This is a genomic window from Aeromonas sp. 601039 (assembly GCF_049174415.1).
Lineage (GTDB): Bacteria > Pseudomonadota > Gammaproteobacteria > Enterobacterales > Aeromonadaceae > Aeromonas > Aeromonas veronii_A.
Genome location: NZ_JAAKTL010000002.1, coordinates 57,672 through 173,014, shown reverse-complemented (window position 1 = coordinate 173,014; position 115,343 = coordinate 57,672). Strand labels below are relative to the sequence as shown.

104 protein-coding genes and 1 pseudogene (2 of these 105 cut by a window edge) are annotated in these 115,343 nt (G+C 57.7%); 46 read left to right on the top strand and 59 right to left on the bottom strand.

What is annotated here, in order from left to right:
- Together G5195_RS02660 and ubiG are read right to left on the bottom strand one after the other, a co-directional pair.
- Positions 1 to 590: the 5' portion of an HAD family hydrolase gene (locus tag G5195_RS02660; protein ID WP_421209061.1), read on the bottom strand. 106 nt of this gene lie to the left of the window's left edge; only the first 590 of its 696 coding nucleotides appear in the window; it begins with the start codon at positions 588 to 590; its stop codon lies beyond the left edge, outside the window.
- A complete protein-coding gene (ubiG, locus tag G5195_RS02655; protein ID WP_005352120.1) occupies positions 590 to 1,306 on the bottom strand; it encodes a bifunctional 2-polyprenyl-6-hydroxyphenol methylase/3-demethylubiquinol 3-O-methyltransferase UbiG in 717 nt (238 codons plus the stop codon). Before ubiG ends, G5195_RS02660 begins: the two co-directional genes overlap by 1 nt.
- Before the next feature lie 198 nt (positions 1,307 to 1,504).
- Between ubiG and gyrA the strand changes: the two genes are divergently transcribed.
- Complete coding sequence (gene gyrA, locus G5195_RS02650; protein ID WP_005352118.1) at positions 1,505 to 4,252, top strand: DNA topoisomerase (ATP-hydrolyzing) subunit A; 2,748 nt, start codon at positions 1,505 to 1,507, stop codon at positions 4,250 to 4,252.
- Between the two features lie 107 nt (positions 4,253 to 4,359).
- On the opposite strand, the gene G5195_RS02645 is transcribed toward gyrA, so the two are convergent.
- Positions 4,360 to 5,757, bottom strand: a complete 1,398-nt coding sequence (locus tag G5195_RS02645) for an alpha-amylase family protein (protein WP_421221791.1) — start codon at positions 5,755 to 5,757, stop codon at positions 4,360 to 4,362.
- 260 nt (positions 5,758 to 6,017) lie between these two features.
- Between G5195_RS02645 and G5195_RS02640 the strand changes: the two genes are divergently transcribed.
- Positions 6,018 to 6,173, top strand: a complete 156-nt coding sequence (locus G5195_RS02640; RefSeq protein WP_005336695.1) for a hypothetical protein — start codon at positions 6,018 to 6,020, stop codon at positions 6,171 to 6,173.
- Positions 6,174 to 6,352: 179 nt separating this feature from the next.
- Here G5195_RS02640 and G5195_RS02635 read toward each other — a convergent pair whose 3' ends face one another.
- On the bottom strand, positions 6,353 to 7,408 hold the full coding sequence (locus G5195_RS02635) for a PA0069 family radical SAM protein (RefSeq protein ID WP_421221789.1): 1,056 nt from the start codon (positions 7,406 to 7,408) through the stop codon (positions 6,353 to 6,355).
- Positions 7,409 to 7,581: 173 nt separating this feature from the next.
- Here G5195_RS02635 and G5195_RS02630 point away from each other — a divergent pair, with 173 nt between their 5' ends.
- From G5195_RS02630 to G5195_RS02565, 14 genes are all read left to right on the top strand, one after another.
- The gene (locus G5195_RS02630; RefSeq protein ID WP_421221787.1) at positions 7,582 to 8,169 is read left to right on the top strand and encodes a tetratricopeptide repeat protein; all 588 of its coding nucleotides are present in this window, start codon (positions 7,582 to 7,584) and stop codon (positions 8,167 to 8,169) included.
- 233 nt (positions 8,170 to 8,402) lie between these two features.
- Positions 8,403 to 10,331: a threonine--tRNA ligase gene (gene thrS, locus G5195_RS02625; RefSeq protein ID WP_005336690.1), complete on the top strand. Its 1,929-nt coding sequence runs from the start codon at positions 8,403 to 8,405 to the stop codon at positions 10,329 to 10,331.
- A 21-nt stretch (positions 10,332 to 10,352) separates the two neighbouring features.
- A complete protein-coding gene (gene infC, locus G5195_RS02620; RefSeq protein ID WP_234923365.1) occupies positions 10,353 to 10,883 on the top strand; it encodes a translation initiation factor IF-3 in 531 nt (176 codons plus the stop codon).
- A gap of 86 nt (positions 10,884 to 10,969) precedes the next feature.
- The gene (gene rpmI / locus G5195_RS02615; protein WP_005300673.1) at positions 10,970 to 11,167 is read left to right on the top strand and encodes a 50S ribosomal protein L35; all 198 of its coding nucleotides are present in this window, start codon (positions 10,970 to 10,972) and stop codon (positions 11,165 to 11,167) included.
- A 15-nt stretch (positions 11,168 to 11,182) separates the two neighbouring features.
- Entirely contained in the window at positions 11,183 to 11,539 is a 357-nt protein-coding gene (gene rplT, locus G5195_RS02610) for a 50S ribosomal protein L20 (RefSeq protein WP_005300683.1), read from the top strand.
- 379 nt (positions 11,540 to 11,918) lie between these two features.
- Positions 11,919 to 12,902 (top strand): phenylalanine--tRNA ligase subunit alpha, encoded by a 984-nt coding sequence (gene pheS / locus G5195_RS02605; protein ID WP_042053694.1) that lies wholly within the window; start codon positions 11,919 to 11,921, stop codon positions 12,900 to 12,902.
- Between the two features lie 12 nt (positions 12,903 to 12,914).
- On the top strand, positions 12,915 to 15,302 hold the full coding sequence (gene pheT / locus G5195_RS02600) for a phenylalanine--tRNA ligase subunit beta (protein ID WP_421221785.1): 2,388 nt from the start codon (positions 12,915 to 12,917) through the stop codon (positions 15,300 to 15,302).
- Between the two features lie 3 nt (positions 15,303 to 15,305).
- A complete protein-coding gene (gene ihfA, locus G5195_RS02595) occupies positions 15,306 to 15,602 on the top strand; it encodes an integration host factor subunit alpha (RefSeq protein ID WP_005300715.1) in 297 nt (98 codons plus the stop codon).
- 15 nt (positions 15,603 to 15,617) lie between these two features.
- The gene (locus G5195_RS02590) at positions 15,618 to 19,607 is read left to right on the top strand and encodes an ATP-binding protein (RefSeq protein WP_216978763.1); all 3,990 of its coding nucleotides are present in this window, start codon (positions 15,618 to 15,620) and stop codon (positions 19,605 to 19,607) included.
- Positions 19,594 to 20,838, top strand: a complete 1,245-nt coding sequence (locus tag G5195_RS02585; RefSeq protein ID WP_216978764.1) for a response regulator — start codon at positions 19,594 to 19,596, stop codon at positions 20,836 to 20,838. The genes G5195_RS02590 and G5195_RS02585 overlap by 14 nt, the downstream gene beginning before the upstream one ends.
- 3 nt (positions 20,839 to 20,841) lie before the next feature.
- On the top strand, positions 20,842 to 21,483 hold the full coding sequence (locus G5195_RS02580; RefSeq protein WP_216978765.1) for a GNAT family N-acetyltransferase: 642 nt from the start codon (positions 20,842 to 20,844) through the stop codon (positions 21,481 to 21,483).
- 59 nt (positions 21,484 to 21,542) lie between these two features.
- Positions 21,543 to 22,316: a Sir2 family NAD+-dependent deacetylase gene (gene cobB, locus G5195_RS02575; RefSeq protein WP_216978766.1), complete on the top strand. Its 774-nt coding sequence runs from the start codon at positions 21,543 to 21,545 to the stop codon at positions 22,314 to 22,316.
- 89 nt (positions 22,317 to 22,405) lie between these two features.
- Entirely contained in the window at positions 22,406 to 22,882 is a 477-nt protein-coding gene (locus G5195_RS02570; RefSeq protein WP_216978767.1) for a hypothetical protein, read from the top strand.
- Entirely contained in the window at positions 22,882 to 24,531 is a 1,650-nt protein-coding gene (locus G5195_RS02565; RefSeq protein ID WP_421221782.1) for a diguanylate cyclase domain-containing protein, read from the top strand. The genes G5195_RS02570 and G5195_RS02565 overlap by 1 nt, the downstream gene beginning before the upstream one ends.
- A gap of 87 nt (positions 24,532 to 24,618) precedes the next feature.
- On the opposite strand, the gene G5195_RS02560 is transcribed toward G5195_RS02565, so the two are convergent.
- The 11 genes from G5195_RS02560 to potA all read right to left on the bottom strand — a co-directional run bounded on the left by G5195_RS02560 (position 24,619) and on the right by potA (position 36,286).
- Complete coding sequence (locus tag G5195_RS02560) at positions 24,619 to 25,623, bottom strand: substrate-binding domain-containing protein (protein WP_100645833.1); 1,005 nt, start codon at positions 25,621 to 25,623, stop codon at positions 24,619 to 24,621.
- Positions 25,623 to 26,555: a ribokinase gene (gene rbsK, locus G5195_RS02555; RefSeq protein ID WP_421221780.1), complete on the bottom strand. Its 933-nt coding sequence runs from the start codon at positions 26,553 to 26,555 to the stop codon at positions 25,623 to 25,625. Before rbsK ends, G5195_RS02560 begins: the two co-directional genes overlap by 1 nt.
- A 108-nt stretch (positions 26,556 to 26,663) precedes the next feature.
- The gene (rbsB, locus tag G5195_RS02550; RefSeq protein ID WP_005360585.1) at positions 26,664 to 27,539 is read right to left on the bottom strand and encodes a ribose ABC transporter substrate-binding protein RbsB; all 876 of its coding nucleotides are present in this window, start codon (positions 27,537 to 27,539) and stop codon (positions 26,664 to 26,666) included.
- Positions 27,540 to 27,569: 30 nt separating this feature from the next.
- A complete protein-coding gene (rbsC, locus tag G5195_RS02545; protein ID WP_005336670.1) occupies positions 27,570 to 28,538 on the bottom strand; it encodes a ribose ABC transporter permease in 969 nt (322 codons plus the stop codon).
- A complete protein-coding gene (gene rbsA / locus G5195_RS02540) occupies positions 28,535 to 30,064 on the bottom strand; it encodes a ribose ABC transporter ATP-binding protein RbsA (RefSeq protein ID WP_216953559.1) in 1,530 nt (509 codons plus the stop codon). The genes rbsC and rbsA overlap by 4 nt, the downstream gene beginning before the upstream one ends.
- Positions 30,065 to 30,100: 36 nt before the next feature.
- Positions 30,101 to 30,520 (bottom strand): D-ribose pyranase, encoded by a 420-nt coding sequence (gene rbsD, locus G5195_RS02535; protein WP_069527587.1) that lies wholly within the window; start codon positions 30,518 to 30,520, stop codon positions 30,101 to 30,103.
- A 438-nt stretch (positions 30,521 to 30,958) separates the two neighbouring features.
- Positions 30,959 to 31,921 carry a hypothetical protein gene (locus G5195_RS02530; protein WP_421221777.1) on the bottom strand — a complete coding sequence of 321 codons (963 nt, stop codon included), beginning with the start codon at positions 31,919 to 31,921 and terminating at the stop codon, positions 30,959 to 30,961.
- A gap of 471 nt (positions 31,922 to 32,392) precedes the next feature.
- Positions 32,393 to 33,460, bottom strand: a complete 1,068-nt coding sequence (locus tag G5195_RS02525; RefSeq protein ID WP_337072227.1) for an extracellular solute-binding protein — start codon at positions 33,458 to 33,460, stop codon at positions 32,393 to 32,395.
- An 81-nt stretch (positions 33,461 to 33,541) separates the two neighbouring features.
- Positions 33,542 to 34,312, bottom strand: coding sequence for a spermidine/putrescine ABC transporter permease PotC (gene potC, locus G5195_RS02520; protein ID WP_204477058.1), 771 nt, complete (start codon positions 34,310 to 34,312; stop codon positions 33,542 to 33,544).
- Positions 34,309 to 35,196 carry a spermidine/putrescine ABC transporter permease PotB gene (gene potB / locus G5195_RS02515; protein WP_019446371.1) on the bottom strand — a complete coding sequence of 296 codons (888 nt, stop codon included), beginning with the start codon at positions 35,194 to 35,196 and terminating at the stop codon, positions 34,309 to 34,311. The genes potC and potB overlap by 4 nt, the downstream gene beginning before the upstream one ends.
- Positions 35,183 to 36,286 (bottom strand): spermidine/putrescine ABC transporter ATP-binding protein PotA, encoded by a 1,104-nt coding sequence (potA, locus tag G5195_RS02510; protein WP_005351940.1) that lies wholly within the window; start codon positions 36,284 to 36,286, stop codon positions 35,183 to 35,185. The genes potB and potA overlap by 14 nt, the downstream gene beginning before the upstream one ends.
- A gap of 201 nt (positions 36,287 to 36,487) precedes the next feature.
- Here potA and G5195_RS02505 point away from each other — a divergent pair, with 201 nt between their 5' ends.
- Positions 36,488 to 37,225: a hypothetical protein gene (locus G5195_RS02505; RefSeq protein WP_216954367.1), complete on the top strand. Its 738-nt coding sequence runs from the start codon at positions 36,488 to 36,490 to the stop codon at positions 37,223 to 37,225.
- A 16-nt stretch (positions 37,226 to 37,241) separates the two neighbouring features.
- Positions 37,242 to 37,928 carry a DUF2987 domain-containing protein gene (locus G5195_RS02500; protein ID WP_368174065.1) on the top strand — a complete coding sequence of 229 codons (687 nt, stop codon included), beginning with the start codon at positions 37,242 to 37,244 and terminating at the stop codon, positions 37,926 to 37,928.
- A 103-nt stretch (positions 37,929 to 38,031) separates the two neighbouring features.
- On the opposite strand, the gene ttcA is transcribed toward G5195_RS02500, so the two are convergent.
- The 11 genes from ttcA to ccoN all read right to left on the bottom strand — a co-directional run bounded on the left by ttcA (position 38,032) and on the right by ccoN (position 48,275).
- Positions 38,032 to 38,940 carry a tRNA 2-thiocytidine(32) synthetase TtcA gene (gene ttcA / locus G5195_RS02495; protein WP_005336634.1) on the bottom strand — a complete coding sequence of 303 codons (909 nt, stop codon included), beginning with the start codon at positions 38,938 to 38,940 and terminating at the stop codon, positions 38,032 to 38,034.
- Positions 38,941 to 39,014: 74 nt separating this feature from the next.
- A complete protein-coding gene (uspE, locus tag G5195_RS02490) occupies positions 39,015 to 39,962 on the bottom strand; it encodes a universal stress protein UspE (RefSeq protein ID WP_005345417.1) in 948 nt (315 codons plus the stop codon).
- 151 nt (positions 39,963 to 40,113) lie between these two features.
- Positions 40,114 to 40,869 (bottom strand): FNR family transcription factor, encoded by a 756-nt coding sequence (locus tag G5195_RS02485; protein ID WP_005336632.1) that lies wholly within the window; start codon positions 40,867 to 40,869, stop codon positions 40,114 to 40,116.
- Between the two features lie 68 nt (positions 40,870 to 40,937).
- Positions 40,938 to 41,624: a sulfite exporter TauE/SafE family protein gene (locus G5195_RS02480; protein WP_421221771.1), complete on the bottom strand. Its 687-nt coding sequence runs from the start codon at positions 41,622 to 41,624 to the stop codon at positions 40,938 to 40,940.
- Positions 41,608 to 41,796 carry a cbb3-type cytochrome oxidase assembly protein CcoS gene (ccoS, locus tag G5195_RS02475; protein WP_005360558.1) on the bottom strand — a complete coding sequence of 63 codons (189 nt, stop codon included), beginning with the start codon at positions 41,794 to 41,796 and terminating at the stop codon, positions 41,608 to 41,610. Before ccoS ends, G5195_RS02480 begins: the two co-directional genes overlap by 17 nt.
- 138 nt (positions 41,797 to 41,934) lie before the next feature.
- Positions 41,935 to 44,319: a heavy metal translocating P-type ATPase gene (locus tag G5195_RS02470; protein WP_421235793.1), complete on the bottom strand. Its 2,385-nt coding sequence runs from the start codon at positions 44,317 to 44,319 to the stop codon at positions 41,935 to 41,937.
- 86 nt (positions 44,320 to 44,405) lie between these two features.
- Entirely contained in the window at positions 44,406 to 44,906 is a 501-nt protein-coding gene (locus G5195_RS02465; RefSeq protein ID WP_043820362.1) for a FixH family protein, read from the bottom strand.
- Between the two features lie 140 nt (positions 44,907 to 45,046).
- A complete protein-coding gene (ccoP, locus tag G5195_RS02460) occupies positions 45,047 to 46,030 on the bottom strand; it encodes a cytochrome-c oxidase, cbb3-type subunit III (protein WP_421221769.1) in 984 nt (327 codons plus the stop codon).
- Positions 46,030 to 46,209 (bottom strand): CcoQ/FixQ family Cbb3-type cytochrome c oxidase assembly chaperone, encoded by a 180-nt coding sequence (locus G5195_RS02455; protein ID WP_005336620.1) that lies wholly within the window; start codon positions 46,207 to 46,209, stop codon positions 46,030 to 46,032. Before G5195_RS02455 ends, ccoP begins: the two co-directional genes overlap by 1 nt.
- Positions 46,210 to 46,219: 10 nt before the next feature.
- Positions 46,220 to 46,834 (bottom strand): cytochrome-c oxidase, cbb3-type subunit II, encoded by a 615-nt coding sequence (gene ccoO / locus G5195_RS02450; RefSeq protein ID WP_021230095.1) that lies wholly within the window; start codon positions 46,832 to 46,834, stop codon positions 46,220 to 46,222.
- Between the two features lie 16 nt (positions 46,835 to 46,850).
- Positions 46,851 to 48,275: a cytochrome-c oxidase, cbb3-type subunit I gene (gene ccoN, locus G5195_RS02445; protein ID WP_005336616.1), complete on the bottom strand. Its 1,425-nt coding sequence runs from the start codon at positions 48,273 to 48,275 to the stop codon at positions 46,851 to 46,853.
- A gap of 281 nt (positions 48,276 to 48,556) precedes the next feature.
- Between ccoN and G5195_RS02440 the strand changes: the two genes are divergently transcribed.
- The 9 genes from G5195_RS02440 (at position 48,557) to G5195_RS02400 (ending at position 62,228) form a co-directional block, all read left to right on the top strand.
- Positions 48,557 to 49,018 (top strand): hypothetical protein, encoded by a 462-nt coding sequence (locus tag G5195_RS02440; RefSeq protein ID WP_421235792.1) that lies wholly within the window; start codon positions 48,557 to 48,559, stop codon positions 49,016 to 49,018.
- 93 nt (positions 49,019 to 49,111) lie between these two features.
- Entirely contained in the window at positions 49,112 to 49,570 is a 459-nt protein-coding gene (locus tag G5195_RS02435) for a GAF domain-containing protein (RefSeq protein WP_421221767.1), read from the top strand.
- 102 nt (positions 49,571 to 49,672) lie between these two features.
- Positions 49,673 to 50,311 (top strand): RNA chaperone ProQ, encoded by a 639-nt coding sequence (gene proQ, locus G5195_RS02430; RefSeq protein ID WP_005351923.1) that lies wholly within the window; start codon positions 49,673 to 49,675, stop codon positions 50,309 to 50,311.
- A gap of 8 nt (positions 50,312 to 50,319) precedes the next feature.
- Positions 50,320 to 52,335, top strand: coding sequence for a carboxy terminal-processing peptidase (gene prc / locus G5195_RS02425; protein WP_421235791.1), 2,016 nt, complete (start codon positions 50,320 to 50,322; stop codon positions 52,333 to 52,335).
- A gap of 144 nt (positions 52,336 to 52,479) precedes the next feature.
- Positions 52,480 to 55,104 (top strand): aminopeptidase N, encoded by a 2,625-nt coding sequence (gene pepN / locus G5195_RS02420; protein WP_421221764.1) that lies wholly within the window; start codon positions 52,480 to 52,482, stop codon positions 55,102 to 55,104.
- Between the two features lie 70 nt (positions 55,105 to 55,174).
- Entirely contained in the window at positions 55,175 to 55,396 is a 222-nt protein-coding gene (locus tag G5195_RS02415; RefSeq protein WP_005351919.1) for a DUF2835 family protein, read from the top strand.
- 278 nt (positions 55,397 to 55,674) lie between these two features.
- Positions 55,675 to 60,513, top strand: coding sequence for an NAD-glutamate dehydrogenase (locus tag G5195_RS02410; protein WP_421235790.1), 4,839 nt, complete (start codon positions 55,675 to 55,677; stop codon positions 60,511 to 60,513).
- 77 nt (positions 60,514 to 60,590) lie between these two features.
- On the top strand, positions 60,591 to 61,601 hold the full coding sequence (pyrD, locus tag G5195_RS02405; protein WP_421221760.1) for a quinone-dependent dihydroorotate dehydrogenase: 1,011 nt from the start codon (positions 60,591 to 60,593) through the stop codon (positions 61,599 to 61,601).
- Positions 61,602 to 61,691: 90 nt separating this feature from the next.
- On the top strand, positions 61,692 to 62,228 hold the full coding sequence (locus tag G5195_RS02400) for a cell division protein ZapC (RefSeq protein ID WP_201992202.1): 537 nt from the start codon (positions 61,692 to 61,694) through the stop codon (positions 62,226 to 62,228).
- Here G5195_RS02400 and G5195_RS02395 read toward each other — a convergent pair.
- Positions 62,216 to 62,536: a hypothetical protein gene (locus G5195_RS02395; RefSeq protein WP_254204265.1), complete on the bottom strand. Its 321-nt coding sequence runs from the start codon at positions 62,534 to 62,536 to the stop codon at positions 62,216 to 62,218. The two genes, G5195_RS02400 and G5195_RS02395, sit on opposite strands and share 13 nt — an antisense overlap.
- A 72-nt stretch (positions 62,537 to 62,608) precedes the next feature.
- Here G5195_RS02395 and G5195_RS02390 point away from each other — a divergent pair, with 72 nt between their 5' ends.
- From G5195_RS02390 to rmf, 6 genes are all read left to right on the top strand, one after another.
- The gene (locus G5195_RS02390) at positions 62,609 to 62,872 is read left to right on the top strand and encodes a type B 50S ribosomal protein L31 (protein ID WP_042055007.1); all 264 of its coding nucleotides are present in this window, start codon (positions 62,609 to 62,611) and stop codon (positions 62,870 to 62,872) included.
- On the top strand, positions 62,873 to 62,998 hold the full coding sequence (gene ykgO / locus G5195_RS02385) for a type B 50S ribosomal protein L36 (protein WP_123173069.1): 126 nt from the start codon (positions 62,873 to 62,875) through the stop codon (positions 62,996 to 62,998). It abuts the gene before it with no gap.
- Between the two features lie 140 nt (positions 62,999 to 63,138).
- On the top strand, positions 63,139 to 65,328 hold the full coding sequence (gene rlmKL, locus G5195_RS02380; RefSeq protein ID WP_421235789.1) for a bifunctional 23S rRNA (guanine(2069)-N(7))-methyltransferase RlmK/23S rRNA (guanine(2445)-N(2))-methyltransferase RlmL: 2,190 nt from the start codon (positions 63,139 to 63,141) through the stop codon (positions 65,326 to 65,328).
- On the top strand, positions 65,328 to 65,558 hold the full coding sequence (locus tag G5195_RS02375) for a glutaredoxin family protein (RefSeq protein ID WP_201951089.1): 231 nt from the start codon (positions 65,328 to 65,330) through the stop codon (positions 65,556 to 65,558). Before rlmKL ends, G5195_RS02375 begins: the two co-directional genes overlap by 1 nt.
- Positions 65,559 to 65,631: 73 nt before the next feature.
- Entirely contained in the window at positions 65,632 to 67,542 is a 1,911-nt protein-coding gene (locus G5195_RS02370) for an ABC transporter ATP-binding protein (protein WP_421221757.1), read from the top strand.
- A gap of 158 nt (positions 67,543 to 67,700) precedes the next feature.
- Positions 67,701 to 67,880: a ribosome modulation factor gene (gene rmf / locus G5195_RS02365; RefSeq protein ID WP_005315693.1), complete on the top strand. Its 180-nt coding sequence runs from the start codon at positions 67,701 to 67,703 to the stop codon at positions 67,878 to 67,880.
- Between the two features lie 84 nt (positions 67,881 to 67,964).
- Here rmf and fabA read toward each other — a convergent pair whose 3' ends face one another.
- Both fabA and G5195_RS02355 read right to left on the bottom strand, forming a co-directional pair.
- Complete coding sequence (gene fabA / locus G5195_RS02360; protein ID WP_124929438.1) at positions 67,965 to 68,525, bottom strand: 3-hydroxyacyl-[acyl-carrier-protein] dehydratase FabA; 561 nt, start codon at positions 68,523 to 68,525, stop codon at positions 67,965 to 67,967.
- A 76-nt stretch (positions 68,526 to 68,601) separates the two neighbouring features.
- Complete coding sequence (locus G5195_RS02355; protein WP_421209043.1) at positions 68,602 to 70,578, bottom strand: Lon protease family protein; 1,977 nt, start codon at positions 70,576 to 70,578, stop codon at positions 68,602 to 68,604.
- Between the two features lie 140 nt (positions 70,579 to 70,718).
- Between G5195_RS02355 and G5195_RS02350 the strand changes: the two genes are divergently transcribed.
- Entirely contained in the window at positions 70,719 to 71,150 is a 432-nt protein-coding gene (locus G5195_RS02350) for a hypothetical protein (protein ID WP_216953578.1), read from the top strand.
- 24 nt (positions 71,151 to 71,174) lie between these two features.
- Here G5195_RS02350 and G5195_RS02345 read toward each other — a convergent pair whose 3' ends face one another.
- From G5195_RS02345 to G5195_RS02330, 4 genes are all read right to left on the bottom strand, one after another.
- Positions 71,175 to 71,324, bottom strand: a complete 150-nt coding sequence (locus G5195_RS02345) for a hypothetical protein (RefSeq protein ID WP_216953579.1) — start codon at positions 71,322 to 71,324, stop codon at positions 71,175 to 71,177.
- A gap of 725 nt (positions 71,325 to 72,049) precedes the next feature.
- Positions 72,050 to 72,385 (bottom strand): hypothetical protein, encoded by a 336-nt coding sequence (locus tag G5195_RS02340; protein ID WP_216953580.1) that lies wholly within the window; start codon positions 72,383 to 72,385, stop codon positions 72,050 to 72,052.
- 200 nt (positions 72,386 to 72,585) lie between these two features.
- Entirely contained in the window at positions 72,586 to 73,866 is a 1,281-nt protein-coding gene (locus G5195_RS02335) for a tyrosine-type recombinase/integrase (RefSeq protein WP_421221810.1), read from the bottom strand.
- A 380-nt stretch (positions 73,867 to 74,246) separates the two neighbouring features.
- Positions 74,247 to 74,549 (bottom strand): YebG family protein, encoded by a 303-nt coding sequence (locus tag G5195_RS02330; protein WP_216953581.1) that lies wholly within the window; start codon positions 74,547 to 74,549, stop codon positions 74,247 to 74,249.
- A 170-nt stretch (positions 74,550 to 74,719) separates the two neighbouring features.
- On the opposite strand from G5195_RS02330, the gene G5195_RS02325 reads away from it, so the two are divergent.
- Positions 74,720 to 75,595: an esterase/lipase family protein gene (locus G5195_RS02325; protein ID WP_421221754.1), complete on the top strand. Its 876-nt coding sequence runs from the start codon at positions 74,720 to 74,722 to the stop codon at positions 75,593 to 75,595.
- 90 nt (positions 75,596 to 75,685) lie between these two features.
- Here the strand turns inward: G5195_RS02325 and G5195_RS02320 are convergent, their stop codons facing one another.
- Positions 75,686 to 77,659 (bottom strand): SDR family oxidoreductase, encoded by a 1,974-nt coding sequence (locus G5195_RS02320; protein ID WP_421221752.1) that lies wholly within the window; start codon positions 77,657 to 77,659, stop codon positions 75,686 to 75,688.
- A gap of 248 nt (positions 77,660 to 77,907) precedes the next feature.
- Here G5195_RS02320 and G5195_RS02315 point away from each other — a divergent pair, with 248 nt between their 5' ends.
- The 4 genes from G5195_RS02315 to G5195_RS02300 all read left to right on the top strand — a co-directional run bounded on the left by G5195_RS02315 (position 77,908) and on the right by G5195_RS02300 (position 81,219).
- Positions 77,908 to 78,480, top strand: a complete 573-nt coding sequence (locus tag G5195_RS02315) for a phasin family protein (protein WP_005333118.1) — start codon at positions 77,908 to 77,910, stop codon at positions 78,478 to 78,480.
- A 94-nt stretch (positions 78,481 to 78,574) separates the two neighbouring features.
- Positions 78,575 to 79,762 (top strand): patatin-like phospholipase family protein, encoded by a 1,188-nt coding sequence (locus G5195_RS02310; protein ID WP_042055038.1) that lies wholly within the window; start codon positions 78,575 to 78,577, stop codon positions 79,760 to 79,762.
- A 1-nt stretch (position 79,763) separates the two neighbouring features.
- Entirely contained in the window at positions 79,764 to 80,405 is a 642-nt protein-coding gene (locus tag G5195_RS02305) for a TetR/AcrR family transcriptional regulator (protein WP_005345492.1), read from the top strand.
- Between the two features lie 25 nt (positions 80,406 to 80,430).
- A complete protein-coding gene (locus tag G5195_RS02300) occupies positions 80,431 to 81,219 on the top strand; it encodes a hypothetical protein (protein ID WP_042055039.1) in 789 nt (262 codons plus the stop codon).
- Between the two features lie 115 nt (positions 81,220 to 81,334).
- On the opposite strand, the gene G5195_RS02295 is transcribed toward G5195_RS02300, so the two are convergent.
- A complete protein-coding gene (locus G5195_RS02295; RefSeq protein WP_421221748.1) occupies positions 81,335 to 82,765 on the bottom strand; it encodes a wax ester/triacylglycerol synthase family O-acyltransferase in 1,431 nt (476 codons plus the stop codon).
- 255 nt (positions 82,766 to 83,020) lie between these two features.
- The gene (locus G5195_RS02290) at positions 83,021 to 83,353 is read right to left on the bottom strand and encodes a polyhydroxyalkanoic acid system family protein (RefSeq protein WP_042055042.1); all 333 of its coding nucleotides are present in this window, start codon (positions 83,351 to 83,353) and stop codon (positions 83,021 to 83,023) included.
- Between the two features lie 259 nt (positions 83,354 to 83,612).
- Between G5195_RS02290 and G5195_RS02285 the strand changes: the two genes are divergently transcribed.
- Positions 83,613 to 84,341, top strand: coding sequence for an FFLEELY motif protein (locus G5195_RS02285; protein WP_158112619.1), 729 nt, complete (start codon positions 83,613 to 83,615; stop codon positions 84,339 to 84,341).
- Positions 84,342 to 84,440: 99 nt separating this feature from the next.
- On the opposite strand, the gene G5195_RS02280 is transcribed toward G5195_RS02285, so the two are convergent.
- From G5195_RS02280 to prpB, 3 genes are read right to left on the bottom strand one after another with little or no spacing between them, the layout of a single operon-like run.
- Positions 84,441 to 85,886 (bottom strand): bifunctional 2-methylcitrate dehydratase/aconitate hydratase, encoded by a 1,446-nt coding sequence (locus tag G5195_RS02280; RefSeq protein WP_421221746.1) that lies wholly within the window; start codon positions 85,884 to 85,886, stop codon positions 84,441 to 84,443.
- 10 nt (positions 85,887 to 85,896) lie between these two features.
- Complete coding sequence (prpC, locus tag G5195_RS02275; RefSeq protein ID WP_201914712.1) at positions 85,897 to 87,024, bottom strand: bifunctional 2-methylcitrate synthase/citrate synthase; 1,128 nt, start codon at positions 87,022 to 87,024, stop codon at positions 85,897 to 85,899.
- A gap of 10 nt (positions 87,025 to 87,034) precedes the next feature.
- The gene (gene prpB / locus G5195_RS02270) at positions 87,035 to 87,922 is read right to left on the bottom strand and encodes a methylisocitrate lyase (RefSeq protein WP_019446406.1); all 888 of its coding nucleotides are present in this window, start codon (positions 87,920 to 87,922) and stop codon (positions 87,035 to 87,037) included.
- Positions 87,923 to 88,069: 147 nt separating this feature from the next.
- Between prpB and G5195_RS02265 the strand changes: the two genes are divergently transcribed.
- The 4 genes from G5195_RS02265 to rsmF all read left to right on the top strand — a co-directional run bounded on the left by G5195_RS02265 (position 88,070) and on the right by rsmF (position 93,467).
- Positions 88,070 to 88,696 carry a paraquat-inducible protein A gene (locus G5195_RS02265; RefSeq protein ID WP_069526833.1) on the top strand — a complete coding sequence of 209 codons (627 nt, stop codon included), beginning with the start codon at positions 88,070 to 88,072 and terminating at the stop codon, positions 88,694 to 88,696.
- The gene (locus G5195_RS02260; protein WP_005333132.1) at positions 88,680 to 89,282 is read left to right on the top strand and encodes a paraquat-inducible protein A; all 603 of its coding nucleotides are present in this window, start codon (positions 88,680 to 88,682) and stop codon (positions 89,280 to 89,282) included. The genes G5195_RS02265 and G5195_RS02260 overlap by 17 nt, the downstream gene beginning before the upstream one ends.
- Before the next feature lie 55 nt (positions 89,283 to 89,337).
- Entirely contained in the window at positions 89,338 to 91,890 is a 2,553-nt protein-coding gene (locus G5195_RS02255) for an MlaD family protein (protein ID WP_421221743.1), read from the top strand.
- Between the two features lie 146 nt (positions 91,891 to 92,036).
- Positions 92,037 to 93,467, top strand: coding sequence for a 16S rRNA (cytosine(1407)-C(5))-methyltransferase RsmF (gene rsmF, locus G5195_RS02250; RefSeq protein WP_421221741.1), 1,431 nt, complete (start codon positions 92,037 to 92,039; stop codon positions 93,465 to 93,467).
- 226 nt (positions 93,468 to 93,693) lie between these two features.
- Here rsmF and G5195_RS02245 read toward each other — a convergent pair whose 3' ends face one another.
- The 15 genes from G5195_RS02245 to yceD form a co-directional block, all read right to left on the bottom strand.
- Positions 93,694 to 93,966, bottom strand: coding sequence for a RepB family protein (locus G5195_RS02245; protein WP_421221808.1), 273 nt, complete (start codon positions 93,964 to 93,966; stop codon positions 93,694 to 93,696).
- Positions 93,967 to 94,139: 173 nt separating this feature from the next.
- Positions 94,140 to 95,168 (bottom strand): site-specific integrase, encoded by a 1,029-nt coding sequence (locus tag G5195_RS02240; protein WP_421221739.1) that lies wholly within the window; start codon positions 95,166 to 95,168, stop codon positions 94,140 to 94,142.
- A gap of 282 nt (positions 95,169 to 95,450) precedes the next feature.
- Positions 95,451 to 96,230, bottom strand: a complete 780-nt coding sequence (locus G5195_RS02235; RefSeq protein ID WP_005345529.1) for a TatD family hydrolase — start codon at positions 96,228 to 96,230, stop codon at positions 95,451 to 95,453.
- Between the two features lie 25 nt (positions 96,231 to 96,255).
- Positions 96,256 to 97,203, bottom strand: coding sequence for a DNA polymerase III subunit delta' (gene holB, locus G5195_RS02230; protein WP_069526838.1), 948 nt, complete (start codon positions 97,201 to 97,203; stop codon positions 96,256 to 96,258).
- Positions 97,188 to 97,829, bottom strand: a complete 642-nt coding sequence (gene tmk, locus G5195_RS02225; protein ID WP_005345536.1) for a dTMP kinase — start codon at positions 97,827 to 97,829, stop codon at positions 97,188 to 97,190. Before tmk ends, holB begins: the two co-directional genes overlap by 16 nt.
- Positions 97,829 to 98,830, bottom strand: a complete 1,002-nt coding sequence (gene mltG, locus G5195_RS02220) for an endolytic transglycosylase MltG (protein ID WP_005333156.1) — start codon at positions 98,828 to 98,830, stop codon at positions 97,829 to 97,831. The genes tmk and mltG overlap by 1 nt, the downstream gene beginning before the upstream one ends.
- Entirely contained in the window at positions 98,820 to 99,626 is an 807-nt protein-coding gene (gene pabC, locus G5195_RS02215) for an aminodeoxychorismate lyase (protein ID WP_421221736.1), read from the bottom strand. Before pabC ends, mltG begins: the two co-directional genes overlap by 11 nt.
- A 68-nt stretch (positions 99,627 to 99,694) precedes the next feature.
- Entirely contained in the window at positions 99,695 to 100,936 is a 1,242-nt protein-coding gene (gene fabF / locus G5195_RS02210; protein WP_005360452.1) for a beta-ketoacyl-ACP synthase II, read from the bottom strand.
- 82 nt (positions 100,937 to 101,018) lie between these two features.
- A complete protein-coding gene (gene acpP / locus G5195_RS02205) occupies positions 101,019 to 101,255 on the bottom strand; it encodes an acyl carrier protein (RefSeq protein WP_005300909.1) in 237 nt (78 codons plus the stop codon).
- Between the two features lie 158 nt (positions 101,256 to 101,413).
- Positions 101,414 to 102,148 carry a 3-oxoacyl-ACP reductase FabG gene (fabG, locus tag G5195_RS02200; RefSeq protein WP_421221734.1) on the bottom strand — a complete coding sequence of 245 codons (735 nt, stop codon included), beginning with the start codon at positions 102,146 to 102,148 and terminating at the stop codon, positions 101,414 to 101,416.
- Between the two features lie 13 nt (positions 102,149 to 102,161).
- Positions 102,162 to 103,097 carry an ACP S-malonyltransferase gene (fabD, locus tag G5195_RS02195; RefSeq protein WP_421235788.1) on the bottom strand — a complete coding sequence of 312 codons (936 nt, stop codon included), beginning with the start codon at positions 103,095 to 103,097 and terminating at the stop codon, positions 102,162 to 102,164.
- A gap of 71 nt (positions 103,098 to 103,168) precedes the next feature.
- Positions 103,169 to 104,128, bottom strand: a complete 960-nt coding sequence (locus G5195_RS02190) for a beta-ketoacyl-ACP synthase III (protein ID WP_338774906.1) — start codon at positions 104,126 to 104,128, stop codon at positions 103,169 to 103,171.
- Positions 104,129 to 104,135: 7 nt separating this feature from the next.
- Positions 104,136 to 105,155 carry a phosphate acyltransferase PlsX gene (gene plsX / locus G5195_RS02185; protein ID WP_421221732.1) on the bottom strand — a complete coding sequence of 340 codons (1,020 nt, stop codon included), beginning with the start codon at positions 105,153 to 105,155 and terminating at the stop codon, positions 104,136 to 104,138.
- Positions 105,156 to 105,164: 9 nt separating this feature from the next.
- Complete coding sequence (rpmF, locus tag G5195_RS02180; RefSeq protein WP_005300935.1) at positions 105,165 to 105,332, bottom strand: 50S ribosomal protein L32; 168 nt, start codon at positions 105,330 to 105,332, stop codon at positions 105,165 to 105,167.
- A gap of 19 nt (positions 105,333 to 105,351) precedes the next feature.
- Positions 105,352 to 105,873 (bottom strand): 23S rRNA accumulation protein YceD, encoded by a 522-nt coding sequence (gene yceD, locus G5195_RS02175; RefSeq protein ID WP_337072246.1) that lies wholly within the window; start codon positions 105,871 to 105,873, stop codon positions 105,352 to 105,354.
- Between the two features lie 119 nt (positions 105,874 to 105,992).
- On the opposite strand from yceD, the gene G5195_RS02170 reads away from it, so the two are divergent.
- On the top strand, positions 105,993 to 106,574 hold the full coding sequence (locus G5195_RS02170) for a Maf family protein (RefSeq protein ID WP_216953600.1): 582 nt from the start codon (positions 105,993 to 105,995) through the stop codon (positions 106,572 to 106,574).
- A 105-nt stretch (positions 106,575 to 106,679) separates the two neighbouring features.
- On the opposite strand, the gene G5195_RS02165 is transcribed toward G5195_RS02170, so the two are convergent.
- Positions 106,680 to 107,342: an HAD-IA family hydrolase gene (locus tag G5195_RS02165; protein ID WP_421221730.1), complete on the bottom strand. Its 663-nt coding sequence runs from the start codon at positions 107,340 to 107,342 to the stop codon at positions 106,680 to 106,682.
- Positions 107,342 to 108,286, bottom strand: coding sequence for a 23S rRNA pseudouridine(955/2504/2580) synthase RluC (rluC, locus tag G5195_RS02160; protein ID WP_005351815.1), 945 nt, complete (start codon positions 108,284 to 108,286; stop codon positions 107,342 to 107,344). The genes G5195_RS02165 and rluC overlap by 1 nt, the downstream gene beginning before the upstream one ends.
- Positions 108,287 to 108,699: 413 nt before the next feature.
- Between rluC and rne the strand changes: the two genes are divergently transcribed.
- Positions 108,700 to 111,792, top strand: coding sequence for a ribonuclease E (gene rne / locus G5195_RS02155; protein ID WP_421221728.1), 3,093 nt, complete (start codon positions 108,700 to 108,702; stop codon positions 111,790 to 111,792).
- 446 nt (positions 111,793 to 112,238) lie between these two features.
- On the opposite strand, the pseudogene G5195_RS02150 reads toward rne, so the two are convergent.
- From G5195_RS02150 to dcd, 3 genes and pseudogenes are all read right to left on the bottom strand, one after another.
- A pseudogene (locus tag G5195_RS02150) lies at positions 112,239 to 112,861 on the bottom strand (IS3 family transposase); the annotation flags it as partial.
- Between the two features lie 116 nt (positions 112,862 to 112,977).
- Positions 112,978 to 114,447, bottom strand: coding sequence for an inorganic phosphate transporter (locus G5195_RS02145; RefSeq protein WP_216950818.1), 1,470 nt, complete (start codon positions 114,445 to 114,447; stop codon positions 112,978 to 112,980).
- A gap of 377 nt (positions 114,448 to 114,824) precedes the next feature.
- On the bottom strand, positions 114,825 to 115,343 hold the 3' portion of the coding sequence (gene dcd, locus G5195_RS02140; RefSeq protein WP_005336719.1) for a dCTP deaminase. The gene runs 63 nt beyond the window's last position; only the last 519 of its 582 coding nucleotides appear in the window; its start codon lies beyond the right edge, outside the window; its stop codon occupies positions 114,825 to 114,827.

The following is a 115,343-nucleotide window of genomic DNA, read 5'->3' as shown; positions in this document are numbered from 1 at the left end:
TAGCCCCAGCCAGCGACCGCGGTGCGCATGCCAGCATTGCGGCCTGCTTCGATATCCCGCACATGATCCCCCACATAGAGGCAGTGAGCCGCCTCGACCCCCAGCTTCTCGCAGGCAAAGAACATGGGGGCGGGGTCGGGCTTGCGTACCGGCAGGGTATCGGCGCTGACAGTGACGCCGCAGCTGGCAAGCTCTGGCAGGGCTGCCAGCAGTGGCTCGGTGAGAAAGCCCGGCTTGTTGGTGACGATACCCCAAGGTAGCTGTTTCTCGTCGAGCCACTCGATAAGATCCACCATTCCCTCATAGGGACGGGTACCGACGCAGAGATTGGCCGCGTAGTAGTCGAGCAGGGCATTGCGCAGGCGCGTGGTCCCCAGCTCTTCAAGCAGTTCGTCGCCGAGGCCTGCTTTCAGCAGCCCGAGCGCTCCGTGGGAGGTGGTCTGACGAATAATATCGTCAGAGAGCGGCGCAAAGCCTTCGTTTATCAGCACGTGGTTGACGGCGGCCCCCAGATCCGGGGCTGTGTCGAGCAGGGTGCCATCCAGATCGAACAGTACACCGCGCAGGGGAAGAGGGCGAGAGGCGCTCATCAACCGTGCTCCGGGCGGACAAACTCCACCATATAGTTGACGTCGACATTTTTGCCGAGCTTGAACTGGTTGGTGAGGGGGGCGTAGTGGACGCCGCTCATGTCCCGCACCAGCAGGCCAGCCGCTTCCCCCATGCGACACAGTTCGGCCGGGGTGATGAATTTTTTGTGATCGTGGGTACCCTTGGGCACCATCTTCATCAGGTATTCGGCCCCGATGATCATCATCAGATAGGATTTGGGGTTGCGGTTGATGGTGGAGACAAACACCCGGCCGCCCGGGCGCACCAGGGTAGCGATGGCGCGCAGCACGGAGGCGGGGTCCGGCACATGCTCCAGCATCTCCATGCAGGTGACCACGTCATACTGGCCCGGCACTTCGGCGGCATGGGCTTCGGCAGTGATCTGGCGGTACTCGAGCTCGACACCCTGCTCCAGGGCGTGCAAGCGGGCGACGCCGAGGGGCTCCTTGCCCATATCGATGCCGGTAACCTTGGCACCACGGCGGGCCATGCTCTCGGAGAGAATGCCACCGCCACATCCGATATCGAGAATGCGCTTGCCAAACAGACCGCCACTTTTGTCGGTGATCCAGTCAAGGCGTACCGGATTGATTTGATGCAGGGGTTTGAATTCACCTTCCATGTCCCACCAGCGGGAGGCGATGGCTTCAAACTTGGCGATTTCTGTCAGATCGACATTGGCATCACTGTTCATTTTTCGAAGATCCTGTGGCAGGGCGCCCGCTTCTGAGTCATGGGCGCAATCTATTGTCCTGGCGGGCATTATAACGGACGGACTTTGTCACACCAGCCCGATCTGATACCCGATTTGTGGCTTAAGGTATTTGGCTCAGTGTGTTACCATGTCGCGCTGTTTAAGCCAAAGAACAACTAATTAGGGATAAGGCTTTCTATGAGCGATCTGGCCAGAGAGATCACGCCGGTCAACATCGAAGAAGAGCTCAAGAGTTCCTATCTTGATTACGCCATGAGCGTGATCGTAGGACGAGCTCTGCCGGATGTGCGTGATGGCTTGAAACCGGTTCACCGCCGCGTTCTGTTTGCTATGAACGAGTTGGGGAACGACTGGAACAAGCCCTATAAAAAATCGGCCCGTGTGGTCGGTGACGTAATCGGTAAATATCACCCGCACGGCGATAGCGCTGTGTATGACACCATTGTCCGGATGGCGCAGGATTTCTCCATGCGTTACATGCTGGTCGATGGTCAGGGCAACTTCGGTTCAGTCGACGGCGACAGCGCCGCGGCGATGCGTTATACCGAAGTGCGGATGGCCCGCATCTCCCACGAGCTGCTGGCTGATCTGGACAAAGAGACCGTGGACTGGGTGCCGAACTATGACGGCACCGAGATGATCCCGGCTGTCATGCCTACCAAGGTTCCCAACCTGCTGGTCAACGGCTCCTCCGGTATCGCGGTGGGCATGGCGACCAACATTCCGCCTCACAACCTCACCGAGATTGTCAATGGCTGTCTGGCGTTGATCGAAAATGGCGACCTCACCATTGACGAGCTGATGACCTACATCACCGGCCCGGATTTCCCCACCGGCGGCATTATCAACGGTCGTTCCGGCATCGTGCAGGCGTACCGTACCGGTCGTGGCTCCATCTATGTGCGGGCCAAAGCTGAAGTGGAAGTGGACGAGAAGACCAGTCGCGAGACCATCATCGTTCACGAGATCCCCTATCAGGTGAACAAGGCTCGACTGATCGAGAAGATCGCCGAGCTGGTCAAAGAGAAGAAGATCGAGGGCATCAGTGCCCTGCGCGATGAGTCTGACAAAGACGGCATGCGCATCGTTATCGAGATCAAGCGCGGCGAGTCCGGCGAGATTGTGCTGAACAATCTCTACAAGCACACCCAGATGCAGACCACGTTCGGCATCAACATGGTGGCGCTCGATAACAACCAGCCCAAGGTGATGAACCTTAAAGAGATCCTGGACGCGTTCCTGCTGCACCGCCGTGAAGTGGTGACTCGCCGGACCGTGTTCGAATTGCGCAAGGCGCGGGATCGGGCGCACATTTTGGAAGGTCTGGCGGTTGCGCTGGCCAACATTGATCCCATCATCGAGCTGATCCGCCACAGCGCGACCCCGGCCGACGCGAAAGCGGGCCTGGTTGCCAAGGGCTGGGAACTCGGCAACGTGGCCGCCATGCTGGAAAAAGCGGGCGACGACGCGGCACGGCCAGAGTGGCTGGAGCCCGAGTTCGGTATCCGTGAAGGTCAATACTTCCTGACCGAACAGCAAGCCCAGGCCATCCTTGACCTGCGTCTGCACAAGCTGACCGGCCTCGAGCACGAGAAGATCCTGGAAGAGTACCAATCTCTGCTGGATCTGATCGCCGAGCTGCTGCACATCCTGGCGAGCCCGGCTCGTCTGATGGAAGTGATCCGCGATGAACTGCTGGCTGTGCGCGAGCAGTATGGCGACGAACGTCGCACCGAGATCAGCATGTCCAGTGCCGAGATCAACATCGAAGATCTGATCACCCCGGAAGACGTGGTGGTCACCCTGTCTCACCAGGGCTATGTGAAGTATCAGCCGCTCTCCGACTACGAGGCCCAGCGCCGCGGTGGTCGTGGCAAGTCGGCCACCCGGATCAAGGAAGAGGACTTTGTGGAGCGTCTGCTGGTGGCCAACACCCACGACACCATTCTGTGCTTCTCCACCCGTGGCAAGGTCTACTGGCTCAAGGTTTACCAGCTGCCGGAAGCCTCCCGTGGCGCCCGTGGTCGTCCGATCATCAACCTGCTGCCGCTGGAAGAGGGTGAGCGTATCACCGCTATCCTGCCGGTGAAGGAGTATGATGCCGAGAAGTATGTGTTCTTCGCCACGGCCAATGGTACCGTGAAGAAGACCAGCCTCTCCGACTTCAGCCGTCCGCTCTCCTCCGGTATTCGTGCCATCAACCTCAAAGAGGGTGATGAGCTGATCGGGGTGGATATCACCGACGGCAGCAACGAGATCATGCTCTTCTCCGACGCGGGCAAAGTTGTTCGCTTCGCGGAAGGCAGCGGTCGCGCCGATGCCGATGTCAGCGATGACGTTGAAACCGACGACGATGCCGGCAATGACGATGATGGCAGCGACAACGGCGAAGGCACCGAAAGCAAGGGCACCTTCAAGGGTGTGCGTCCCATGGGTCGTACCGCCGCCGGTGTACGCGGCATCAAGCTGGGCGCCGGTGACAAGGTGGTTTCCCTCATCGTTCCGCGCGGCGAAGGTGCCATCCTCACCGCCACCGAGAACGGTTACGGCAAGCGGACTGCGTTGGCCGAATACCCGACCAAGAGCCGTGGTACCCAGGGCGTTATCTCCATCAAGGTGGATGAGCGTAATGGCAAGGTGATCGATGCGATCCAGGTCGAAGATACCGACCAGATCATGCTGATCACCAACGGCGGTACCCTGGTGCGTACCCGTGTTGCCGAGGTGAGCGTCATTGGCCGTAACACCGGCGGTGTCCGTCTGATCCGTACCGGTGAAGACGAGACCGTGGTTGGCCTGCAGCGTATCGCCGAGAGCGACGAAGACGAAAACGACGCTTTGGCCGTTGACGGTGAGGTATCTGAAGGTACCGATACCGCGACCGGCACTGATGCGGTCGATGCTGGGGAAGCGGGTGACGAGTAATCGTCACCTGTTACCCGAGCAACGTCTCTGAGCAAAAAGAGCGACCCTGGTGGTCGCTCTTTTTATTTGTCTGCTTTTTATGACTCTACGCTGCTCTTACGGCTGGATCACTCCTGCAGCCACATTCTGGCGCTGCGGGCAGGAATGGCGACCCGTACCCACTGGCTCTGCACGTTGACTACGGCCCCTTGGTCGAGCACGTCCCGATAGTTGCGATACCAGTTCATCTCGAACCTGGCGGTATCGAGCCAGTACTCCTGCTCATAGTCGCACTTGTTGAGGCCGACCAGCCCCTGTTTGCCCCGTTTGAACAGCACGAAGCAGTCGCCACTGCCGACCAGCTGCATGGGTTGGCCCTGAACCGCATTGTGGAAGCGGATCATTCCCTTGAGATCGGCGCGCAGGTAGTAGTCCTGCCAGCGCAAGCCATCCTTGTCTCGGGTTTCGCCATGATCGGAGTAGACCAGTGGCGAGCCTCCATCGCGGCCGAGCAGGTAGGCATAGGCCAGCGACTCGTCTGTCTGGCTTAAGATCTGATAGCGGAAGCCGTCGTTGGTGGGGATGTCGTGGGTCACGGCAAAGGTGACGGCACGACTGCCCGGCAGCGCCTGACCATAGGCGCCCGGATCCGCCAGCAGGTTCATGCTGCCACCATAACTGAAGGCTCCGCGAAGGGAGGCAAACAGCGGAAAGTCATAGGCACCCTGGCCGCTGCTGTCGAGGTAGGGTTTGAGGAAGCGCTCGTAATCGGTGCTGCCTGCGCCCCCTGTAGTGATCACCTCGCCAAACACGTGCATTCCCTGTTTGATCTCGGGGGTGAACACGGCATTGATCTGGTAATCGCTCATGTGTTTGACCGCATCGACCCGAAAACCCTTGATCCCCATCCCCTTGAGCGCCTTGAGATAGGCCTGTTGCTGACTCACTACCCAGTTGTTGGGATCCAGATCCGGCAGCCCCTTGTCACCGGCACTGCCACAGAGTCGCCAATACTGGACATGACCCGGATCGCTCCAGTCACTGATGCACCCTTCGGGATGAAAATCCTGACCGGAGAGGAAGTTTTGCCCCAGATCGCCAAACAGTTTCTGGCGCTCGAAATAGGCCGGGTTGCTGGCGTAGCTCTGCAGCAGCTCGTTGCCGGGATAGTTGAGATCGCTGCGTTTCCAGCTTTCGTTGGCCATGTGGTTGAGCACCACATCGGCATAGACGGCGATGCCACGCGCCTTCATGGCGGCGATCAGCTGCTCGAGATCCTGCTTGTTGCCAAGAGGGGAGTCGACAAGGCGCAGATCCTGCGGCTGGTAACGGGCCCACCATTCGTTGCCTGATGACTTGAGAGGCGGCGAGATGAGTACCTGTTTGTAACCGGCCGACTTGATAAGGTCGGCTTTGGCCGTCACTTCACTGTACTTCCAGTTGAAGGCGTGCAGTATGACGTCGGCGTGCGCCAAGGGGGCGATCAGCATACCTGCGATCGCCAGCATTCCTGCTGTGTGTTTCATTATTGTGTCCCTGTTTTATAGATGCCTGAATGGGCAACCCAGCTTTGGCGGGAACAGAGTGAGCTACAATCCACAACCTGCAGATTTGTGACCGCTTTCAGAGTGATTTCGCCGAATATGTGAACTGTTTCGGCTTTTCCTCGCCACCGCCAGTTGCCTTTTTACAAGTGATTTTTTGTCATTTCCCTGTCATTCCCGGTCGCTATCCTGCTGGGCGAGTGGTGCGTTGTTGCCATCACCTTCACCGTCAGGAGCTGCATATGACCAGTTGGATCACGTGGGAAATTTGGTGGAGCCGGGTATGGGGCGAGTCAGAGGTGCCGCAGTATGAAGAGGATGAGCACGAAGTGGCTCATGAACCCTCGCGACTGCCGGTTGAAATGGTGCAGCAGGGGCGGGATCAGCGCGCAGGCTAAGGCGTTAGCCTTCTCTTTAGCGGGTAGCGCTTTCTTGTGGCGACATGGCTACTTCGTTGGCCAATTTGGAAAATTGGGAAAGCGGGGTTTCCACAGGATGTGTCGCGGCAGGTCTTCCTCTCGACCTCTTGGCAGACAAGGGCTCTGTGCTTGATGTGTGAAGGGCGTGAGCAGGGGGATTAGAAGAGCGACAGCTGCTCTCCGGGGCGGATAAACCCATCCAGCCTGAGCTGAATATGGCGTTTACCCAGGTCGAGGCGCTTGCTTATGAGGCGAAAGCGCTGGGCCAGCAGATCGGCAAAGTGCCCCTCACCGCGCATGCGGGTACCGAAGGCGGTACTGTTGAGCCCGCCACCGCGGCTGGCTCGCAACTGATTCAAAATAGCCTCCTTCTGGCCCGGATAGTGGGTATCGAGCCAGTCCCCAAATAGCGGCGCCAGTTCGTGGGGTAACCGCAGCAGGATGTAATCGGCGCAGCTGGCGCCTGCCTCGGCGGCCGATTTGATGATCTGCTCCAGCTCCGGCTCATTGAGCCGCGGGATCATGGGGGCGGCCAGTACCCCCACCTGCACGCCAGCGTTGGCCAGCTTCTCGATCACTTTCAAGCGGCCTGCACCTGTGCTGGCGCGGGGCTCCAGCTGTCGCCGCAAGGTTTCATTCAAGGTCGTCACCGACACCATCACCTGACACAGTCCCTCTCTGGCCAGCTCGGTCAACAGATCGAGGTCGCGCAAGATCATGGCGCTCTTGGTAATGAGCCCGACCGGATGGCGGTGGGCCAGCATCACTTCCAGCAACTGCCGGGTGAGGCGATAGCGCAGCTCGATGGGTTGATAGGGGTCGGTATTGGCGCCAATGAAGATGGTCTGTGGCTGATAGGCCGGTTTGGCAAACTCCCGGCGCAGCAGGTCGGCTGCATTGCGTTTGGCAAACAGCTTGCTCTCGAAATCGAGGCCAGGGGAGAGCTCCAGATAGGCGTGACTGGGTCTGGCATAGCAGTAGATGCAGCCGTGTTCGCACCCCTGATAGGGGTTGATGGAGCGACCAAAGGGAACATCCGGCGAGCTGTTGTAGCTGATGATGCTGCGTGCATCGATCTCCCGCACCTCGGTGCCAGGCACAGAAGAAGTGAAAGCGGCATCCCAATCGGACGATTGCCAGCCATCATCGACCGCTTCGACAAGGGGGCCGCTAAAACGGTGATCGATATTGTGGGGGCTGCCTCGTCCTGCCATGGTGCGTACCTGCACTGTTTATACATACAGTTATTTTGCAGGTGCCCCGGATAAATGACAACTACTGCTGAGCGACCGGGTGCAAAAAGGGTTGTTGCAGGGATCTCTTGCTTGATTGCGGCGCTACATTTCGTTTACATAGACGAAATGAGAACTGGATCACGGAAATCATCATGAGTCCCACCACTTCCCGTTGGCTGTTTATCGGTCTGATTGCGCTGGTTATCTGGCGTCTGCTTCCGCTCTCCACCGAGCAGGAGATGGCTGCTGCCAACCGTGCCTGGCGTACCGGTCACTTTGATGAGGCGACCCGGATCTGGTCGCCACTGGCCGATCAAGGCCAACCTCGGGCGCAAGCCTTGATGGGCTGGAGCCATGAAGTGGGGCAGGGGAGCGATCAGGATATCCATCAGGCCATCAGCCTCTATCGCCAGTCGGCGCTGGCAGGGGATCCCTTCGGCCAATATCGGCTGGCAGAGCTTTATCTGCGCGGTGTCGGGGTCAAGCGAGATCTGCGCCAAGCCTTTCACTGGATGGATCAGGCTGCCCGTAACGGTGACGTCCCGGCCATGCTGAAAGTCGGCGTCCTTCATCTGATGGGGGTCAGCGGCAGGGTCGATCTGCCTCAGGCGAAGCAGTGGCTCTATCAGGCGGCACAAAAGGGCAACAAGCTGGCGCTTCAGGTGCTGCAAGAGCTGGCGCTGGCCGAGGAGGGGAGCAGTGACTTTGACTTCAACTGGCAATCCCTGCTTGGTGAATAGTCGGCAGGCGACTCATTTGACTGTAGAAAATATCTGCAAATCCGATACAGCACGCCCGACTTCTGGTAGCATGGGACCGTTTTGGCTTGGTTTGTCACGTTAGACATGTGGTTTACGTGTCAGGCCGTCTTCGCAAAGTGCTGTGGAGAACCAGAACATCACCTTATTTGAATCTCTTTTCCATCCCGCATGTGACCTTTGGTAGGGGTCACCACTGTATAAGGAAACACATAATGCCAATCATTACTCTGCCTGACGGCAGCCAACGTCAATTTGCCCACTCTGTTTCCGTCATGGATGTGGCTGCGGACATCGGTCCCGGTCTCGCCAAGGCGTGCATTGCCGGTCGGGTAAACGGTGAACTGGTGGATGCGTGCGAGCTGATCGAAGCCGATGCTGCGCTGGCCATCATCACCGCCAAAGACGAAGAAGGTCTGGACATCCTGCGCCACTCCTGCGCCCACTTGCTGGGTCATGCTATCAAGCAACTTTGGCCCCAGACCAAGATGGCCATCGGTCCCGTCATCGACAACGGCTTCTACTATGACGTTGATCTTGACCGTACCCTGACCGATGAAGATCTGGCTGCCCTGGAAGAGCGCATGCTGGCGCTGGTAGCCAAGGATTACGACGTCATCAAGAAGAAAGTCTCTTGGCAAGAAGCGCGCGATGTATTCGAGGCGCGCGGCGAGTCTTACAAAGTCGAAATCCTGGATCAGAACATTGCCCGTGATGACCAGCCAGGTCTCTATCATCACGAAGAGTACATCGACATGTGTCGCGGCCCGCACGTGCCCAACATGCGTCACTGCCACCACTTCAAGTTGCTGAAGATGTCCGGCGCCTACTGGCGTGGCGACTCCAACAACAAGATGCTGCAGCGTATCTACGGTACCGCCTGGGCTGACAAGAAGCAGCTCAAGGCCTATCTGCAGCGCCTGGAAGAGGCCGCTAAGCGCGACCACCGCAAGATCGGCAAGCAGCTCGACCTGTATCACATGCAGGAAGAAGCACCCGGTATGGTGTTCTGGCACAACGATGGCTGGACCATCTTCCGTGAGCTGGAAACCTTTATCCGCGGCAAGCTCAAAGAGTACGACTATCAGGAAGTGAAAGGTCCGTTCATGATGGACCGCGTCCTGTGGGAGCGTTCAGGTCACTGGGAGAAGTATGCCCAGGCCATGTTCACCACCCAGTCCGAAAACCGCGAGTACGCCATCAAGCCGATGAACTGCCCGGGTCACGTCCAGATCTTCAACCAGGGTCTGAAGTCCTACCGCGATCTGCCGCTGCGTATGGCCGAGTTTGGTTCCTGCCACCGCAACGAGCCGTCCGGTTCCCTGCACGGTCTGATGCGGGTGCGCGGCTTCACTCAAGATGACGCTCACATCTTCTGTACCGAAGAGCAGATCATGGAAGAGGTCTCCGGCTGTATTCGTATGGTTTATGACGTCTACGGTACCTTTGGCTTCGAGAACATCGTGGTCAAGCTCTCCACTCGTCCCGAGCAGCGTATCGGCTCCGACGAGATGTGGGATCGCGCCGAGAAAGCGCTGGCCGAAGCGCTGGAGCTCAACGGTCTGAAGTACGATCTGCAGCCGGGTGAAGGGGCGTTCTACGGTCCCAAAATTGAATTTACCCTGCACGATTGCCTTGATCGTGCGTGGCAATGTGGTACCGTGCAGCTCGACTTTGCCCTGCCTGGTCGTCTGGGTGCCACTTATGTGGGCGAAAACAACGATCGCCATGTACCTGTGATGATCCACCGGGCCATCCTGGGTTCTATCGAGCGCTTCATCGGTATTCTGACTGAAGAGTACGCCGGTCTGTTCCCGACCTGGTTGGCACCGACTCAGGCTGTGGTCATGAATATCACGGACAATCAGGCCGATTATGCGGTGAAAGTAGCCAAAGCATTGAATGATGCGGGCCTTCGCGCAAAAGCGGACTTGAGAAATGAGAAGATTGGCTTTAAAATCCGCGAGCATACTTTGAAGCGAGTACCTTTCATGCTGGTCTGCGGCGATAAAGAAGTTGAAGCCGGTAAGATTGCAGTACGGACTCGTAAAGGGGCTGACCTGGGCACTTATCCTGTTGAAGAGTTCATCGCTCTGCTGACCCAGGAAGTTCAGACCCGCGGACAAAAGAAAGTGGAGGAATAAGCTATAAAAGGCGGAAAAAAACTGGGCAAGCAACCGCAAGCCCGCGCTCACCGGATCAATGAAGAGATCCGTCTGAAAGAAGTTCGTTTGGCTGGTCTGGATGGCGAAGCTCTTGGCATCGTATCTATCCAGGAAGCACTGAACTTGGCCGCAGAGGCCGAAGTGGATCTGGTCGAGATCAGTCCGAACGCCGAGCCGCCCGTTTGCCGGATCATGGATTACGGCAAATTCCTCTACGAAAAGAGCAAAACCACCAAAGAACAGAAGAAAAAGCAGAAAGTCGTCCAGGTCAAGGAGATCAAATTCCGTCCTGGCACTGACGAAGGCGACTATCAGGTAAAACTACGCAACCTGGTTCGCTTTCTGGAAGACGGGGACAAGGCTAAGGTCACCCTGCGCTTCCGTGGTCGTGAAATGGCACACCAGGATCTTGGTATCAAGGTTCTTGAGCGCGTTAAGAACGATCTGGAAGAGTTAGCCGTAGTCGAATCGTTCCCGAAAGTCGAAGGCCGTCAAGCTGTGATGGTCCTCGCACCTAAGAAGAAATCTTAAGGCCCACAAGAAATTGACTCATGGGGCTCGCTCCATGAGTCGGTTCGCCTTGCGATTTTGTTGTCACTCACAATGCGGAGTATGAAATGCCGAAGATGAAAACCAACCGGGGCGCCGCAAAGCGCTTCAAGAAGACTGGCTCAGGTCGCTTCAAGTGCAAGCACAACCACCTGCGTCACATCCTGACCAAGAAGAGCAGTAAGCGTAAGCGTCAGCTGGGACCGAAGTTCTTTGTTTCCGCTGCCGACCACAAACGTGTTGTCGCTTGTCTGCCGTACGCATAAGGGGGGATGTGAAAAATGCCAAGAGTTAAACGTGGTGTGACTGCTCGTGCTCGTCACAAGAAAGTAATGAAAGCCGCCAAGGGTTACTACGGCGCCCGTTCCCGTGTTTACCGCGTAGCGGTACAAGCGGTAACCAAAGCTGGTCAGTATGCCTACCGTGACCGTCGCCAGAAAAAGCGTCAATTCCGTCAGCTGTGGATTGCGCGTATCAACGCTGCTGCCCGTCAGAACGGTCTGTCCTACAGCCGTCTGATCAACGGTCTGAAGAAGGCTTCTATCGAGATCGATCGCAAGATCCTGTCCGATATCGCCGTTCACGACAAGCTGGCTTTCACCGCCCTGGTTGAAAAAGCTAAAGCAGCTCTGGTCTAATTCCAGCACTGTTATAAAAAATAAAGGAGGCTTAGGCCTCCTTTTTTGTATCTGTCATTCACGGTTTTACATCACGTTTTTCTTTCTCCCGTCCACGTTTTGTCCACTGTTTTACACGCGCTACAGTTTTCTCCATACAAAGTGACATGTGGGAGATCACTAGTTCTATAAATGGATTGTATGCCAACAAACCATGTCTTTATTCTACTATTTAAAGAGTGACGGTAAATCGATGAGACTCGCTTGATATAACAAAATGATTTGTAGGGAGAAAAGCCCACCTTAACTATGGTCAGCGAAGGGGCTTTTTTTGTATTATTCCCCTCTTGACCTTATTTAGCCTAAAGGCTCCTGTATCGGGAGTGGTGACGAGGAAGACATGCAACAGCTTGAAGAAGTAGTCGGCCAAGCCAGAGCCGAAATTGAGGGCGTGAGCGATATCGCGACCCTCGACGAAATCCGGGTCAAATATCTGGGTAAAAAGGGCTTTTTTACCGAGCAGATGAAGGGCCTGGGTGCCTTGTCTGCCGAAGAGCGTCCCGCCGCGGGCGCCGTGATCAACCAGGCCAAACAGCAGGTTCAGGATGTGCTGAACGAGCGTCGTGAAGCGCTCGAAGTCGCCGTGCTGAACCAGAAGCTGGCTGCCGAGACTATCGACGTCAGCCTGCCTGGTCGCCGCATCGAGAATGGCGGTCTGCACCCGGTAACCCGCACCATCGAGCGCATCGAGCGCCTGTTTGGCGAGATGGGCTTCAAGGTTGCCCGTGGTCCCGAGATTGAAGATGGCTTCCACAACTTCGATGCGCTGAATATTCCGGCTCATCACCCGGCGCGTACCGATCACGATACCTTCTACTTCAATCCTGATCTGATGCTGCGTACCCACACCTCCGGTGTGCAGATCCGCACCATGGAGCATCAGCAGCCGCCGATCCGCATCATTGCGCCGGGTCGCGTCTATCGTAACGACTACGACATGACCCACACCCCGATGTTCCATCAGGTTGAAGGTCTGCTGGTTGACGAGCATGCCAGCTTTACCGAGCTGAAGGGCATTCTGCACGACTTCCTGCGCAACTACTTCGAGGAAGATCTGACCATTCGCTTCCGTCCTTCCTATTTCCCGTTCACCGAGCCGAGCGCCGAAGTCGACGTGATGGGCAAGAACGGCAAGTGGCTGGAAGTGCTGGGCTGCGGCATGGTGCACCCGAACGTGCTGCGTTCGGTCGGCATCGATCCGGAAAAATACTCCGGCTTTGCCTTCGGCATGGGCGTTGAGCGCCTGACCATGCTGCGTTACGGGGTCAACGACCTGCGTGCCTTCTTCGAAAACGACCTGCGCTTCCTCAAGCAGTTCAAGTAAGGGCGAGAGAACATGAAATTCAGTAAATCCTGGGTGATGGAGTGGGTCCGCACCGAGTTGAGTGACAATGCACTAGCCGAGCAGATCACCATGGCCGGTCTGGAAGTGGACGCCGTGGAAGCGGTGGCTGGCCAGTTCAACAATGTGGTCGTGGGTGAAGTGGTCGAGTGCGCCCAACATCCTGACGCCGACAAGCTGCGGGTGACCAAGGTCAACGTGGGTGAAGCCGAGCTGCTGGACATCGTCTGCGGCGCGCCAAACTGCCGTCAGGGCCTCAAAGTGTGCGTGGCCAAAGTAGGGGCGACCCTGCCGGGTGATTTCACCATCAAGAAAGCCAAGCTGCGTGGCCAGCCGTCTCACGGCATGCTTTGCTCTTTCAGTGAGCTGGGTATCGACGTTGAAGCCGATGGCATCATTGAGCTGCCGGCCGATGCCCCCATCGGTACCGATATTCGCGACTACCTCAATCTGAACGACGTATCCATCGATGTGGATCTGACTCCGAACCGTGCCGATTGCCTCGGTATCGCCGGTCTGGCCCGTGAAATTGGCGTGCTCAACAGCGTGGACGTGGTCGAGCCGACCTGGGCACCTGCTGTTGCCACCATTGATGCAACTTTTCCGATCCGGGTTGAAGCAACCGCCGATTGCCCCCGTTATCTGGGGCGCGTCATCAAGGGGCTGAACCTGCAGGCCCAGAGCCCGCTCTGGATGCAAGAGAAGCTGCGTCGGGGCGGCATTCGCTCCATCGACGCCATCGTCGACATCACCAACTACCTGCTGCTGGAATACGGTCAGCCGATGCACGCCTTCGATCTGGCTACCCTGGAAGGGGAGCTGGTGGTACGTCGCGCCCACGCTGACGAGCCGATGACCCTGCTCGACGGCAACGAAGTGAAGCTCAAAGAGACCACCCTGGTGATTGCCGATGCCAAAGGTCCTGCCTGTATGGCCGGTATCTTCGGTGGCAACCGCACCGGTGTATCCGAGACCACCACCGACATCCTGCTGGAGTGCGCCTTCTTCGCGCCGCTCTCCATCACCGGCCGTGCTCGCGCTTACGGTCTGCACACCGACTCTTCCCATCGCTTCGAGCGTGGGGTTGATCCCGAGCTGCAAGTCAAGGTGATGGACCGTGCAACTCGCCTGCTGCTGGATATCTGCGGCGGCGAAGCGGGTCCGGTCATCGAGGTCAAATCCGATGCCCATCTGCCGAAAGCGGCACCCATCAAGCTGCGTCGCAGCAAGCTCGACAAGGTGATCGGTATCAGCGTGGCTGATGCTCAGGTGGTCGAGATCCTGACCCGCCTTGGCATGCAGGTTACTGTGGATGCTGACGGTTGGACTGCGCTGGCACCCTCCTGGCGTTTCGATATCGCCATCGAGGAAGACCTCATCGAGGAAGTGGCTCGCATCTACGGCTACAACAACATCCCGAACCTGAAACCCGCCGCCTCTCTGGCGATGGTTGAGCAGGCAGAAGGGCAGGTGACCTTGAAGCGCGTACGCGACCTGCTGGTTGACCGTGGTTTCCAGGAAGCGATCACCTACAGCTTCGTCGATCCCAAGACCCAGCAAACCCTGTTCCCGCAGAGCGATGCCATCGTGCTGCCGAACCCGATCTCGGTCGAGATGTCCGCCATGCGTGTCTCTCTGTTCCCGGGTCTGGTGCAGGCTGTCGTTTACAACCAGAACCGTCAGCAGCCGCGCGTGCGTCTGTTTGAACAGGGTCTGCGTTTCATCAAGGATGGAAGCGCTGAGAACGGCATCCGTCAGGAGCCCATGCTGGCCGGTATCATCACTGGCAACCAGAGCGACGAGCACTGGGATATCAAAACCCGCGCAGCCGACTTCTTTGATTTGAAAGGGGATCTGGAGGCGGTGCTGGACTTGACCGCCGAAGGGGCCACCTTTACCTTCGAGCGCACCGAGCACAGCGCCCTGCATCCGGGCCAGAGCGCAGCCATTCTGCGTAATGGCGAGATCATCGGCCACATCGGCGTGATCCACCCGAGCCTCGAGAAGAAGCTGGGCCTCAAGAGCCGTGCAGTGATGTTTGAGCTGGAGCTGGATAAGCTGACCCCGGCCAAGGTGCCGGTTGCAGCCGAGGTTTCCAAGTTCCCGGCGAACCGTCGCGACATTGCCGTCGTGGTCGATCGTCAGGTTCTGGCAGGTGATGTGCTTGCGGTAATTAAAAAAGTTGGCGGAAATCAGGTAGTTGGAATAAACTTGTTTGACGTATACCAGGGTGCTGGTATGGCAGAGGACAAGAAGAGCCTGGCCATCAGTCTTGTATTGCAAGACACCCAGCGCACCCTGGAGGAGAAAGAGATTGCCGAGACCGTAGACAATGTCGTGCGGGCCCTTGGTGAAGAGTTGAATGCATCCTTGAGGGATTGATCTATGGCGCTTACCAAAGCCGACATTGCAGAGCACCTGTTCACCCAGCTCGGGATGAGCAAGCGTGAAGCCAAAGATATGGTGGAAGCCTTCTTTGAGGAAATCCGACAGGCGCTTGAGCGTGGTGAACAAGTCAAGATTTCAGGCTTCGGTAACTTTGACCTTCGTGAGAAGAATCAGCGTCCCGGACGCAACCCCAAGACGGGCGAGGATATTCCTATCAGCGCCCGCCGCGTGGTGACCTTCCGGCCTGGCCAGAAGCTCAAGGCCAGGGTAGAAAATGTTGAACCCAACGAGTGATAAAAAGCCAGGCAGATGCCTGGCTTTTGTTTTCAGATGACCAAATTCCCCGTTTTTCTTCTGGGTGCCGTACTGGCACTGCCATTGCACGCCAAGCCTTTGCAGACCACAGTGCTGCCGTTGGCGCCTGCGACCCAAGCTTATGTAAATTCACTGAGTCAGCTTTCGCTCTGCTATCCTGCGACGCTTCCTCCACCATACCTGATGGCCGAGGGGGGACTGCTCAAGGATCGTCTCGCCCGGTTGCAGGAGCTGTTCCCGGTTCCCCTCGTGCTCAAAGAGTTGCCCGATTGGCAGACATTGCGCAACGGGCTCGCAGAGGGGGAATGCGACATCATTCCCTATGTCGGAACCCGCAAGAAGGCCGTGGAGGGTATGCGGTTAAGTCGTCCGATGATGGAAACCGATGCCGCCATCCTCTACAAGGGTGAAAATCTCAAACAGGCCCGCTTTCTGGTCTACTCGCTGGCAGACTCTGCCCGCCTGCTGCACGAGCTCTATCCCCAGGCACGCATTATTTCCCTAAAAAGCGGAGAGAAGGTCTACGACGCGCTGCAGAGTGGCAAGGGGGATGCCTATCTGGGGGACTATCTGCAACTGCGCTATCTGATGCGCGAGTTTCCTGCCGATGGTTTGCGCCTGCGCCGCCTGTTTGGTGAGGATCGGATCATCAGCTATCGCTTGATGATGCGTGATCAGCCTGAGTTGGCCAATCTGGTGGACACCCTGATCCGTCATATGCCCGCCGGTACTATCTATACCGATCTGGCCCGTTATCTCGATCAGGGGTCGCTCTACGTCAACCAACCCCACTTCAGCGATACCGAGCAGGCCTGGTTATCCGGCCGCGGTCGCACCATTCGCCTGGTGGTCAATCCCGAGTTGATGCCCTATAGCGGCGTCAATGATCTGGGGGAGCCGAAAGGGTGGAGCGCGGATGTGTTGCGCTGGGTCACCCAGGAGACCGGCCTGAAATACAAGCTGGTGCCTGCCGCCAGCAAGGCGGAGGCCGTAGAAAAGCTGCGTCGTGGTGAGGCGGATATGATGGCCGGTTTGCCGGAATCCCCGGCATTGACGGATCAGTTCATTTTCAGCCGGACGATCTCCACCAACCGGTTTGCCTTTATCAGCAAGCGCAAGCTGGCTGCCGATCGCATTACCCAACTCAAGCGGCAGCGTATTCTGGTGCCGGAATCCCTCTACGATCCCTCCTTGCTCGCCCTGCTCGGTGATCAGGAGTGGGTTCGCACCGACGGCATCGAACAGGGGCTGGCAGCGATCAAACATGGCAAGGCTGACGCCATGCTGAGCGAGCTATATCAGCTGCAATATCCCCAGCGTACCAACTTGCTGGAAGGGCTCGATATTGAGGAGCTGGAAGATCGCTTCAGTCTTGGCTTTGCCATCAACAAGAGTCAGACCGAACTGGCCGGGGTGATGGATCGCAACCTGATGGCCCTTACCAGCACCCAGATTGACGAACTTAACCAGCGCTGGCGCCGCTTGCTCGTCGTGCAGCAACCCGGTGTGAGCTACGCCGCCTGGTTTGGCTCCATCGCCATGGCACTGCTGATCAGCGGTATTGTCATCGGCGGGATCTGGCGTTCTCGCCAGCAACTGGCAAGGGAAGTGGCCCAGCGTCACGCCGCCGAGAAGGCGCTGGCCATCGAGAGCGAGCTGCGGGAAACCATGTTTCAGGCGTTGCCGGTGCCCGTCTATCTGCGCAACAGCCAGGGCAAGGTGATCAAATCCAATAAACAGGGGCGACGTCTGGCCCTGCGCTACTCTCAGCAGTTGATGCTGCCGCCGGTTCAGCCGCAAAAGAGCGAAGGGGAGCTGGTGCTGGGGGAGCAGGTCTTCGCCTATGCCCAGCATCCGCTGCGGCTGGACAAGCAAGCACCTGCCACCGATCTCATCGCCCTGTCGGATATCAGTGTGCTGCGTGAGCAGGCCCGTTTTCTACGTCAGGCAGAGCGCCGCCTGCGTGCCCTGACCAATACAGTCCCCGGCGTGGTGCTGCAGTTTATGTTCGAGCGGGGACGGGTAGGGGCCATCGAGTTTATCAGCCGAGGCTGTTACGAGCTGCTGGGGCTGGCGAGCCAGCAGATCCGCCGTGAGCCCAAACGGGTGCTCATTATGCTTGAGCGCGAGGATCGCCGCCGGGTAAGCCGTGAGATGTTCGCCATGTTGCAGGCTGGCAAACCCTTCGCATTCACCCTGCGCTATCACCATCCGACCAAGGGTCTGCGCTGGTTGCAGCTCTATGGCCGTGGCCGCAGTCAACCGCATGGTTGGCGAATTTATGCGGTGATGCAGGATGCCACTGCCCGGGTCGAGCAGGATCAAGCATTGCAGCACTCCCATGAACAGGCGCAGCAGGCGGTGCAGGCCAAGGGCCGTTTCCTGGCGGCGATTAGCCACGAGATCCGTACACCGATGAACGCCATGCTCGGCTTGCTTGAGTGGCTGGCCAGCACCCCTTTGTCGAGAGAACAGGATTCGGCGCTGGCGCGGGTGCGTCAGGCGGGGGATGAGCTGCTCGGCCTGCTCAACGATGTACTCGACTTTAGTCGCAACGAAAACAGCAAACTCTCCCTCTCGCCCCAGCCCACCGATTTCGCCGAGCTGTGCGAGCACGTGGCGGCGGTGCACTGGAGTAAGGCCAGATCCAAACGGCTGCAATTACGATTGCGGCTTGACCCTGCCTTGCCAGCCTTGCTGACTCTCGATCCCCATCGGGTACGGCAAGTGCTCCACAATCTGCTCTCCAATGCCATCAAGTTCAGCCTGCGTGGGGAAGTGGTGCTGTGGGTCGAGGTAGTCGCATCGACCTTGCGCTTCGGGGTCGATGATGAAGGGCCGGGGATCACCGCCAAGATGCGTCCTACTCTCTTTATGCCATTCGAACAGTTTGCTGTTGAAGGGCAGTTGCGGGCGCCGGGCACCGGCCTTGGTCTGGCGATCTGCAAGCAGCTGCTCGAGCAGATGGGCGGGTTGATCGATGTCGAGGGACGCCCGGGCGGTGGTAGCCGCTTCTTCTGCGAGTTGCCGTTGCAACAGGTTCAGCAAGATATCGATTGGCAGCCAAGAGTACGCCAGTTATCCCTCTCACTGCCTCACGATGAGGTTTTGGGGGTCACGCCCTGGTTGTCCAGGCTCGGTATTCATGTTGCCAGTCGTGCGGTTGATCTGCTGCAGGCCGAGAGAGACGAGGATAGTCTGTATCACTGGTCATGGCAGGGGGAGTCCTGGGTGCCGGGCACCATGATCAGCCTGTTCCAGCCACGGATGACATCAGAGCAACCTGTGGGTGAGATGCAGCCTGGGCTTGGTATGCGGGTACTGCTTGTTGAGGATCACGATGTCAACCGGGAGCTGATCTGTATGCAACTGGGGCAACTGGGTGCAAGCGTAGTCAGTGCCGCCAATGGGCAGCTGGCGCTGGAGATGCTGGTGAAGCACCAGGTGGATCTTGTGTTGACAGACCTGCAGATGCCGGTGATGAACGGGGCCGAACTGTGCAGGCAATTGCGTAAATCCGCGCGTTGGGCCCGTCTTCCGGTCTATGTGATCACCGCAGATCTCAGTGAGCAAGCGGCAAGGGAGCTGCAATCCTGCGGTTGCGATGGTCATCTGGACAAGCCGGTCGCCCTCAAGGTGCTGGCGACCTTGCTGCGCCATATTGGCAAAGAGGGGAGCAATGCTGTCGCCCCGACGCCGGTTGCCTCGTTGCTGACCGATGAACTGGCTGCCCTTTATCTGAAGGCTACCCGTGATGATTTGGCCGAACTTGAACGCTGCTGCACAGAAGAAGATGAAGTTGGCGTGAATGCTGCTTTACACAAGCTGAAGGGGGCCGCCAGAATGGTAGGAGCCACGGCGCTGGTGACGGTGATTGACGAGTGGCAACAAGCCCCCCATCCAGCTCTCCAGAGCAGTTTGAACCGGGCGTTGGATGAGTTCAGCCAGCATTTCTCGAAAAGGACCCAAGATGATCATTACTGATGAAGAACTGCTGGCGTTGCTCGACTCGGAAGAGCACGAGGCGGCAGATTTTTGCCCTGTCTTGCTCTATGCGCTTGATCGGGCCTCCCATGAGCTGGCAAAGAGCACGACACTCCCCTCCTATGTCACTTTGCAGCGCACCCAACCGGACGCCTGCTGGCAGTGGGAAGGGTTGTTTGCGGCAGGAGCCATTGCCCTTTACGATCCTGCCGCTCACCAGCAGGCGGACTATTTCCCCGAGTTGCAGCATCATCAGGGAATTTATGCCATTGGTGAAGATTGGCTGGGAGGACTTGCCGCCAGTTACCGTGACTGGAACAACTGGCTGGCGGCCAAGCGGGTACTGCTGCTAGAAGATCACCCGTTTCAGGGGATGCAGTTACAGCAGGCTATCGCCGAACTGGGGCTCTCCTGCCAGTGGGTGCAGGATGAAACTGCCTGTCTTGCTGCGTTGGAGGCTGGCGACATCAGTCTGCTGGTGTGTGATCTCAGTCTGGTGGAGCAGGATGCCATCAGCCTGCTGATGAGCCAGCCGCAAATTCAGCGCAGCGGGTTGCCGATCATTCTCTTGTCGGCGCACGAGCAGACATTGATCGACGGTGCCCGCCGTCTGCTGCACGATGCCGGTTTCAATGTGCTGGCTGCACTGGCCAAGCCACTCGATGGCAACGAGTTGCTCAGGTTGCTGCGCGGACTCTATCTGGGGCCTCTGCGTCAGCGTCGGCTGAGTGGCCAACGTCGAACAATCCGTCGTTGGCAGGGGGAAGTGCAGGGTCAGCTTGGGCTGCTCTCCAGCCCCGCGACTCCTCATCCGGTCTGGCTGGCGGTAACGGGTTTACCCGGCCGCTGGGAGGCACTTAAAGAGTGGTTGACGGATCAGTCACGTAGCCCCACAGAGCTGACATTATTGATCCATCGTCGGGATCACCTGTTGAGCAATGGAGAGCGGTTTGCGCTGGTACTGCAAGCGAGTCTGGCGGGGAGCAAGCTGGCGTTGCTGCTCGATAACAGCCAGCATTTGCCATTCGATCTGCTGGAGCGTTTGCCGTTGAGCGCTTTGCTGCTGGGGCAGGCGCTTTTACCCGAAATAGAGTCATTGGCCATGGACTCCCTGCTGGGACGCTTTATGGCCCGAGTCAGAGAGCTGGGGATCGCCGTCTATCTCGATGATCCTTACAATCTGCTCGACGCCGAGGTGTGGCGGGAGCAGGGTATTGCGGGGCGCTGGTAACCCGTGCCCCGTTATCTCTGCTGGCCCATCCATCGGGAGCGTCTCTGCAAGGGGCTGGCAGGCTGGCCCCATCCGGCTTCGCGGTCGGTACTACCACTGACGATGCAGGTCGCCGACCAACCTTGTCTGCTACGAGAGCTGCAGGGGGTGGATCCTGACCGTATGCTGGCCGCCTATGATGCGCTCAGTGAGGAGAGCATCTACTTGCGTTTTATGCGCCCCAAACGGAGGCCACCGCCGGAGCAGGTGGCCCAGTTTCTCAATTACCATCCCGAACACCAGATCTCGCTGTTGCTGACCGATCTTGCCGGTGAGCCGCTGGCTCAGGCTCAGTCCATCCGGCGTCGACTCCATCCGGAGCGTGCCGAATTTTCCTGCATCGTGGCAGATCATTTCCAGCACAAGGGAGCGGGACGGCGCATTCTGCTGGCGCTGGCACTGCTGGCCCGAGCTGAGGGGATCTGTGAGTGGACCGCGGAGGTGCTGGCCCAGAATCGTCCCATGCTCACTTTGCTCAAGCGCCTTGGTCTGCCGCTGACCCTGGTAACCGGGCGGGAGATGGTTTTTGTCAGGCTCGATCTGACCGTGCTGGATGAGTGGTTGCCCGCACAGCCACGCCAAGCTTTTAAGACCAAGGGCGAATAGTGGCGCTTTTTTCCCTGTGCTAAGGTCACACTATTATGCGGGGATAGACGGAGCAGCTTATGGCGCAGTCATACAAACATATCGTGATCCTGACCGGAGCGGGGATCTCTGCCGAATCCGGCATCAAGACTTTTCGTGCCTGCGACGGTTTGTGGGAAGAGCACAAGGTCGAGGACGTGGCGACCCCCGAGGGTTATGCCCGTGATCCCGATCTGGTGCTGCGCTTTTACAACTCCCGCCGCAAACAGCTGCAACAGCCCCAGGTTCACCCCAATCCGGCCCACTATGCGTTGGCTCGTCTCGAGCGGCTTTTGCCCGGCACGGTCACCCTGGTGACCCAGAACATCGACAATCTGCACGAGAGTGCTGGCAGCAAGAACCTTATCCATATGCACGGCGAGCTGCTCAAGGCTCGCTGCCCGGAGTCCGGTCAGGTGATCGAGTGGCGCGGGGATCTCCATCAGGACGAGCTCTGCTCCTGCTGCCAGTTCCCCCAGCCGATGCGCCCCCACGTGGTCTGGTTTGGCGAGATGCCGCTCGGGTTGGATCGCATCTATAGTGCGCTGGCCCAGTGCGATCTGTTCATCTCCATCGGCACCTCGGGTGCCGTCTATCCGGCCGCCGGTTTCGTGCACGAAGCGGGATTGAACGGGGCCCACACCATAGAGCTCAATCTCGAGCCGAGCGAGGTGGGTAGCCAGTTTGACGAGAAGCGCTATGGGCCGGCCTCCCTGCTGGTACCCGCCTATGTCGATGAGTTGCTGGAGGCGTGCGGCATCCATCAACCGAGGCAAGTCGAGGGGCACAACTGGATGGAGATGCGCGGTCCCTGAGCTAGTGTGTGACGGGACAGTTGCAATGGTTCGGTGAAATCGCCACACTGGCAGCCACAAAAAATGGGACGCAGTTGGCGCAATTTACCATGAACGCAGTAAAGCAATGGATCGCTTTTTTTCTCCTGATGCTGGCCAGTGCCAGCGCATCGGCCTCCATCCCCCTGATGACCCTGGTACTGCCAGATGGCCAGCAGGTGACCCTCGATGAGGCGGCCCTCTCCGCCTTGCCACAGACCGAATTCACCACCACTACTCCCTGGACCCAGGGCACCCACCACTATCGCGGGCCGACCCTGTCAACCGTGCTGGCGGCGCAAGGGATCCCGGATGCTCGCAAGATCGCCGTTTCGGCCCTCAACGGCTATCAGCAGGTGGTGGATCTGGCCCTGTTCGACGGCGTGCCGCTGACCCTGGTGCGTCAGGAGGACGGCAAACCGCTGACCCGGCGCAACAAGGGGCCGCTCTGGCTGCTCATCCCGTTCACCACCTATCCCAAGCTGGACGTGCCTGCCATTCACAACTGCATGGTGTGGCAGGTGACCCGCATCGAGATCGTCGATTGATGGGGCTATCCCGCCAAAATCTGCTGTTGGTTGCGGTGTCGCTGCTGTTTCTGCTCTCGTCGGGCAGCAGCCTCTATCTGCAGTATCGGCAAGAGCAGCTGGTCGATACCTTCTACCGCAATGTCCACTGGAACATCAGCCAGGTGATGCTCGAATCCCAGCGTTTCCTCTACGACCTGCAGCTCTATCGGGCTGGCAGACTGTCGATGGAGACCCTGAGCCTCGATTACGATCTGCTGTGGAACCGGCTCGACATCTTCCTCATCAGCAGCGAGACCGCCGAGATGCGCCAGCGGCACGGACTCGGCAAGGTGCTGGCCACCCTGTTCGAGCAGATCAAGCAGCTCGAACCCCAGATGGAGGCTGGTGCGCTGCGCGAGGGGGCTGAGCTTGCCCGCTTGCAGGAGGCGATCGCCAGCCAGACCCGTCTCATCGAACAGATAGGGGATCAGATCCTCTCCGGCCAGGAGCGGGAGCATTCGGTCAGCCAGATCCGCAACAGTCTGTTCTGGCTGCAGATCTGGCAACTGATCCTGCTGCTGACTGGCGGCGCTCTGGTCGCAGCCCTCATTCGCGCCAATCTGGCGAACCGCTGGCTTGCCCTGCTCGATCCCCTGACCCAGCTTGGCAACCGCCGTGCCCTGCAGGAGCAGCTCTCTCGCGCTCTGCATGCTGATGATGTGAGCGCTTTGGTGGTGCTCGATCTCAAGCGCTTCAAGCAGGTCAATGATCTGCTGGGTTATCAGGTCGGTGATCGGCTGTTGCAGATGGTGGCCAACAAGCTGCAACAGGCCCATGGCAGTCACGCTTACCGGCTTGGTGGTGACGAATTTGCCGTGGTGCTGACCAAGGCGAATGATGCGCTGGAAACCGCCATTCATGAGCTGGTGGATCTGCTCCATTTCGAGTTCGTGACCCGGGAGTGCAGCTTCGATCTGGCCTGTCGGCTCGGGGTCGCCAAGGCGCAGCAACAGGATGCCGCCCGGCTGCTGGATCAGGCCATCCTGGCCCTCAACCAGGCCAAGCGTAGCCAGGAGGGGGCGATCAGTTGGTTTGAGCCTGCCATGCTGCAGCAGCTGCAGTTGAGTCAGCAGCAGCTTCATCAGCTGCGAGAGTGGCTGGCGGGGCGCGAGCCTGCACCGCTGCAAGTGGCATTGCAGGCGCTGACGGACGGACAGGGCAACGAGATGTGGCAATTGGCGCTTGAGTGGGGTGAGCAGGGAGTGCCCTGCCACATGCGCTGGCTGCAGGAGTGCGGTGTGCTTGGGCCCGTGTTGGCCCGTGTGCTGCAAACACACGAGGCGCAGTATGCCGATGGTCGGGCACTGCTGGTCCCGCTCGACAACCAGGCCCAGCTTACTCATCTACTGGCCTATCTGCCGGAGGCTTCCCGTACGCCGCTGGTGTTGCTGGTGCCGATGCTGCAGCCGGATAGTGCCTTGCTGGCGGGATTGCGCCAACAGGGTTGCACTCTGGCGCTCAGAGAGATTGGCAGTACCACCGCGGCGCAGCTGGCAGTCGGCTGGCCTGTCCGCTACTGGCTGCCGCAGGGTGATGAAGATGGCGAGTTGTTGCAGCCTCTGGCCCGACGATTGGGGTTGGTGCCACTGCAAGTGCTGGCGGCCAGGGAGACCCGGTCGCTGGCCTGAGGGCAAAAAGCGGTATTGCACCGGCAAGAGACAAAATGAAACAAGGCGACCTTGGGGTCGCCTTGTTTCGTTTATTGCCCCTGAACGTCAGGTGCGAGGGGCGCAGGATTGTCTGATCACCAGGTCCGGGTCGACGGTGATCAGGTGGTTCTCCACCGCTTCACCGTTGATGCGGGCCAGCAGGCGGGTGACGGCGAGACGCCCCAGCTCCTCTTTGGGCTGGTTGACGGTGGTGAGCGGCGGCGACATAAATTCAGCCAGCGCCACATTGTCATAGCCAACGATGGAGATATCCCGCGGGATCACCAGCCCCGCCTGATGGGCGGCACTGATGGCTCCCATCGCCATCATGTCGTTGCAGACAAAGAGGGCGGTGGGGCGCTCGGGCAATGCCAGCAGACGAGTCATCGCCTGATGGCCGCTGGCGCAGTCAAAATCACCCTCCTGGATCCACTCCTGATTGACGATGAGACCTGCCTCCTGCAACGCCTGCTCGAAGCCAGCTTGGCGCTGGTTGGCGGGGGCGCGGCTGTGGGGGCCTGTGATACAGCCGATGGCGGTATGGCCCAGCTCAATCAGATGGCGGGTCGCGAGATAACCACCGTGGAAGGAGTTGTCGGCGATAAGATCCACATCTTCGCTGACCAGCCCCCAATCCATCACCACCACCGGCAGGCTCTTGAGCCAGTCGAGCTGATTGAACACCTCTTGCTGTCCTTCGCTACACATGATCAGCAGGCCATCGACCCGCTTGCGCAGCATCATCTTGAGGTAGGAGAGGGCCGTCTCGGCTTGCCCCTCGGTGTTGCCCAGCATCAGGTTGTAGCCCTGCTCGAAGCAGTAACGTTCCACCCCGCGCACCACCTCGGCAAAGAAGGGGTTGCTGGAGGTAGTGACCAGCATGCCGATACTGTTGGTCTCCTTCACCTTAAGGCTGCGGGCCACCAGACTCGGGGCATAGTTGAGATCGCGCATGGCGGCGAAGACCCGTTCGCGGGTCTCCTCGGCCACAAAGCGGGTCTCGTTGATGACATGAGAGACGGTGGTGGTCGACACACCCGCCAGCGCCGCCACCTCCTTGATATTGGCCATCAGTGCCCCTGCGCAGTCTGCTCAAGCAGGAAGGCGTCAACCTCCTGTTTGCTCGGAATGGAGCTCTGGGCTCCGAATCGGGTCACGGAGAGCGCCGCCGCCCCGTGGGCAAAGCGCACCGCGCTGTGGAAATCGGCTCCGGCCAGTTCCGCCGCCAGCAGGGCGCCGTTGAAGGTATCGCCTGCGGCAGTGGTATCCACCGCCTTGACCCGAAAGCCCGGGATCAGCTGTTGCTGCTGGGCGTTGCTGCAATAGACCCCCTGCGACCCCAGGGTGATCATCACATCCGCAATGCCCATCTGGTGGAAGCGGGCGGCCGCCTCGCGGGCACTTGCTTCGTCGGTGACTTTGACGCCGGTCAACAGCTCGGCTTCAGTCTGGTTGGGGGTGATAAGATCCACCAGCGCCAGCAGTTCGCTCGAGAGCGGACGGGCAGGGGCGGGGTTGAGCACCACCCGGGTGCCGTGGGCGCGGGCCAGCCGTGCAGCTTCATGGACGCTCTCGAGCGGCACTTCCAGCTGCAACAGCAGGGTGTGGGCGTCGGCGATCATGGCTTCGTGGTTTTTCACCACGGCAGGGGTGATAGCACCGTTGGCTTCGGCGGAGATACCGATGCTGTTCTCCCCCTCATCGCTCACATAGATGATGGCGATACCGGTCGGGAGCTCGGGATCGAGCTCGACGGCGCTGACGTCGATGCCATCTTTGGCAAAACCGCTCTTCATCTGCTGGCCGATGGCGTCATCACCGATGCGGGCGATAAAGGAGACGGGGGCGCCAAGGCGTGCGGCAGCAACCGCCTGATTAGCCCCCTTGCCACCGGGTACCACCTGATAGCTGTGACCGGTCAGGGTTTCACCCGGGCGAGGAAAGTGGGGAACGCGCAGCACATGGTCTGCATTGACACTGCCCAGAACGACGAGACGATTCATGTTGACTACTCCTGATGCATCTTGGCTTGAACACTGTGATGGCGTGAGCTCAAGCCGGGAGGCACCTAAACGAGAGGGAAAAGGGGAGGCGAGCCTCCCCCTTGTGATTTATTTGCTGACCACTTGCAGCGGTACCGGAATGGATTTCTCGACCGGCTGACCTTTCAGCACCTTGTCGGCAGTCTCGACACCGATGGCACCGATCAGGGCAGGCTGCTGGGCCACGGTGGCGGCCAGTTTACCCTTGGCTACGGCGGCTTTGCCATCGTCAGTGCCGTCGAAGCCGACGATCATCACCTCTTTACCGGCAGCCTGCACGGCGCGGATGGCACCCAGCGCCATCTCGTCGTTCTGGGCGAACACAGCTTGAACGGTCGGGTGGGCCGCCAGCAGGTTTTCCATGACGTTCAGACCCTTGGTGCGGTCAAAGTCGGCAGGCTGGGAAGCCAGCACCTGCAGCTTGTTGGCCGCCACGGCCAGGGCAAAACCTTCGCCACGGTCGCGGGCGGCGGAGGTACCGGCAATCCCTTCCAGCTGGATCACCTTGGCACCGGTGCCCAGTTTCTCGGTGATAAAGTCACCGGCCAGCTTGCCGCCCGCCACGTTGTCGGAGGCAATGTGGGCCTTGACCTCACCCTGCGCGGCGCCGCGGTCCAGGGTCAGCACCGGAATGCTGGCGCGGTTGGCCAGACGGATAGCGTTGCCGACCGCTTCAGAGTCGGTGGGGTTGATCAGGATGGCGCCGACCTTGCGCACGGTGAGATCTTCCATGTTGGAGAGCTCTTTGGCCGGGTCATTCTGGGAGTCCAGTACCACCAGCTCGTAGCCAAGCTCTTTGGCTTTGGCTTCGGCACCCTCTTTCATGGTGACGAAGAAGGGGTTGTTGAGGGTGGAGACCACCATGGCCAGGGTTTGATCGGCGGCCTGGGCGGTGCCCAGCACGGACATGATGGCGGCAGCGAGCAGGGTATTGAGCTTTTTCATCATTTCATTCCTTGTGTGTGGCTTGTCTTATCAACGATTGCTTTTGTTATCGATCATCACGGCAAGCAAGATCACGCTGGCCTTGGCGATCATCTGGTAATAGGAGGATACGTCGAGCAGGTTGAGGGCGTTATTCAGGAAGCCGATGATCAGCGCACCTATCAGGGTGCCCATGATGCGGCCCTTGCCGCCCATCAGGCTGGTACCACCCAGCACCACGGCGGCGATGGCATCCAGCTCGTAACCCATGCCGGCGGTCGGCTGGGCAGAGGAGAGACGGGAGGTGACGATAAGCCCTGCCAGTGCCGAGAGCGCGCCGCACAGACCATACACCGCCAGCTTCACCCGATCCACATTGATGCCGGAGAGGCGGGTAGCCGATTCGTTGCCGCCCAGGGCGTAGATGTAGCGACCGAGACGGGTGTGGTTGAGCATGAACCAGGCGAGCAGGAAGACGATGGCCATCAGCCAGATGGGCACCGGCAGACCGAACAGGTAACCGGTACCAAGCCAGGCGAAGTGATCGGCGCCGTCACTGAAACCGGTGGAGATGGGACGACCCTCGGTATAGACCATGGTGATGCCGCGCAGAGCGGTCATGGTGACCAGGGTGGCGATAAATGCCTGTACTTTGCCCTTGGCAATGATGAGGCCGCTGACGCCGCCCAGCAGGGCACCGGCACCCAGGGTGAGGGGCACCACCAGCCAGATCGGTAGCTCCATGGCGACCATGGTCGCGGCCAGCGCACCGCACAGGGCCAGCACAGAGCCGACCGACAGATCGATACCGGCGGTAAGGATAACCAGCGTCATACCGACCGCCATGATGGCGTTGACCGAGGTCTGGCGCAGGATGTTGAGCAGGTTGTCGGCGGTGAAGAAGTTGGGGCTCAGAAAGGAGACCACACCAATCAGAACCAGCAGCGCGACCAGGGATTTGTTCTCGATCCACCACGCCTTGCTCATGACGCCACGGCGGGAAAGGGTTTGGGTTGTCATTGGGATGCCTCTTGCTCTGCTTGCCACTGTTTACCGACTGCCGCCGCCATCAGCTTCTCCTGATTGGCATCGCGGGTGTTGAATTCTGCGCTGATGCGCCCTTCGTGCATCACCATGATGCGATCACTCATGCCGAGCACTTCCGGCATCTCTGAGGAGACCAGAATGATGCTCATCCCCTCCTTCTTGAACTGGTTGATCAGCTGATAAATTTCCTTTTTCGCCCCCACATCGACGCCGCGAGTCGGCTCGTCGAGGATCAGTACCTTGGGCCGGGTCAGCAGCCCTTTGGCGATGGCCACCTTCTGCTGGTTGCCGCCGGAGAGCAGCTTTATCAGCTGATCCTGACTCGGGGTCTTGATGTTGAACAGACGCACATAGTCGCTCACCGCCTGCCGCTCGGCCTTGCCGTCGATCTTGCCGTTGCTGATGAACTCGTCGAGGGCGCACAGACTCATGTTTTCGCGCACCGACAGCTCCAGCACCAGCCCATCCCCCTTGCGATCTTCGGAGATATAGGCGATGCCTGCGGTCAGCCCATCGGCCGGGCTTTTGGGCACCAGAGCATGACCGTCCACTGCCACTTCACCGGCGCTGATGGGGCTGGCGCCATAGATCAGCTTCATCAGCTCGGTACGACCGGAACCCATCAGGCCGCTAAAACCCAGAATTTCCCCCTGACGCAGGGAGAAACTCACCCCGCGCACGCCGGGACCGGCCAGATCTTTTACCTGCAGGCTGACGGGGCCAAGCTCGCGCTCAAGACGCGGGTACTGCTCTTCCAGTCGGCGGCCCACCATCATCTCGATGATCTTGTCTTCATCCAGATCGCTCACCGCCTTCTCGCCGATCCACTTGCCATCGCGCAGCACGGTGACCCGATCGCAGATCTCGAAGATCTCCTTGAGGCGGTGGGAGATATAGACAATGCCGCAACCCTGCTCACGCAGCTCGCGGATAACCTTGAACAGCTGATCGGTCTCGGTATCGGTCAGCGCATCGGTGGGTTCATCCATGATGATGACGCTGGCATCGAACGACAGCGCCTTGGCGATCTCCACCATCTGCTGTTCGCCGATGGAGAGATCCCCGAGTCGGGTATCCGGCCCGTGTTTGACGCCAAGTCGTGCCAGCAGGCCGCTTGCCCGCTCGCGCAGTTGTTTGTGGTCGATGCTGCCAAAACGGGTACGGGGTTCACGACCGAGGAAGATGTTGGCGGCAATCGACAACTCCGGCAGCAGGTTCAGCTCCTGATGGATGATGCTGATCCCCTGATCCTGAGAGTCGCGGGGGCCCTTGAAGTGGACCGGCTGGCCGCGATAGCTGACGCTGCCCGCATCGGCCTGATAGATACCGGTCAGCACCTTCATCAGGGTGGATTTGCCGGCGCCATTTTCACCGAGCAGGGCCATCACCTGGCCCGGATAGACCCGCAGACCCGCTTCGTCGAGGGCGCGTACACCGGGGAAGGTCTTGACGATCCCAGTCAGCTCCAGAATGGGTGAGAGGGGGGAGGTTGTGCTCATTTGCAGCTTCCTTGAAGAGGCCTTCTTTGAAGAATGTCAGAACGCCACACCGGCACAGAGGATCAGGTTGGCGTAGGGAGTCACCTCGCCGCTGCGCACGATTGCCTTGCTCTGGCGGGAGCGGGTTTTGAACTCCTCGTGCAGGCAGTATTCGATGGCGATGGGTTTGCCCTGGGCGGCTGCGTGGGCCTCAAGCTGATCGACCAGCGCCTGATGGGCGGCGGGGCTGATCTGCTTGATCTCGCTTGCCATGATCGCTTTCTCCACCACCAGATCGGTGAGCAGGGCGGTCAGTACGGTTGCAAGGCTGGGCGTCCCCGCCATCAGCGCCAGATCGATCCGCTCCGGCCCTGCCGGAATGGGCAAGCCTGCATCGCAGACGGTGATCTCGTCGGTGTGGCCCATCTGTGCCACCAGAGCACTCAGGGGAGCATTGAGCAGTACGCCTCGTTTCATACAGCACCTCATCAGGCCTTGGCCCGTCAATCTGTGAACCGCTAGGCAACCGGTTACGCAACCGGTTGCGTCATGGCGCAAAGATAGGCTTTTTACCGGGGAAGGGCCACGGCAAAACCACGGAAATGTGAAAACGATCTCAAAGGCGGGAGAAGAAGTGCACGGGAAGAGGCAGGAAGGGTGTCAGCAGAGCCCTGACACCCTTGTTATTCATCGAGCTATTGATTTTATGGTTAGTTGGCCAGTGCCTTGGCGACCGGGGGCAGAGCTATCCCGAGAAGCGGAGGGGGACTTGGGGGGCAATAGCGCCCCTGATTGTGAGAAATTATTTACACTAAGCCGTCATCAATAATTCGAGTGCTCTTGTCGTGATCACGTTTGAATTTACCGGCCTGCGCGGTTTCTTGCGCAGGTCCGGGGGAATGATTGGTTAGATAATCAGTGGGGAGTTCCTCTGCGTCCCTTTTCTGTAAAGTATCGATAGAAGCCAAGACATTCTTCCAATACATCTTTGTTGCTTAAGCGTGATTCGCTTCCGGTTGCAAGCCGTGTCTTCCAGTCTGGATAAGATAATCCGCTACGAGTCAAGAACTCAAATTCTGTTTCCGCTTCAAGGAAGATCAAAAATGCGGCTTCAGTGCATAGGAACGACGTAATGCTTGAGTTTCCAGTGGCTTTCTTGTATTCACCAAATTTTTGCGAAAGGGCTGAGTAATAGTTAAATCCAAACGCACTTGCAGGTATTGGACGCGGAGCAAGTGCCTTTCTGTTTGGATCGTTTGACTCGGTCAGCCTAAACATTATGTTTCCGATTTTGTATTGACCAGGGTCCTCTTGCAGATAGACAACTTCTTTTGAATTGCCTAGGGTCATTATTCCTGAGCACTGAGCGCATGACTCAAGTGAGGTATAGATGGTTACACCTTGAAGTAACTGGCCATAGCTGCTAGAAGATGTTTTTTCAGAGGGAACTCCCACATTCCAAGAGTCGTTAATTTGATTCAGGGAGAACACTCGGTTCAGTAAACGTGCCTCAGCATGCTGTGTGGAGCTGTTGAATATTTCGTTATGATTGAAATCGAAGTCGATCACAAAGCCATCTCGATCTACTGCAAAAGCCGCGATGTTGTGACCAAGATAATCACCTTTGAGACTTTTCCCTCGCGGCACGGGTTTCTCTGGTGTGGACAGGAGTAGGTTGTGTCCATAGTCTTTGCTTGGCGATGGTTTTTGTGAATCATCAATGCCTCGTTTATTGGAATTCCAGTTAAACGCCACCATGCTCATTAAGAGAAGTGAGTAAATTTTGTGTCGTTCCATTTCTTCTTGGGGAATTGCACGCGGTGATTCTGCCACTAATTCAGAGACTGGCTTTTTTAGATATTCATCGAGCTTAGTCATTTGAGATCTCCTTGTTTTCTAACAGTGATTTGATGGACGGCGGTATTAAACTGTTAATATAACCCTCCATATAACTCCGTTTTATATCCGAGATTGTCAAAGAAAATTACTTTTAAATCATAGTATTACTAACAGGACTCAATTATCTAGACATATTTGCATGACCTATTTTTAGTCGAAATGACTATCACAGTGTAAAGCACAATACCGCAGTTGCCACAAGGTGGCGTATTTCTGCGGAGTGGCCATCAAGGCAGGGGGAGCATCGGTCGGGATAGGGAACTTTTGGCTATCCGTTTTGGGTGCTTGCTTGTGCTCTGTGATGGCTGGGCAATAGGGGAGAGATCCACAGGTTCGAGTCGGTAGACCCCGTGAATTATGACGATGATGCTGCGCGCAGAGTTGAAAGCCGAAAAAGGGGGCGTTGCCCCCTTCATCCATAAATCCCATCAGGGTAGATAAAAAGCCGACTTAACCCGCCTTGGCCACCATGGCTTTAAGCTGCAGGAAGTACTGCTCATAGAGGCGGGAGGCATCTCCCACATCGGACTGGAACTCGCCCTTGCGTTTGATCTCGTCGCTCGGGAAGACCATGGGGTTGTTGCGAAACGCCGGGGTGAGCAGGGGAATGGCATCCTTGACCGGAGTGGGGTAGCCAATCGCCTCGGCCACCTTGGCGGCCACATCGGGGCGCATCAGGAAGTTGATCAGGGCGTGGGCCTCTTTCACATGCTTGGCCTTGGCCGGGATGGCGAGGTTATCCATCCAGAGTACCGCCCCTTCTTCGGGGTAGGTCATCTGGATGGAGGGGTATTCGCGCTGGGCGCCGTAGGCCGAGCCGTTCCACAGCATGCCGATATTGACCTCACCTGCGATAAAGGGGTCGGCCGGGTTGTCGGAGTTGAACGCCTTGACGTTGGGCATCAGCTTTTTCAGGTATTCGAACGCTTCGGCAATTTGCGCCTTGTCCTGGGTGTTGGGGCTGTAGCCCAGCTGCACCAGCGCGATATGGAACACCTCGCGGGCATCGTCCATCAGCAGCAGGCTCTCTTTCCACTCTGGCGCCCAGAGCTGTTTCCAGCTGGTAACCGGTTGCTCGATGATATCAGTGTTGGTGCCGATCCCGGTTGCGCCCCAGATATAGGGGATGGAGTAGCGGTTGTCCGGGTCGTACTCGTGGTTGAGCAGGGTGGTGTCGAGGTGCTTGAAGTTGGGCAGCTGGGCGCGATCCAGCGGTTGCAACATACCTTCTTTGGCCATTTTCGAGATGAAGTAGGTGCTGGGCACCACCACGTCATAGCCGTCGCCATGGGTTTTCAGCTTGGCGTAGAGGGTCTCGTTGGATTCGTAGGTGGAGTAGATCACCTTGATGCCGGTCTCTTGCTGGAACTGCTCCAGCAGGCCGTCCGGCACATATTCCGACCAGTTGTAGAAGTAGACCACCTTGTCGTCGGCCGCGTGAGCGCTCTGGCTCAGCAGCGGGGTGGTGAGAGTGAGGGCGGCTGCCAGCAGGGCGCCGGCCTTGTGTTGGATTGTCATCAACAACTCCTTGGGGTTATGGGGCCTTGCGGCCCACCGTGACAGAGTTCGCCAAAGATGGCGGGGACGAAACGGGCAGGGTCAACCCTGCCGTTTGCGCAGTAACAGTTGCGCCAGCAGCACCATCCCGAGGGAGGCGACCAGCATCAGGGTGGCCAGGGCGTTGACCTCGGGGGAGACCCCCACCTTGACCATGGAGTAGATCTTGAGCGGCAGGATCTCGTAGGCCGGGCCGGTCACAAAGGAGCTCACCACCACGTCATCCAGCGACAGGGTAAAGGAGAGCAGCCAGCCCGCCATCACTGCCGGCAGTGCCAGTGGCAGTATGATGCGGCGCAGGATGATCCACTCGCCAGCCCCTAGATCCCGTGCAGCCTCCAGCATCCGCACATCAAAACCGCACAGCCGCGAGTAGACGGTGATCACCACGAACGGCAGGCAGAAGGTGATGTGGGCGATCAGCAGCGACCAGAAGCCCAGCGTAATGCCGGTCACCACAAACAGGGTCAGAAGGGAGATGGCCATCACGATATCGGGGGACATCATCACCACGAACAGCATGCCGCTCACGTACTGTTTGCCGCGAAAGCGGTAGCGAAACAGCGCCACGGCGGTGAGGGTGCCGATCAGGGTGGCCGCGGTGGCGGTGAGGGCGGCGATGGTCAGGGAGTGCTGGGCCGCCTGCATCAGGCTGGCGCTGGCAAACAGCTTCTCATACCAGCCCAGGGTAAAGCCGCGCCAGTCGATGCCATATTTCGACAGGTTGAAGGAGTTGGCGATCAGCACCCCGATGGGTACATAGAGATAGCCAAACACCAGCAGCAAGAACAGAGCCTTCAGTGCGCGCATCATGCCAGCTCCCCCTTCTTGCTGAGCAGCTTGCCCGCCCGCCAGTAGCAGTAGACCAACAGCGCCATCAGCACCGTCAACATCACGCTGATGGCGGCGCCAAAGGGCCAGTCACGGCTGTTGAGGAACTGGGTCTTGATCAGGTTGCCGATCAGCAGGTGCTTGGCACCCCCCAGCAGATCTGAGACATAGAACATCCCCATGGCGGGCAGGAACACCAGCAGACAACCGGCGATGATGCCGGGCAGAGTGAGGGGCAAGATGATCCGCACCAGCCGCTGCCAGCCGTTGGCGCCAAGATCTCGCGCCGCCTCCAGCAAACGGCCATCCAGCTTCTCGATGCTGGAGTAGAGCGGCAGCACCATAAAGGGGAGCAGTACATAGACCAGCCCGATGATGACGGCTACCTCGGTATACATCATCTGCAGCGGTCGCTCGATAAGCCCCAGATCCAGCAGCCAGCCATTGATCAGCCCCCGGGTGCCGAGCAGCACTTTAAGCGCATAGGTGCGAATAAGGGAGTTGGTCCAGAACGGCACCACCACCAGAAACAGCAGCAGCGGGCGGATACGCGCTGGCAGATGAGCCAGCAGCCAGGCAAAGGGGTAGCCCACCAGCAGGCAGATGGCGGTGGCGAGCAGCGCCAGCCAGAGGGAGTGGAGCAGCACCTCGAAATAGAGGGGGTCCAGCAGGCGGCCATAGTTGCTCAGGGTAAAGAGCGGTGCGATAAGCTCGGACTCGTCACGGGTGAGGAAGCTGACACCGATGATCATCAGGTTGGGCAGGAAGACAAACAGCGTCAGCCAGCCGAGGATCAGCGCGATGGCCCCGTTGCGAAAGCCGTTGTGGGCAAAGCTGTGCGCTACCCGCAGATTAGTGAGGCTCATAGGGCAGCACCACCTCCCAGCTGTCGACCCAGTGGATCGCCACCTCCTGACCCAGACGGTAGTCAAAGTCGGGGTCATCCTCGTCGAAGAACTCTGAGATAAGCAGCTGTTTGCCGCTTTCGAGTTCGATCACCGAATCCAGCGTCGCCCCCTTGTAGTTGCGCTCGCGGATGTTGCCCCGCAGCGCGCCACTTTGATCGTCATCCTGATCGAGAATGCGCAGATCTTCCGGGCGCAGCAGTACCAGCACCTTGTCGTCAGGCTGGAACGGCAAGGTGGTATGAAGCAGACATTCGCGCCCCTCTACCTCCGCCTGCCAGATACCGGGCTCGCGCTGGCTGATCAGCTTGCCATCCATCACGTTGATCTCGCCGATAAAGCGGGCCACGAACAGATTGGCTGGCGATTCGTAGATATCGCGCGGGGTGCCGCGCTGGATGATCTTGCCGCCTTCCATCACCAGGATGCGATCAGACATGGTGAGTGCCTCTTCCTGATCATGGGTAACGAAGACAAAGGTGATACCAAGGCGACGCTGCAGCGCCTTGAGCTCGCTCTGCATCTGCTTGCGCAGCTTGTAGTCGAGCGCCGAGAGGGATTCGTCGAGCAGCAGCAGGCGGGGCTTGTTGACCACGGCGCGGGCAATGGCGACCCGTTGCTGCTGCCCGCCGGAGAGCTGATCCGGGCGGCGATTGGCCAGCTCGGTGAGCTGTACCATGGCGAGGGTCTCCTCGACCCGCTGGCGGATCTCGCTGGCAGGCACTTTCTGCATCTCGAGGCCAAAGGCGACGTTTTCAAACACCGTCATATGGGGGAAGAGCGCATAGCTCTGAAACACGGTGTTGATGTGCCTGTGTTCGGCGGGGATATGGGTGATCTCGTCACCGGCCAGATGAATGGTGCCACCGTCGACCGATTCGAGCCCGGCCAGCAGGCGCAGCAGGGTGGTCTTGCCACAGCCGGAAGGGCCCAGCAGGGTAAGAAATTCACCGTCATAGATTTCAAGGTCAAGGTCACTCAGGATCACCTTGCCATCGTATTTTTTGCTGATCTTGTTCAGCGCGACAATTACCTGTGGATTGTTCATCATCCGCCAGTCTCACCCCAGCCAGTGGCCATCGTGTTGAAAGAGGGCCGCATTCTATGCAGCCGACACATGAAATTAAAGGCTTTTTGGCCCGAATTAGCCGCAAGTGCGCAGGAAAAACGGCTACGAATAGCAGACCAAATCGCTATAATGTGCCACCTGATTTGGTCGTTTTCGATATTGGATAGTCAATTGAGTAATAAAATGCGTATTGGCGGCTCCCTTGAGCAGTCTCTGAACCAGGGCTACCGCCTTGATCTGAAAGGGGTCATCCAGGAGGGATGGCAACAGACCCGCCGTACCGGATTTGGCCTGCTGCTGGCGATTGTCGGGGTGACGGCGATCTGGATCCTGCTTAGCAATGTGCTGCTGTTGCCCTATCTGGGGGATGACAGCCAGATGAATGTGGCCATGGTACTGAGCCTGCTGATGACGGTGGTGATGGCCCCCATGACCAGCTCCCTCGATATGCTGGGGTTGCAGCAGTCGGTCGGGGTGCGCGCCCGTGCCAACCAGGTGTTCGACTTCTTCCGCCACTTTGTGCGCCTCGGCATGTTGAGCCTGCTTGGCAGTCTGCTCACCAGCCTGTTTGGCCCGCTATTCGATCTGCTGGGATTGCCCGCCGTACTCTCTTTCATTCCCTCGGCCCTGATCGGCATGGGGCTGCTCTTTACCGTGCCGCTGGTGCTGGAGCGCGGCATGACGCCGCCGCAGGCCATTGTGGTCTCGCTCAAGATCTTCTTGCGCGGCTGGCCGAGCCTGGTGCTGTTTCACGGCGTGATGGCTGCGCTCTTCTTCCTGGCCCTGATCCCCATGGGGTTGGGGCTTATCTGGGTGGCACCGCTCTATTTCAACTGCAAGGGGATCCTCTATCGGGATCTCTGCGGGGTGGGGGTAGAGGTTAACGAGGTGACAGAAGGCCCCAACCATTTCAATGCATGATGCAAAAGGACGTTGAATGACCCGTCGATATGGAGTGACCAAGGCTGTGCGCCAGAGCCTGCTGGCCACGCTCTTGCTGCCAGGGCTGGCGCTGGCTGAGCCGGTGCTGGATCTGCAATACAGCACCTTCTACAGCCAGATGAAGACCTTTGCCAAAGGGGAGTTTGGTCACGCCAGACTGGGGTTTTATCTGACCGATCCGCAAAATGGTCAGCGCTGTGGCCTCACCTTTGCCCGGGTTGCAACCGACAGCAAGGAGGTTGCGGGCGAGGTAACAATCGATAGCGAACTGCGCCTGCCTTTTGATGAGGATCTCAACCTCGACAAGGGGATCGTAACCGTCGGCCTGAAAGAAGAGCACGCTACATGCGATATGACGGTACAGGTGATGGCTGACGCACCGAACGGGCCCGAGCTGCCGCTGGCGGAGCTGGCGGCCCGTCAGCAGCAGATGCAGTCGCTGCTCGACAAGATGGCGGGCATGGTCGGCAAGCACTTCCTGCCGAAGATGGAAGGGGTACGCATTACCCTGGTGCAGCAGAGCGGCACTGCTTATCTGATTGATGGCGCCCGTCAGGAAGCGCTGCCCTGGCAGGAAGGCCACCTGCTGCTAAGCAATGAGCAACTGGCCGCGTTCGCTGCCGGGCAACTGCGCCTGCAGGGTGACGTGCTGCGACTGACCCCCTGGCTGCACAAGGACTGATGCCGATGGTGTTGTCACGTTGGTAACAGGCAGGTCAAGAAAGCAAAAAAGGAGCGATTATCGCTCCTTTTTTATTGCGTGGTGTTTGCCCTGTGAGCGCGGCTTAGCGCACTTCAATCACATCCAGCATGTCCATCTCGTCGATATCCAGCAGCGGCGCCTTTGGCATCTCGGGCGGATCAAAGGCCTTGTCGCCGCCATCGATGATGCCGGAGTCGCGGTTGATGCTCTTGAAGTCAAACAGCTTGTGGTCGAGCAGGTGGCTCGGGATCACGTCCTGAATGGCGGTGAACATGGTTTCGATACGACCGGGGAAGCGGCGATCCCAATCCTGCATCATCTGTTTGATGGCCTGACGCTGCAGGTTCTCCTGCGAGCCGCACAGGTTGCACGGAATGATGGGGAAGGCTTTGACGTCGGCGTAGCGGATCAGATCCTTCTCTTTGCAGTAGGCCAGCGGGCGGATCACCACGTTCTTGCCATCGTCGCTCACCAGCTTGGGCGGCATGGACTTGAGCTTGCCACCGTAGAACATGTTGAGGAACAGGGTCTCGAGGATGTCGTCGCGGTGGTGGCCAAGGGCAATCTTGGTGCAACCCAGCTCCTGGGCGGTGCGGTAGAGAATACCGCGGCGCAGCCGTGAGCAAAGAGAGCAGGTAGTTTTGCCTTCCGGTACCTTCTCCTTGACGATGGAGTAGGTATCCTCTTCAACAATCTTGTACTCGATGCCGAGGGAATCCAGATACTCGGGCAGCACATGCTCGGGGAAACCGGGCTGCTTCTGATCCAGGTTGACGGCAACCAGATCGAAATGGATGGGGGCGCTGGCTTTGAGGCTCATCAGTATGTCGAGCATACCGAAGCTGTCCTTGCCGCCTGAGAGGCAGACCATGACCTTGTCGCCCTCTTCAATCATGTTGAAGTCGGCAATGGCCTGACCCACGTTGCGCCGCAGGCGCTTCTGCAGTTTGTTAAAACTGTATTTTTCTTTGGCGTTCAGCTCTTCTAGCATGCTCGTAAAACCCGGGACACAAATAAGCGCGTTATTATAGCCATGTCCCGGGGGAGGGCAAGGTGCCAGGCACCTTATGATTGATTGCGACGACTGTCGACCGGGCAGCTGTAGTCCGCCGGTTTGAGGATCAGGATGTCGCAGGAGAGGCGGTCAATCACATGTTCGGCGGTATTGCCGAGCAAAGCTGCAGAAAGCCCGGTACGGCCGACGCAGCCCATGATCATCAGGGTCGCCTTGAGCTCTTCGGCCATATCCGGCAACACCTCTTCCGGTAGCCCCTCTGCTACCCGAGTCCAGAGATGACCGATCCCGAACTTGTCGGCATGGCTTAGCAGCAGGCTTTCGTGGTGCTTGCGGATAGCTTCGTTGTAGGCGTTGGGATCAAACTCTGGCAGCTCGATGGCCACGTTGACCGGGGTGCCCGGGTAGGTGTTGACCAGATAGAGATTGGAGCCCAGCAGCTCGGCGATGTCGCTTCCCTCCTGGGTGATCCGTTCGTTGAGCAGTTTCTGATCCGGATCGTCACTTGAGCAGTTGATGGCGGCGATGATGTTGCCGCCCCGTTGCCAGTGACCCTCTTTGACCAGCAGCACCGGACAGGGGCATTTGCGCAGCAGGTGCCAGTCGGTGGGGGTAAAGATGAAGGTTTGCAGGAAGCTGTGATGGTGAGTGGCTTTGACCACCAGATCGTGGCGCTGCTCCAGCACCTCCTGGATCACGCACTCGAAGGGACGATTGTGCCAGACCACTTTCACTTCGCACTCGATCCCCTGTGCCCGATAGGGGGTCAGGATCTCGTCCAGCCACTCACGTCGCTGTGAAATGACGCCGTCGCGCATCTCTTGCCGCTCGTCCACCGAGAGCATGGCGGTCATTTCATACGAGAAGTCATAGATGGTGAGCAGCAGGGTCAGATGGGCGTTTTCGTCCAGCTCGGCGACTTTGACTGCCCGTTCGAGGGCGATTTGGCGCTCCTCTTCTGGATTGATAACCACCAGAATATTCTGATATTTGACCATCTTCTCCTCCTTGGAAAAGTCCAATGACAGCAGAATCTTAGCCATTACAGCTTAGCGCAGGAGGAGGGTATGGGGAACGTACCGGATCACATTCCAGAGGAAAGGATCCGGCAGGGAAAGCAGGAAAAAAGTGAGAGGGTAAGCGGAAAAATCAGCCGCAGGGCGGGCGAGTTGCACCGGCCATCATGCCCAGCGCGACCTGATCCAGTACGGTAATGTATTTGCCTTTAACGCTGATGAGACCGGACTTCTGGAAACGGCCGAGCAGACGACTGATGGTCTCAACGGTCAGCCCCAGATAGTTGCCAATGTCACCACGGGTCATGGATAGACGGAACTCCTTGGCGGAGAAGCCGCGTTCGGAGAAGCGTACCGACAGATTGTGCAGGAAGGCGGCGAGGCGCTCTTCGGCATTCTTCTTGGAGAGCAGCAGGATCATCTCCTGATCGCCCATGATTTCGTTGCTCATCAGACGCATGATCTGCTGGCGCAGCTTGGGCATCTTGCCGGAGAGATCATCCAGCACTTCAAAGGGGATCTCGCACACCATGGCGGTTTCCAGCGCCTGGGCGAAGGAGGGGTGTGCTTGTTTGTGGATGGCATCAAAACCGACCAGATCGCCAGCGAGGTGGAACGCGGTGATCTGCTCATCCCCTTGCTCGGTGATGGTGTAAGACTTGATGGTCCCGGAACGGATGGCATAGAGGGATTTGAACTCATCGCCAGCCTTGAACAGCTCTTCACCCTTCTGGATCGGCTTCTTGCGCTCGATGATGCTGTCCAGCTGATCAAGCTCGTTGTCGTTCAGAGTGAAGGGAATACAGAGCTGACTGATGCTGCAATCCTGGCAATGAATTGCACAGCCACCGCTCTGGATACGTCTGCCAGGTTTCTTTTCCGGGATCATAGGCTCATACGAATAATTGATTTATATCAAACAAGTTTACCATCAACTCATCCGTTTTGGATAGGGTTTCAAAAGGAAGCAATGCCAATCCAGAAGGTATGCACCCCGAACAAAATGAGCAGCAGGGCACCGCCAAGGCGCAAACTGCGCAGGGTGAGCCAGTATCTCAGGCGATCGGCGAGCCCGCCCAACGCAAACAGGGTGGGAAGGGTGCCGAGGCCAAAAAATAGCATGATGAGCGCCCCGCCACTGGCCGAACCCGCCGCTGCGCTCCAGGTCAGCATGGAGTAGACCAGCCCGCAGGGGAGCCAACCCCACACCATGCCAAAGGGCAGTGCCTGCACAGGTGAGGTGAAGGGGATAAATTTGCCCGCCAGCGGTTTGATACGTGGCCAAAATCTGGCGCCGAGCCGCTCCAGCAGCAAGATCCCTTGCCACCAGCCCGCCAGATAGAGACCAAGCGCAATCATCAATAGCGCTGCCACGAGACGCAAGCCGGCAATAGCGTGTTTGCCAGCGCCCAGCTCACTGGTGGTGGCGAGCAGGCCGCCCACCAGTGCACCTGCAATGACATAGCTCAGGATCCGGCCGAGGTTGTAGTTGAGCAGATAGGCGAGCCGCCCCCAGAAGTGTTGTTTGTTGGCGGGGATTGCCATGGAGAGCGCGGCGGAGACGCCACCACACATGCCGATGCAGTGGGCGGAGCCTGCCAGTCCGACCAGCAGGGCGCCGGCCAGATTAAGGTTGTGGGTCATGGTCAGCAGGCTTTGCGGGTTTGTGGGTGGGTTGCTCTTCGTCAAACAGGATGTTGGAACCCTGCCGGTCGAGATCTTCAAACTGCTCGGAGCGAATGGCCCAGAAGAAGACGACCCCGGCGATGATCACAAACAGGATGGCGATGGGGATCAGGACAAAAATTATATTCATGAGAGGTACCTTGGCGTTCTTCCTTGGCAAGCGTCCCCTATGGTAACCCTGTTCGGGCAGGGGGCCAGCCGCTATCAATTAGAAATGTGGCCTGCATCGAAGGCAGGCCACATTTTCAGCTATTTTCCGCCACCAGCCTCATCGGTTGAGGCGCATGGAGTTGGTTACCACGATGAGTGAGCTGAGCGACATGCCCGCCGCCGCCAGATAGGGGGGCAGCCAGCCGCAGGCCGCCAGCGGCAACACCAGCAGGTTGTAACCGATGGACCAGGCGAAGTTCTCGATGATGATCTTGCGGGTACGCATTGCCAGCACTCTGGCCTCGAGCAGTCGGCTCAGGTCATCGGCCAGCAGGATGGCATCGGCGCTGTTTTTCGCCAGATCGGTGCCACCAGCCATGGCAAACGAGGCGTGCGCTCCGGCCAGTACCGGGGCGTCGTTGATGCCATCGCCCACCATGATGCTGATATCCCCCTGGGCTTCCCGGGCCTTGAGGTAGGTCAGCTTGCCATTGGGTGAGACCCCCTTGACCAGCTCATCCACGCCCAGCTCGCGGGCAATCTCGTCTGCCTGAAAAGAGCTGTCGCCAGTCAGCACGGTAGTTTGCAGACCTGCCGCCTTGAATGCCGCTATCAGCGCCCTAGCATCGGGGCGCAGGGTATCTTCCAGATTGAAGCGGGCCAAGACCTGCTGCTCGTCGGCCAGATAGATAGCCAGACCGCGGCCGCGTTCTTGCGCCGGATCCAGCCCAAGCCAGCGGGCACTGCCGATGCGGTAACGTACGCCATCCACCAGCGCTGTGATGCCGTGACCGATGACAGGGGTGATCTCGCGGGCGGATGGCAGCACACTGATACTGTCGGCAGGTAGCCGGAAGGCGCGAGCTATGGGGTGCTCGGATTGCGCCTCCATGGCCCGGGCGATGGCGAGGCAGTGCGTCTCGTCCATCTCTGCCAAGGTGGTGGTGCCGGTCAGACTGATCTCACCGGTGGTCAGGGTGCCAGTCTTGTCCATCACGATCCGGTTTGCCTTGGTCAGCACGTCCAGCACATGACCACGGCGCAGCAGAATGCCGTTGCGGGTCAGATTGGCGGTGGCCGAGGTTAGCGCCGTCGGAGTGGCCAGCGACAGGGCACAGGGGCAGGTGGCAACCAGCACGGCGAGGGTGACCCAGAACGCCTGATCCGGTTGATGGAAGTGCCAGAAAGTCCAAACCGCGGCGGCAATGATCAGCAGCACCAGAATAAAGTGGCGCGACAGCTGATCCGCCATCTGGGCGATGGCCGGTTTATCATCGAGGGCGTGATCCTGCAGCCGCATGATCTGGGCGATCCGCGACTCTTCGATACGGTGGCTGACCCGGATCTGCAGCGGGGCATCCGTGTTGATGGTGCCGGCATAGACCTGATCACCGCGCTGTTTGAGCAGGGGCAGCTGTTCACCGGTCAGCATGGATTCGTTGAGGCTGGCTTGCCCTTCGACAATGATGCCATCCGCCGGCAAGGTGGCGCCAGCCAGCACACGTACCCGATCGCCGACCTGCAAGGTCTTGGCCGCTACCTCATGTTCCCCTTCCTCATCGATGCGGGTCGCCATGATGGGCACCAGTCGCGCCAGGTTGGAGCTCGACTCCGACGCCTTGCGCCGGGCCCGCAACTCGAGAAAGCGCCCCAGCAGCAGGAAGAAGACGAACATGGTGATGGAGTCGTAATAGACCTCACCGGTATTGAACACGGTGGCCCACATGGAGGCGATAAAAGCCCCGATCAGCGCCAGCGACACCGACACATCCATCGACAGGTGACCCTGCTTCAGGCTGCGCCAGGCCCCCACGTAAAAGGGCTGGGCCGAGTAGATCATGATGGGGGTGGAGAGCAGCAGGCTTATCCACTTGAAGTAGACCATGAACTCATCTTCAACGCTGATGAAGAGATCCATGTAGAGAGCCACGGCGCACATCATCACCTGCATTGAGCCCAGCCCCGCCAGAGCCAGCCGGAACATATAGCTGCGCACCTCTTTGGCGTAGAGCGCCTCCTGTTGATGGGTCTGGAACGGGTAGGCCCGATAGCCGATCTGGGCAAATCCCTTGAGGATGTCACTCAGGGAGAGTTGGTCCGGATCCCACTTGATGCGGGCCCGGTGGGTGGTGGTGTTGACGTTGATGTAGCGCAAGCCGCCAAGGGTCATCAGGTGGCGTTCGATAAGCCAGGCACAGGCGGCGCAGGTGAGCCCTTCAACTGTCAGCTGGATTTCGCGAAGGGTACCGCTGTCGGTGACAAACTCCTGTTGCACTTCTGCCAGATCGTAGTGGGTGAGGGCGGCCAGCTCTTCGGGCACCAGATCGCCCTTGGTGCCAGGAGCGGTGCGGTGATCGTAGTAACTGGCGAGGCCGCACTCCATGATGGTTTCTGCCACCGCCTGACAACCGGGGCAGCACATGGGGCGAACAATCCCCTTTATCTCGAGGGAATAGCCACTATTAGCGGGTACCGGCTCGCCACAGTGAAAGCAGGGGGTCATGCGTTATGCCCCCCTGAATGCAGAATGCAAGCTGCAGGGGCGCTGGCGAACACCGGCTCGCCACAGTGAGAACAGCCGGTCATGGCTTAGCGTCCTTTCGGGTCGAGTTCGACAGGGGCCAGGGTGGGCAACTGGACGGTCTCTTGCAATCGCCACTCGTGATCGAAAGCATCGACCCGAATGTGCCACTTGCCGACCAGCGGCTTGTCGAAATGGAGGCGATAGGTGCCGCTCGCATCGGCGGTGATCATGTGTTCGCTGTCCTGACCGGCCAAGGTCGGGTGGAACAATGAGAGATAGAGAGCTTGCCCGGCAGGAATGTCACCGCTGATGGGTTTGAGGGTCAGCTCGTTGCCGTCAACCTCCAGTCCAAAGCGGATATTGAGGGCTTCGGAGCGGTCAAACTTGCTCAAGTCCTGATTGATCTCTTTCCCTTGTTTGTAATAGTCCTCGGCCACCAGATTGACCCCATCCTTGCTGGCGATGATGGCGGTGGCGATGCTGCCGACAACGGCGGCAGTGGGGAGGGCGATGATAAACCAGGGCCAGAATTGGCGATACCACGGTTTGGATAGAGGTTGGGTCATGATTGCTACTGCCATGAAACGAATGATTAACGTGGAAGATGGTTTTTACGCAACACAAGATAACAAAAAGCCTCGAGGAGTCGAGGCTTTTTGCTGTGTAATCACGTGTTTATCACATGTTACAACGTTACGGGCGAACCTTATTTGGCAGACTGTTGATGAGACAGGCTGTAAACGTAGGAGGCCAGCAGGTGAACCTTGTCCTCACCCAGAATATCTTTCCAGGCTGGCATCACGCCGTGACGACCGTGGGTGATGGTTTGTACCACCACTTCGCGGGAGCCACCGTAGAGCCAGGTGTTGTTGGTCAGATCTGGCGCACCGACGGCAACACCGCCCTTGGCATCGGCCCCGTGGCAGGCAGCGCAGATGGCAAAGCGTGCTTCACCTTTCTTCGCTTCCACCAGGTCGACCTTGCGACCGGAGAGGCTCAGCACATAGGAGGCCACTTCCTGAACGCCATCTTTGCCGAGGATTTCACCCCAAGCAGCCATGATCCCCTGACGACCGCCCATGATGGTGGTCTTGATTTGATCAGGCTGGCCGCCCCATTGCCATTCGCTGTCGGTCAGGTTCGGGAAGCCGCGGCCACCACGGGCATCGGAGCCGTGACACTGGGAGCAGTTCTGCAGGAACAGACGCTGCCCCACTTTGAGGGCTTCCGGATCCTTGGCGATCTCGGTAATGGCACGATAGGTTTTGCCATCCGCTTCGTAGGTGAGTTCACGGAACTTGGCGCCGTAGATCTCGTCAGCCTTGGCGACCTCGCGGTCATACTCCACCGCGCGACCTTCAGCCTTGGCCGATTCGGTTGCAGCCTTGGATTCGGCCAACGAGCGCACGTTCTGGTTGGAACTTTGCCAGCCCAACAGGCCTTTGAAGTTGCCAAGCCCCGGGAAGGCGACCAGATAGACCAGACCGGTGACGATGAAGAAGAGGAACATGTAAGTCCACCACTTCGGCAGCGGGTTGTTGATCTCCTCGATGCCATCGAAGGAGTGACCCATCGATTTGCCTTCTTCAACACCCATCTTGTCCTTGCGGCACCACATCAGCAGCAAGAAGCAGCCGAGGATGGTTCCCAGACTGATGACAGTCACAAAAATGCTAAACAGAGTGCTCATTATTGTTTCGCTCCTGCGTTCTTTTTATCAGCACCGGGTTGCTCATCATCGGCAAAAACCAGATTGGCAGCCTCGTCGAAAGAGGTCTTGCGGCGTTTGCTGTAGGCCCAGACGATGATGCCAATCATGATGGCCATCAACAGTAGGGTATACAGACCGCGAAATGTGCCGTAGTCCATTTTCGCCTCCTTATTTCAGGGCATGACCCAGTGATTGCAGATAGGCCACCAGCGCATCCAGCTCGGTTTTGCCCTTGACGGCTTCGCCAGCACCCTGAATATCGGCGTCGGTATAGGGCACACCGAAGTGATCGCGGAACAGCGCCAGTTTTTTGCCGGTCATCTCGCCAGTCAGCACATTGGTATCAAGCCAGGGGTAGGCGGGCATGTTGGATTCCGGTACCACATCGCGCGGGTTGATCAGGTGAACCTTGTGCCACTCGTCGGAGTAGCGGCCACCAACACGGGCCAGATCCGGACCAGTACGCTTGGATCCCCACAGGAAGGGGTGCTCCCAGACGCTCTCGCCAGCGACCGAGTAGTGACCGTAACGCTCGGTTTCGGCACGGAACGGACGGATCATCTGGCTGTGGCAGTTGGTGCAGCCTTCGCGAATGAAGATGTCGCGTCCTTCCATCTGCAGGGCTGTGTAGGGCTTGAGGCCCTCCACCGGCTCGGTGGTTTGCTTCTGGAAGAACAGCGGAGTGATTTCAACCAGCCCCCCCAGACTGATGGCGAAGATGATGCCGACCACCAGCATGGGAACGCTTTTTTCAAATATTTCGTGACGGTTATTGTTGCTCATGGGTTGACCTCTTCAATCATGCTGGCTGGGCGACAGGTTCCAGAGAACCTTTGGGCGCAGTGATGGTGCGATAGGCGTTGTAAGCCATCAGCAACATGCCGGTGACGAAGAAGCAGCCACCCAGGAAGCGCACGAAATAGAAGGGATAGGATGCCTGCAGCGCTTCAACGAAACTGTAGGTCAGGGTGCCGTCTTCGTTGACTGCACGCCACATCAGGCCCTGCATCACGCCGGAAATCCACATGGCAACGATGTAGAGCACGGTGCCCACGGTCGCCAGCCAGAAGTGAACGTTGATCAGCTTGACGCTGTACATCCGGCCCTGGCCGAACAGGTTCGGGATCAGATGGTAAACCGCACCGATGGAGACCATGGCAACCCAGCCCAGCGCACCGGAGTGCACGTGACCAACGGTCCAGTCGGTGTAGTGGGAGAGGGCGTTGACGGTTTTGATCGCCATCATCGGGCCTTCGAAGGTCGACATGCCGTAGAAAGAGAGGGAGACGATCAGGAAGCGCAGGATGGGGTCATAACGCAGTTTGTGCCAGGCACCGGAGAGGGTCATGATGCCGTTGATCATGCCGCCCCAGGAGGGTACGAACAGGATCAGGGACATCACCATGCCCAGTGACTGAGCCCAGTCAGGCAGTGCGGTGTAGTGCAGGTGGTGCGGACCGGCCCAGATATAGAGGGAGATCAACGCCCAGAAGTGCACGATGGAGAGGCGATAGGAGTAAACCGGACGACCGGCCTGCTTGGGCACGAAGTAGTACATCATCCCCAGGAAGCCGGCGGTCAGCAGGAAGCCTACCGCGTTGTGGCCATACCACCATTGCACCATGGCGTCCATGGCGCCGGAGTACATGGAGTAGGACTTCATGCCGGAGAGCGGCACTTCCATGTTGTTGACAATGTGCAGCACCGCAACGGTGATGATGAAGGCGCCGAAGAACCAGTTCGCCACATAGATGTGGGAGGTGGTGCGCTTCATCAGGGTGCCGAAGAAGACGATGGCATAGGCGACCCATACCACAGTGATGGCGATATCAATCGGCCACTCCAGCTCGGCGTACTCTTTGGCGGAGGTGTAACCCAGCGGCAGAGAGATGGCGGCAGAGAGGATGATTGCTTGCCAGCCCCAGAAGACGAAGGTTGCCAGCGGGCCACCAAACAGTCTGGTTTGACAGGTGCGCTGCACCACGTAAAACGAGGTGGCCATGAGTGCACTGACGCCGAAGGCGAAGATCACTGCGTTGGTATGGAGGGGCCGCAGACGACTGTAAGTCAGCCACGGGGTCTCGAAGTTGAGGGCAGGCCAGATCAACTGGGCTGCGATCAGTACGCCAACCGACATGCCGACAATTCCCCAGACAATCGTCATGACGGTAAACTGGCGAACAACGGTGTAGTTGTACTCAGGATGGTTAGTTGTATGGCTCATCGTTATATTCCGCTTCCGATGCTGCTGTTGTTTGGTTTTGTATCCGGAGAACCGGACTGGCTTCATCAGCCACCGCCGACCAGTTGTTAACATCTGTTAACGAAAGGAAAAGCAAAAGATGGCTAAATGAAAACTGCATGGGAATGATACTGAAGTGACAGGTAAAATAACAGTATAAACAGTGATATATTTGGCTCCGTCCGGTCTCGATATGGCAGTTTTTTACCTTGTTCGAGATCACAAAAAACTATTTTAATTGCATCTTAATCGGGCTGTTTTTGATGAAAGAGAGACTTACCGCACGTAAAGTTTTGCACCTCGTACTGGTATTGGCGCTGTTATTGGCGCTGATGGCCTATCGCACCTGGTTTTCGGTCGATAACAGCGTCTCTGCTGACCAGACAAAAGATCAGATTTGTGATCTTTCCCACACCCCTTGCAGCGCGCTGATTGGTGACAAGTCGCTGACGGTCGCCATCAAGGAATTACCGCTGCGCGCTGAACATGACTTTGTCATCGCTATTAGCGGCGGCGATCCGGCCATCAAACCGGTGAAAGCGACACTCGAAGGCAAAGATATGTTTATGGGCACCATTCCGGTGAACTTTGAACAAATAGACGGACAGTGGCAGGGGGTAACCCAGGTGGGGAGTTGTACATCACCCGTCATGATCTGGTTGTTAAATATCGAGTGGAGTAATAGTCAACGCCAGCAATTGGCGCTTTCCGTTGCCCGGGAATAACGGCGCAAGGAGCGGGGAGTGGAAAAAATATTTGAAATTTCCCGGCCAGGCGTTACCTTCCCCAAACCATCAGGGAGTGAAGTTCATTTAATCATGATTGAAAAACAACCATTTTATCGCACCCTCAACCAGCAGGCCAAGGCGCTGCTGGAGGGGGAAACCGATCTTATTGCCAATCTGGCCAACCTCTCCGCGCTGCTGAATCAGGAGCTGAAGGAGATCAACTGGGTCGGTTTTTATCTGTTGCAGGGCGAGACCCTGGTATTGGGGCCATTTCAGGGCAAACCGGCCTGCGTGCGGATCCCGGTCGGCCGCGGTGTGTGTGGTACGGCAGTGGCAGAGGGGAAAACCCAGCTCATTGACGATGTCCACCAGTTCGATGGTCACATCGCTTGTGATGGCGCGAGCAACTCGGAAATCGTGATCCCGGTGCGCCGTGGTGGCGAGATCATCGGGGTACTCGATATCGACAGTCCGATTTTTAACCGTTTCGACCAGGAAGACCGGATTGGCCTCGAAGAAACGGTGCAAATTTTGGAAAGCATGCTCTAAGTCATTGCTAGATGGTTCGCAAAAGGCCCCAAGCTCTCTATAATGGGGCCTTTGTTGTGCTCGGGACGTGCCCGTGCGTTTATATGAAAGCCAAGGTTATACATGGAAAACACTGAGAAGCTGAAGAACAGTAAAGAGATCGTTGCCTACCTGGTCGAGAAATTCCCGGCCTGCTTCGTTGCTGAAGGAGAGGCCAAGCCGCTCAAGATTGGCATCTTCCAGGATTTGGCCGAGCGTCTTGCTGACGATGCCAGAGTCTCCAAGACCATGCTGCGTTCCGCACTGCGTCAATACACCTCCAGCTGGCGCTACCTGCACGGTCTCAAAGCTGGCCAGGCTCGCGTTGATCTGGATGGCAACCCGGGCGAGCTGCTGACCGAAGAGCACATCGAGCACGCCAAGCAAGCTCTGAAAGAGAGCAAAGAACGCGTATTCGCCAGCCGTCGTACCAATACCAAAGAGAAGGATGAGAAGGCCAAGAAGCCCCGTCGTCCTGCTGTGCGCAAAACCGAGAAAGCTGATGTAGCTGCCAAGCCGAAAGCTGCCGCCAAGGCACCGGTCGCTGACGCTCCGCTGGTTAAAGTGGATGCCGCTACGCTGAAAGTGGGCCAGGATGTGCGCGTCGTTATGGGTAAATTCCCGGTTCCGGCAACCATCAAGGAAGTAACCAAGGACGATGTACAGGTCCAACTGCAGACCGGCATGATGGTGCGGGTCAAATCAGAGCACTTGGTTCTCTAAGGAGACAAATGTTGAAGCATGGCGTAATTCGTTTTTCCCTCGTAGCCTGTAGCCTGGCGCTTGCCGGGCTTGCACAGGCCATCGAGCCGGTGCTCAAGGAGAGTGATTTGCCTGTGTTGGCTCAAGAGAGCCAACATGCTACGGCCAGCAAGCGAATTACCAATCTGTTTACCCGCTCGCACTACAAACAGTTCAAGCTGGACGATGCCTTTTCCTCCGTGATTTTCGATAAATATCTGGAGAATCTGGACTACAGCCGCAACCTGTTTTTGGCCTCTGATATCAGCCGTTTTGAAAAGTACCGTAACGGTTTTGACACCGACCTCGAAAGAGGCCGTCTGGCTCCCGCCTACGAGATGTTCAACCTGAGTCAGCAACGGCGTTATGAGCGGTTCGAATACGCCCTCAAACTGCTTGATACTCCCTTTGATTTCACCCAGCCCGACAACTATGTGTTCGATCGGGAAGGGGCGGCTTGGCCCAAAGATGAAGCAGAGCTCAACGAGCTGTGGCGTCAGCGGGTCAAGTTCGATGCCCTGAGCCTCAAGCTCAGCGGCAAGGAGTGGCCCGAGATCAAGGAACTGCTTGGCAAGCGTTACAACAACGCCATCAAGCGGATGTCCCAGACCGAGAGCGAGGATGTCTTCCAGCTCTTCATGAACTCCTTCGCTCGCGCCATCGAACCACACACTAGTTACCTCTCCCCGCGCAGTGCCGATCGTTTCAACACCGAGATGAACCTCTCGCTGGAGGGGATTGGTGCCGTGTTGCAGGCGGAAGATGACTTTACCGTCATCCGTTCTCTGGTGCCCGGTGGCCCGGCTGCCAAATCCAACCACCTCAAACCCGATGACAAGATCACCGGGGTAGGGCAGGAAGATGGCAAGATTGTCGATGTGATCGGCTGGCGTCTTGATGACGTGGTCGAGCTCATCAAGGGGCCCAAGGGGAGCAAGGTCAAGCTGGAGATCCAGCGCGGCAAGGGCGCAACCGCCAAGACCGAGCAGATCGAGCTGACCCGCGACAAGGTGCGCCTTGAAGACCGGGCAGCCAAGTCCAAGGTGATTAACGCCGAAGGCAAGAAGATTGGTGTCATCGAGATCCCGAGTTTCTACGTCAATCTGCATGACGACGTGATCAAGGAGCTCTCCAGCCTCAACAAGCAGAAGATCGATGGTCTTATCATCGATCTGCGCGGTAACGGCGGTGGCGCCCTGACTGAAGCCTCTGCCCTGAGTGGTCTCTTCTTTGCCAGCGGTCCTGTGGTTCAGATCCGTGATCATATGGGCCGTATCACGGTCAACGGTGACGACGATGGCAACGTCTATTACGGCGGTCCCATGTCGGTGCTGATCGACAGATACAGTGCCTCGGCCTCCGAGATCTTTGCTGCCGCCATGCAGGATTATGGGCGAGCCCTGATCCTTGGGGAAAACTCCTTCGGCAAGGGGACAGTGCAGCAGCATCGCAGCCTCGCCAAGGTCTATGACTTCTACGAGCAGCCGCTGGGTCACGTGCAGTACACCATCGCCAAGTTCTACCGGATCAACGGTGGCAGTACCCAGAACAAGGGCGTTGCGCCGGATATCAGCTTCCCGACACCGGTTGCGCCGGAAGAGACGGGTGAAAGCCGTGAGTTCAATGCGCTGCCGTGGGACAAGATAGCCTCTGCCAACTATCAGACTCTGGGCAATTTCACTACTCTGCTGCCCAAGCTGCAGGCGGCTCATGATGCCCGCATCGCCAAGGATCCCGAGTTCGCCTACGTGATGCAAGATATTGCCGACTACAAGGAGGAGAAAGACAAGAAGTCGGTCTCCCTCAACGAGGCGGAGCGTGTTGCAGAGCAGGCGAAACAGGATGAGAAAGCGCTCAAACGTACCAACGAGCGTCTGGCACGTCTTGGCAAGCCGGCGGTGAAGAGTCTGGATGAACTGCCCGCTGATTTTGAAGCGCCCGATGAGTATCTCATCGAAGCGGCCAATATCACGGCAGATCTGGCCAAGGTCAGCAAACGCAGCTGACAAGGCGACCTCCAATGCACAAGGGCGACTTCGGTCGCCCTTTCTTTTTGTCTGGTGTATCTGACGTAATGCAAATTGTTTGACCCCGCCAGTTGGTTGTGACAGCCTCTTTCTCGCCTTTAACAAGCGTGGAAGCAGACAATAATGACCGATCACTCTCAGGCCATGACGGCCAAATATCGCCAGGATTATCAGGCGCCGCTCTACTGGATCGACACCATCGACCTCGATTTCCAACTGCAGGAGCCGCTGACCCAGGTCACCGCCATCACCCGCATTCGCCGCAACGGCGAGCACAATGCGCCGCTCGTCCTCGATGGTGAGCAGCTGACCCTCAAAAGCGTTGCCATTGATGGCATACCCTGTGACCACTACGAGCAAGGCGAGAGCAGTCTGACCCTGTTCAACCTGCCGTCCGAATGTGTGCTGACAATCGTCACCCTGCTGGATCCGGCTGCCAACACCGCGCTGGAAGGGCTTTACAAGTCTGGCGATGCCTACTGCACCCAGTGTGAAGCGGAGGGTTTTCGCCGCATTACCTATTATCTGGACCGCCCCGACATTCTGGCGCGTTACAGCACCCGCATTACCGCCGACAAAGCCCAGTTCCCCTTCCTGCTCTCCAATGGCAACAAGGTCGACAGTGGTGATCTGGATGGCGGCCGTCACTTCGTGCAGTGGCAGGATCCTTTCCCCAAACCCAGCTACCTGTTTGCGCTGGTGGCCGGTGATTTCGATGTGGAGCGCAGCCACTACACCACCAAGAGCGGCCGCAAGGTTGCCCTCGAGATCTTCGTCGACAAGGGCAACCTCGATCGCGCCGGTTTTGCCATGGAGAGCCTCATAAACTCCATGCGCTGGGACGAACAGCGTTTCGGCCTCGAGTATGATCTCGACATCTACATGATCGTCGCAGTGGACTTCTTCAACATGGGCGCCATGGAGAACAAGGGGCTCAACATCTTCAACTCCAAGTTCGTGCTGGCCAATCCGGCCACCGCCACCGACAGCGACTACCACGGTATCGAACGGGTGATCGGTCACGAATATTTCCACAACTGGACCGGCAACCGCGTCACCTGTCGAGACTGGTTCCAGCTCAGCCTGAAAGAGGGGCTGACAGTATTCCGGGATCAGGAGTTCTCCTCCGACCTGGGCTCCCGTGGTGTCAACCGCATCAACAACGTGCGTACCGTGCGCGGCCCGCAGTTTGCCGAAGATGCCGGCCCCATGGCGCACCCGATCCGCCCGGATGTGGTGATCGAGATGAACAACTTCTACACCCTGACCGTCTACGAGAAGGGGTCGGAAGTGATCCGCATGATGCACACCCTACTGGGTGAAGCTGCCTTCCAGGCCGGCATGCGTCTCTACTTCGAGCGTCACGACGGCTCGGCCGCCACCTGCGATGATTTCGTGCAGGCGATGGAGGATGCTTCCGGTGTGGATCTCGGTCGTTTCCGTCGCTGGTACAGCCAGTCCGGCACCCCCGAGCTGACCGTTACCGACGAGTACGATGCCGCCAGCGGTATCTATCGCCTCCATGTAAGCCAGCACACCCCGCCGACTCAGGATCAACCGCAAAAGCTGCCGCTGCATATCCCTCTCGATATCGAGCTATATGACGAGCAGGGTGCTGTCATTGCGCTGCAGTATCAGGGCAAGGCCATCGGCAACGTGCTCGATGTGCTGGAAGCGGAGCAGACCTTCGAGTTCGATCGGGTGCCGGTCAAACCGGTTCCCTCCCTGCTGCGGGACTTCTCCGCGCCAGTCAAGCTGCACTATGACTACAGCGACGAAGCGCTCGCCTTCCTGATGCGCTTTGCCCGCAACGAGTTTGCCCGCTGGGATGCGGCCCAGATGCTGATCAACAAGGCGGTCATCGACGGGGTGGCGCGGGTCCAGCACGGGCAGGGGGTTGAGCTCTCCCAAACCCTGTTGGCAGCCTTCGTCGTCATTCTGGACGACAGCGATCTCGATTTGGCCCTCAAGGCGGAGATCCTGGCGCTGCCCGGTGAGGCGACCCTGGCCGAGCTGTTCGAGGTGGCCGATATCGATGCCATCCATCAGGTGCGCGACGCGATCCACACCCGTCTTGCCGAGGCCTTTGGTGCGCGCTTGGCGGCAACCTATCAGAGTCTGCGTCTGAACGGTTATCAGGTGGTGCATGCTGACATGGCCAAGCGGGCCCTCAAAGGGGTAGTGCTCGGCTATCTGGCGGCGCTGGATGCGGAGCATGCTGATGCGCTGGTGCGCGAGCAGTATGCAACTGCCGACAACATGACCGACACTCTGGCGGCGCTGCAGGTGGCCAACGGCTATCTGTTGCCATGCCGCGCTGCGCTGCTGGCCGATTTTGAAGGCAAGTGGGCCAAGGATGGACTGGTGCTGGACAACTGGCTGCGGCTGATTGGCAGCAAACCGGCTGCCGATGTGCTGAGTGAAGTGAAACAGGCGATGAGTCACCCCACTTTCAGCATTCGCAATCCGAACCGGTTGCGGGCGCTGATCGGCAGTTTCGCCATGAGCAATCAGGTGCAGTTCCATGCGGTGGATGGCAGCGGTTACCGCTTCCTGACCGATTTGCTGATCGAGCTCAACGAGGTGAATCCGCAGGTGGCCTCCCGTCTCATCACTCCGCTTATCCAGTTCAAGCGACTGGATGAGGCGCGCAAGGCCCTGATCCGCGCCGAGCTGACCCGTCTTGCCAACCTTGAGGGGCTGGCACGGGATCTGTTCGAGAAGGTCAGCAAGGCACTACAGCAGTAAGTGTTGACGGGGCAGGGGCGTGAATGCGCCTGCCCCTATTGTGTGATTTGTCGTGTGATCAGGAGCAAGCGTGAAGCAGTTTACTTTTCGGCTCTCATTGAATAGCGATGAGGTGATGCTGATGTATCAGGGCCATGCCAGACGGCTGGTGGTGCGCAGCGAACAGGGATTAACCCTGGAACTTGGCATAGAAAAAATACGCCCCTTTGTCGCCATCAATGGTGTGCATGGCTATTTTCGGCTCAAAACCCAGGACGATTACCGCTTTATCAGCCTCGAACGCATAAATTAACAAAAATCGAACAGATTACCGACTGTTTATCTGCTTTGTGTCACTATCTATCCGGTAAACTGGCACAAAGGTAGTGGGAATTTCTGTATTTTTGGTTATTTGCAAAATTTCTCACAGTTTAAGCCGTGATCTGCACCTTGTTTTTAACATCTCGTTAGCACCTTTCCTCGCCTTCCCTTATCCAAGCCATTACACTTCGCAACAACTCTGCACCAGCGGGTAACCAGGGTGGTTGCCTCTGCGTCGGTGGTTAATGTCGTCCGATAAGGAATATAAAAATGGCATTGAAAGACGCCCCTACCTCAGTTCTGCTCGAAAACGTTCTCAGCCTGATCCATCAGAAGTTGCCCAAAAACAGTGCCTCTTTGGTCGAGCGCTTCGTTGCCAAGTTCTACGGCAACATGGCGAGCTCCGACCTGCACGATCGCAATGACAGCGATCTCTACGGCGCGGCCCTGAGCCTGTGGAATGCCCTCAATCAGCGCAGCGGTACCGATCCCTACATCCGGGTCTACAATCCCGAGCTGACCCGTCACGGCTGGCAATCGCCCCATACCATCGTCGAGGTGATCCTGCAGGACTCCCCCTTCCTAGTGGACTCCATCCGGATGGCGCTTAAACGGCTCAATATCACCGCCCACATGATGCTGCACCAACCGCTGCACCTCATTCGTGGAGCGGATGGCAAGATTGACGCCATTCTGGAGCTCGACAACACCGACGGGCAGACCTCGGTTGAAACAGCATTCCTTATCGAGATCGATCACCTCACCAGCGAGGAGCAGATGGCCGCGCTGGCTACCGAGCTCAACTCGGTGGCCGGGGAAGTGGCGCTGGCAGTCGGCGACTGGCAGCCCATGCTGGCCAAGCTCAATGAGATCATCGACGAACTGCCCAAGCGCAAGCACCCGGTCAGCAAGGAGGAGGTGGCCTCCTGCGTTGCTTTCCTCAAATGGGTAGCTGCCCACAACTTTACCCTGATGGGGTATCGTCGTTACGACGTCAAGGCGGTGGAGGGGGATCACGAGATCCTGCCGCAGGCGAGCTCCAGCCTTGGGCTGATGAAGAACTCCATCAAGGAGGTGGGCCAGCGCCTTGGCAACATGCCTGCCAGCGCCCGTCACGCCGCCTTGAGTTCTGATCTGCTGATCCTTACCAAATCCAACAGCAAGTCCCGGGTACACCGTCCGGCTTATGTGGATTACATCGGCATCAAGCGCTTTGACGAGCATGGCAAGGTGATCGGGGAAGATCGCTTCATCGGTCTCTACGCCTCTTCCATCTACAACACCAGCGCGACCCAGATCCCGCTCATCAGCCATCGCCTCGAACGCATCATGGCGGCCTCCGGTCATGAGAAGGGCTCCCACGCCTACAAGGCGCTGCTGAACGTGCTGGAAACCTATCCCCGTGACGAGCTGATCCAGGCCCGTGAAGAGGAACTGCTGGCTACCGGCCTTGGCGTGCTGGAGATGCAGGAGCGGGACATGCTGCGGCTGTTCGTGCGCCGCGACGTGTACGGCCGTTTCTTCTCCTGCATGGTCTATGTCACCAAGGAGCGCTACAACACGGCGCTGCGGATCAAAACCCAGCAAATTTTGCAGAAATATTTTGGCAGCAATGAAGAGGTGGAGTTCAACGTCTACTTCACCGAAGGCGTGCTGGCGCGGACCCACTACATAGTGCGGGTCAACAACAACAACGTGGATGTGGATGTGAACGAAGTACAGAACAACCTGATTGAAGCGGCCCGCAGCTGGGACGACAGACTCGACTCCGTGCTGCTTTCCCACTATGGCGAGGCCCGTGGCAACGAGCTGCGTCGCCGTTTCAGTACCGCCTTCCCCCGTGCTTACAAGGAAGATGTGCTGCCTGGCTCTGCCGTGGCCGACATCATGGCGCTCGATAACCTGAGCGAAGCCGAGCCGCTGGGCATGCTGTTCTACCGCGCGCAGGAGGAGGAGAACGATCGTCGGGTACGGCTCAAGCTGTTCCACCGCACCGAGCCCATTCACCTCTCCGACGTGCTGCCGATGCTGGAGAACATGGGACTGCGGGTGATCGGCGAGACTCCGTATCAGGTTCGCACTCCGGGCGGCGATCTGTTCTGGATCCTCGACTTCTCCATGCTGCTGCATGGCGAGCAGCCCTTTGATCTGGCCCAGAGCCAGCAGCGCTTCCAGCAGGCGTTTGCCGCCATCTGGAACAAGCAGCTGGAAGATGATGGCTTCAACCGGCTGGTATTGGGGGCGGGTCTCACCGGCCGTCAGGTCTCTGTGCTGCGAGCCTATGCCAAATACATGCGCCAGACCGGCGTCTCCTTCAGCCAGTCCTATATCGAAGAGACCCTGACCCGCTACCCCGATATCGCCCAACTGCTGTTTACCCTGTTCGAACAGCGCCTGGATCCTGCCGGCAAGCAGGACGCAAAGGTACAGGCCAAGCTGCACGAGGAGCTTGCCGCCAAGCTGGATCAGGTTGCTAACCTCGATGACGATCGCATCATTCGCCGCTATGTGGAGATGATTGACGCTACCCTGCGCACCAACTACTACCAGCTGGACAAGGCGGGCAACATCAAGCCCTACATCTCCTTCAAGTTGGCGCCGTCCAGCATCACCGACATGCCGCTGCCGCTACCCAAGTTCGAGATCTTTGTCTACTCGCCACGAGTGGAAGGGGTACACCTGCGCTGGGGCAAGGTGGCCCGTGGCGGCCTGCGCTGGTCCGATCGAAAAGAGGACTTTCGCACCGAAGTGCTGGGTCTGGTGAAAGCCCAGCAGGTCAAGAACACTGTCATCGTACCGGTGGGGGCCAAGGGCGGCTTCTACTGCAAGCAGATGCCGGCGGGAGCGCCCCGCGCCGTTATTCAGGAAGAGGGCAAGGCCTGCTATCGCCTGTTTATCCGCGGTCTGCTCGATGTGACCGACAACATCATCGCAGGCGAGGTGATCCCGCCCAAATCCGTGGTGCGCCACGATGAGGATGACTACTACCTGGTGGTCGCCGCCGACAAGGGCACTGCTACCTTCTCCGATATCGCCAACGAAATCAGCCTGGAGTATGGCCACTGGCTGGGTGACGCGTTCGCCTCCGGCGGCTCGGTCGGTTACGACCACAAGAAGATGGGCATCACCGCCCGTGGTGCCTGGGAGTCGGTCAAGCGTCACTTCCGCGAGATCGGCGTCAACTGCCAGACCACCGACTTCACTTGCGTGGGGATCGGCGATATGGCGGGGGACGTGTTCGGCAACGGCATGCTGCTCTCTGAGCACACCCGGCTGGTGGGCGCGTTCAACCACATGCACATCTTCGTTGACCCCACTCCGGATGCGGCCAAGAGCTTTGTCGAGCGCCAGCGCCTGTTCGATCTGCCGGGCTCCAGCTGGGATGACTACAACCGCGAGCTGATATCACAAGGGGGCGGTATCTTCCTGCGCTCGGCCAAGTCCATCAAGCTGAGCCCCGAGATGCAGACCCTGCTCGGCACCGACAAGACCAGCATGGCGCCGAACGAGCTGATCAAGGCACTGCTTTGCCTCAATGTCGACCTGCTGTGGAACGGCGGCATCGGCACCTATGTGAAGAGCGCTCGCGAGAGCGATGCCGAGGTGGGCGATCGCAGTAACGATGCTCTGCGGGTCAACGGTCGCGATCTGCGGGCCCGCATTGTGGGTGAGGGGGGCAACCTCGGCTTTACCCAGCTCGGCCGGGTGGAGTACGCCAGTCAGGGCGGTCGCATCAATACCGATTTTACCGACAACGTGGGCGGGGTGGATTGCTCCGACAACGAGGTGAACATCAAGATCCTGCTGAACCAGTTGGTGGCGGCAGGGGATCTGACCCTCAAGCAGCGTAACCAGATGCTGTATGAGATGACCGACGACGTGGCGCAGATCGTGATCACCAACGCCTATCGCCAGTCCCAGTCTATCTCGGTCACCAGCTTCCGCGGCTCTGAACAACTGAAAGAGCAGCAGCGCTTTATTCAGGGACTGGAGCGGGAAGGCAAGCTGGACCGTGCGCTGGAGTTCCTCCCCTCTGACGAGGAGCTCTCCGAACGGATGGCGGCAGGGCAGGGACTGACCCGCCCCGAACTGGCGGTGTTGGTGGCCTACGGCAAGATGGTGCTGAAAGAGCAGCTCAACTGCCCGGAAGTGACCGACGAGCCCTTCCTCGCCAACATGCTGGTCACCAGCTTCCCGGCCAAGGTGCAGCAGCAGTTTGGTGCCCAGCTGGCCGATCACCCGCTACGCGGCGAGATAATCGCTACCCGGGTGGCCAACATGCTGGTTAACGACATGGGGCTCAACTTCGCCAGCCGGATGAAGGACGAGACCGGAGCCTCGGTCGCCGAAGTGGCTTGCTGCTTCGCCATGGCCCGCGAAGTGTTTGGTATGAACCAGCTGTGGCGCGATATCGAAGGGTGCGACAACCTGGTTGATGCCCAGACTCAGCTCGAGCTGATGTTCTACAGCCGCCGCATTGTGCGCCGTGCCACCCGCTGGTTCCTGCGTGCCCGCAATCGCAGCTGGAGCATCAGCGAGAACATCGCCTTCTTCCGTCCGGCGTTCGAGACCTTAGGGAAGCACCTCTACGAGGTGATGGATGAGAGCGAAGTGGCTGAGCATCGTCAGGCTGTTGCCAAGTGGATGGAGAAACAGGTGCCGGAGGCCATTGCCCGTCAGGTCGCCCATATGAGCAGCCTCTTCTCCAGCCTGGATCTGGCGCAAATTGCCGCGGAGCACAAGACCGATATCCTGCGCGCCGCCAACGTTTACTATCGCCTCGGTGCCAAACTGGATCTGCATTGGTTCCTTGACCAGATCAACCATCAGCCGGTCGGCAACCACTGGCAGGCGATGGCGCGAGCCTCCTTCCGCGAAGATCTGGACTGGCAGCAACGCAGTCTCACTTCTGTGGTACTGGAAGGGTGCAAAGATCAGGGAGAATGCGCTACCATACTGGCCGACTGGATTTCGGAGCATGAGCAACTCTTGTCCCGTTGGACCCACATGTTGGCCGACTTCAAGACCACCAGTACCCACGAGTTCGCCAAGTTCTCGGTGGCCTTGCGAGAGTTGAACCTGCTCCAGTTGAATTGTCGGGCACTTTAATTGCCAGATTAAGGCATGACACCGACATTACACCCAAAGCCCCGGCCAGTTGCCGGGGCTTTCTTTAAGGAGCAAAGATGTTGTACCCCATCGCCAGGCATTTCCTGTTCAAACTCAATCCGGAACAGGCTCACGATCTCTCCATGAAATATTTGCCCCGCCTTCTCGGTACGCCACTCGATTGTTTCTTCCGCCAGAATTTGCCGAAACGCCCCGTCACTGTCATGGGGCTTTCTTTTGCCAATCCAGTGGGGTTGGCGGCCGGTCTGGATAAAGATGGTGAGTGCATTGACGCGCTGGGCGCCATGGGATTTGGTTTTATCGAAGTCGGTACCGTCACCCCCAGACCCCAAAGCGGCAATGACAAGCCGCGCCTGTTCCGGGTTATTCCGGCAGAGGGGATCATCAACCGGATGGGATTCAACAACAAGGGTGTGGATCATCTGGTGGCCAAGGTGAAAGAGGCCAAATATCAGGGAGTCATCGGCATTAATATCGGCAAGAACAAAGATACTCCCATCGAACAGGGCAAGGATGATTACCTGATCTGCATGGACAAGGTTTATGATCATGCCGGTTATATTGCCGTCAATATCTCTTCCCCCAACACCCCGGGTTTGCGTTCGCTGCAATATGGCGAGGCGCTGGATGAATTGCTGGCCGCCCTCAAGGTGCGTCAGCAAGAGCTGGCCGCCCAATATAAAAAGTATGTGCCGCTGGCGGTTAAAATTGCCCCGGATTTAAGCCTTGAAGAAATAGATCAGGTGGCCGCTTCGCTGGTGCGTAATGGAATTGATGGGATTATCGCCACCAATACTACCCTCGAGCGCGAGATGATTTATGACATGCCCCACGCCGGTGAAGTGGGTGGCCTGAGTGGTCGTCCGCTGCAGCACAAGAGTACCGAGGTGATCCGTCATCTGGCCAAGGCGCTCAATGGTGCTCTGCCAATTATCGGTGTGGGTGGTATTGATAGTGCCATGGCCGCCCGTGAAAAATTGGCCGCCGGTGCCAGTCTGGTACAAATTTATAGCGGCTTTATTTATAAAGGGCCGGGGCTGGTCAAAGAGATTGTGACCAATATTTAAGAAATAGATGGCGGAGCCCTTTATTTGACGTTGCTGATTTCCTGCATATGGAATAAAGTCAACTGGTAATTATCAAGTAAGGGCTCCAACATGTTTATCCAACCGACCGATAGCTGGCAATGGCACTATGATGCCCAGAATGACCGCCTGATGTTGGACCTGTCTGATAACATGTTATTTGCGACCGAGTATAAGGGGCGACAATTGGTGCCCAGCTCGTTTGCGACCCAGCCTTTTTGTGTCGATGATGCCGCCCTCTATTATCAGTTGATGGATAAAGCAGCCGAACTTGAGTGGAGTATTCCGCATCAGGTTCAGTTGGTGCTTAATGCCATCGCGGTCAGTCGTTTTTATAAACCCCTGATGCCGCAAAGCTGGTTTTTTAGTGAACAACATCCGCAAGTGATCCCGCAAAACGGTGATCTGGTCCTGATGAATACACCCCATGGTAACGGCGAATTTATGGTCATTGAGGCAGGGGAGCAGGCCAGCGTCTGTTTGAACCTCACAGCCGATCTGGTATTGACCACCAGTAAAACTCTGCCGCGTTTCGGGGTGATCAAGGTGATGAATAACCGGATGAAGCCGCGTATTACCGTGACCGAGCAATATCGTCAGGTCAGTTGATATCTTTTCACCAATCTTTTTATCTCTGTGATTACACCGCTGCCTCTTTTTACTGTTGTCACCTCAATCGCGCCTCGTTTCTGATACTTCATTGATCCGCGTACATATTGCCCATTCTCATTGATCTTCATGGTTGTGATCCAGCCTCTCTTGAGGCTTGTTACATCCACTTGCACCTTGTGTTCTAACCCACGCAGTATCTTGGTCTTCCGTGCTGCAAGCATGGTGTCTTCCTCTTGTTTCGTTCTGCTTGCGTAGTGTCTCCCCCTAACTATCAACACATCACTCACTGCAGCGATGTTCTTCATACGACATTTTTTGCTTGAAACGAGAGCTATTCTCACTTACATTTTGTTATAACATAACAAAATGGAGTTGCCATGAAGTCTCATATTCACCCGGATTATCGTTTGGTGCTGTTCCATGACACGGCGGCAGATGCCTTTTTCCTGGTCGGTTCAACCATCAAGAGCGATCGCCGCTATACGTGGCAAGACGGGAAGGAGTATCCCTATGTATCGCTCGATGTTTCCAGCCAGTCGCACTCGTTTTATACCGGCAAGCAGAAGCAGGTTTCTAGTGAGGGAAGTGTTGCCCGTTTCAACAAGCGTTTTGGCGCATTTTCAAGCAAGAAGGAGTCCTGAATGCAGGTCGTCTGTTCACTCAAATCCGCACGGGCGCGTCATCCCGATTGTCAGTTGGTGCGCCGCCGCGGCAAATTGTTCGTGATTTGCAGAAGCAATCCCCGTTTCAAGGCTCGCATGAAGTGAGCCGCTAAATGATGTCTGGCCCCATGATCTCGCCATCGGGTAGTCATGGGGCCTTTTACCTTTATCGCCCCATATCAATCTGTTTCCATCCTGCTGTTTGCGCCGACTTTTGCATGCTCCAGTCCGCCTGATGAGGTATAATGCGGCACTATTTTTATGGGTTCCCCGTGAGCGTGATGAAAGAATTTTTTGCAACCTGCCCCAAGGGGCTGGAAAACCTGTTGGCCGATGAGCTGACCAATCTTGGCGCAGAGCAGGTCCGTGAGACCGTGGCTGGCGTCCATTTCAAAGGCGAATTGGCGATTGGCTACAAGGCCTGCCTGTGGAGCCGTTTTGCCTCCCGCATCGTGCTGGTGCTGTCTGAATTCCAGATGAACGATGATCTGGAGCTCTATCTGGGCGCCCACACAATCCCCTGGGAAGAGCACTTCTCCGGTACCGCTACCATCGCGGTGGACTTTACCGGTACCAACCCTGCCATTCGCAATACCCAATATGGCGCGCTGAAAATCAAGGATGCCATCGTCGATCGCTTCACCAAGCGCGGTCACGTGCGTCCGGACGTGGACAAGAAGTCGCCGGATATTCGCATCATGGCGCACCTGGGCAAAGGCAAGGCCAATATCACGCTGGACTTGTCAGGCCCGGCGTTGCATCAGCGTTTCTATCGTCAGGGCACCGGTGAAGCTCCGCTCAAAGAAAACCTAGCCTGCGCCATGATTGCCCGTAGTGGCTGGGCCGGTGAGCCCATGATGGACCCGATGTGCGGTTCCGGTACGCTGCTGATCGAAGCGGCCTTTATCGCCGCCGACATGGCGCCGGCGCTGCGTCGCGAGCGCTTCGGTTTCGATCGCTGGCTGCAGCATGATAGCGAGCTGTGGCAGAGCCTGATGATGGAAGCACAAGTACGTGCCAAACGCGGCATGCAGCGTTGCGAAGTAAAACTGTTTGGTTGTGATGCCGACCAGCGCGTGCTCCTCAAAGCCCGTGATAACGCCAAAGCGGCAGGTGTGGCGCACCTCATCACCTTCAAGCAAGCCGATGTCACCAAGCTGGAAAACCCGCTGCCGATGCCTGCCCCTGTTGAAGGGGAAGAAGGTCAAGGGGAGGCCCGCAAGGTCGGTATGCTCATTTCCAACCCGCCTTATGGCGAGCGTCTTGGCGAATTTCCGGCGCTGCTGGAAGTGCACCAGGCGCTGGGCGATGCTCTGCGTCGTAGCTTCCAGGGTTGGAAAGTCTCCATTCTGTCCGCATCGCCCGAGCTGCTGAGCTGTCTGCGCCTGCGCGCCGACAAGCAGTATCGCCTGTTCAACGGTGCTCTCGAGTGTCAGCTGCGCAATTATCAAATCGCACTGGACTCCGTGGCCTCGCAAAAAGAGGTGGCACAGGACTTTGCCAACCGTCTGCGCAAGAATCTGAAGGCGCTCGAGAAGTGGGCCAAGAAAGAGAATCTCGACTGCTACCGTCTCTACGACGCCGACCTGCCTGAGTACAACGCCGCCATCGACCGTTATCAGGACTATCTGGTGGTGCAGGAGTACGCGGCGCCCAAGGATATTCCTGCCCAGAAGACCCGTCAGCGTCTGCTCGACATGGTGCAAGCCGCCATCAAGGTGACCGGGATGGACGGCGAGAAGGTGATCCTAAAAGTACGCGAGCGTCAGGAGGGCAAGCAGCAGTACCAGAAGCTATCCGAAGAGCAGCACCGGATGGAAGTGCAGGAGTATGGTGCCCGTCTGTGGGTCAACCTCTACGACTACCTCGATACCGGTCTGTTCCTCGACCATCGTCAGACCCGCCGCATGCTGGGTCAGATGGCCAAGGGCAAGCGCTTCCTGAACCTCTTTGCCTACACCGGCAGTGCCACCGTGCACGCGGGTCTTGGCGGTGCCAGCGAGACCACCACAGTGGATATGTCGCGCACTTACCTCAACTGGGCACAGGACAACATGCGCCTCAACTCGCTGGTGGGCCGTCAGCACAAGTTCGTGCAGGCTGACTGCCTGAAGTGGCTGTCTGAAGCGGACGAGCAGTACGACCTCATCTTCATCGATCCGCCCACCTTCTCCAACTCCAAGCGGATGGATGAGAGCTTCGATGTGCAGCGCGATCACCTGCTGCTCATGCAGCACCTGAAGCGGTTGCTGGCTGCTGGTGGCACCTTGGTGTTCTCCAACAACAAGCGCCACTTCAAGATGGATCTGGCCGGTCTCGAGGCCATCGGTCTCAAAGCGCAGAACATCACCGGCAAGACCCGGCCCAAGGATTTCGAGCGCAACCAGCACATCCACAACTGCTGGATCATCACCCATGCGGAGGCTGAGGCTTGATGCTGACCCTGTTTCACACCGACGGTTGCCACCTGTGTGAGCAAGCTTGGGCGCTGGTGGAGGAGGCGGGGGCAAGCGATGTGACCCGCCGCTGCGACATCATGGACGATGCCAGCTGGCTTGAGGCCTATCGGGTGCGTATTCCGGTGCTGCGGGACGAGGCTGGCCGCGAGCTGGGCTGGCCCTTCACGCTGGTGGAGCTCAAAGGCTGGCTCGCTCGTCAGGGTTGATTTGTGATTTGACGATGAAACGGGATCAGACCCAGTCTGTTGCCCGTTTTTTCATATGAGATAAGGAACGAACATGGCTCTTTTAACATTGCACGGCGCGTGTCTGTCGTTCAGTGATTTTCCGTTGCTCGACAAGGCCGAGCTGACCATAGAGCGAGGCGAGCGCCTCTGTCTGGTGGGCCGCAACGGGGCGGGCAAGTCCACCCTGATGAAGGTAATTGCCGGTGAATTGCCCCTCGATGATGGCCGTCTGGTGTTGCAGCAGGACTTGAAAGTGACTCGTCTTGAGCAGGATCCGCCCACCTCGAGCGAGCTCACCGTGTTTGATTACGCCGCCGAAGGGCTGGCCGGAGTCGGTGAGCTGCTCAAGCAGTATCACCACGTCTCCATGGCGCTGGCGAGTGACCCGTCCGATGCCAACATTCGCAAGATGAGCCAGCTGCAGGAGCAGCTCGATTATCAGAATGGCTGGCAGTACGAGACCCGCATCAATCAGGTGCTTACCCTGCTTGGTCTTGATCCTGACGTGACCCTCGACAGTCTCTCCGGTGGCTGGCTGCGCAAGGTAGCGCTGGCCCGTGCACTGGCATGCGATCCCGATCTGCTGCTGCTCGATGAGCCGACCAACCACCTGGATATCGAGGCCATCAACTGGCTGGAAGAGTTCCTCAAGGATTTCCGTGGCGCCATCGTTTTCATCTCCCACGACCGTGAGTTCATCCACAAGCTGGCGACCCGGATCATCGATCTCGATCGCGGCGTGATCACCTCCTGGCCCGGCAACTATGACGAGTACCAGCAGGGCAAAGAGGAGTGGCTGCGGGTCGAAGAGCTGAAAAATGCTGAGTTCGATCGCAAGCTGGCGCAGGAGGAGGTGTGGGTACGCCAGGGGATCAAGGCGCGCCGTACCCGTAACGAGGGGCGAGTGCGCGCCCTCAAGGCGATGCGCATGGAGCGTACCCAGCGTCGCGAACTGCAGGGCAAAGCCAAGCTGCAACTCGACGAGGCGAGCCGCTCCGGCAAGCTGGTATTTGAAGCTGAAGGGTTGGGACTCGACTTTGGTGATCGCACCCTGTTCGAGGGGCTGGATCTGCAGGTGCTGCGTGGGGACAAGATTGCGCTGGTCGGCCCCAACGGTTGCGGCAAGTCGACCCTGATCAAGCTGCTGCTGGGTCAGCTAGATGCCACTCGTGGTTCGGTGCGTCAGGGTACCAATCTGGAAGTGGCCTACTTCGATCAGTACCGCGAACAGCTCGATCCCGAGCAGACGGTGGTGGACAACGTCGGGGAGGGCAAGCAGGAAGTGATGGTGCGCGGTCGCTCCCGCCATATCCTCGGCTATCTGCAGGACTTCCTGTTTGAACCCAAGAGGGCCAGAACGCCGGTCAAGGCGCTTTCTGGCGGTGAGAAAAACCGTTTGCTGCTGGCCAAGCTGTTCCTTAAACCCAGCAACCTGCTGATCCTCGACGAACCGACCAACGACCTCGACGTCGAGACTCTGGAGCTGCTGGAAGAGCTGCTGGCGGACTATCCAGGCACTCTGCTGCTGGTCAGTCACGATCGTCGCTTCATCGACAATACGGTAACCGGTTGCTGGCTGTTTGAGGGGGATGGCCGCATCAGCGACTACGTGGGCGGCTATGCCGACATGATGGCGACCCGCGAGCAGCAGCGTGCTCAGCAACAGGCCAAGAGCACGCCTGTGAAGGCTCCCGAGCCGGTAGCCACAGTGAGCGAAGCGCCGAAGAAAGGCAAAAAACTCTCCTACAAGCTACAGCTTGAACTGGATGATCTGCCGGCGCGTCTTGAGCAGCTGGAAGCCGAGCTGGATGCGCTGCAAAGCGAGATCAACCAGCACGGTTTCTTCTCCCTGCCAAGCGAGCAGACCCAGCCCAAACTGGCCGCATTGAGTGCCGCCGAGACGGCGATGGAGGAGGCATTTGCTCGTTGGGAAGAGCTGGAAGGACTCAAAAATCAGGAGTGAGTTCCCTGTAATTAAAACTTAATCCAGTTCAGTGCCTTGTGTCACATAGCCCGGTTAGGGTGGAAGTTTTTGTTTGACCGAGTGCGCTCGCAGGAGTAAAGATGAAAGCGACCGATGAGAATTTGGTCGCTTTTTTTGTTCCACGAAGAGGGTCGTAGATGATGAAGAGACAGAAGCGGGACCGTCTGGAAAGAGCTCGTGCTCGTGGTTATCAGGCTGGCGTGGTCGGCAAACAGAAAGAAGCGTGTCCGTATCAATGCCTGGATGCCCGTGGGCATTGGCTTGGTGGTTGGCGTGACGCCATGGAAGGGCGGGGCTCAGGCCTCTTCATGAAGTAGCAGGTACTTCATCACTCATTACAAAAGGAAAGGGGCCGTTGTGGCCCCTTTGCGTTAATGCTGTTTTACCACCAATCAGAGAGATCAGAATGCGGTGGTATCTTTGAAGAGGCCCACTTTCAGATCAGTGGCACTGTAGATCGGACGGCCGTCGACTTCGACCACACCATCAGCAATCCCCATCACCAGCTTGCGGTTGATGACGCGCTTGAATGTGATCTTGTAGGTCACTTTCTTGGCAGTCGGCAGGATCTGGCCGGTGAATTTCACTTCACCCACACCCAGAGCACGACCCTTGCCGGGGCCACCTTTCCAGCCAAGGAAGAAGCCAACCAACTGCCACATGGCGTCCAGACCGAGACAGCCAGGCATCACAGGATCACCCGGGAAGTGGCAATCGAAGAACCAGAGATCGGGGGTAATGTCGAGCTCTGCCAGGATCTCGCCCTTACCGTGCTCGCCACCGTTGTCATTGATCTTGACGATGCGATCCATCATCAACATGTTAGGGGCGGGCAGCTGACTGTTACCCTCACCAAAGAGTTCGCCACGGCTGCAAGCCAGCAGCTCTTCACGGGTAAAAGAGTTCTTGCCCTGTTCACACAGAGAAAGGCGGGCTTCCAGGGTCGAATTGTCTACGGTCACGCTGAGTTTCCTTCAAATGAGTAAAGCTGCGCCAATTTAGCGTACAGATGTGCGCTAAACAACTCCGATCACTTCATTAGCGGCCAAACAGCCGATCAAGAAGGGCGCGCAGCAGCCCGACTTTCGCCGTGCTGCCGTTCAGCTCATCCAGTCGCTCCTGAATGCGGCCGAACAGGGTATCGGGCATGTCAGGCTCACCCGCCACACAGCCAGTCAAGAGCTCGATAGCCTCTTCCACATGATCTACAGGGTGGATATGGAACTGTCCCGCTTCAACTGCGGCGATCACCTCATCAGAGAGGTTGAGTTGCTGGGCGTTGGTGCCGGGCAGCAGGATGCCTTGTTTGCCAGTCAGACCGTGGATCTTGCACACCCGGAAGAAGCCTTCGATCTTCTCGTTGACGCCGCCAACGGCCTGCACATTGCCAAACTGGTCGACCGCACCCGTTACCGCAAAGTGCTGGTAAATAGGCTGGCGGGCGAGGGCAGAGAGCAGGGCACACAGGCCGGTCAGGGAGGCACTGTCACCATCGATTTCGTGGTAAGACTGCTCGAATACCAGATTGGCCGACAGAGGGGAGGGGTTCTCGGCACCGAACTTGTTGGAGAGGTAGCCGTGAATGATCATCATCGCCTTGGCATGAATATGGCCAGCCAGTTCAGCCTTGCGCTCGATATCCGCCACGTCGCCATCACCCAAGTGAACAGTGGCGGTCAGGCGTACCGGTTCGCCAAAGTCATATGGGTGACCGGAGACCTGAATGACGGAGAGACCATTAATTTGGCCAATCTCTTCACCATCAGTCTGCAGCAGGATCTGGCCGTCGATAACCCCCTGATCGGACTGCTCAACCAGATAGTTGAGGCGATAATCCTGCTCCTCCAGCGCACCACGAATGTGCTCGTCGGTGACCTCTTCCGCTTCCAGCTCCCGTGCCAGACTGTCAGCCATCCTCATGATGGCGGAGAGTTGTACCGCGGAGAGAGAGAGCCACTCCTGGTGATCACAGAGTCTGCTGGCATGGCGACAGAGTGCGACAAGGGCTGCCGGTGTGAAATCCAGCAAGTTCCAGCGTTCACGTAACCAGGCCAGATACTGCAGAAACTCCTGCAGGTCTTCCTCTATGTTTACTTCGGATACTAGGTCGGCGCGCAGGAATATACGCTCTGACATGTCACGATCCAGCATCTGGAACTCAGCCACGTCCAGTCGGTCACCCACCAAGATCAGCTTGAGCTTGATGGGGGTCGCTTCAGGTGCAAAGAAGGGGGTTAGTGTCTTGCCTTCCTGATAGGCGTTCCAGTCCAGCTCGCCTTTTTGCATAGCATTTTTGAGCTTAAACCAAAGATGAGGCTGGTCGAGCAGCTCATCCAGTTGAAGAATAAGGTAGCCACCATTGGCCTGACGTAGCAAACCTGGTTCCAGCAAGTGCTGATTCGCGTAGACAGAACCCTGTTCTGTCTGATAGTTGATGGAACCAAACAGGGTATCCCAGTTGAGATCACGACCGTAAATTACCGGTGCTTCCTGCTCTTCGTGATGAATAAGCAGGTTGATCAGCACCGGATGCTGAAACTCCAGTCCCAATGCCACATGGGCCGCCAGATCCGAGAGAAAGTCATCGATCTTTGGATCGTTGTTTTGCTTGCGCATGATGCGGGTTACGATTCGCTCGGCATCGAGATGGTGGCTAAGCAACTTGAGTAGCTCGCCAACCATTTCGCAAAACTCAACGCCAGTACCGGGTTGCAGTCGCAGCCAGATAGGTTTGAACGGGTTGTTGAGATTCTCGGTATAGCAGAGGTCGAACAGATCGCCATCCTTACCATTGGAGTCGGCAATCAGAGTGCGGCACACATCTTCATAATCGGCACCGGGGAAACCGTTGAGCAGCATAACCGGGCAATCACCATCAAAACTGGCCAGACGTTTGATACCGGAGATTGCTCTGGGTTGCAGAGCGGCAAAGGGGATGGGCTCAAGCTCACAAAGCCTGGGGAACTGTTCAATCGCAAAAGCGGGTTTTAATTGTTCTGATGTTAATTCAGCCACTTAAGACATCCGGTCGAAGATAGGATCAATTGTTGCCATTATACACAGTTCAATAAGCGGTGACAGGAAACAAGATACTATATTTAACATAATATGCATTATGCGCAGTAATGGGATTCTACGTTTTGGAGTTATTTCCGATGAAACACAGCCGTCGCCCACAGGATCGACTCTTGCTGGATGCATTAACCGCCGGTGTCGATCTGTTGACACCACTGCGGCGCCATCGGTTTCGGCAGCTAGATATCAGTGTGCCCGATGACCACCAGTTGCTGTGGTTCGACGTGTTCCCGTTGGCCGGTGCGTTGGTGTTGATTCATAAGGACACCCCGTTGTGGATCTGCCGCTGGCAGTTGGTCAACCGTGTGGCGGTTATCCACGACTGGCGGGCCTTTTGGTACACCCATCAACAGGATTTTGCCCATCTGCCGCTGGAGGCGATTTGTTGGCTATCCAGTCGTTACCAGGTTAAATGGGATTCGCCCAGTGGCAGGTACTTTTGGCAGCGCTGCCTGCGGGAGGCCCGCGCCCGTGGCCTGTCGGTGAACGCTAGTGCTATAGGCCAGCCCTAAACATTGCTCACCGGGTTGAATGGCTCAGGCATGATCGATTGGCGCGACCTCGCGGCGTGCAGCATGGAGCTCGTCGGACATTTCCCCTGGGCTGATGCGCCGCACCACATCCACAGGCCAGGCGCTGCCGGTTTGCAGGACGCTGATGATCTCGGTCATTTCTGGGTGAGACATGTTGAAGGTCAAAAATAACAGAGTCTTTACAAATTATGCCGATAACCCCATTTATCGGCATCTCTGTGAGAGATAACATTGAGTGAATTTAACCACTACGGCGACACAACTCCGGTCAATGCGATCCATGATGAAGAACCATCTTGATACCTTGCAGCCAAATGCAGAAGAACCTCACCTAAAGCAGGCAATGCATCGTGCTTGGTGCCATAGCGTTGGCAATAGAATTGGCTAGTTCACCAACTGCTCATTTAGCTGTACCCGAACATGTCTTGGGACCATGTCCCCTCCCCTTAGTCGATATTCTGAAACCACAAATGTCCCATCTTGAGACAAGAGTCCACTATTAGAGGCTGTCTTGACCTAGTTAAAGTAGTCGCCTTAATGGGTGGACAGATCCCCTGCCCTTACTCAAAATGCTAAAAATGCAAATTTCCCGTATTGAATAGTTCACACTTACAACAGTGCCGGATCATCAATGCCCTTGATGCAATAAGCGCTCCCTTCCCTCTTGGTTTCCGTGACTTTTATAATGGTGAATTTAACGTAACCATTCATATATTTACGTTAGGTGGCGTCTGGCTCCTGAGAGTTTTCGGTAGCCCACGACGATGACCATTCGTATAAGTCATCAAATCACCTTTTTAGACCTCAATGCACTCCACAGAGAGAATGAAAAAGACCCGCCTTTTGCGAGACGGGTCTTGTTCTTTGATTCCGGCTGATCAGGCTATTAGCCAATGTTTGCGTTTGGGTATGGGCGTTCGCGGATGGGATATGTGGACATTGCTGCACATATCCATGATTAACCTCTTCAGTTCATTCATATCGACAGAGTGAAGTGTTAACGACCAGAATGCTCTCGCCTGGCTGTAGTGCATGCCGTTGGTATAGAGCAGGGTGTCATTTTCAAAACGAAGTTGGCTACAGGGTGCCTCCATCTGCAATCCTGTTTCGGGAAACCAGATATTCAACGTGCCTGAGGGGATAAGGGTAAATTGCGCCATCAGATCGCCTTGTCCGACAATCTTGTAGGTCTTCTTGATAATGTCTATCGGCATAGGGGGTTGTCTCGATGTTTGAGCAAGCGATTTGGTTAATTTTCTCTCTGATACGGAATAAATATTGATCCCGCGGATGGCTACCTGCTCGTTCTTAACAGCCCTGCTGTTCCCTGAACCGGTTGCTATCCAGAGAAGTACAAAATAACGGCACCAGCTTGAATGAGACCTTAATGAATCACTTTTTTAGGTCACGATGCTCACCCGCCCTTTGAACGATTATCTCTCGTTTGTTGGCTCAATCTGTCTAGCGGTTTTTGTTGCGCGCTCTCATGTCGTTCACTGTTGCTGGTGTGCAGGTATTTCGAAGTGGTGTCGATGCTGTCATGTCCTGCATCGGCCTGTACGTGGGAGAGCGGCCGCCCGTGCAGATTGATGTCATGGGTGATCCCGGTATGGCGGATCGCATGGGGAGATAGTTGCCGCATTTCGGCTGCATCCTGGGCAAATCCATCCTGCTCTGCCAATTCTGCCCCTTTACCGATGATCACCATGATCAAATCCCGTAACTGGCGAATGCCGAGGTTGGCGTTGATCTCCCCCTGCTCGCGGCCGTGGGCTGCCGCTTTATGACGAACGAACAGTGGCGTCTGTTCATCCGGTGTCGGCAAGGGAGAGAGACCGAGGAAACGGCGGTAGCGCTCGAGTGCCGCCAGCAGCGCTTGGGATACCGCTACGGTACGCCGTTTGCCCCCTTTGCTTTGCGGAATAAAGTAGCCCCAGACGCCGGTTTTGCGATCCCGCCTGAACTGCCCCATCACAGGGGTAAAGCCCGGCCGGGCCGCCACCTCAGAGATCCGCAGATAGCAGGCATACATCAGAATGATGAGAAAACGGCTGCGCTCGTGCTGCTCCGGATGGTCGTTGGCAAGGGTATCGGCGGCCTGCATCACGTATGACCACTGCAACTCGCTGAAGACCTGCACCTGATCATTGGCCTCCAGCTGTTGCGGCCGTTTGACTCGCTGCAGTAGCAGAGCTGGATTCCTGTCCATGTACTCCTCCTGGATCAGGAACTGGAAGAAGGCGGACAAGATGGCGAGCTTGGTCTTCATCGCCTGCTCGCTTAGGCGATAGGGCAAGGTGCGGCCCAGCTCCCGCTTGCCGAGAAACGGTCGCCATTGCGGGTTGGGCAACCGCTCTCCCCACTCTTTGTCGAGGACAAACTGCGCCACGTTGCGATAGGCAATCAACTCTTCAGGGGGGGACTGACAGTAGTCGAGATAGCGGATCATGATGCGGCGAGTGAGAGCTTTCGGGCTGATGGCTGCCTCGCGAAAGCACCAGTGTAAAAAAGTGGTCAGTTCGCTGCGATAGGTTTTGTAGTTGTTTTCGCTGTTGCGCTGCTCCAGCAGCCAATCAACCGCCAGTTCGTAAACCAGCCCGGCATCGGGCACATCATTGAGGCTGAGGTTGGCAAGGTACTGATTGACCTGCGGATTACCAGCTTCCAGATAGATAAGGCTGTCAAACAGCGGCATGGCTGGCGGCAAGGATAATGGTTGTTGAGTCATGGTGTTGCTTGTTGATGATGAGATGAGTCGATATGAGCCTGTGAGCCGAGTTGCTAGAAAAGGGCTCGTGATAGATGAATGCGACTTCAATTGGGACTGATACTGCCTCTTGTTGTTGCTGATTAAGGTAACCGGGAGCGATCTGGATAACGTTCTCTTCACTGTTTGCTCATTATTTCCTCATAGACTTGGCTGGTGTCGCTCAGTGGTGCACGCTATTCAGTTATGCATTGGATATGCACCTTTGTTAGAAAATTCTCGGGGTAAATAGCCGTAAATATGGTTTTAAATGCAAATAAAATGAATGCGGCGAGCTGTTTATCCCGAGAAATAGCAGGTCTGTGCAATCAGGCCACCTGTTTGAGTGGCTTATCCTTGCGCTTGGCTGCTGGGGCCTCTTCCTCTTTCGTGCCTGCCTGAACCTTGCCGCCGCGCAGCAGGGTTTGCAGCACATCGCGCTGTTCTGCAAGGTAGAATGCCAGACTCTCTTGCTGCTCTGGTGCCAGCTCGATCGGGGCGCCAGCCAACAGGGTCATCAACTCATCGGCCGTATCCAGCAGCTTGTCATAGGCATCGGCCTCTTTTTTGCTGGCAAAGGTCATTTTTTCCACTCCCCCACGAACAACCACATATTTGATCTCGACAGCCATGATGGCCTCCTCTTGGTGATGATGGATAGAGTATATGTATGGATATACAGTATTGCAAATAACCTCACCGGAAAAGAGTTCGCCGGGGTTTAGCGACAAAAGCCGCGCTGGATCAAGCTGTCTCAAAGTGTCATTTGACTTCCACGCCAGACTGGTCGGATCATGGCCTTATGACGATCGTACGACACCTGTTTATTCTGCTGATGGTAGAGGTGCTGCTCCTCGGGAGTATCGCCCATTTGGTCGTGGGACTCCCCTGGTTGCTGACCCTGCTGTTTGTCGTGTTTGCCCTGCTTGGGTTGCGTTGTCTGGTGGTGCTCGGCAGCTGGCTGTTTACCCGCTTCTACCCCTCCCCGGCTATCGGCCCTTGGCGCAGGGTGAAGATGATGGCGCAGGAGATGCTGGCCTACCTCTACACCTTCACCTTGCTGTTGCCGTTCGAGCCTTTGCTGATGGCACCCGATCGGCTGCGGCCATGCCAGCGCCCCGTATTGTTGGTGCATGGTTACGGTTGCAGTCGCGGGATCTGGCGTACCCAGCGCACCCGACTGGAGACCGCAGGCCATGTGGTCGCCACCATTACATTGATGCCACCATTTGGTCATATCGATGAGATGGTGCCGCTACTGGCCAAGCGAATTGACGATGTGCTCGCGCAAACCGGGGCTGACAAGCTGGTGCTGGTCGGTCACAGCATGGGTGGGCTGGTCTGCCGCGACTATCTGGCTCTCTATGGGGGTGACAAGGTAGAGCGCATGATCACGCTGGCTACGCCTCATCAGGGGAGTCAGCTTGCCGCCCTTGGGCTTGGGGCCAATGCCCGTGAGATGGAGCCCGGTTCCGGCTGGTTGCAGCGTTTCGCCTCGGTTCCTCTCTGCGTACCCGGCATCTCGGTGCGCACCAGTCACGACAATGTGGTGATGCCGCAGGAGCGGCAACGATTGGCGGGAATGGAAGATATCGAGTTGCCTGCCATTGGCCATCTCTCTCTGCTCTACTCCCGTCGCACGACTGATCTGCTGCTTGATCTGTTGTCCCGAGTCTGACCCTCCTTATTCGTCCTTCAACTGTTATTCCAAATAAAACAGGGGCCTGATTGCTCAGGCCCCTGTTGATCTCTTTATCCCATCATCCGGTTAGAAGTGTATCCCCTTGATCAGGGTCGAGACGGCAACCTGATCGGCGGTGGCTTTGGATTTGTCGCCATCCTTGGGATCGGCAAAGGTGCGGAAGCTGGTGTTCATGATCACCTGGGCGACACGTGGTGCCAGGGCATGCACCACCTGACCAAACACCCCGAGGCGAGTGGCCAGTCGCACATGCTTGTTGATGATGGTATCGCACACCAGATCGGCCGCCTCTTCCGGCGTCATCATAGGTACCTGCTCATAGACCTTGGTCGGCGCTACCATCGGCGTTTTCACCAGCGGCATATTGATGATGGAGAAGCTGACCCCCTTATCGGCAAACTCGGAGGCGGCGGTACGCACCCAGGCATCGAGGGCCGACTTGGAGGCAACATAGGCGGAGAAGCGCGGCGCATTGGTCAACACCCCGATGGAGGAGATGTTGATGATGTGCCCTTTTTTCTTCTCAATCATGGTGGGCAGCACCCCCATGATCACCTTGAGTGCGCCGAAGTAGTTGAGCTGCATGGTGCGCTCCAGATCGTGGAAGCGATCGAAGGAATCCTCGATGGAGCGGCGGATGGAGCGGCCGGCATTGTTGACCAGAATATCGACGCCGCCGTGATCGGCCACGATGCGAGCGGTGATCTCCTCGGCCTGCGCCAGATTGGAGAGATCCCCCTGATAGATCTCGATGGTCAGCCCCAGCTCGGCAAACTCGGCTTTAGTCTCGGCAATCTTCTGCTCGTCGCGGGCGATGGTAACGACGTTGGCCCCCGCACCCGCCAGCTTGCGCGCGGTTGCACGGCCGATACCAGAGGTTGCCCCGGTCACCAGCACTACCTTGCCCTCTACCCGACCACGCAGGGAGCGATCGATAAAGAGCTCGGGGTCAAGGTGGCGCTCCCAGTAATCCCACAGCCGCCAGGCGTAGCTGTGCAGTGGTGGCACTTCGATACCGGTCCCTTTCAGTACTCGCTGGGTTTCGCGACTGTCGAAACGGGTGGGATAACTGATAAGGCGGAACACATCCTTGGGCAGACCCAGATCGGCGATGGCGGCATCGCGGATGCGGCGCACCGGCGCCATGGTCATCAGCATGGCGGTCAGGTGGCGGGGAATGAAATTAAAGAGAGAGGCATTGATGCGGATCGCAGGCTCCGGCGCATGGGCGGCGCGGGAGAAGGTGCTCAGCATGTCGCCGACCCGCATCGGGTTGGGGTCGGTCAGGTGGAAGGTCTTGTTCTCCTCGCCCTCTTGATGGGCGATATGCACCATGGCATCGACCACGAAGTTGACCGGCACGATATTGATGCGCCCGCCCTCAACCCCGATGGCTGGCATCCAGGGCGGCAGCAGACGGCGCAGCTTCTGAATGGTCTTGAAGAAGTAGTAAGGGCCGTCGATCTTGTCCATCTCGCCGGTATTGGAGTCACCGACAACGATCCCCGGTCGATAGACTCGCCACGGAGCTGTGCACTCGTTTCGCACAATCCCTTCCGCTTCGTGCTTGGTCTGGAAGTAAGGCATGTCGAGGTGTTCGGCCTCATCGAACATGTCCTCGCGAAACAGACCGTCAAACAGGCCCGCTGCAGCGATGGAGCTGCAGTGGTGGAACTGCCCCGCCCCCAGCCGCTCGGCAAGTTGAACAGCCTGACGGGTCCCTTCAGTGTTGACCTGCTGCTGGATCCCCGCCTTGGCGTTGAGATCATAGATGGCAGCCAGATGGAAGAAGTGGTCGATCTTGCCGATCAACTGCTCCTGCATCTCGACCGATACCCCCAGCAGCGGTTGTGTCATGTCGCCAAAAACCGGGACTGCGCGCGATTCATCCACATTCCAGAATGAGAACAGCTCTGGCAATTTCTCCTGATGAGAGGCGCGCATCAGAAAATAGACGGTACAGTCGGGATGCTGTTGGAATAACTTTTTGATCAATCGACGCCCGATAAAACCACTACCGCCAGTAATGAAATAGTTCATAAAGAGAATCCTGCTACTGATTAGGGTGTTACTAGGTTGTTAGATATATCACGATTCATATGGGAATCTGCAATTTGATTGTCGGTTCGTGAGCAAACCCTAATTTCGGTGGTGTGCCTGTTCCGTTATTAGGTAGAACCCTCTATTTTTTGTCCCTAGACTGAAGTCGAAAAATCAGTAATGCCACAACCCGATTGCAGTTTCGTTGTCGCCATTACATTTAACAGTCGTTATTCAAGGAGAAGATCATGGCTAAGAAATTGAAAGCGCTGGCAGGGTCAGTGACCGACAACCAACTCACCTCCACCATCAAGGAGTCCACCCAGCAGATCTGGTTGGCGGGTCTGGGTGCCTATGCCAAGGCGCAGGAAGAGGGTGGCAAGATCTTTGAAGCCCTGGTGCAGGAAGGGGAAGCATTGCAGGCCAAAACCCGTCAGAGCGCAGATGAGAAGATTGCCGCTGTGACCGACAAGACCGCCAATACCTGGGGTCGTCTGGAGCAGGTGTTTGAAGATCGCGTGGCCCGCGCTGTGGCCAGCCTCGGCATTCCGACCCGCAAGGATATCGACAAGCTCTCCAAGCGCATGGCCGAGCTGACCGATGTAGTCCAGCAACTGCTGGATGCGCAGGAAGAGGAAGCCCCTGCCGCTGAAGCCAAACCGGCTGCCGCCAAAAAGCCCGCTGCCCGCAAGCCTCCGGTAAAGAAGGCGCCGGTAGCCAAGGCTAAAGAGGCCGTGGTTGAGCAGGCCGCCGATCTCCTCTCCGCCGCTGAAGATGCGGTGAAAGAGGTGAAAGCCAAAGCAGAGAGCGTCCTGCCCTGATCCCTCGCGGTGACGGAAGGTGATTGATACCGGCCCATGCCCTGCGCTGGGCCGGTCTTGTCATGGTGAATGTCATGGATAGAGAGGCGACGCTATGAGTACCATCGCAATTGCCCTTGCTGGCGGCGGGCCGCTCGGCGGCATCTACGAGATCGGTGCCTGCGCAGCCCTCTCTGACAGCATCAACGGCCTGCGCCTTGACCATGCCGATATCTATGTCGGCGTCAGTTCGGGGGCCGTGGTGGCATCGGCGCTGGCCAACGGCATCTCGCCGGCTAAGCTGGTGCGGATCCTGCTCAGCGATGATTCGGGGGAGATGTTTGACCCGGCCACCTTGCTGCGCCCCGCCTTTCGTGAATATGCCGACCGCCTGACCTCGATCCCGCCACTGGCGTGGCAGAGCCTGACCTACTATCTGGCGGCGCCCTGGAAGCGCAGCCTGTTTGAATCGCTGCAGGGGCTCTCCAAGGCCATTCCGACCGGACTGTTCGACAACCGCGGGGTGGATCGCACCCTGACCCAGTTTTTCTCTCGTCCCGGCCGCAGCAACGATTTCCGCCAGTTGCGCAGTCGACTGTTTGTGGTAGCCACCGAACTCGACACCGGTCATCCGGTCGCCTTCGGCAGCTCGGGGCTCGATGATGTGCCCATCTCGGCGGCGGTACAGGCGTCAGCCGCCCTGCCCGGTCTCTTTCCGCCCTCCTTGATCAACGGTCGTTACTATGTGGACGGGGCGCTGATCAAGACTCTGCACGCTTCGGTAGCGCTGGAAGAGGGGGCGGATCTGGTGTTCTGCATCAATCCGCTGGTGCCCTATGATGCGGACATGGCCGCCGGTGCGCCGACCAATCTGGTGGACAGCGGTCTGCCGGTGGTGCTGGCCCAGACTTTTCGCGCCATCATCCACTCCCGCATGCATGTGGGGATGGATCGCTACAGACACCAATATCCCGACGCCGATGCCCTGCTGTTTGAGCCCTCTTCTGCCGATGGCGAGATGTTCTTCACCAATGTGTTCAGTTATCGGGATCGTCGTCGCCTCTGCGAGCACGCTTACCAGCATACCCGCCGCGATCTCTGGCAGCGCCGTGACGAGCTTGCGCCGGTGCTGGCCAAGCATGGCCTAGAGCTCAATCTGGCCGCGCTGGCCGATGAAGATCGCACCCTGCTGGCCCCCGGCATTGGCTCGGTCGCCGCCCTCGACAAGTCGCTGGAGCAGTTGCAGCACTGGCTTGCCAAACGCTATCGCCACGGCGTGCGCCGTTCATCACCAAAGGAGTAGCATGGATCGCAAACCCAAACGCCGTACCCGGGAGCGGATCCTGACCACTGCCCTCGCCTGCTTCAATCGACAAGGGGAACCCAGCGTCACCACCTCGGCCATTGCGGCCGAGATGGAGATCAGCCAGGGCAATCTCTACTACCACTTCCACAACAAGGAGGAGATCGTCAACGCCCTGTTCTGCGAATTTGAACAGCAGATGGATCGCCTGCTGGAGGCGGTCAGCACCCCGTCCGATGAGCCAGAAGATATCTGGCTCTTTCTCCACCTGATGTTTGAAGCCATCTGGCAGTACCGTTTCCTCTACTACGATATCGCGACCCTGATGAGTGGTTATCATCAGGTGGAACAGCGCTTTTCCGCCCTGCTGCGCCGCAAGGAGCAGACCGCCATCGCCATTTGCAACCATCTGCAAACGGTCGGGCTGATGGAGGGCACGGCGCAACAAATGCGCACGCTGGCAGCCAATGTGGCGCTGGTGGGCACATTCTGGATCTCTTACCAGCGGGCACTGCACCCCAAGGCGGACGCCGATATCGCCCTCGGCGTCTTTCAGGTGATGCAGCTGGTCGCACCCTATTTGCGGGCCGATGCCCGCGCTCATCTGGGCGCCCTCGCCCACCACTACACCGACAAGGTTTGATTCACATGCTACAGGGAGAACAAGCATGACCACTTCACAACTCGAATTTGTCACCTTCCCCTACGCGGATGCGGCCTATGACTATGCCGGCCAGAAGCTGGCGGACAACTGGGATCGCCTCCATCAGGGGGATGCCGAACCCTGGCCCGAGGATGAACAGGTACAGGATGCCTGGCGGGCCTATCATGCCGGGGATTTTGCCCGGGCCGTCGCCCTTGGCGAAGCGGCCGGTGAGGCGGGCCTCAATGTGGCGAACAAGGCACTGGTGATCCATGCCAGCTATCTGCTGGAAGACAAGTATGCCAAGCGCGCCGCCTTCGAGCGGGCGGCCAGCCATGCCGAGAAGCTGCAAAAACGCCAGCCTGACAATGCCAACGCCTGGTACTTCCACGCTCTGGCCCTCGGTCGCTACAGTCAGGTCATTTCCATCTCCAAGGCCCTCTCGCAAGGAATTGGCGACAAGATCAAGGCAAGCCTTGAGAAGACTCTGGAGCTGGCGCCAGATCACGCCGAGGCCCATATTGCCTTTGGCGCCTGGCACGCGGAGATCGTCGACAAGCTGGGGGCCATGATCGGCGGCCTCACCTATGGCGCCAAGAAGGAGGAGTCCGAGCGTCACTTCAAGGAGGCGCTGGCGCTGATCCCCGAATCGGCTATCGCCCGCATGGAGTACGCCAACGCTCAGGTGATGCTGCACGGCAAGAGCCGCCTGAAAGCTGCAGAAGCCCTCTATGCCGAAGCGGCCGAGTGCGAACCGATGGATGCCATGGAGCGCCTCGATGTGGAAGCGGCGCGGGAAGAGTTGGAGGATTAACCGCCACTCTTGCCACGGATAGATAACAAAACAAGAGGCCAACCCGCGGGTTGGCCTCTTTTATGATGGGGGCTGATCGGTTGGCTACGCCGCCATCAGTCTTTCAAATGCTCGCTCAACCGAGCAGCACATCCAGTCCGTTGGGGTCAAACAACAGCTCCGGCTCCATCAGCACCAGCAACAGCAGTTGCTCGAACTCCACTGCAAACCGTTCGACCACCCGATCCGGATCCGGAACCAGCTTCTTGTCGGTGATAAGGCCCAGCTGCACCTTGTGATCGTAAGAGAGGATGGAGACGCCGACGCCGATATCCCCCGATTGCGGCACCCAGAACAGTGGTTGGCGTAGTTTTGCACCGGCCAGATAGAGGGTCTGCTGCGGGCCGGGTACATTGGTGATCACTGCACTGGCCTTGGCTGTGAGCAGCTCGACTGCCTGCTGCTGCACCGCATTGGGTGCCATGCCAAGGGCATGTAACAGGTTGAGCACCACCACGGGTTGCAGCGAGGTGCGCAGCGCCTGCATCCGGTCACGTACGGTATAGAGCCGCTGCAACGGGTGTTCAACATCCAGTGGCAAGTCCAGGGCCACCAGCCCGAAGCGGTTGCCAAGTGCCCCCTCATCGTCCGGTGCACGCATATTGACCGGCACCAGGGCGCGGATCTTGACCTTGTTGGCATCATCCCCCTTCTCCTGCAGGTAGTGGCGAAACGCCCCTGCGGTGGCGGCGATCAGCAGATCGTTGACCGAGCAGCCCAGTACCTTGCCCACAGCCTTGATATCCGGCAGATCAATTTGTTCCGACCAGGCCACCCGCTTGGTGCTGGTGGTCTTGCCACGCAGGCGGCAGGGAGAATCATCACCGAGGGTGGCGATATTGCACAGCTCGCTCGCCACATCCCGCCCGGTCTTGAGGTAATCCACCGCCTTGGTGGGATGGGTGACCACTTCGACATATTTGGACCAGAGGCTACCGGTCAGCTTGAGGCCGGCCCGCACCAGACGGCTGCCCTGGTGGCAATCCTCATCATCCTCGTCATCGCTGTCATCCAGTGGCTCCGGTGACGGTGGTCGCGGCGCCCCTTCCGGGGTGTTATCCATCATGGTCAGCATGGCCCGCACCAGCGAGAAGCCGTCGCCCATGGCGTGGTGAATGCGCACCACCAGCGCTTGCCCACCCAGCGACGTGTCGGTCAGGTGCATATCCCACAGGGGGCGCTGGTGGTTGAGCGGCGTCGAGGCGAGATCGGCCACCAGCTTCTCCAGCTCCAGCTTGCCCGCTTCACCCGGCAGGATCACACGCTTGAGGTGCTGATCGAGATCGAAATCGGGATCATGGCGCCAGTAGTAGGAGCCCCCCTCCAGCACGGCCCGCTGATGAAAGCGGGGTTGCACCGAAATGGTATGGCGCAATCCGGCCCGCAGACGCGCTTCATCAAGCTCCCCTTCAAACATCAGGACACCGATGATCTGCATCAGGTTGTTGGGTCTGTCCATGCGTAACCAGGCGGTATCGACGCAGGAGATAAATTCACTCAGTGGCATGGTTGTTTCCCTACAAAATGAATTTACCGAGACGGCAAATTGCTCCTGTCCTCATATCCGGATGAAGACTTGATGCAATAAGAATGACTTTAATGAGTGCCGACTCGAAAATATGAAATAAAGATGAAAGATTACTGACAAATAGAATCAAGGCCTCGCCGGATAATAAATCTGACAAACCATATGGCTTGCCAACTTATTTCAAACAGCCATCGTTTACAGCTGGTTTATTTAAAACCAGTGCAACGAAGAGTTTCAAACACGTTTGGGGCAAGGTAAGCGATTGTCGACATAATCGAGGATCTCTTGCTCCAGTACGCTGCGTACCGGCAACAGCATCAAACCAAGATGCACTTCCAGTTCCAGGGTATCTTCGTCCAGGGTGAGAGTGCCATGTACCCCTGTGCCGCGAAAACGAAGCTCGGTCTCCTCTTCATCTGCCCATTCGCAATCGAGTTGATAGCTCTCGCTCATGTCCGCAGCGATGGCTTCGGCCGCGATCCGGGCGGCTGCCAATCCCAGCGGATGCTGACGGCTGATCTGGATGGTAGAGAGTGCGCTGCTGCCAGCGAGCGAGTTGAAGAACATGGTCGTTACTCTGGGTCATAAGTTAGTTATTGATATTAAACACATGTTCACAACAAATGAAAGGATGGTTCACATAAATGGGACTCACTTAACAGAGTCGAGAGGGATGCAGGCCATCAGCGGGACATGGCATTTATTCCCTCCCCCGTGCGCGCTACACTTGTCACGGAACGGTCAGCAAAAGCTGCTTGTTTTTCATTCACTTGTATCTTCGTATCACCCAATCCCCATCAATGGGCCCAAGGCCAGAGAGCTGTAGATGACGCATCAAGAACATGCCCACGACGACGATAGCACCCTGGGTCGGCTCTACCGCCAGCTCAAGCGGGTTGCAGCCTTGCGCGAGCAGATGCGTGCCCACCCGGAAGATCAGCAGGATCGGGATCGGCTACGCCAGTGGCAGGCCGACCGGTTGGGGCGAACCCATCGAGATCTGCTGGAGAGTGACCGCTACGGTCCGGCGGCCGAGTTTTTCCTGACAGATCTCTATGGCCCCGGGGATTGCGCCCGCCGCGATGCGGACGTGATGCGGGTGATGCCAACCGCCGAGCGGCTGTTGCCGGAGTCCGGCCTCAAGGTGCTGGCGCAGGCGATCGAGCTTGATGCCCTCTCCGAAGAGCTGGACTACCTGATGGTGGTGGCGCTGCGGCGCATTGATGGCATTGATCCCATCACGCCAGACCACTACACCATCGCCTATCGTGCCGTGGGTGAACAGGCGCGCCGGGAACATCAGATTGCGCTGGTGAGCGAGCTTGGGATGACGCTGGACAGGCTGGCGAGAAAACCGCTGCTGGGGGCAACCCTCAAACTGGTGTCAGGTCCCGCCCATCTGGCGGGGCTTGGCGAGCTTTTCTCCTTTGTCGAGCGGGGTTATCGGGTCTGCCATCAGATGGGGCGTGCCAACGAGTTTCTCGAGACCATCGCCAGTCGTGAGACGGCCATCATGACGGCGCTCTTTAACGGCGACAGCAGTGCGCTGGGGTAAGGCTTATCGAGGGATAAGCCGCCAGAATAACAAAGCGGGCCGATGAGCCCGCTTTTCGTTTATCACTGTTTGCCGATATGTAGCCCAATACAAGACCGGTCAGATCACCAGCAGATCCATAAAGGCGTGTACCGGGGTGGCGGCAAGGCGCGGCCCATCCTGACAGAGGGCCAGAATATCGTTGACCCGTTTGGCCGGGAAGCGAGTCGCCAGATTGTGCTGGAATTTTTCCACCAGCAGCGGGATCCCCTCCTCCCGACGGCGACGATGGCCGACCGGGTACTCCACCTCCACCTTGGCGGTATGAGTGCCGTCCTTGAAGAAGATCTGGATGGCGTTGGCAATGGAGCGCTTGTCCGCCTCCAGATATTCGCGGCTGTAGCGTTTGTCCTCCTGTACCACCATCTTGTCGCGTAGCGCGTCGATGCGAGGGTCGGCAGCCACGTCATCCTCGTAATCCTCGGCGATAAGGCGACCGAAGATGAGTGGCACCGCCACCATGTACTGCAGGCAGTGATCCCGATCGGCCGGGTTGTTGAGGGCGCCGACCTTGCTGATGATGCGAATGGCCGACTCATGGGTGGTGAGCTCGATACGGTCGATTTCGTCGAGCCGCCCCTTCACCTGCCCATGTAGCTTCATGGCGCACTCAACCGCGGTCTGGGCATGGAACTCGGCGGGATAGGAGATCTTGAACAGCACGTTCTCCATCACATAGCTGCCGTACCCCTGATGCAGGGCGAACTGGTTGCCCTTGAACAGCACATCGTAGAAGCCCCACTTGGGGGCGCTCAGTACGCCGGGATAGCCCATCTCGCCGCTCATGGTGATAAGGGCGAGGCGCACTGCGCGAGAGGTGGCATCCCCTGCCGCCCAGCTCTTGCGCGACCCTGCATTGGGGGCATGACGGTAGGTGCGCAGGCTCTGGCCATCGACCCAGGCCTGGGAGACCGCATCGATCACCTGATCACGGGTGCCACCCAGCATGTGAGTCACCACGGCGGTGCTGGCGACCTTGACCAGCACCACGTGATCGAGACCGACCCGGTTGAAGGAGTTCTCCAGCGCCAGCACCCCCTGAATTTCGTGGGCTTTGACCATGGCCATCAGCACATCGCTCATGGTGAGCGGTGCCTTGCCCTCTGCCACGCGAGTACGGGAGAGCCAGTCGGCGGTGGCCAGAATGCCGCCCAGATTGTCGGATGGGTGACCCCACTCGGCGGCCAGCCAGGTGTCGTTGTAGTCGAGCCAACGTATGATGGCGCCGATATCCCAGGCCGCCTTGACCGGATCGAGGCAGAGCTGGGTACCGGGCACCCGGGCGCCGTGGGGTACGAGGGTGCCGGGTACGATGGGGCCAAGGTGTTTGGTGCACTCGGGAAAGCGCAGGGCCAAGAGGCCACAGCCCAGCGTATCCATCAGGCAGTAGCGGGCGGTGTCGAGAGCCGCCTCGCTGGTAATGGGGTGGTTGCAGACATAATCGGCAATATCGACCAGCACCTGATCGGGGTCTGGTCTGTGGTTGACGTCGACGTTGGCGGACATCGTGACTTCCTTATCGTTGTTGTAGAGAGACAAAGTGACGGGGGGCCGGGCCGACATAATCGGCGCTCGGACGGATGATCCGGTTGTGCTCGCGCTGCTCCATCACGTGGGCGCACCAGCCGGTGACCCGCGAGCAGACGAAGATGGGGGTGAACAGCTTGGTCGGGATCCCCATGTAGTGATAGGCGCTGGCATGGAAGAAGTCGGCGTTGGGAAAGAGCTCTTTCTCCTCCCACATCACCTTCTCCGCCTCGCAGGAGACGCGGTAGAGGCGATCATCGCCCACAGCCTCGGCGAGCTTGGCCGACCACTCCTTGATGATGACGTTGCGCGGATCAGACGTGCGGTAGATTGCGTGGCCAAAGCCCATGATCTTCTCCTTGGCCGCCAGCTTTGCCAGCAGTTCGCGCCTTGCCTGCGTCTCGTCTTGCCAATGTTCGATCATCGCCATGGCCGCCTCGTTGGCGCCGCCGTGGAGCGGGCCGCGCAAGGTGCCGATGGCGGCAGTGATACAGGAGAACATATCGGAAAGGGTCGAGGCGCAGACTCGCGCAGCAAAGGTGGAGGCGTTGAACTCATGCTCGGCGTAGAGGATGAGGGAGACATGCATCACTCGGCGCTCCAGCTCGCTCGGCGCTTTCTGGTGCAGCAGTGCGAGGAAATGGCCACCGATACACTCTTCATCGGTATCGAGGGCGATGCGAATTCCCTCGTGACTGAACTTGTACCAGTAGATCAGAATGCCCGGGAAGGCGGCCAGCAGCCGATCCGCCACTTCATGTTCATGCTCGAAGCCATCTTCCGGCTCCAGATCGCCGAGCATGGAGCAGCCGGTGCGCAGCACATCCATGGGGTGGGCATCGGCGGGAATGCGCTCCAGTACCTCCAATAGCGGCTGGGGCAAGGTGCGCAGGCGACGCAGCTCGCGCTTGTAGGCGTCAAGCTGCTGCTCACCGGGCAACTCCCCCTTGAGCAGCAGATAGGCGACCTCCTCGAACTGGGCGCTGTCGGCCAGCTCCTTGATGTCGTAACCGCGATAGGTAAGACCGGTGCCACTCTTGCCCACGGTGCAGATACTGGTCTCCCCTGCGCTTTGGCCGCGCAGACCGGCCCCGCCCAACGGTTTTTGCTGTCCCATAAGCTGCCTCCTATTCCTTGGCTGTAAACAGACGATCCAGTGTCTGCTCGTAGTGGTGATATCCGAGGAAGTCGTAGAGTGACTCCCGGGTCTGCATGGTCTCCACGACAGCGCGCTGATGGCCATCCTGGCGAATATGTTGATAGACGTTGAGGGCGGCCTGATTGGCGGCCCGGTTGGCACTCAAGGGGTAGAGCACCATGTCGACCCCGTGGGCGGCCAGTTGCTCTTTGTCAAACAGTTCGGTTTTGCCGAACTCGGTCATGTTGGCGAGGATCGGCACTTTGGCCGCCTGCTTGAACTGGTCGTACTGGGCCAGTTCGGTCACCGCCTCGGCGAAGATCATGTCGGCACCGGCGGCCACATAGGCGGCGGTGCGCTCAAGAGCAGACTCCATCCCCTCCACCGCCAGTGCATCGGTGCGGGCCATGATGACGAACTCGCTATTCTCGCGGGCATCCACCGCTGCCTTGATGCGATCGCACATCTCCTCAAGCGTGACCACCGCCTTGTTGGGGCGATGACCACAACGCTTCTGAGCCACCTGATCTTCCATATGGACGGCGGCAACCCCGGCCCGCTCGAACGCGCGAATGGTGCGGGCGATATTGAATGCCCCGCCCCAGCCGGTGTCGATATCGACCAGCAGCGGCACACGGGTCGCCGCTGTGATCCGTTCGGCATCGATCAGCACGTCGTTGAGGGAGGTCATACCGAGATCCGGCAAGCCATAGGAGGCATTGGCTACTCCGGCGCCGGAGAGATAAAGAGCTTGAAAGCCGCTGCGTTCGGCCATCAGCGCCATGTAGGCATTGATGGTGCCGACGATCTGCAGGGGATGTTCATTGGCAAGAGCGGTGCGAAAGCGCAGGCCTGCCGAGGGGGACAAACTGGACATCATGACTCCTTTCACCTGTCTAGTCTGGCTATCTAATATCACGTTTACGTTAACGTCAATTATACTTTCGTAACATTCCGGCTGCAGGCAAGACAGGAAACCGGTTTTAGGGTAAATTTCACCAATTCCTTCAACAGGTTGAATTGTATGATGGAGCCCGGTTCCGTAATTGTCTGTCCGGCGTGCGACTTGCTGATCCAGCGCAAAGCACTGCCGCTGCGTCGCCATGCCCACTGCCCGCGTTGTCACCAACATCTCTATGGCCGTTATGCCTTTCGTCCCTCCCAGTTGATGGCCCTGACCATCACCGGATTTCTGCTGCTACCCTCCGCCTTTTTTGAACCGCTGATCTATCTGCGGCTGGCTGGGGTCAACACCGACGCCGACCTGCTGCGCGGTATCCTGGTGCTGTTTGGCGAAAGTGAGTTTTGGGTGGCCTCTTTGGTGCTTTGGTGCGCCGTACTGGCACCGGTAGGATTATTGGCGGGGATCTTTGTGCTGGCTTCGGGTCTGGCCAAACGTTGGCACATTCTTCCCGTCACCTTGAAGCTGGTCGAGGTGTTTCGCCACTGGGCCATGCTGGAGGTCTATATCGTCAGCCTGCTGGTTGCCCTGTTCAAACTGATCGACATCGCCGATGTGCGCCTCGGTGGCGGGTTGCTCAGCCTCGGTATTTTGATGCTGCTCAACATGACCCTGCTGATCCTGTTTGACCCCGCCCCCTACTGGGCGCGGATCCCGTTAAAGGAGCCGGAACATGACCAGCGCCCGTGAGATGGGACTCTGCCGCTGCCATACCTGTGGTTTGTTGGTGCGCTATCAAGCCGGGGCAGTCTGCCCCCGTTGCAGCAGCAAATTGCAGGTGCGCATTCCCCGTTCCCTCGCCTGGTCGTGGGGCTTGCTGGCGCTCGCCACCTTCATGTTGCTGCCTGCCAATCTGTTGCCCATTACCCATTTCTACAACAAGGGGTTACTGCAGTCAGATACCATCTTCAGCGGTATCATGATGCTCTATCGCAGCAAGATGAGCGGGATTGCCACCATAGTCCTCACCGCCAGCATACTGGTACCCGTGGGCAAGATATTGGGGTTGGGCTGGATCTGCTGGCAGTTGCAGCGGGCCAAGCCGGTGCGGCGCAAGCGCCAGCTAGTGATGTATCGGGTGATCGATTTTATCGGTCGCTGGTCAATGCTGGACTTGTTCGTGATTTCGCTGATGGTGGCACTGGTCGATCGGGGTGTGCTGCTGAGTGTCCGCGCAGGCCCGGGGGCCACCGCCTTTGCCGGTGTGGTGGTGCTGACCATGATGTCGGCCCGCATGCTCGATACCCGTTTACTGTGGGACAAGGCGGCCCGTTGATGATTTCTCTGTTTTTGTCTGATGTGCTGTTTAATCCAGCCAATAAGGAGTCACTATGATCGGGGCTGAACCCGTCATCGAAAAGCGTCGCTGGTTATCGCCGGTCTGGCTGTTACCCCTGATAGCCCTGCTGCTGGCAGGTGGCTTTCTCTATCAGCAGGTATTGAGCCGTGGCCAGCTTATCCAGATCAACTTCGCCCAGGGCAACGGCATCTTGCCGGGCAAAACCCAGATTCGTTATCAGGGGGTGGCCATCGGCGTGGTGCAAGAGCTGGAGCTGGCTGAAGATGGCCGCAAGATTGCGGTGATGGCCAAGATTGACAGCCGTGCCAGACCGCTGATCCGCAAGGGATCCGACTTCTGGCTGGTGAGCCCCAAGGCGTCGCTCACCGAGATCTCCGGCCTTGATACCCTGGTCTCCGGCAACTACATAAACCTGCAACCGGGGCGTGAAAGCAATCCGCTGGAGGAGACCTTCGATGCACTGGAGGGCCCTCCTCCCGGCTATCAGGCTCAGGGTCGCATGCTGCACCTGACCGCCGATTCGCTGGGGTCGGTGGGGATTGGCGCCAAGCTCTATTTCCGCGGTATCGAGGTTGGCAGCGTCATCAATACGCGCCTGGGTCAGGACAACCAGAACGTCATTCTGGATCTGGTGATCGAGCCGCGTTTCGAACATCTGGTCAAAGCCGATACCCGCTTCTGGAACATCAGTGGCATCAAGGGCTCCTTCAGTCTGGCTGGCGTCAGCGTGGAGGCCGGCAGCCTCACCTCCATTCTGAGCGGCGGCATTGCCTTTGACTCGCCCAAAGATTCACCGGAGCCGGAGAAGGGACAGACTTTCGTCCTCTATAAAGGGCTGGCGGAAGCAGCGCGCGGTGCGCGTATCGACATTGCGGCTGGTGATCTCCCGGTCAAGGAGGGGATGCCCATCCTCTATGAGGGGATCGAGATCGGTCGTATCGACCCCATTCGCCTCACCGACAAAGGCCGTGTGGTCACAGCGCTGATCAACCCGGAGCAGGCTTATCGCATTACCGACAAGAGTCAACTGGTGTGGGAGAGCGTCTCCCTCTCCGCGACCGGCGTGCAGCATGCAGATCGCCTGCTCTCCGGCCCGGCCATTCGCCTCGACTATGTAGCGGGCAAACCGGTACAGAAGATGACCCTGACCGATCGCGCGCCCCAGAGCGGCACCAAGGTGACGCTGCAGGCTGACGATCTGGCGGGGCTCAATCAGGATGCACCTGTCTGGTACAAGGGATTGCAGGTGGGCCGTATCAGCCAGCTCACCCTGGATGCGCGCGGCAATGCCAGCGTCGAGCTGGTGATGGCGCCGAACTATGGTCATCTGCTCAACCGTGCCCGCTTCTATCGCGCCACCCCGTTGCAGATCGATGCCGATCTGAGCGGCATCAAAGTAGAAACCAGTCCGGCCAGTGCCTGGTTGGGGGGCGGGATCAAGCTGGTACAAGCCAGCAGTGGCGAGCGGATTAACCGTCTCTACCCCAGTCAGGAGCTGGCACTGCTCGGTACCCGTGATGCCAAGCCCCAGCGCTGGTTGCTCAAGGCAGATCAGGCCGATGGCATTGGCATTGGCTCGCCTGTGCTCTATCTGGGGCTGGAAGCGGGCATGGTCAAACAGCTGCGCGCCGCCAAAGAGGGGGTCGAGATCGAACTCGAGATTGATGGAGTCTATGCTCCCCTCCTCGCCCAACAACCCCAATTCTGGAAAAAACCGGCCATCGACACCAAGGTGCGGGTCGATGGGGTGCAAGTCAAGGTGGGTAACCTCGCTACCCTGCTGCGCGGTGCCATCGAGTTCGATCGGTTGGCCAATGGCCGTAGCAGTCATCAACTGTTCGACTCCAGGGAGCAAGCCAAGGCCAAGGTGCGCCAGCTGTCACTGGTAGCAGAGAGTAATCCGGGGCTCGGGATTGGCAGCCCGATCCGCTATCGTGGGGTCGATATCGGCAAAATTGAAGAGATCGAGCTGGAGCCGTCTCTGGGTCAGGTGATCTTCAAGGCGGAACTCGATGGCCACTATGCCGAGCGTTTCCTGCAGTCCGGCGCCCGCTTTACTCTGGTGCAAGCCAAGCTGGGATTAGGCGGGGTTGCGCACCTCGATACCCTGATCAAGGGGGCGTTTGTAGAAGCACAACCCGGTAAAGGCGCAGGCAAAGATCGCTTCCCCTTGAGTCAGGTCGGCCCGGTGGGTCTGGCCCTGACCCTCAAGAGCCCCTCCGTCAATGGCCTGAGCATTGGCAGTCCGCTACTGTTTCGCAAGATGGTGGTGGGCAGTGTCACCAAGGTGGCGCTGGCTCGGGATGGTAGCGAGGTGGTGATCGACGTTAACGTGGATCAGGAGTATGCCCATTTGGTGCGGGCCAACTCCCGTTTCTGGAATGTCTCCGGGGTCAAGGCGGATATCGGCCTGACCGGGGGTACCATAGAGGTCGAGACAGTACAGAGCCTGCTGGCCGGCGGCATTGCTTTCAATACGCCGGAGAAAGAGATGGGGCCAACCGTCAAGGCAGGACACAGCTATCCGCTCTACGGCAAGGCCGAGAAAGAGTGGCTGGAGTGGAGCCCTCGTATCCAGCCCTGATCTCTTCCCTTTACGTACCTCATCCAAGCCCGGCACAGTGCCGGGCTTTTTTATATTCCGGTGCCTGTTGATAGGGTTCAGATTCAGAATATTCTTAGCCTTGTGGTAGGATATCGCCCCTCTTTTTCGGTCAACGAGACGGCACAGTGCACGACAACACCTTCCTTCCCGATTACTTTTTACGCCACATTGCGGCCATCATGCCGGCCCATCTCTCGATGGATGAGTTTGTGGCCAGTTGTCGACGTCCGCTGCGCCGCAGCATTCGGGTCAATACCTTGAAGATCGCCGTCTCGGATTTCGTCGCCCTGATGGAGCCACTGGGTTGGCAACTCGACCCTGTGCCCTGGTGTGATACCGGCTTCTGGCTGACCCGCAGCGATGAAACCGTCCCACTTGGCAACACTGCCGAGCACTTGAGCGGGCTCTTCTACATTCAGGAAGCGAGCTCCATGCTGCCGGTGACGGCGCTCTTTGCCAGCGACAAGATCAAAGCGGATGGTATGTTGCTGGATGCGGCGGCGGCCCCCGGCTCCAAGACCACCCAGATAGCCGCCTTGATGAACAATCAGGGGATGTTGGTTGCCAACGAATTTTCCAGCAGCCGGTTGAAAGTGCTTAGCGCCAATATCCAGCGCTGCGGCGTGACCAATGTGGGTATGACCCATTTTGATGCCAAGGTATTTGGCCAGTGGTTGCCGGAGACCTTCGATGCCATCCTGCTCGATGCCCCCTGCTCCGGTGAAGGTACGGTGCGCAAGGATGAAGATGCGCTGCGCAACTGGAGCATCGAGAGCATCGACGAGATTGCGGCGGTGCAACAAGGGTTGCTGGAGAGCGCCTTCCATGCCCTGAAACCGGGTGGTGTGCTGGTCTACTCCACCTGTACCTTGAGTGAGCAGGAGAATCAGGCGGTTTGCCAATCCCTGCTGGACAAGTTTGGCGATGCCTTGAGTTTTGACTCATTGGCAGACCTGTTCCCCCATGCAGAGCAGGCCTGTACATCCGAAGGATATCTGCACGTTTGGCCCCAGATCTTCGACAGTGAAGGCTTTTTCGTCGCCAGACTACGCAAGCTTCACTCGGTGCCCAACACCATGTTCAAGCCGGGCAAGCTGGGTAAATTCCCTTTTGCGCCACTTCCTGCCAAAGAGGCGGAACCCATATTGCGCGAGATCGAAGCCAACTTTGGGGTGGCACCGCAGGGTCAGCTGTTTGGCCGCAATGACGAGATCTGGCTCTTCCCTCAGCGGTTTGATCAGGTGCAGGGCAAGCTTCGTTTCGATCGCATCGGCATCAAGTTGGCCGAAACCTTCAAGAAAGGTTATCGCCTCACTCATGAGTGGGCATTGGCCTATGGCGATAAAGCGAGCAAGGGCGTGGTCGAGCTGGATAGCGCCAATGCGCGGGAATTCATGATGGGGCGGGACGTCTGGCCAGAGCTGGCTTCTGGCGTTGGCGAGGTGATCGTCCGCTATCAGGGGCATACCCTGGGCATGGGGAAATGGGTGGGTAGTCGGGTCAAGAATGCCCTCCCCCGCGAGCTTGTGCGTGACAACAATCTGTTCAATGCGTAGTGGGCCGTTCGGTGCATAGGCACTTGAACGAGTCTGAAATACCCACACTCTGGTTGAACTTTTCTTTGGATCTTGAAAAGCCTTGAGCCTTGTCTAAGCTTAAGGCAATCCGAACACCAGTTAGCGCACGGCTCTGCAAGGAGCCAATTCCCCTATGCCAGGTACAAGGAATTCGTACCTGGCCTTTTTTATCTCTTCACGTATCGCTGTTACTTCACTTTTGTGTCTATCCAACAGTCTCTTCGACCCGTATGGCGACTCTGTTTTCAAACGGAGGTTCTCTACCCAGCTCATGTTGGTAGAGCAGATCGATCGCCTGCTCGATGAGTGATGCCTGACTGTCTTCGAGATGAAGACCTAGTGCGGCCAATCGTTCGGCGTGGCGATTGCTGATCCAGCATTGCAGCCGGGTATGGGTCTCCTGCTTGCGTTTTACATGTTGGCGCTGCCGCTCGGCATTGTTTTGGGGCCCCGCCTCTTGCACTTCACGCCCTGTCATTTCTTGGCTCATATGTCCTTGCGATGTTTCATTTCCGGATTTGTTATCTCTCATCACATGCCATTATCCACAGGAAGATGGCCCTTCCACCTTGGGCTGCTGGCTGCACGGCAAATATATCATCAGATCAACAAGATATCATTTAACATAAAAAACGCAGTGACGCAGTTGTGTCAAAGCAAGCCATCAAGGGCATGATCGGAGAATTTATGGGCATCATCGAAGTACTCCTGCAGGGTTCGCATATCCTTGTGGCGAGTGACTTCAATGATCTTGTTCATCGGCTTGCCGGCAGTCACCGCCGAGGTGATAAAACCGCGCCGCAGGCTATGGCCACTGACGTAAAGATCGTCGATGGTTTGGCCGGTTCGCCGCTTGATCATCAGGTTGATGCCCTGGGGACCGAGTGGTTCGGCCATCAATTGGCCCCAGCGGTTCATGCGCCGAAACAGCGGCCCCTCGCTGATCCGGCTTTTGTGTAGCCATTTTTGCAGTGCCGAGACGGGACAGTAGTGCTTGCCCGGGATTAAAGCTATCTCGGTTTCATGCAACTGATGCTTGCTCGGTTTGAGGCGAAGGCGGAGCCCCTGCCCCACAAAATCGAGATCGCTCACCTCAATTCGAGCCGCTTCCGAACGGCGCAAGGCGCCACTGAACATCAAGAGCAGCAGGGTGTGATCACGCAAGCCAGCCAGATCATGGGTGTCGATGCCATCGAGCACCTGGGTCAATGGCTGTAGCGTCAGGGCGCCGGTTTTGCGTTTGCGGTTATCCCCTAACCTGACAATACCGCGCATCATCTCCTTGATTTCGGGATGTTCGGTGGGTATGGGGTGAATGCCTTTCTGCTTGAAGGCATAACGGATCCCGGCAAGCCGTCTCACCAGGGTTGCCGGTTTTCGGGGCTCGCCATTACGCAACTCCCCTTTCCCCTCTTCTTTATCCAGCCATACCCAGTCTGCCAATACGCCGTCGGCCTGATCAGCGAGAAAATTCATGATGTCGTGATGGGTCGTTTGCAGCGGATCCAGCCCGTGTAACTGGCACCAGAAGACAAAAATACGGGTATCCGCCTGATAGGCATTGAGGGTGGAATCCGCTTTTGCACTGCGCAAAAAGCGGCGTGCCCGACTATTTAGCTGTGCATCGAAAACAGTCTGCAGTGACTGATGAGCTGGATTGGACAAGGTTGGATATGCCACGGAACTCTATGATTCATATGAAGTTTGAGAGGATCTTACAGGATCCTCCACACACATCAAGTATCGATAATGAATATTATCGATACTTATAGCCTGATGTTTAATACCCTTCGACCACGGTGAAAAAACGAAACATCGGAATATCATTCACCCAGTTTTGTATGGATGAACGAGTTGAATTGACTGGGTTGGTGAGAGATAACGTTGTGCTAGGTTGATTTTCAGGTGGGTAATCAGCTTGGTATTTGAAATATATAAGCCCCGAGCAACGGGGCTTCTGTGTTATTTTTTCGCCAGTTTGAATAGTTCAAAGAAATTCCGGCTGGTGGCTTCTGCCAATTCGTTAAGCGGAATATGGCGCAGATCAGCAATAAACTGGGCAACATCTCGCACAAAGGCGGGTTCGTTCTCCCTCCCCCGATGCGGCACGGGTGCAAGATAGGGCGAGTCGGTTTCGACCAGCAATCTGTCGAGGGGCAGAGCCTTGACCACCTCTTGCAGGGCAGACGCATTTTTGAAGGTAGCGATCCCCGAGATGGAGATATAGAACCCCATCGCCATCGCGGCTTGTGCCATTTCGAGGGATTCGGTGAAGCAGTGCAGCACACCGCCAACCTGATCAGCGCCCTCTTCACGCATGATCTGCAAGGTATCTTGCTGGGCATCGCGGGTATGGATGATCAGCGGCTTGTTCAACGCGCGGGCAACCCGGATATGTTCGCGGAAAGAGGCTTGCTGAACTTCCTTGTTCTCGGGCGAGTAAAAGTAATCGAGACCGGTCTCACCGATGGCCACCACACGTGGATCGGCAGCTTGCTTGAGCAGCAACTCGGCATCGACACCGGGTTCCTGATTGAGCGGGTGTACCCCGCAAGAGGCAAACACCTGGGGATAGGGCGCGATCGCCTCGAGCATGGTCGGGAACTGTGCCTGAGTCACACTGACACAGAGAAAATATCCCACGTCCAGTTTCGCGGCCTTTGCCAGTACATCAGCCATGCTGGTCTGCTTGCTGCCATAGCTGAGGCGATCGAGATGACAGTGGGAATCAACGAGTAACATATAAAACCTTTCTGCTTGTCGGTACTTATAACCAGCGACTGAGCCAGTTCATCAGATGGATGGTGGGATTGGAGAGCTGACCCGGCTGGCATGCCGCTTTCAGGGCAACAAGATCTTGTTCTGCCTCCAGCAGTTTTTCGCTGGAGTGCTGCTCCGCCAACCGCTGACTCAAGATTGCCAGGTCCGGCATCGCCAGCTGATGGTGACCACATCCGGCCTGGGTTTTCAGGGCATCACACAAGAAGAGCTGCAACCAGTGCAACCTGACCTGCGTCTCCTGACCAAGCTGGCTGCACAATGCCGTCGCCTTGACCGGACTTTGACTCAGGGCGACAAACTGTTCCAGCAGTTCGCGGCGAGTACCGTCCTGTTGCTGCTCGATATAGTCGAGTACCCGCAGCGGGGCCCCCTGACAGATCCGCACCTGAGCCAGAGTGGCCTGATGACCCTGCTCGGCCAACCAGCGTACTGTCTCCCCTTCCGCAGGCAACTGACAGACATGTTTGTGACAGCGACTGAGAATGGTGGGAAGCAACCGGGAAACCTGAGAGGCAATCAGCAACAGCAAGCTGTCGCCGGCCGGCTCTTCCAGGGTTTTCAGCAGGGCGTTGGCCGCCGATTCGGTCATCCGCTCCGCATCTGGAATGATCACCACCTTGCCACGGCCGAGCTGGGCAGAGCCCTGCAGCCGGGTGCAGATCTCGCGAATGGCCTCGACCCCGATAGTCTTGCTGTCGCGCGTTATGGTGCCGAGATCCGGGTGGTTACCCTTGTCAAAGAGCTGGCAGGAGTGGCACTGACCGCACGGCTCTCCGCGATCCGGTTGCTGGCAAAGGTGTAAACGCGCCAGCCGCTCTGCCAGTTGCTCCTTGCCAAGACCGGGATCGCCCAACAACAACCAGGCATGGCCGAGACGACCGGACTGGGCCGTCTGGCTCAGGGCATGCCAGTCGGGGATCAGCCAGGGATACATAGCGGCTCGTTCGACAGATAGTGATCCAATGCACGCTCGATGGCAGCTTTGACCTGTTCCGGCGTTTGCGCCGCATCGATCACCACAATGGAATCATCCTTGGCGGCCAGTTCGAGATAACGAGTTCGGGTACGCTCGAAGAAGCTCAGCTGCTCCAGTTCGATGCGATCCAGCTCGCCGCGATGGCGAGCACGCTGCAAGCCAAGGGCGGGATCGATATCGAGATAGAGGGTGAGATCCGGTTTGAAGTTGCCAAGCACCGCCTGCTTGATGGCACCGATAAGCTGGGCATCGATACCACGGCCACCACCCTGATAGGCTTGGGAGGAGAGATCGTGGCGATCCCCCACCACCCAGACACCGTCGGCCAGTGCGGGTTTGATGCGGGTCTCCACCAGTTGTACCCGGGAGGCATACATCAGCAGCAATTCCGCCTCGATGGTGAGGCGCTCGTCGTGCACCTCTTTGACGATGGCCCGCATCCGCTCGGCCAGTGGCGTACCACCCGGCTCGCGGGTGCACTCGATCCGGTTGATGCCGTGGCGCTGCAGATAGTCGGTCACATAACGAACGGCCGAGCTCTTCCCTGCCCCTTCCAATCCTTCGATCACAATAAATTTAGACATTAGGGTTTCTTCAATATGTATTCACGAACCGCCCGATTGTGTTCATCGAGGGTCTTGGAGAAATAGTGGGCACCGCCCCCCTTGGCGACAAAGTAGAGATAATCGGTCGACTTGGGGTTAAGCGCAGCTTCGATGGAGGCCTTGCCCGGCATGGCGATGGGCGTGGGCGGCAGACCGTCGATCACATAAGTGTTGTAGGGATTCTTGTCGGTCAGATCACTGCGGCGAATGTTGCCGTCGTAGCGATCCTTCACCCCGTAAATGACGGTGGGATCAGTCTGCAACTTCATGCCCAGACGCAGACGGTTGACGAATACGGAGGCGATCTGCGCCCGCTCGTCCGGCTGGCCGGTCTCTTTCTCGATAATGGAGGCCATGATCAACGCCTCATAGGGGGTCTTGTAAGGCAGGTTAGCCTGACGTTTTTCCCAGCTCTGCTGCAGGAAGGTCTCCATATCCTGATGGGCGCGGCGCAAGATCGAGAGATCGCTGGCATGGGTGGTATAAGCGTACGTTTCCGGCAGGAACCACCCCTCCAGCTTGCCATTCTCGATGCCGAGCTCTTGCGCCAAGTCGGCTTCGGATTGCTCAACGGTCAACCGCTCAAGGTATGGGGCGCTGGAGAGCTGCTTCTGCCAATCCTCGAAACGGGAACCTTCGACGAAGGTGAGGCTGAAGTGAAACTCCTTGCCCGATGCGAACAGAGAAAGGGTCTCCTTGAGAGGGGCCCCTTCCTTGATTTCATAGGTACCCGATTTGATGGCCACCAGTTCGGGATGGCTGCGCAGCCAGAGCCGCACCGCCCAGGGGCTGGTTTCCCCCTCCCCAAGTTCGGCGATGAGACGCGCCGCATGGGCGCCCTTCTCCACCGTAAAGAGCCGGGTCGGCCCCTTGTTGGTGAGCGTCTCTACCTGTTGCCATTTGTAATGTACATAGCCCCCGGCAGCGGCTACCGTCAGTGCCGCCCCCGCGAGCAGGGTGTAAAGCCGATTAAACTTCAATGACCAAACGCTCCTGTAAACGGCGACTCAATACCGCTGGGGGATAGTGAATATCCTCGATGCAATTGACCGGCACGACCCCCATCAGGGTATTGGTGAGCCACACCTCTTCAGCCTGCCATAGTGACTCCAGCGGAGCCTCTACCACACGCAACTCAATACTCATCTGTTTCAACATCGCCATCACCTGGCGGCGCATGATGCCATCGACACCACCGCGGGCGAGATCGGGCGTAAACACCGTCTTGCCCCGACGCCAAAACAGATTGGCACTGACCCCTTCAATCAGATAACCGCGACTGTTAAGTACTATCCCTTCGACTGCATTCCGGCTGACAAGTTCGCTTTTTAGCAATACCTGCTCCAGACGATTCAAGGTTTTAAGCCCAGCCAGCATGGGGGCATCGCCGATCCGCTGGCGGCACACCACCATCTCGATCCCCTCCTGTTGCCACTGGCCATAGTGAGTGGGAAATGGCGCCAGACTGACAATCCGGGTTGTGTGCTGACATCCGCTGCCGTCATAGCCCCGCCCCCCCTCGCCGCGGGTCAGGATCACCTTGGCCACGCATTGTGGCTGGTCGGCCACCATCTCTTCAACCTCCCGGGTCAAGAGATCCCAGTCCGGTTCAACCAATCCCAGCCGGTTGTTGGCCAGCTGCAACCGTGCCAGATGGGCAGGCCACTGCAACACGCGACCCTCCCTGACCGCCATGGTGGTGAAATGACCGTCACCATAGGCCAACCCCCGATCATGGGCCGAGATCGTATCAAGCTTCATGCCATTGATAAGCAAAGGGATCCCTCCGATAAAAAAGGCCCGATACCGGCAGTATCGGGCCTGTGTCTTTGCCCTGCGGCAAATTATACGCGTTTGAAGATCAGTGAGCCATTGGTGCCGCCAAAACCAAACGAGTTGGAAAGGGCGTACTCGAAGCTACCTGGTTTGGCCACATGGGGTACCAGATCCAGATCGCACTCATCATCCGGGTTGTCCAGGTTGATGGTGGGCGGAGCCACCTGATCACGCAGGGCCAACACAGTGATGATCGCCTCGATGGCACCGGCGGCGCCCAACAGGTGACCGGTCATCGACTTGGTGGAGCTGACCATCAGGGATTTGGCGTGTTCACCAAACACCGACTTCATGCCACGCAGCTCGGCCACATCACCCAGCGGGGTGGAGGTGCCGTGCGCGTTGATGTAACCAATCTGCTCGGGGGCAATGCCGGCATCCTTGATGGCATTTTTCATGGCACGAGCGCCACCGTTGCCATCTGCAGGAGGCGCAGTCATGTGGTACGCGTCACCGCTCATGCCAAAACCGACCAGCTCGGCGTAGATCTTGGCACCACGGGCCTTGGCGTGTTCGTACTCTTCCAGTACCAGGACACCGGCACCGTCACCCAGCACGAAACCATCGCGATCTTTATCCCACGGACGGCTCGCTTTTTGCGGCTCGTCGTTGCGGTTGGAGAGTGCCTTGGCGGCAGCGAAGCCACCCATCCCCATCGCGGTGGAGGCTTTCTCGGCACCGCCGGCGACCATCACGTCGGCATCACCGTAAGCGATCATCCGGCCAGCCATGCCGATGGCATGGGTACCTGTGGTACAGGCGGTAGTCACGGCGATGTTCGGCCCTTGCAGACCTTTCATGATGGAAAGATGACCGGACACCATATTGATGATGGTGGACGGAACGAAGAAGGGACTGATCTTGCGTGGGCCGCCGTTGACCAAGCTTTCGTGGTTCTGTTCAATCAGACCCAGACCGCCGATACCGGAGCCAATCGCCACGCCGACACGTTCGGCATTCTCTTCATTGATGGTCAGGCCGGAATCATCCAGCGCCTGCATACCGGCCGCGATGCCGTATTGAATGAAGAGATCCATCTTGCGAGCGTCTTTACGGTTGATACCGTACTGCTCGGGATCGAAATCCTTGACCAGACCTGCGAAGCGGGTTGCAAACTCGCTGGCATCAAAGTGTTCGATAAGGGAAATGCCGCTCTGCCCGTTGAGCAGTGCTTGCCAGCTGGATTCGGCAGTGTTACCCACCGGGGAAAGCATCCCCAAGCCGGTCACCACGACTCTGCGTTTTGACACTGAGGTAGTCTCCGAGAGGTGTTTTGAAAAGGAACAAATACAAAAGAAGCGGCCCTTGGGCCGCTTCTTTCAGAACAGGAACTTATTCCTGATTAGCGGTGATGTAGTCGATAGCCGCTTGAACAGTGGTGATCTTCTCGGCTTCTTCATCAGGAATTTCGGTATCGAATTCTTCTTCCAGCGCCATTACCAGTTCAACGGTATCCAAAGAGTCAGCGCCCAGGTCGTCGACGAAGGAGGCAGCGTTCTTAACGTCTTCCTCTTTAACACCCAGTTGTTCGATGATGATTTTCTTTACGCGTTCTTCGATGTTGCTCATGACCTGAATTTTCCTTTAAAAATACGCTATTTGCGTCTGGTTGGGGTAGTTTATTCAATTGACGTGAGTTTGCAAGTAGCTTGCCGCTGGTCAAACCACGAAATGTGCCAAACTTCGGCGTACTATCGCAAATTTGAACAGATCTTACGACAAATTGATTACACCATGTACATCCCGCCATTAACATGCAGGGTTTCGCCGGTGATATAGGCTGCTTCATCAGAAGCCAAGAATACCACAGCTGCGGCAATTTCTTTTGGATCACCCAAACGGGCGGCAGGCACCTGACTCATGATGCCGGCACGTTGATCGTCATTCAGGGCACGGGTCATGTCGGTTTCGATGAAACCGGGAGCAACCGCGTTCACTGTGATACCACGGGATGCCACTTCCCGCGCCAACGATTTGGTAAAACCAACCAGACCGGCCTTGGCGGCAGCATAGTTGACCTGACCGGCATTGCCCATGGTTCCCACCACGGAGCCAATGCTGATGATGCGACCGTGACGTTTCTTCATCATGGCACGCAACACCGGTTTGCTCAGACGATAAAGCGAGGTCAGATTGGTATCGATGATCTCGTTCCACTCGTCATCTTTCATCCGCATCAACAGGTTGTCACGGGTGATCCCCGCGTTGTTGATCAGGATGTCGATCTCGCCAAAGCGCGCCTTGATGGCAGCGAAGACGGCTTCGATGGATTCCTGGCTGGTCACGTTCAGTGCCATGCCGCAACCATTCTCGCCCAGATAGGCGCTGATCGCCTCGGCACCGCTCTCGCTGGTCGCCGTACCGACCACTTTCGCGCCACGGGCCACGAATGTTTCGGCAATCGCACGGCCGATGCCACGACTGGCACCGGTCACCAACACAACCTTATCGGTAAAGCTCATCACTTGCTCCTGTTTACTTGATCTGGGCCAGCGCCTGCTCGAAAGAGGCGGCATCGTTGGCGTGAATACCTTCCACGCGCTTGTCGATACGCTTGGCGAGCCCGGTCAACACTTTGCCCGGTCCCATCTCGATCTCGAGGGTAACCCCCTCATTGGCCATCCGCTCGACAGTCTCGGTCCAACGAACCGGGCTGAACAGCTGACGAACCAGTGCTTGCTTGATGGCGACCGGATCCTGTTCACAGGATACGTCGACATTATTGATGACCGCGATGGTTGGAACCTTGATCTCGATCCCGTCCAGCGCAGCTGCCAGTTTTTCTGCGGCAGGTTTCATCAGCGCGCAGTGAGACGGCACGGAGACCGGCAGCGGCAGCGCACGCTTGGCGCCCGACTCTTTCATCAGCACGTTGGCGCGCTCAACGGCCTCTTTGTGACCGGCGATAACCACCTGGCCCGGGGAGTTGAAGTTGACCGGAGAGACCACCTGCCCTTCTGCCGCTTTTTCGCAGTTGGCGGCGATGGATTCGTTATCCAGACCGATGATAGCAGCCATGGCGCCGATGCCTTCCGGTACCGCTTCCTGCATGGCCAGACCACGCAGCTCGACCAGTTTGACCGCATCGGCAAAATCGAGTGCGCCGCTGCAAACCAGCGCGGAATACTCACCCAGGCTGTGACCCGCCATCATGGCAGGATTTGCCCCACCCTGCTGTTGCCACAGGCGCCACAGGGCGACAGAGGCTGTAAGCAGCGCAGGCTGGGTGCGCCAGGTTTTGTTCAGATCTTCAACCGGACCATCCATCACCAGGGCAAACAGGTCATAACCCAGCACCTGACTCGCCTCGGCGAAGGTCTCCTTGATCACGGCATGTTGTTCGGCCAGCTCGGCCAGCATGCCAACGGACTGGGAACCTTGTCCCGGGAAGGCAATGGCAAATTGGGTCATCATTGATTCCTTTTAGATAAGACAAAAATGAAATCGGTGACGGGATGATGGAGACACCATCCCGCCGAAGATCAGAGGCGAACCAGCGCCGAGCCCCAGGCAAAACCGCCGCCAAAGGCTTCCAGCAGTACCAGCTGACCCGGTTTGATCCGGCCATCCCGCACCCCTTCGTCGAAGGCGACCGGAACGGAAGCGGCAGAGGTATTGCCGTGCTTGTCGAGGGTCAGCACCACCTTATCGAGGCTCATACCGAGCTTCTTGGCGGTGGCACTGATGATGCGGAAGTTGGCCTGATGCGGCACCAGCCAGTCCAGCTCGCTCGGCTCGATGCCTGCAGCAGCCAGGGTTTCGGTCACGATCTCGCTCAGACGGGTGACCGCGACCTTGAAGACATCGTTGCCCTTCATATACATGTAGGCTTCGAGCTCGGCACCCGGCATGCCACGACGGGGATGAGGCAGCTTGAGCAGATCGCCATAACGGCCATCGGCATGGAGATGAGTAGAGAGGATGCCCGGCGTCTCGCTGGCGCCGACAATCACAGCCCCTGCCCCATCACCAAACAGGATGATGGTGCCGCGATCTTGCGGATCGCACATGCGGGAGAGCACATCGGCCCCGACGACCAGCACATGGCGGGCAGCGCCGGATTTGACAAACTGATCGGCAATGGAGAGTGCGTAGGTGAAACCTGCACAGGCTGCAGCCACGTCAAAGGCAGGAATGCCCGGTACGCCGAGCAGCCCCTGCAGCTCGCAGGCGGCAGCCGGGAAGGCATTTTCAGCACTGGTGGTGGCCAGCACTATCATATCGAGATCGGCAGCGGTCAGACCGGCTGCATCCAGGGCGCGCAGGGCGGCCTGGTAAGAGAGGGTGGCAACGGTCTCGTCAGCACCGGCAATACGGCGCTCACGGATACCGGTGCGTTCCACGATCCACTCATCACTGGTCTCAACCATCTGCTCGAGATCGGCGTTGGTACGCACTGAACTCGGCAGGTAGCTGCCAGTACCCAGAATTTTGCTATGCATAGAGTTCTTATAGATCCCTGTCAGAGAAGACAGCTTCAAGGCGATCTGCTATTTGCAGTGGAAGTTGATGTTTGGCCTCTTGTGCGGCCAGCAGGATCGCATTACACAGAGCGCGCCGTTCGGCCCGCCCATGACTTTTTACCACAATGCCGCGCAATCCTAACAGACTTGCTCCGTTATACTGGTCGGGGTTCAGGTAAGAAAAACGCCGTTTGAACATAAATCCGGCGATCCGGCCAAGAAAAGTGCGTTTCTTGCGGGGATATCCGGCCAGCTGAGCCATCATCCGCACCACCCCTTCTGCCGTCTTGAGGGCGACATTGCCGACAAAACCGTCGCAGACGATCACGTCGCTGTCGCCGCTGAAGATGCGATCCCCTTCGACGAACCCGACATAATTGAGCGCGTGGCACTGACGCAGCAATTCGGCACTGTGACGCACCAGATCGTTGCCCTTGATCTCCTCCTCGCCGATGTTGAGCAAGGCAACACGAGGTAATGCTATGCCTTCTACCTTTTCAGCCACGACGGAGCCCATCACCGCAAACTGCAGCAAGGTATCCGCATCGCAACTGACGTTGGCGCCAAGATCCAGCATCACGGTGCGTTTCCCGCTCAATGTCGGCAACGCCTTGATAAGGGCGGGTCTGTCTACCCCGGGCAGGGCTTTGAGCACGCACTTGGCCATCGCCATCAACGCACCGGTATTGCCAGCACTGACGCAGGCATCGGCCTCACCGGCTTTCACCAGATTGAGTACCACCCGCATGGAGGAGTCTTTCAGAGTTCGCAGCGCCACGATCGGTTTATCACCCATGCCAACCACCTGGGATGCATGTACGAAACGAACGCGGGGATGATTCAGCAAGCCATGTTGCTGCAGCAGAGAGGAGGTCTGGTGCTGGTCACCGACCAGGATCAGTTTTAGCTGGGGTAAAAGAGACAGTGCCTGCACGGCGGCAGGCACTGTTTCCGAGGGGCCAATATCTCCCCCCATGATGTCTAGCGCGACAGTTTGCGTAGACAAAGGCAATCCTTAAGCGATTACCTTTTTACCGCGGTAGAAACCATCGGCAGTCACGTGGTGACGACGATGAATTTCGCCACTGGTCTGATCAACAGTCAGGGCAGCGGTGGTCAGCGCATCGTGGGAACGACGCATGCCACGCTTGGCACGGGTTTTACGGTTCTGTTGTACGGCCATTGTAGGCTAACTCCTAAATTCACTTACGTTTAAGCTCTTCAAGAACTGCAAAGGGATTCGGCCGCTCATCAGCAGGTTCGATTTCACCCCAGGTCATCTCCATGTTACCGCGGGGACACGCATCCAAAGAATGCATGGCTACCTGAGGCAACGAGAGGATGAGTTCATCCTCCAGGATTTGATGAAGGTCTATCTCGCCGTTTTCGTCCAACTCAATGGGCTCATAAGCTTCCGGCAGTTCTTCCTCGTTTGTTCTTTCGAACAGCGGAGTGTAGATAAATTCAGCTTCACAGAGATGCTCGAAAGTCTCTCCGCAACGTTGGCAAACCAGGTCGACCTTGGCATGGGCAGTGCCTTTCATAACGGTCAACTTCTGGACATCTTTGCCAAAGTGCAGCGATACCTCGATATCACTCAGCAAGCCAGCGGTTGATTCCTCCAGCCTGGGCATCTGCGACTTTTCCACTATCCCGACATAGTCGAGCAGCTTCAAGGCACTACGGACTGGATCAACCTTAACGGGCAACTTCACCTTTTGCATAGGGCGCGAATAATATAGGTCCAACAACTGATAGTCAAAGGAAAAAGTCCTTACCGCCGATGATTTTAACGTCACAAGTCCCTAGAATGCCGGTACCTGCTTTCATCGGTAACTCGATTATGCCACAGAATCTGATCCTCGCCTCAACTTCTCGCTATCGCAAAGCCCTGCTGGAGAAGCTTGGTCTCCCCTTTGAATGTGCCGCCCCCGATGTGGATGAGCGACCGCTGGCTGGCGAATACGCCGAGGCGCTGGTGGCCAGACTGGCTCGTGCCAAGGCTGATGCCATCGCCCAATATCGTGATCACGGCTTGATCATCGGCTCTGATCAGGTGTGTGTCTGCAATGGCCACATCCTCGGCAAACCGGGCACCATAGACAATGCCATCGCCCAGCTGATGGCGGCTCAGGGGCGCAGCGTCACCTTTTACACCGGCCTGTGCGTACTTAACGCTGCAACCAATGAGATTCATCAATTGATTGAACCGTTTACGGTTCACTTTCGCGATCTCGACGAAGCCGCCATTCGCCGCTATGTAGAGGCTGAACTGCCCCTCGATTGTGCTGGCAGCTTCAAATGCGAAGGTATGGGCATCGTACTGTTCAAGGGGCTGGAAGGGCGCGATCCTAACGCCTTGATCGGTCTGCCACTGATCGGCCTGATCGAACTGCTGGAGCGCCACGGTATTGCCCTGCCCTGATTGCGGACGAGACGAATAGATAAGCTAGATCGAGCATATAAAAAGCCCGATCAATAGACCGGGCTTCTGTTATCAATCAGATTGATGTCTCTTAAAGAGAGGCATCTATAACAGCCCGCGAAGAGCCGCCATAGAATCCACCACCGCCACTGGCCCGTGACGACTGAGGGCATCGCGGCTATCCACCCCCCAGGTGGCACCAATACGCGGCATGGCGATCGCCTCGGCCATCGCCATATCGTGAACAGAGTCGCCGATCATTACCGCCTGCCGGGTTGACAGCCCCAGCTCATCCAGGATCTGCTCAAGCATCAGCGGATCAGGCTTGGAGCGAGCCTCATCGGCCCCGCGACTGGTTACAAACAACGGGCGCAGTCCGGTCTCATCCAATACCCGATCCAGCCCACGGCGTGATTTGCCGGTCGCGACGGCCAGTTGCAGCCCTCGTGACTCCCAGTCATGCAGCAACTCCCCTGCCCCGGAAAACAGCGGGCTGGGGGTGGCATCGTGCAGATAGTGATGACGATAGCGATCGATGAGCGCGGCAATCTGGCGCTCATTAATAGCGCTACCATTGTCGCTACGTAAAAGGAAAAGGCGGGACATAGCGACATCAAGGCTCAATCCGATGATCTGCCGGATCTGGGCTGGAGCAGGAACCGCCAGCTCACAATCTCTGGCAGCCCCCTGCACACAGGCCACAATCCGGCCCACCGAGTCCATCAGGGTACCGTCCCAATCGAAAATGGCGAGCCGGATATCCTGCATCAGCGTGGCAAGCCGTTGAGGAAGTTGTCGAGTTCAGGTGCCAGCGGCGCTTCTACCTGCATCTCGCGACCATCGGCCGGATGGGTGAAGCTGAGCTTCCAGGCATGCAAAAAGAGCCGTTTCAGCCCTTGGCTGCGCATTTTCTCGTCAAACGCTGCTTCACCGTACTTATCGTCACAGGCGATCGGGTGACCGGCATGCAGGGTGTGCACGCGGATCTGGTGGGTACGACCGGTGATGGGGCTGCACTCGACCAGGGTCGCTTCGGCAAATTGACGCACGATGCGAAAGCGGGTTTCGGAGGGCTTGCCATCGGCGCTGACCCGCACAACCCGTTCACCGGATTGCAGATCGTTCTTGCGTAGCGGCGCATTGACCACCTTGACGTGAGCCTGCCACTTGCCACGCACCAGCGCCAGATACTGCTTGCGCATGGTCTTGACGCGCAACTGCTCATGCAAGCTGCGCAGGGCGCTGCGTTTTTTAGCAACCAGCAGTACGCCAGAGGTATCACGGTCGAGACGATGAACCAGTTCGAGGAAGCGGGCTTCCGGACGCAGGGCGCGCAGCCCCTCAATAACGCCAAAACTCAAGCCGCTGCCACCGTGTACTGCCATGCCGGAGGGCTTGTTCAGCACGATCATGGCATCGTCTTCAAACAGGATCTGGCTCTCCAGACGCTGGATAACACCGAGGTTGGCTGAAGGCAGCTCATTCTTCTCGGCAACGCGCACGGGGGGCACCCGCACCTCGTCACCTGCGCAGAGTTTGTACTCCGGTTTGATGCGCTTTTTGTTTACTCGCACTTCACCTTTGCGAAGGATGCGATAGATCAGGCTCTTGGGGACGCCCTTTAGCTGAGTCTTGAGAAAATTGTCGATGCGCTGCCCGTCATGCTCAGCTTCGATGGTGAGCAGCTGCACTTGTTGTTGTATCTGTGTCATGGCGCGGATTTTAACACTGCCAGCGCCCCTTGGCTGCATGGTTTGTTGAAAAATGGCGCCTTGCTATAAAAGAGGTTTAAATGGGATAATAAACAAGGTTTTGTCATTGTGTTCAAGCCTTGTACTAAGTGGCCAAAAAGTATGCCACCCAATCCCGAAACACCGTGTATACAAGAACATGACGGTTCCCGGGTGCGAGGTACAACGCATGGAGAACACAAACATCACCGTTTATTTGTCTCCATTTCGGCATCCTTATTCATTCCTTCTCGAGAAGTGATGACCAGAACGCCCTTAGTTTGCGCCTCATGCATACCCCAACCGGGAGGTTGCCCCAGTATGCTGAAGACCCGAGGCCGGCGCTGGCAGGACCCAGATGGAGGAAATCAAAATGACACAATAATGAGAACTCAATGAAAAGAATGCTTATCAACGCAACTCAAGAAGAGGAGTTGCGCGTAGCGCTGGTTGACGGACAACAGCTCTACGATTTGGATATTGAAAGTCCGGGACACGAGCAGAAGAAAGCGAACATTTACAAGGGTAAGATCACCCGCGTAGAACCCAGCCTTGAAGCTGCTTTTGTCGACTACGGCGCCGAGCGCCACGGTTTCCTGCCGTTGAAGGAGATCGCCCGCAATTACTTCCCCTCCGGTTACTCCTATCAGGGTCGTCCCAACATCAAAGAAGTGGTCCGCGAAGGTCAGGAAGTTATCGTCCAGATCGACAAGGAAGAGCGTGGCACCAAGGGTGCAGCCCTCACCACCTTTATCAGCCTGGCAGGTAGCTACCTGGTACTGATGCCCAACAACCCCCGTGCCGGTGGTATCTCCCGCCGCATCGAGGGTGATGAGCGGACTGAACTAAAAGAAGCCCTGAGCGGATTGACCGTGCCGGAAGGCATGGGCCTGATCGTACGTACCGCCGGTGTAGGCAAGTCGCCAGAGGAGCTGGAGTGGGATCTGAACGTTCTGCTCAACCATTGGGACTCCATCCATAAGGCCTCCCAGGAGCGCGCTGCGCCGGTGCTGATCCACCAGGAAAGCAACGTCATCGTGCGTGCCATCCGTGACTATCTGCGTCGCGATGTGGGCGAGATCCTGATCGACAATCCGGTGATTTTCGAACGCGCCAAGGCCCATATCGAGCTGGTACGTCCCGATTTCCTCAACCGTGTGAAGCTGTACAAGGGTGAAGTTGCCCTGTTCAACCACTTCCAGATTGAGAGCCAGATCGAATCTGCCTTCCAGCGTGAAGTGCGCCTCCCCTCCGGCGGCAGCATCGTTATCGATCCGACCGAAGCCCTGACCTCCATCGATATCAACTCCTCCCGCGCCACCAAGGGCGGCGATATCGAAGAGACTGCGCTGCAAACCAACCTGGAAGCGGCCGACGAAATTGCCCGTCAATTGCGTCTGCGCGACTTAGGGGGACTGATCGTAATCGACTTCATCGACATGACCCCTGTTCGCCATCAGCGCGAAGTGGAAAACCGTCTGCGTGAAGCGGTTCATCAGGATCGTGCACGCATCCAGCTGGGCCGGATCTCCCGTTTCGGTCTGCTGGAGATGTCTCGCCAGCGTCTGCGCCCCTCCCTCAACGAGTCCAGCAGCCATATCTGCCCCCGTTGCCAGGGTCAAGGCGTGATCCGTGACAACGAATCCCTCGCCCTGTCCATCCTGCGTCTCATCGAAGAAGAGGCCATGAAGGACAATACCGAGCAGGTTCACGGCCAGGTGCCGGTGGATGTTGCCGCCTATCTGCTTAACGAAAAGCGTGCCGCCATCGCCAGTCTGGAACAGCGCAATGATGTGCGTGTTTACATCATTCCGAACCAGCATCTGGAAACCCCGCACTACGAAGTGACTCGTATTCGTCAGAACGAGATCCCGGAAGCGGCCAGCTACGAGCTGAAAACCGAGATTGCCAAGCCGGTCTACCAACCGAAGCAAGCTCAGGTGATCGAGCGTGAGCAACCGCTGCTGCAAGGCTTTGCCCAACCGGCACAACCTGCCCCTGTTGCACCGCAACAGCCGGCGGCTCCCGTCGCTGCGGCCCCTGCCGAATCTGGCTTCTTCAGCAAGCTGATCAAAGGCATTACCGGCCTGTTCAGCAGCGATGCAGCCCCTGCCGACGTAAAAGCGCCCGCCGAGAAACCTGCAGCTCGTGAAGCACGCAAGGATGAAGGTCAACGTCACCAGCGCGAAGAAGGCCGTGGCCGTGGTCCGCGTCCTCGTCGTGACGACAATCGTGGCAACCGCAACAATGCGGAAGCAGGCGAGAAGCGTGAAGGTGGCAACCGCGAAGCTGGTGAAAACCGCAATCGCCGTCCACGTAAAGAGCGCGAGCCTCGTCAGGAGCGTGAAGCTCGTGGCGAAGTACGCAGCGAACAACGCATGGAACGTGAACCCCGTCAGGAGCGCGAGCCTCGCGAACCGCGCCAGGAACGTGCACCACGTCCGGCCCGTGAACCTCGTGCGCCCCGTGAGCCGCGCGCCGAAGTCGTTGTTGAAGCGGTAGACGCCGTTGATGCAACTGCCGCCCAGCCACGTCAGGAGAAAGAGCAGAAAGTGGCCGAGCGCCGCGAACGTCGCCAACTGCGCAAGCAGATCCGCGTCGATGTCGCCGCTGCTGACACCTCTGCCCTGCCGGTTGACGAAGTAGCAGCGCAAGCTGAAGTGATCGATGCCACCGTGGGTAACGAGCAGGAAGAGCAGAGTGAAGGCCAGCGCCGTTCACGCCGCACTCCGCGCAGCCAGCGTATCGAAGGTCAGCGCCGCAAGCGCATCAACGAAGATGCCCGCAGCCAACGTGACGAAGAACAGCAAGATACCACCACTCTGACCACCGCAGCCCAGGCAGATATTGCCAAAGCGCAGGTTGAAGAACCGGTAGTGCCTGTTGTTACCATCCCGAGCGCTGAAGCCGTCGCTGCTGCCCTGCAAGCCTCTGCGGCACTGACCGAGCATGTGGTTGTCGAAGCAATTGCTGAAGAAGCTGCCGAGCAGGCTGCTGTTCAGGTTGAAGCAACTCAAGCTGATGTGGCTGCCAGCCCGGTTGTTGCAGCTGTCGCAGACGTTGTGCTTGCAGTAGAGCCGGAAGTTACCGTTGTCGCCGCTCCGGCTGTCGACATGGCTGCCACTGAAGTCGTTGAAACTGCTCCGGTGGTTGAAGAAGCCCCTGCTCTCAACACTCCTGTTGTGGAAGCTGTACCGGCTGCAGTCGAAATGCCAGTTGCGGTTATCGAAGCCCCGGCACCTGTCGCTGCCGTTGCGGTGGAAGAGACTCCGGTCGTGACCAAACAGGTAGCTCACGGTGCTGGCCTGCTGGCTCGTGCCCGCAAAGCATCCGCCCCGATGGCAACCCCTGCCGAAGCCCCTGCCCTGCCTGCCCGTGAGCCGGTTAACTACCCGCCGCTGGTACGCAACGAAGTGAGCACATCAGGTCGTCATGGTGGCAGCACAGCCGCCGTCAACGTGGCCACCTGCCCGGCCGGTCGCCCCTGATATCCACCGGTAACGACTAAATCGAGAGCCACACCATTGTGTGGCTCTTTTTTTATCTTCATGACATAGATTGCTCGAGCTTCATCGATAAGGAGTTTGGATGAGGAACCTAATGCAAATATCCTCTTGAACACCCGACTCCGGTCAGTAATACCTCGGATATGGACAAACAAATCCGCTACCGACACGCTGCATGGCATTGACCAAGCCACAGACTGGCTTATGACTCTCTCCTCTGTTTGAACCGGGAGCTTGGCGACAGCAAACTGTGTCTGTGTCGTAAAGGTTTGCTAAACCGGCTCAAGATTTTCATTCTATCTTCCGACTCGTTAAAAATGATATTCTACTTCTAGTCTGTTGGCATATAATAGCAAAGCATCGCTCAGTACATACAAAATACAAACAGGGATTAATCGGCATTACTGCGCGACGAGGAAACCCTAGACTGGGCTGCACCAGTAGCGGTACTCGGCCAATATCCGAAACAGCCTGTCCCGCCCGACCTTGAACTAGGCATCATCCTGACCCTGAAGCAGATAATGCAGCTTGCTAGTGCCGACCTGCAGTTGTCGCAGCCGAACCTGACGCACAAATCGCACCACCTGCAGCCCCGGAGCTTAGATGTCCGTCCGCAACCCGATTGCGCTTGTAGAAAGCCTGCCGGCTTATTCCCAGAAACAGGCAAGCCCTGACAATGGTCAGTCTCTCGACCTGCCGCTGCGAGAGGACTTGTCGGGTCGCTTTTTTACGATGGAAACGCCTAGTCGTTCTTCAGCACATCGACGACTTGGGCCTTCAGGCTTATCAGCGCCAGCTGCTCGAGCTCTTTGATACATTGTTGGTGCGTCTGTTTGTCGGGGTCAGGCATGGTGATGCTATTGCCGGCGGGTACAGATACCCCAGGCTCCAATCTTGCCAACCATGTTTACGCAAACCACACCAGAATGGTCGAATTGCCCTGAATGCCATATCGGGCTTGTGCTTGCAGGCAGCTGAGCTCGCCTTTTTCAATCTGCTCGACCAACGCCAGTTTAAACGTCAGCGAGTCATCGCGCGGTGTCCGTTTCACACCTTATCCCATAGGACTGTTCATTTATTGGGGGGAAAGGTGTAAACCGTATTCAGGAGAGGACAGGAAACACAAAAAAGGGCCCGCAGGCCCTTTATCGAATATGGTATTGGCATTTAGCCAAACAGATGATGGCTGACGATGAACAGGCCGCCGGAGAGCAGCATGGTCAGCGGCAGGGTCAGCACCCAGGCCATCAGGATGGTCTTGATAGTCTGGCTCTGCAGGCCGGATTTGTTGGCAATCATGGTCCCCGCCACCGCAGAAGAGAGGATGTGGGTGGTGGACACCGGCATACCAGTCAGACTGGCGACCCCGATGGAGGTTGCAGCCGTGATCTGGGCCGCGATGCCCTGGCTGTAGGTCATGCCGGTCGTGCCGATCTTCTCTCCCACGGTATGGACGATACGACGCCAGCCCACCATGGTGCCACAACCGAGCGCCAGTGCGATGGAGACGATCACCCAGGTCGGTGCGTATTCAGCGGTCGCGGTCAGATCCTTGCGCCATTTGGCCAGGTCGGTCAGCTCCTTGGCGGGCAGCGGCAGCTTGGCAACCTTGCGGGCAGTGTCATCGATACAGAGCAGCAGACGACGCACTTCGCGACGGTCGGTCAGGCTCATCTGATCATAAGTACGCACAGCACCCAGACGGGCATCCAGGGTGGCCATCGCCTGCAGCACGCCATCGGCGGAGCAGTGAGTCATCAGCTCTTCCTGAGCCGTTGCCGGTGCAGAGAAGTTGATGACACCAGAGAGGGCGGACTGGTTGCGCTGGTAGATCTCCATGATGCGCTGGTTGGCATCCTGGGTCCGATCCAGGTCATAAGAGCGGCTGTTCATGTCCAGCGCGAAATAGGCGGGTGCCATGCAGATCAGCACCAGCATCACCAGACCGATACCCTTCTGGCCATCGTTGGAGCCGTGAACGAAGCTGACGCCCATGGCCGAGGCCACCAGGGTCAGACGCGCCCAAAACGGCGGGTGCTTCTTGCCATCCACCAGCTGACGCTCTTCCGGTGTTTTGTGGATCTTGTTGCTGGTCCAGATGCGTTTCATTGCCAGCAGCAGCAGCGCCGCGATGATGAAACCTATGGTGGGAGAGATGATGAGGGAAAGCATGATGTCGATCGCTTTGCCCACGTTGATCCCTTCTGTCACCGGTTTATGGGTGATCCAGGCATAGGCGCCGCCTACCCCCAGAATGGAACCGATCAAGGTATGTGAACTGGAGGCCGGGATCCCGAAGAACCAGGTGCCCAGGTTCCACACGATGGCGGAAAACAGCAAGGAGAAGACCATGATCAACCCTTGGGTGGAGTCCATCCCAAGCAGCAGGTCGATGGGCAACAGATGGACAATGGCATAAGCCACCCCCAGACCGCCGAACATGACGCCAAAAAAGTTGAAGATCCCCGATGCGACAACCGCCAGGTGAGCCGGCATCGCCTTGGTATAGATAACCGTTGCTACCGCGTTGGCGGTATCGTGAAAGCCGTTGATAAATTCATAGGCAAGCACAAAAAAAACGGCCAATACCAAACCGATTGACCACCACAAACCCAAACCACTAAACATTTCAAACATAAAAAAAAGCCTGTTTATGAGTTGCGGCGGATTATGCCAGATGGCGGCCAACACCATAGCCACCATTGAAATATTTCAGCCATAAAAAAAAAGAGCTTTTTGGAAAAAAATATCCTAGAGCCAGTCCTCATGCGGCTTGCCATCGATTAATTAAAGCCATCAATGATTGCAGGAAATGGCAAAATTAGCTGACAACTAAGCCAATGATTTCATTTTTATGACGTTTTTATGACATAAAAACAGACAAAATTGGTGATAAAATGCCCCTACCCCACCAATCTCATCCGACCAGCACCATCAATCCCATATCCGTTTGATTCCAGATGCAAAAAGGGAGCACCTTGTGCTCCCTTGAATCGTTTCCGTGTTGCCAGTTATCAGTCCTGATTGATACGACTGGCAACGGCACCCTGCTGGCTCTTGTACTTGGCATTTTCCCGCTTGTTGTAGGGACGGGCCGCGACGCCGGAGAGCATCTCGAAGTTCAAGGCGCCAATTTTCATCTTCGGGCGCAGTGCCAGCGGCAGTTTGCCGCCGTTGTAGAACTCCAGCACGATGCGACCGGACCAACCCGGATCGATGCGGTGCGCGGTCACGTGCACCATCAAACCCAGGCGCGCCAGTGAAGAGCGGCCATCCAGCCAGCCGACGATATCGGCAGGCAGGGTGACGGATTCGTAGGTCACCGCCAGCGCCAGCTGACCCGGGTGCAGGTAGAAGGCTTCGCCATCGGGGATGTGGATCTCGTCACTCATCACCCGATCGATGGCATCGGCCATCTCGCTGCTCGGGCCGCTCAGGTCGATATAGGGCGCGGTATGATCGCGAAACACCCGAAACTCGTTACCCAGCAGCACATCGACACTGACACCACTGATCCGCTCTACCCCGGGCCG

What these genes read in the sequence shown, in the direction of transcription:
- ubiG (WP_005352120.1), bottom strand. Translation starts at nt 1,306, where the DNA reads ATGAACAGTGATGCCAATGTCGATCTGACAGAAATCGCCAAGTTTGAA.
- gyrA (WP_005352118.1), top strand. Translation starts at nt 1,505, where the DNA reads ATGAGCGATCTGGCCAGAGAGATCACGCCGGTCAACATCGAAGAAGAG.
- G5195_RS02645 (WP_421221791.1), bottom strand. Translation starts at nt 5,757, where the DNA reads ATGAAACACACAGCAGGAATGCTGGCGATCGCAGGTATGCTGATCGCC.
- G5195_RS02640 (WP_005336695.1), top strand. Translation starts at nt 6,018, where the DNA reads ATGACCAGTTGGATCACGTGGGAAATTTGGTGGAGCCGGGTATGGGGC.
- G5195_RS02635 (WP_421221789.1), bottom strand. Translation starts at nt 7,408, where the DNA reads ATGGCAGGACGAGGCAGCCCCCACAATATCGATCACCGTTTTAGCGGC.
- G5195_RS02630 (WP_421221787.1), top strand. Translation starts at nt 7,582, where the DNA reads ATGAGTCCCACCACTTCCCGTTGGCTGTTTATCGGTCTGATTGCGCTG.
- thrS (WP_005336690.1), top strand. Translation starts at nt 8,403, where the DNA reads ATGCCAATCATTACTCTGCCTGACGGCAGCCAACGTCAATTTGCCCAC.
- rpmI (WP_005300673.1), top strand. Translation starts at nt 10,970, where the DNA reads ATGCCGAAGATGAAAACCAACCGGGGCGCCGCAAAGCGCTTCAAGAAG.
- rplT (WP_005300683.1), top strand. Translation starts at nt 11,183, where the DNA reads ATGCCAAGAGTTAAACGTGGTGTGACTGCTCGTGCTCGTCACAAGAAA.
- pheS (WP_042053694.1), top strand. Translation starts at nt 11,919, where the DNA reads ATGCAACAGCTTGAAGAAGTAGTCGGCCAAGCCAGAGCCGAAATTGAG.
- pheT (WP_421221785.1), top strand. Translation starts at nt 12,915, where the DNA reads ATGAAATTCAGTAAATCCTGGGTGATGGAGTGGGTCCGCACCGAGTTG.
- ihfA (WP_005300715.1), top strand. Translation starts at nt 15,306, where the DNA reads ATGGCGCTTACCAAAGCCGACATTGCAGAGCACCTGTTCACCCAGCTC.
- G5195_RS02590 (WP_216978763.1), top strand. Translation starts at nt 15,618, where the DNA reads ATGCCTGGCTTTTGTTTTCAGATGACCAAATTCCCCGTTTTTCTTCTG.
- G5195_RS02585 (WP_216978764.1), top strand. Translation starts at nt 19,594, where the DNA reads ATGATCATTACTGATGAAGAACTGCTGGCGTTGCTCGACTCGGAAGAG.
- cobB (WP_216978766.1), top strand. Translation starts at nt 21,543, where the DNA reads ATGGCGCAGTCATACAAACATATCGTGATCCTGACCGGAGCGGGGATC.
- G5195_RS02570 (WP_216978767.1), top strand. Translation starts at nt 22,406, where the DNA reads ATGAACGCAGTAAAGCAATGGATCGCTTTTTTTCTCCTGATGCTGGCC.
- G5195_RS02565 (WP_421221782.1), top strand. Translation starts at nt 22,882, where the DNA reads ATGGGGCTATCCCGCCAAAATCTGCTGTTGGTTGCGGTGTCGCTGCTG.
- G5195_RS02560 (WP_100645833.1), bottom strand. Translation starts at nt 25,623, where the DNA reads ATGGCCAATATCAAGGAGGTGGCGGCGCTGGCGGGTGTGTCGACCACC.
- rbsK (WP_421221780.1), bottom strand. Translation starts at nt 26,555, where the DNA reads ATGAATCGTCTCGTCGTTCTGGGCAGTGTCAATGCAGACCATGTGCTG.
- rbsB (WP_005360585.1), bottom strand. Translation starts at nt 27,539, where the DNA reads ATGAAAAAGCTCAATACCCTGCTCGCTGCCGCCATCATGTCCGTGCTG.
- rbsC (WP_005336670.1), bottom strand. Translation starts at nt 28,538, where the DNA reads ATGACAACCCAAACCCTTTCCCGCCGTGGCGTCATGAGCAAGGCGTGG.
- rbsA (WP_216953559.1), bottom strand. Translation starts at nt 30,064, where the DNA reads ATGAGCACAACCTCCCCCCTCTCACCCATTCTGGAGCTGACTGGGATC.
- rbsD (WP_069527587.1), bottom strand. Translation starts at nt 30,520, where the DNA reads ATGAAACGAGGCGTACTGCTCAATGCTCCCCTGAGTGCTCTGGTGGCA.
- G5195_RS02530 (WP_421221777.1), bottom strand. Translation starts at nt 31,921, where the DNA reads ATGACTAAGCTCGATGAATATCTAAAAAAGCCAGTCTCTGAATTAGTG.
- G5195_RS02525 (WP_337072227.1), bottom strand. Translation starts at nt 33,460, where the DNA reads ATGACAATCCAACACAAGGCCGGCGCCCTGCTGGCAGCCGCCCTCACT.
- potC (WP_204477058.1), bottom strand. Translation starts at nt 34,312, where the DNA reads ATGATGCGCGCACTGAAGGCTCTGTTCTTGCTGCTGGTGTTTGGCTAT.
- potB (WP_019446371.1), bottom strand. Translation starts at nt 35,196, where the DNA reads ATGAGCCTCACTAATCTGCGGGTAGCGCACAGCTTTGCCCACAACGGC.
- potA (WP_005351940.1), bottom strand. Translation starts at nt 36,286, where the DNA reads ATGATGAACAATCCACAGGTAATTGTCGCGCTGAACAAGATCAGCAAA.
- G5195_RS02505 (WP_216954367.1), top strand. Translation starts at nt 36,488, where the DNA reads ATGCGTATTGGCGGCTCCCTTGAGCAGTCTCTGAACCAGGGCTACCGC.
- G5195_RS02500 (WP_368174065.1), top strand. Translation starts at nt 37,242, where the DNA reads ATGACCCGTCGATATGGAGTGACCAAGGCTGTGCGCCAGAGCCTGCTG.
- ttcA (WP_005336634.1), bottom strand. Translation starts at nt 38,940, where the DNA reads ATGCTAGAAGAGCTGAACGCCAAAGAAAAATACAGTTTTAACAAACTG.
- uspE (WP_005345417.1), bottom strand. Translation starts at nt 39,962, where the DNA reads ATGGTCAAATATCAGAATATTCTGGTGGTTATCAATCCAGAAGAGGAG.
- G5195_RS02485 (WP_005336632.1), bottom strand. Translation starts at nt 40,869, where the DNA reads ATGATCCCGGAAAAGAAACCTGGCAGACGTATCCAGAGCGGTGGCTGT.
- G5195_RS02480 (WP_421221771.1), bottom strand. Translation starts at nt 41,624, where the DNA reads ATGACCCACAACCTTAATCTGGCCGGCGCCCTGCTGGTCGGACTGGCA.
- ccoS (WP_005360558.1), bottom strand. Translation starts at nt 41,796, where the DNA reads ATGAATATAATTTTTGTCCTGATCCCCATCGCCATCCTGTTTGTGATC.
- G5195_RS02470 (WP_421235793.1), bottom strand. Translation starts at nt 44,319, where the DNA reads ATGACCCCCTGCTTTCACTGTGGCGAGCCGGTACCCGCTAATAGTGGC.
- G5195_RS02465 (WP_043820362.1), bottom strand. Translation starts at nt 44,906, where the DNA reads ATGACCCAACCTCTATCCAAACCGTGGTATCGCCAATTCTGGCCCTGG.
- ccoP (WP_421221769.1), bottom strand. Translation starts at nt 46,030, where the DNA reads ATGAGCACTCTGTTTAGCATTTTTGTGACTGTCATCAGTCTGGGAACC.
- G5195_RS02455 (WP_005336620.1), bottom strand. Translation starts at nt 46,209, where the DNA reads ATGGACTACGGCACATTTCGCGGTCTGTATACCCTACTGTTGATGGCC.
- ccoO (WP_021230095.1), bottom strand. Translation starts at nt 46,834, where the DNA reads ATGAGCAACAATAACCGTCACGAAATATTTGAAAAAAGCGTTCCCATG.
- ccoN (WP_005336616.1), bottom strand. Translation starts at nt 48,275, where the DNA reads ATGAGCCATACAACTAACCATCCTGAGTACAACTACACCGTTGTTCGC.
- G5195_RS02440 (WP_421235792.1), top strand. Translation starts at nt 48,557, where the DNA reads ATGAAAGAGAGACTTACCGCACGTAAAGTTTTGCACCTCGTACTGGTA.
- G5195_RS02435 (WP_421221767.1), top strand. Translation starts at nt 49,112, where the DNA reads ATGATTGAAAAACAACCATTTTATCGCACCCTCAACCAGCAGGCCAAG.
- proQ (WP_005351923.1), top strand. Translation starts at nt 49,673, where the DNA reads ATGGAAAACACTGAGAAGCTGAAGAACAGTAAAGAGATCGTTGCCTAC.
- prc (WP_421235791.1), top strand. Translation starts at nt 50,320, where the DNA reads ATGTTGAAGCATGGCGTAATTCGTTTTTCCCTCGTAGCCTGTAGCCTG.
- pepN (WP_421221764.1), top strand. Translation starts at nt 52,480, where the DNA reads ATGACCGATCACTCTCAGGCCATGACGGCCAAATATCGCCAGGATTAT.
- G5195_RS02410 (WP_421235790.1), top strand. Translation starts at nt 55,675, where the DNA reads ATGGCATTGAAAGACGCCCCTACCTCAGTTCTGCTCGAAAACGTTCTC.
- pyrD (WP_421221760.1), top strand. Translation starts at nt 60,591, where the DNA reads ATGTTGTACCCCATCGCCAGGCATTTCCTGTTCAAACTCAATCCGGAA.
- G5195_RS02400 (WP_201992202.1), top strand. Translation starts at nt 61,692, where the DNA reads ATGTTTATCCAACCGACCGATAGCTGGCAATGGCACTATGATGCCCAG.
- G5195_RS02395 (WP_254204265.1), bottom strand. Translation starts at nt 62,536, where the DNA reads ATGAAGAACATCGCTGCAGTGAGTGATGTGTTGATAGTTAGGGGGAGA.
- G5195_RS02390 (WP_042055007.1), top strand. Translation starts at nt 62,609, where the DNA reads ATGAAGTCTCATATTCACCCGGATTATCGTTTGGTGCTGTTCCATGAC.
- ykgO (WP_123173069.1), top strand. Translation starts at nt 62,873, where the DNA reads ATGCAGGTCGTCTGTTCACTCAAATCCGCACGGGCGCGTCATCCCGAT.
- rlmKL (WP_421235789.1), top strand. Translation starts at nt 63,139, where the DNA reads ATGCGGCACTATTTTTATGGGTTCCCCGTGAGCGTGATGAAAGAATTT.
- G5195_RS02375 (WP_201951089.1), top strand. Translation starts at nt 65,328, where the DNA reads ATGCTGACCCTGTTTCACACCGACGGTTGCCACCTGTGTGAGCAAGCT.
- G5195_RS02370 (WP_421221757.1), top strand. Translation starts at nt 65,632, where the DNA reads ATGGCTCTTTTAACATTGCACGGCGCGTGTCTGTCGTTCAGTGATTTT.
- rmf (WP_005315693.1), top strand. Translation starts at nt 67,701, where the DNA reads ATGATGAAGAGACAGAAGCGGGACCGTCTGGAAAGAGCTCGTGCTCGT.
- G5195_RS02350 (WP_216953578.1), top strand. Translation starts at nt 70,719, where the DNA reads ATGAAACACAGCCGTCGCCCACAGGATCGACTCTTGCTGGATGCATTA.
- G5195_RS02345 (WP_216953579.1), bottom strand. Translation starts at nt 71,324, where the DNA reads ATGTCTCACCCAGAAATGACCGAGATCATCAGCGTCCTGCAAACCGGC.
- G5195_RS02340 (WP_216953580.1), bottom strand. Translation starts at nt 72,385, where the DNA reads ATGCCGATAGACATTATCAAGAAGACCTACAAGATTGTCGGACAAGGC.
- G5195_RS02335 (WP_421221810.1), bottom strand. Translation starts at nt 73,866, where the DNA reads ATGCCGCTGTTTGACAGCCTTATCTATCTGGAAGCTGGTAATCCGCAG.
- G5195_RS02330 (WP_216953581.1), bottom strand. Translation starts at nt 74,549, where the DNA reads ATGGCTGTCGAGATCAAATATGTGGTTGTTCGTGGGGGAGTGGAAAAA.
- G5195_RS02325 (WP_421221754.1), top strand. Translation starts at nt 74,720, where the DNA reads ATGACGATCGTACGACACCTGTTTATTCTGCTGATGGTAGAGGTGCTG.
- G5195_RS02320 (WP_421221752.1), bottom strand. Translation starts at nt 77,659, where the DNA reads ATGAACTATTTCATTACTGGCGGTAGTGGTTTTATCGGGCGTCGATTG.
- G5195_RS02315 (WP_005333118.1), top strand. Translation starts at nt 77,908, where the DNA reads ATGGCTAAGAAATTGAAAGCGCTGGCAGGGTCAGTGACCGACAACCAA.
- G5195_RS02310 (WP_042055038.1), top strand. Translation starts at nt 78,575, where the DNA reads ATGAGTACCATCGCAATTGCCCTTGCTGGCGGCGGGCCGCTCGGCGGC.
- G5195_RS02305 (WP_005345492.1), top strand. Translation starts at nt 79,764, where the DNA reads ATGGATCGCAAACCCAAACGCCGTACCCGGGAGCGGATCCTGACCACT.
- G5195_RS02300 (WP_042055039.1), top strand. Translation starts at nt 80,431, where the DNA reads ATGACCACTTCACAACTCGAATTTGTCACCTTCCCCTACGCGGATGCG.
- G5195_RS02295 (WP_421221748.1), bottom strand. Translation starts at nt 82,765, where the DNA reads ATGCCACTGAGTGAATTTATCTCCTGCGTCGATACCGCCTGGTTACGC.
- G5195_RS02290 (WP_042055042.1), bottom strand. Translation starts at nt 83,353, where the DNA reads ATGTTCTTCAACTCGCTCGCTGGCAGCAGCGCACTCTCTACCATCCAG.
- G5195_RS02285 (WP_158112619.1), top strand. Translation starts at nt 83,613, where the DNA reads ATGACGCATCAAGAACATGCCCACGACGACGATAGCACCCTGGGTCGG.
- G5195_RS02280 (WP_421221746.1), bottom strand. Translation starts at nt 85,886, where the DNA reads ATGTCCGCCAACGTCGACGTCAACCACAGACCAGACCCCGATCAGGTG.
- prpC (WP_201914712.1), bottom strand. Translation starts at nt 87,024, where the DNA reads ATGGGACAGCAAAAACCGTTGGGCGGGGCCGGTCTGCGCGGCCAAAGC.
- prpB (WP_019446406.1), bottom strand. Translation starts at nt 87,922, where the DNA reads ATGTCCAGTTTGTCCCCCTCGGCAGGCCTGCGCTTTCGCACCGCTCTT.
- G5195_RS02265 (WP_069526833.1), top strand. Translation starts at nt 88,070, where the DNA reads ATGATGGAGCCCGGTTCCGTAATTGTCTGTCCGGCGTGCGACTTGCTG.
- G5195_RS02260 (WP_005333132.1), top strand. Translation starts at nt 88,680, where the DNA reads ATGACCAGCGCCCGTGAGATGGGACTCTGCCGCTGCCATACCTGTGGT.
- G5195_RS02255 (WP_421221743.1), top strand. Translation starts at nt 89,338, where the DNA reads ATGATCGGGGCTGAACCCGTCATCGAAAAGCGTCGCTGGTTATCGCCG.
- G5195_RS02245 (WP_421221808.1), bottom strand. Translation starts at nt 93,966, where the DNA reads ATGACAGGGCGTGAAGTGCAAGAGGCGGGGCCCCAAAACAATGCCGAG.
- G5195_RS02235 (WP_005345529.1), bottom strand. Translation starts at nt 96,230, where the DNA reads ATGTTACTCGTTGATTCCCACTGTCATCTCGATCGCCTCAGCTATGGC.
- holB (WP_069526838.1), bottom strand. Translation starts at nt 97,203, where the DNA reads ATGTATCCCTGGCTGATCCCCGACTGGCATGCCCTGAGCCAGACGGCC.
- tmk (WP_005345536.1), bottom strand. Translation starts at nt 97,829, where the DNA reads ATGTCTAAATTTATTGTGATCGAAGGATTGGAAGGGGCAGGGAAGAGC.
- acpP (WP_005300909.1), bottom strand. Translation starts at nt 101,255, where the DNA reads ATGAGCAACATCGAAGAACGCGTAAAGAAAATCATCATCGAACAACTG.
- fabG (WP_421221734.1), bottom strand. Translation starts at nt 102,148, where the DNA reads ATGAGCTTTACCGATAAGGTTGTGTTGGTGACCGGTGCCAGTCGTGGC.
- fabD (WP_421235788.1), bottom strand. Translation starts at nt 103,097, where the DNA reads ATGACCCAATTTGCCATTGCCTTCCCGGGACAAGGTTCCCAGTCCGTT.
- G5195_RS02190 (WP_338774906.1), bottom strand. Translation starts at nt 104,128, where the DNA reads ATGCATAGCAAAATTCTGGGTACTGGCAGCTACCTGCCGAGTTCAGTG.
- rpmF (WP_005300935.1), bottom strand. Translation starts at nt 105,332, where the DNA reads ATGGCCGTACAACAGAACCGTAAAACCCGTGCCAAGCGTGGCATGCGT.
- yceD (WP_337072246.1), bottom strand. Translation starts at nt 105,873, where the DNA reads ATGCAAAAGGTGAAGTTGCCCGTTAAGGTTGATCCAGTCCGTAGTGCC.
- G5195_RS02170 (WP_216953600.1), top strand. Translation starts at nt 105,993, where the DNA reads ATGCCACAGAATCTGATCCTCGCCTCAACTTCTCGCTATCGCAAAGCC.
- G5195_RS02165 (WP_421221730.1), bottom strand. Translation starts at nt 107,342, where the DNA reads ATGCAGGATATCCGGCTCGCCATTTTCGATTGGGACGGTACCCTGATG.
- rluC (WP_005351815.1), bottom strand. Translation starts at nt 108,286, where the DNA reads ATGACACAGATACAACAACAAGTGCAGCTGCTCACCATCGAAGCTGAG.
- rne (WP_421221728.1), top strand. Translation starts at nt 108,700, where the DNA reads ATGAAAAGAATGCTTATCAACGCAACTCAAGAAGAGGAGTTGCGCGTA.
- G5195_RS02145 (WP_216950818.1), bottom strand. Translation starts at nt 114,447, where the DNA reads ATGTTTGAAATGTTTAGTGGTTTGGGTTTGTGGTGGTCAATCGGTTTG.